The 113,041-nt window shown below is 74.3% G+C and carries 105 protein-coding genes, 4 pseudogenes and 1 riboswitch; of the genes and pseudogenes, 60 read left to right on the top strand and 49 right to left on the bottom strand.

The annotated features are described in order from the left end of the window. Nucleotides 1-791, bottom strand: a 791-nt coding sequence (locus G9H72_RS17140; RefSeq protein WP_196791326.1) for an FIMAH domain-containing protein, incomplete at its 3' end; no start/stop codon positions are given. Between the two features lie 352 nt (nt 792-1,143). Between G9H72_RS17140 and G9H72_RS17135 the strand changes: the two genes are divergently transcribed. From G9H72_RS17135 to G9H72_RS17105, 7 genes are all read left to right on the top strand, one after another. Continuing rightward, entirely contained in the window at nt 1,144-1,686 is a 543-nt protein-coding gene (locus tag G9H72_RS17135) for an RNA polymerase sigma factor (protein ID WP_331272382.1), read from the top strand. Then, nucleotides 1,683-2,471, top strand: a complete 789-nt coding sequence (locus G9H72_RS17130) for an anti-sigma factor (RefSeq protein ID WP_166173313.1) — start codon at nt 1,683-1,685, stop codon at nt 2,469-2,471. Before G9H72_RS17135 ends, G9H72_RS17130 begins: the two co-directional genes overlap by 4 nt. 24 nt (nt 2,472-2,495) lie before the next feature. Beyond that, nucleotides 2,496-3,293, top strand: a complete 798-nt coding sequence (locus G9H72_RS17125; protein WP_166173311.1) for an ABC transporter ATP-binding protein — start codon at nt 2,496-2,498, stop codon at nt 3,291-3,293. Next, complete coding sequence (locus G9H72_RS17120; protein ID WP_166173307.1) at nt 3,290-4,627, top strand: hypothetical protein; 1,338 nt, start codon at nt 3,290-3,292, stop codon at nt 4,625-4,627. The genes G9H72_RS17125 and G9H72_RS17120 overlap by 4 nt, the downstream gene beginning before the upstream one ends. After that, complete coding sequence (locus G9H72_RS17115; protein ID WP_166173305.1) at nt 4,624-5,229, top strand: hypothetical protein; 606 nt, start codon at nt 4,624-4,626, stop codon at nt 5,227-5,229. The genes G9H72_RS17120 and G9H72_RS17115 overlap by 4 nt, the downstream gene beginning before the upstream one ends. 767 nt (nt 5,230-5,996) lie before the next feature. Then, nucleotides 5,997-6,662 carry a DUF6891 domain-containing protein gene (locus tag G9H72_RS17110; RefSeq protein ID WP_166173303.1) on the top strand — a complete coding sequence of 222 codons (666 nt, stop codon included), beginning with the start codon at nt 5,997-5,999 and terminating at the stop codon, nt 6,660-6,662. A gap of 121 nt (nt 6,663-6,783) precedes the next feature. Continuing rightward, nucleotides 6,784-7,461, top strand: a complete 678-nt coding sequence (locus tag G9H72_RS17105) for a hypothetical protein (RefSeq protein WP_166173301.1) — start codon at nt 6,784-6,786, stop codon at nt 7,459-7,461. A 3-nt stretch (nt 7,462-7,464) separates the two neighbouring features. Here the strand turns inward: G9H72_RS17105 and G9H72_RS17100 are convergent, their stop codons facing one another. Both G9H72_RS17100 and G9H72_RS17095 read right to left on the bottom strand, forming a co-directional pair. Continuing rightward, nucleotides 7,465-7,761, bottom strand: a complete 297-nt coding sequence (locus G9H72_RS17100) for a hypothetical protein (RefSeq protein ID WP_166173298.1) — start codon at nt 7,759-7,761, stop codon at nt 7,465-7,467. Nucleotides 7,762-7,786: 25 nt separating this feature from the next. Further along, nucleotides 7,787-8,653 carry a methylenetetrahydrofolate reductase gene (locus G9H72_RS17095; RefSeq protein WP_166173296.1) on the bottom strand — a complete coding sequence of 289 codons (867 nt, stop codon included), beginning with the start codon at nt 8,651-8,653 and terminating at the stop codon, nt 7,787-7,789. Between the two features lie 120 nt (nt 8,654-8,773). On the opposite strand from G9H72_RS17095, the gene G9H72_RS17090 reads away from it, so the two are divergent. The 7 genes from G9H72_RS17090 (at nt 8,774) to G9H72_RS17060 (ending at nt 15,309) form a co-directional block, all read left to right on the top strand. Beyond that, nucleotides 8,774-11,659 (top strand): Na+/H+ antiporter subunit A, encoded by a 2,886-nt coding sequence (locus tag G9H72_RS17090; protein ID WP_166173294.1) that lies wholly within the window; start codon nt 8,774-8,776, stop codon nt 11,657-11,659. Next, complete coding sequence (locus tag G9H72_RS17085; RefSeq protein WP_166173292.1) at nt 11,656-12,135, top strand: Na(+)/H(+) antiporter subunit C; 480 nt, start codon at nt 11,656-11,658, stop codon at nt 12,133-12,135. The genes G9H72_RS17090 and G9H72_RS17085 overlap by 4 nt, the downstream gene beginning before the upstream one ends. Next, a complete protein-coding gene (locus tag G9H72_RS17080) occupies nt 12,132-13,664 on the top strand; it encodes a Na+/H+ antiporter subunit D (protein WP_166173290.1) in 1,533 nt (510 codons plus the stop codon). The genes G9H72_RS17085 and G9H72_RS17080 overlap by 4 nt, the downstream gene beginning before the upstream one ends. Then, nucleotides 13,661-14,185: a Na+/H+ antiporter subunit E gene (locus G9H72_RS17075; protein WP_166173288.1), complete on the top strand. Its 525-nt coding sequence runs from the start codon at nt 13,661-13,663 to the stop codon at nt 14,183-14,185. The genes G9H72_RS17080 and G9H72_RS17075 overlap by 4 nt, the downstream gene beginning before the upstream one ends. Further along, complete coding sequence (locus G9H72_RS17070) at nt 14,182-14,493, top strand: monovalent cation/H+ antiporter complex subunit F (RefSeq protein WP_166173286.1); 312 nt, start codon at nt 14,182-14,184, stop codon at nt 14,491-14,493. The genes G9H72_RS17075 and G9H72_RS17070 overlap by 4 nt, the downstream gene beginning before the upstream one ends. Beyond that, nucleotides 14,490-14,897, top strand: a complete 408-nt coding sequence (gene mnhG, locus G9H72_RS17065) for a monovalent cation/H(+) antiporter subunit G (protein ID WP_166173284.1) — start codon at nt 14,490-14,492, stop codon at nt 14,895-14,897. The genes G9H72_RS17070 and mnhG overlap by 4 nt, the downstream gene beginning before the upstream one ends. 118 nt (nt 14,898-15,015) lie before the next feature. Then, on the top strand, nt 15,016-15,309 hold the full coding sequence (locus G9H72_RS17060) for a DUF1540 domain-containing protein (RefSeq protein WP_166173282.1): 294 nt from the start codon (nt 15,016-15,018) through the stop codon (nt 15,307-15,309). A 26-nt stretch (nt 15,310-15,335) separates the two neighbouring features. On the opposite strand, the gene G9H72_RS17055 is transcribed toward G9H72_RS17060, so the two are convergent. Further along, nucleotides 15,336-15,914 (bottom strand): P-loop NTPase family protein, encoded by a 579-nt coding sequence (locus G9H72_RS17055; protein ID WP_166173280.1) that lies wholly within the window; start codon nt 15,912-15,914, stop codon nt 15,336-15,338. Between the two features lie 181 nt (nt 15,915-16,095). Between G9H72_RS17055 and G9H72_RS17050 the strand changes: the two genes are divergently transcribed. The 6 genes from G9H72_RS17050 to G9H72_RS17025 all read left to right on the top strand — a co-directional run bounded on the left by G9H72_RS17050 (nt 16,096) and on the right by G9H72_RS17025 (nt 21,779). Beyond that, complete coding sequence (locus tag G9H72_RS17050) at nt 16,096-16,938, top strand: endonuclease/exonuclease/phosphatase family protein (protein WP_166173278.1); 843 nt, start codon at nt 16,096-16,098, stop codon at nt 16,936-16,938. A gap of 173 nt (nt 16,939-17,111) precedes the next feature. Beyond that, entirely contained in the window at nt 17,112-17,405 is a 294-nt protein-coding gene (locus G9H72_RS17045; protein WP_166173276.1) for an STAS domain-containing protein, read from the top strand. A 37-nt stretch (nt 17,406-17,442) separates the two neighbouring features. Further along, on the top strand, nt 17,443-18,453 hold the full coding sequence (locus G9H72_RS17040; RefSeq protein ID WP_166173274.1) for a cation diffusion facilitator family transporter: 1,011 nt from the start codon (nt 17,443-17,445) through the stop codon (nt 18,451-18,453). Between the two features lie 108 nt (nt 18,454-18,561). Then, the gene (locus G9H72_RS17035) at nt 18,562-20,064 is read left to right on the top strand and encodes a TolB family protein (protein ID WP_166173272.1); all 1,503 of its coding nucleotides are present in this window, start codon (nt 18,562-18,564) and stop codon (nt 20,062-20,064) included. 65 nt (nt 20,065-20,129) lie between these two features. Next, the gene (locus G9H72_RS17030) at nt 20,130-21,038 is read left to right on the top strand and encodes a ribonuclease Z (RefSeq protein WP_331272381.1); all 909 of its coding nucleotides are present in this window, start codon (nt 20,130-20,132) and stop codon (nt 21,036-21,038) included. A gap of 156 nt (nt 21,039-21,194) precedes the next feature. Further along, complete coding sequence (locus G9H72_RS17025) at nt 21,195-21,779, top strand: YceI family protein (RefSeq protein ID WP_331272380.1); 585 nt, start codon at nt 21,195-21,197, stop codon at nt 21,777-21,779. Nucleotides 21,780-22,232: 453 nt separating this feature from the next. Here G9H72_RS17025 and G9H72_RS17020 read toward each other — a convergent pair whose 3' ends face one another. After that, the gene (locus tag G9H72_RS17020; protein ID WP_231127260.1) at nt 22,233-22,943 is read right to left on the bottom strand and encodes a M23 family metallopeptidase; all 711 of its coding nucleotides are present in this window, start codon (nt 22,941-22,943) and stop codon (nt 22,233-22,235) included. A gap of 203 nt (nt 22,944-23,146) precedes the next feature. Between G9H72_RS17020 and G9H72_RS17015 the strand changes: the two genes are divergently transcribed. After that, on the top strand, nt 23,147-23,731 hold the full coding sequence (locus G9H72_RS17015; protein WP_166173268.1) for a YceI family protein: 585 nt from the start codon (nt 23,147-23,149) through the stop codon (nt 23,729-23,731). A gap of 40 nt (nt 23,732-23,771) precedes the next feature. After that, nucleotides 23,772-24,263 carry a MarR family winged helix-turn-helix transcriptional regulator gene (locus G9H72_RS17010; protein WP_166173266.1) on the top strand — a complete coding sequence of 164 codons (492 nt, stop codon included), beginning with the start codon at nt 23,772-23,774 and terminating at the stop codon, nt 24,261-24,263. Between the two features lie 7 nt (nt 24,264-24,270). Here the strand turns inward: G9H72_RS17010 and secD are convergent, their stop codons facing one another. After that, entirely contained in the window at nt 24,271-26,709 is a 2,439-nt protein-coding gene (gene secD, locus G9H72_RS17005) for a protein translocase subunit SecD (protein ID WP_166173264.1), read from the bottom strand. A 58-nt stretch (nt 26,710-26,767) separates the two neighbouring features. Next, complete coding sequence (locus G9H72_RS17000; RefSeq protein WP_166173262.1) at nt 26,768-27,214, bottom strand: hypothetical protein; 447 nt, start codon at nt 27,212-27,214, stop codon at nt 26,768-26,770. Between the two features lie 173 nt (nt 27,215-27,387). Here G9H72_RS17000 and G9H72_RS16995 point away from each other — a divergent pair, with 173 nt between their 5' ends. Beyond that, nucleotides 27,388-27,762, top strand: coding sequence for a TraR/DksA family transcriptional regulator (locus tag G9H72_RS16995; RefSeq protein ID WP_166173260.1), 375 nt, complete (start codon nt 27,388-27,390; stop codon nt 27,760-27,762). A 16-nt stretch (nt 27,763-27,778) separates the two neighbouring features. Here G9H72_RS16995 and G9H72_RS16990 read toward each other — a convergent pair whose 3' ends face one another. After that, the gene (locus tag G9H72_RS16990; protein ID WP_166173258.1) at nt 27,779-28,855 is read right to left on the bottom strand and encodes an alkene reductase; all 1,077 of its coding nucleotides are present in this window, start codon (nt 28,853-28,855) and stop codon (nt 27,779-27,781) included. Nucleotides 28,856-29,257: 402 nt separating this feature from the next. Here G9H72_RS16990 and G9H72_RS16985 point away from each other — a divergent pair, with 402 nt between their 5' ends. Next, a complete protein-coding gene (locus G9H72_RS16985) occupies nt 29,258-29,620 on the top strand; it encodes a hypothetical protein (RefSeq protein WP_166173256.1) in 363 nt (120 codons plus the stop codon). On the opposite strand, the gene G9H72_RS16980 is transcribed toward G9H72_RS16985, so the two are convergent. Next, entirely contained in the window at nt 29,604-30,245 is a 642-nt protein-coding gene (locus tag G9H72_RS16980) for a maleylpyruvate isomerase family mycothiol-dependent enzyme (RefSeq protein ID WP_166173254.1), read from the bottom strand. The genes G9H72_RS16985 and G9H72_RS16980 overlap by 17 nt on opposite strands. 101 nt (nt 30,246-30,346) lie before the next feature. Here G9H72_RS16980 and G9H72_RS16975 point away from each other — a divergent pair, with 101 nt between their 5' ends. Together G9H72_RS16975 and G9H72_RS16970 are read left to right on the top strand one after the other, a co-directional pair. Further along, the gene (locus tag G9H72_RS16975) at nt 30,347-31,201 is read left to right on the top strand and encodes an alpha/beta fold hydrolase (RefSeq protein WP_166173252.1); all 855 of its coding nucleotides are present in this window, start codon (nt 30,347-30,349) and stop codon (nt 31,199-31,201) included. 87 nt (nt 31,202-31,288) lie between these two features. Then, nucleotides 31,289-31,849: a hypothetical protein gene (locus G9H72_RS16970; RefSeq protein ID WP_166173250.1), complete on the top strand. Its 561-nt coding sequence runs from the start codon at nt 31,289-31,291 to the stop codon at nt 31,847-31,849. A gap of 2 nt (nt 31,850-31,851) precedes the next feature. Here the strand turns inward: G9H72_RS16970 and G9H72_RS16965 are convergent, their stop codons facing one another. The 4 genes from G9H72_RS16965 to G9H72_RS16950 all read right to left on the bottom strand — a co-directional run bounded on the left by G9H72_RS16965 (nt 31,852) and on the right by G9H72_RS16950 (nt 36,289). Further along, nucleotides 31,852-32,775, bottom strand: coding sequence for an oxygenase MpaB family protein (locus tag G9H72_RS16965; RefSeq protein ID WP_331272379.1), 924 nt, complete (start codon nt 32,773-32,775; stop codon nt 31,852-31,854). A gap of 513 nt (nt 32,776-33,288) precedes the next feature. Further along, nucleotides 33,289-34,530 carry a TerD family protein gene (locus tag G9H72_RS16960; protein WP_269205323.1) on the bottom strand — a complete coding sequence of 414 codons (1,242 nt, stop codon included), beginning with the start codon at nt 34,528-34,530 and terminating at the stop codon, nt 33,289-33,291. A 33-nt stretch (nt 34,531-34,563) separates the two neighbouring features. Further along, nucleotides 34,564-35,592: a PT domain-containing protein gene (locus tag G9H72_RS16955; protein ID WP_166173246.1), complete on the bottom strand. Its 1,029-nt coding sequence runs from the start codon at nt 35,590-35,592 to the stop codon at nt 34,564-34,566. A 223-nt stretch (nt 35,593-35,815) separates the two neighbouring features. Then, a complete protein-coding gene (locus tag G9H72_RS16950) occupies nt 35,816-36,289 on the bottom strand; it encodes a MarR family winged helix-turn-helix transcriptional regulator (protein ID WP_166173244.1) in 474 nt (157 codons plus the stop codon). 181 nt (nt 36,290-36,470) lie between these two features. Between G9H72_RS16950 and G9H72_RS16945 the strand changes: the two genes are divergently transcribed. After that, nucleotides 36,471-36,722: a hypothetical protein gene (locus G9H72_RS16945; protein WP_166173242.1), complete on the top strand. Its 252-nt coding sequence runs from the start codon at nt 36,471-36,473 to the stop codon at nt 36,720-36,722. A gap of 215 nt (nt 36,723-36,937) precedes the next feature. On the opposite strand, the gene G9H72_RS16940 is transcribed toward G9H72_RS16945, so the two are convergent. Further along, nucleotides 36,938-37,351 (bottom strand): P-loop NTPase family protein, encoded by a 414-nt coding sequence (locus tag G9H72_RS16940; RefSeq protein WP_166173240.1) that lies wholly within the window; start codon nt 37,349-37,351, stop codon nt 36,938-36,940. A gap of 390 nt (nt 37,352-37,741) precedes the next feature. Here G9H72_RS16940 and G9H72_RS23485 point away from each other — a divergent pair, with 390 nt between their 5' ends. The 3 genes from G9H72_RS23485 to mscL all read left to right on the top strand — a co-directional run bounded on the left by G9H72_RS23485 (nt 37,742) and on the right by mscL (nt 39,361). After that, nucleotides 37,742-38,134: an FmdB family zinc ribbon protein gene (locus tag G9H72_RS23485; RefSeq protein ID WP_166173238.1), complete on the top strand. Its 393-nt coding sequence runs from the start codon at nt 37,742-37,744 to the stop codon at nt 38,132-38,134. A gap of 86 nt (nt 38,135-38,220) precedes the next feature. Continuing rightward, a complete protein-coding gene (gene cpaB / locus G9H72_RS16930; RefSeq protein ID WP_166173236.1) occupies nt 38,221-38,928 on the top strand; it encodes a Flp pilus assembly protein CpaB in 708 nt (235 codons plus the stop codon). Nucleotides 38,929-38,941: 13 nt separating this feature from the next. Then, nucleotides 38,942-39,361 (top strand): large conductance mechanosensitive channel protein MscL, encoded by a 420-nt coding sequence (gene mscL, locus G9H72_RS16925; protein WP_166173234.1) that lies wholly within the window; start codon nt 38,942-38,944, stop codon nt 39,359-39,361. Between the two features lie 24 nt (nt 39,362-39,385). Here mscL and G9H72_RS22570 read toward each other — a convergent pair whose 3' ends face one another. Beyond that, nucleotides 39,386-39,514 carry a hypothetical protein gene (locus G9H72_RS22570; RefSeq protein ID WP_269205321.1) on the bottom strand — a complete coding sequence of 43 codons (129 nt, stop codon included), beginning with the start codon at nt 39,512-39,514 and terminating at the stop codon, nt 39,386-39,388. A 50-nt stretch (nt 39,515-39,564) separates the two neighbouring features. Here G9H72_RS22570 and G9H72_RS16920 point away from each other — a divergent pair, with 50 nt between their 5' ends. Then, nucleotides 39,565-40,155, top strand: coding sequence for a histidine phosphatase family protein (locus G9H72_RS16920; protein WP_166173232.1), 591 nt, complete (start codon nt 39,565-39,567; stop codon nt 40,153-40,155). A gap of 95 nt (nt 40,156-40,250) precedes the next feature. On the opposite strand, the gene G9H72_RS16915 is transcribed toward G9H72_RS16920, so the two are convergent. Continuing rightward, the gene (locus tag G9H72_RS16915) at nt 40,251-41,006 is read right to left on the bottom strand and encodes a C40 family peptidase (protein WP_166173230.1); all 756 of its coding nucleotides are present in this window, start codon (nt 41,004-41,006) and stop codon (nt 40,251-40,253) included. A gap of 108 nt (nt 41,007-41,114) precedes the next feature. Continuing rightward, a riboswitch (cyclic di-AMP (ydaO/yuaA leader) is annotated at nt 41,115-41,270 on the bottom strand. Between the two features lie 320 nt (nt 41,271-41,590). Beyond that, a complete protein-coding gene (locus tag G9H72_RS16910) occupies nt 41,591-42,376 on the bottom strand; it encodes a metal-dependent transcriptional regulator (RefSeq protein ID WP_166173228.1) in 786 nt (261 codons plus the stop codon). 66 nt (nt 42,377-42,442) lie between these two features. Here G9H72_RS16910 and G9H72_RS16905 point away from each other — a divergent pair, with 66 nt between their 5' ends. The 6 genes and pseudogenes from G9H72_RS16905 to G9H72_RS16880 all read left to right on the top strand — a co-directional run bounded on the left by G9H72_RS16905 (nt 42,443) and on the right by G9H72_RS16880 (nt 53,489). Then, a complete protein-coding gene (locus G9H72_RS16905) occupies nt 42,443-43,795 on the top strand; it encodes a cryptochrome/photolyase family protein (RefSeq protein ID WP_331272378.1) in 1,353 nt (450 codons plus the stop codon). 304 nt (nt 43,796-44,099) lie between these two features. Beyond that, nucleotides 44,100-47,981: pseudogene (locus G9H72_RS16900) on the top strand (GH92 family glycosyl hydrolase); the annotation flags it as partial. 1,340 nt (nt 47,982-49,321) lie between these two features. Next, nucleotides 49,322-50,710 carry a hypothetical protein gene (locus tag G9H72_RS16895; RefSeq protein WP_166173224.1) on the top strand — a complete coding sequence of 463 codons (1,389 nt, stop codon included), beginning with the start codon at nt 49,322-49,324 and terminating at the stop codon, nt 50,708-50,710. 57 nt (nt 50,711-50,767) lie between these two features. Then, the gene (locus G9H72_RS16890) at nt 50,768-52,492 is read left to right on the top strand and encodes an AAA family ATPase (RefSeq protein ID WP_166173222.1); all 1,725 of its coding nucleotides are present in this window, start codon (nt 50,768-50,770) and stop codon (nt 52,490-52,492) included. Next, the gene (locus tag G9H72_RS16885) at nt 52,489-52,785 is read left to right on the top strand and encodes a hypothetical protein (protein ID WP_166173220.1); all 297 of its coding nucleotides are present in this window, start codon (nt 52,489-52,491) and stop codon (nt 52,783-52,785) included. The genes G9H72_RS16890 and G9H72_RS16885 overlap by 4 nt, the downstream gene beginning before the upstream one ends. After that, entirely contained in the window at nt 52,782-53,489 is a 708-nt protein-coding gene (locus tag G9H72_RS16880; RefSeq protein ID WP_166173218.1) for a UdgX family uracil-DNA binding protein, read from the top strand. Before G9H72_RS16885 ends, G9H72_RS16880 begins: the two co-directional genes overlap by 4 nt. Before the next feature lie 256 nt (nt 53,490-53,745). On the opposite strand, the gene G9H72_RS16875 is transcribed toward G9H72_RS16880, so the two are convergent. From G9H72_RS16875 to G9H72_RS16865, 3 genes are all read right to left on the bottom strand, one after another. Further along, on the bottom strand, nt 53,746-55,212 hold the full coding sequence (locus G9H72_RS16875) for an alpha,alpha-trehalose-phosphate synthase (UDP-forming) (RefSeq protein WP_407939601.1): 1,467 nt from the start codon (nt 55,210-55,212) through the stop codon (nt 53,746-53,748). A gap of 166 nt (nt 55,213-55,378) precedes the next feature. Continuing rightward, entirely contained in the window at nt 55,379-55,552 is a 174-nt protein-coding gene (locus G9H72_RS16870) for a DUF6307 family protein (protein WP_166173216.1), read from the bottom strand. Beyond that, nucleotides 55,549-56,007, bottom strand: coding sequence for an STAS domain-containing protein (locus tag G9H72_RS16865; protein WP_166173214.1), 459 nt, complete (start codon nt 56,005-56,007; stop codon nt 55,549-55,551). Before G9H72_RS16865 ends, G9H72_RS16870 begins: the two co-directional genes overlap by 4 nt. 406 nt (nt 56,008-56,413) lie before the next feature. Here G9H72_RS16865 and G9H72_RS16860 point away from each other — a divergent pair, with 406 nt between their 5' ends. From G9H72_RS16860 to G9H72_RS16850, 3 genes are all read left to right on the top strand, one after another. Further along, complete coding sequence (locus G9H72_RS16860; protein ID WP_231127259.1) at nt 56,414-57,262, top strand: ABC transporter ATP-binding protein; 849 nt, start codon at nt 56,414-56,416, stop codon at nt 57,260-57,262. After that, nucleotides 57,259-58,020, top strand: coding sequence for an ABC transporter permease (locus G9H72_RS16855; protein WP_166173212.1), 762 nt, complete (start codon nt 57,259-57,261; stop codon nt 58,018-58,020). Before G9H72_RS16860 ends, G9H72_RS16855 begins: the two co-directional genes overlap by 4 nt. Before the next feature lie 79 nt (nt 58,021-58,099). Continuing rightward, nucleotides 58,100-59,074, top strand: a complete 975-nt coding sequence (locus G9H72_RS16850) for a sigma-70 family RNA polymerase sigma factor (RefSeq protein ID WP_231127252.1) — start codon at nt 58,100-58,102, stop codon at nt 59,072-59,074. Here the strand turns inward: G9H72_RS16850 and G9H72_RS16845 are convergent. The 3 genes from G9H72_RS16845 to pdxH form a co-directional block, all read right to left on the bottom strand. Continuing rightward, nucleotides 59,054-59,356 (bottom strand): hypothetical protein, encoded by a 303-nt coding sequence (locus G9H72_RS16845; protein ID WP_166173210.1) that lies wholly within the window; start codon nt 59,354-59,356, stop codon nt 59,054-59,056. The genes G9H72_RS16850 and G9H72_RS16845 overlap by 21 nt on opposite strands. Nucleotides 59,357-59,421: 65 nt before the next feature. After that, nucleotides 59,422-60,921, bottom strand: coding sequence for a DUF222 domain-containing protein (locus G9H72_RS16840; RefSeq protein ID WP_166173208.1), 1,500 nt, complete (start codon nt 60,919-60,921; stop codon nt 59,422-59,424). A gap of 629 nt (nt 60,922-61,550) precedes the next feature. Continuing rightward, nucleotides 61,551-62,174, bottom strand: a complete 624-nt coding sequence (gene pdxH, locus G9H72_RS16835) for a pyridoxamine 5'-phosphate oxidase (protein ID WP_166173327.1) — start codon at nt 62,172-62,174, stop codon at nt 61,551-61,553. 193 nt (nt 62,175-62,367) lie between these two features. Between pdxH and G9H72_RS16830 the strand changes: the two genes are divergently transcribed. From G9H72_RS16830 to G9H72_RS16815, 4 genes are all read left to right on the top strand, one after another. After that, a complete protein-coding gene (locus G9H72_RS16830) occupies nt 62,368-63,465 on the top strand; it encodes a citrate synthase 2 (protein ID WP_166173206.1) in 1,098 nt (365 codons plus the stop codon). 112 nt (nt 63,466-63,577) lie between these two features. Beyond that, a complete protein-coding gene (gene serC / locus G9H72_RS16825) occupies nt 63,578-64,705 on the top strand; it encodes a phosphoserine transaminase (protein ID WP_331272375.1) in 1,128 nt (375 codons plus the stop codon). A 259-nt stretch (nt 64,706-64,964) separates the two neighbouring features. Beyond that, entirely contained in the window at nt 64,965-66,113 is a 1,149-nt protein-coding gene (locus tag G9H72_RS16820; RefSeq protein ID WP_166173204.1) for a glutathione-independent formaldehyde dehydrogenase, read from the top strand. A gap of 73 nt (nt 66,114-66,186) precedes the next feature. Then, on the top strand, nt 66,187-67,326 hold the full coding sequence (locus G9H72_RS16815) for a DUF6461 domain-containing protein (RefSeq protein WP_166173202.1): 1,140 nt from the start codon (nt 66,187-66,189) through the stop codon (nt 67,324-67,326). Between the two features lie 15 nt (nt 67,327-67,341). Here G9H72_RS16815 and G9H72_RS16810 read toward each other — a convergent pair whose 3' ends face one another. The 13 genes from G9H72_RS16810 to G9H72_RS16750 form a co-directional block, all read right to left on the bottom strand. Beyond that, nucleotides 67,342-68,229 carry a PfkB family carbohydrate kinase gene (locus tag G9H72_RS16810; RefSeq protein WP_166173200.1) on the bottom strand — a complete coding sequence of 296 codons (888 nt, stop codon included), beginning with the start codon at nt 68,227-68,229 and terminating at the stop codon, nt 67,342-67,344. 12 nt (nt 68,230-68,241) lie between these two features. Continuing rightward, nucleotides 68,242-69,507: an erythromycin esterase family protein gene (locus G9H72_RS16805; RefSeq protein WP_166173323.1), complete on the bottom strand. Its 1,266-nt coding sequence runs from the start codon at nt 69,505-69,507 to the stop codon at nt 68,242-68,244. 40 nt (nt 69,508-69,547) lie between these two features. After that, nucleotides 69,548-69,718: a hypothetical protein gene (locus G9H72_RS16800; RefSeq protein ID WP_166173198.1), complete on the bottom strand. Its 171-nt coding sequence runs from the start codon at nt 69,716-69,718 to the stop codon at nt 69,548-69,550. Between the two features lie 37 nt (nt 69,719-69,755). Beyond that, nucleotides 69,756-70,406 (bottom strand): YbhB/YbcL family Raf kinase inhibitor-like protein, encoded by a 651-nt coding sequence (locus tag G9H72_RS16795; protein ID WP_166173196.1) that lies wholly within the window; start codon nt 70,404-70,406, stop codon nt 69,756-69,758. A 123-nt stretch (nt 70,407-70,529) separates the two neighbouring features. Further along, the gene (locus tag G9H72_RS16790) at nt 70,530-71,498 is read right to left on the bottom strand and encodes a hypothetical protein (RefSeq protein ID WP_166173194.1); all 969 of its coding nucleotides are present in this window, start codon (nt 71,496-71,498) and stop codon (nt 70,530-70,532) included. 9 nt (nt 71,499-71,507) lie between these two features. Next, on the bottom strand, nt 71,508-72,674 hold the full coding sequence (locus tag G9H72_RS16785; protein WP_166173192.1) for an SAM-dependent methyltransferase: 1,167 nt from the start codon (nt 72,672-72,674) through the stop codon (nt 71,508-71,510). Between the two features lie 121 nt (nt 72,675-72,795). Further along, the gene (locus tag G9H72_RS16780; RefSeq protein WP_166173190.1) at nt 72,796-72,972 is read right to left on the bottom strand and encodes a hypothetical protein; all 177 of its coding nucleotides are present in this window, start codon (nt 72,970-72,972) and stop codon (nt 72,796-72,798) included. Nucleotides 72,973-73,169: 197 nt separating this feature from the next. Next, nucleotides 73,170-73,571: a hypothetical protein gene (locus G9H72_RS16775; RefSeq protein ID WP_166173188.1), complete on the bottom strand. Its 402-nt coding sequence runs from the start codon at nt 73,569-73,571 to the stop codon at nt 73,170-73,172. Nucleotides 73,572-73,637: 66 nt separating this feature from the next. After that, on the bottom strand, nt 73,638-74,819 hold the full coding sequence (locus tag G9H72_RS16770; RefSeq protein WP_166173186.1) for a putative manganese transporter: 1,182 nt from the start codon (nt 74,817-74,819) through the stop codon (nt 73,638-73,640). A gap of 162 nt (nt 74,820-74,981) precedes the next feature. Then, nucleotides 74,982-75,536, bottom strand: coding sequence for an RNA 2',3'-cyclic phosphodiesterase (thpR, locus tag G9H72_RS16765; RefSeq protein WP_166173184.1), 555 nt, complete (start codon nt 75,534-75,536; stop codon nt 74,982-74,984). 2 nt (nt 75,537-75,538) lie between these two features. Further along, nucleotides 75,539-76,309, bottom strand: coding sequence for a maleylpyruvate isomerase family mycothiol-dependent enzyme (locus G9H72_RS16760; protein WP_166173182.1), 771 nt, complete (start codon nt 76,307-76,309; stop codon nt 75,539-75,541). A gap of 39 nt (nt 76,310-76,348) precedes the next feature. Further along, nucleotides 76,349-77,602, bottom strand: coding sequence for an MFS transporter (locus tag G9H72_RS16755; RefSeq protein WP_166173180.1), 1,254 nt, complete (start codon nt 77,600-77,602; stop codon nt 76,349-76,351). Nucleotides 77,603-77,605: 3 nt separating this feature from the next. Continuing rightward, nucleotides 77,606-78,037, bottom strand: a complete 432-nt coding sequence (locus G9H72_RS16750; protein ID WP_166173178.1) for a MarR family transcriptional regulator — start codon at nt 78,035-78,037, stop codon at nt 77,606-77,608. Nucleotides 78,038-78,244: 207 nt separating this feature from the next. On the opposite strand from G9H72_RS16750, the gene G9H72_RS16745 reads away from it, so the two are divergent. Then, a complete protein-coding gene (locus G9H72_RS16745) occupies nt 78,245-79,873 on the top strand; it encodes a methyl-accepting chemotaxis protein (RefSeq protein ID WP_166173176.1) in 1,629 nt (542 codons plus the stop codon). A 66-nt stretch (nt 79,874-79,939) separates the two neighbouring features. Here G9H72_RS16745 and G9H72_RS16740 read toward each other — a convergent pair whose 3' ends face one another. Further along, nucleotides 79,940-81,427 (bottom strand): NCS2 family permease, encoded by a 1,488-nt coding sequence (locus G9H72_RS16740; protein ID WP_166173174.1) that lies wholly within the window; start codon nt 81,425-81,427, stop codon nt 79,940-79,942. 87 nt (nt 81,428-81,514) lie between these two features. On the opposite strand from G9H72_RS16740, the gene G9H72_RS16735 reads away from it, so the two are divergent. From G9H72_RS16735 to galK, 4 genes are all read left to right on the top strand, one after another. Then, nucleotides 81,515-81,763 carry a DUF2530 domain-containing protein gene (locus G9H72_RS16735; protein WP_331272373.1) on the top strand — a complete coding sequence of 83 codons (249 nt, stop codon included), beginning with the start codon at nt 81,515-81,517 and terminating at the stop codon, nt 81,761-81,763. Nucleotides 81,764-81,959: 196 nt separating this feature from the next. Next, the gene (locus G9H72_RS16730; protein ID WP_166173172.1) at nt 81,960-82,778 is read left to right on the top strand and encodes a DeoR/GlpR family DNA-binding transcription regulator; all 819 of its coding nucleotides are present in this window, start codon (nt 81,960-81,962) and stop codon (nt 82,776-82,778) included. Next, nucleotides 82,775-83,860, top strand: a complete 1,086-nt coding sequence (gene galT / locus G9H72_RS16725; RefSeq protein ID WP_166173171.1) for a galactose-1-phosphate uridylyltransferase — start codon at nt 82,775-82,777, stop codon at nt 83,858-83,860. The genes G9H72_RS16730 and galT overlap by 4 nt, the downstream gene beginning before the upstream one ends. After that, on the top strand, nt 83,857-85,005 hold the full coding sequence (gene galK, locus G9H72_RS16720; RefSeq protein ID WP_166173170.1) for a galactokinase: 1,149 nt from the start codon (nt 83,857-83,859) through the stop codon (nt 85,003-85,005). The genes galT and galK overlap by 4 nt, the downstream gene beginning before the upstream one ends. Before the next feature lie 81 nt (nt 85,006-85,086). On the opposite strand, the gene G9H72_RS16715 is transcribed toward galK, so the two are convergent. Next, entirely contained in the window at nt 85,087-87,816 is a 2,730-nt protein-coding gene (locus tag G9H72_RS16715; RefSeq protein WP_166173169.1) for a M14 family zinc carboxypeptidase, read from the bottom strand. Nucleotides 87,817-87,965: 149 nt separating this feature from the next. Between G9H72_RS16715 and G9H72_RS16710 the strand changes: the two genes are divergently transcribed. After that, a complete protein-coding gene (locus G9H72_RS16710) occupies nt 87,966-88,361 on the top strand; it encodes a rhodanese-like domain-containing protein (protein ID WP_166173168.1) in 396 nt (131 codons plus the stop codon). Between the two features lie 72 nt (nt 88,362-88,433). Here the strand turns inward: G9H72_RS16710 and G9H72_RS16705 are convergent, their stop codons facing one another. Together G9H72_RS16705 and G9H72_RS23480 are read right to left on the bottom strand one after the other, a co-directional pair. Next, entirely contained in the window at nt 88,434-92,180 is a 3,747-nt protein-coding gene (locus tag G9H72_RS16705; RefSeq protein WP_166173167.1) for an endo-1,4-beta-xylanase, read from the bottom strand. 293 nt (nt 92,181-92,473) lie between these two features. Further along, a pseudogene (locus tag G9H72_RS23480) lies at nt 92,474-92,608 on the bottom strand (TetR/AcrR family transcriptional regulator); the annotation flags it as partial. A gap of 85 nt (nt 92,609-92,693) precedes the next feature. On the opposite strand from G9H72_RS23480, the pseudogene G9H72_RS23475 reads away from it, so the two are divergent. Beyond that, nucleotides 92,694-93,336: pseudogene (locus tag G9H72_RS23475) on the top strand (MFS transporter); the annotation flags it as partial. A 78-nt stretch (nt 93,337-93,414) separates the two neighbouring features. Here G9H72_RS23475 and G9H72_RS16690 read toward each other — a convergent pair. Genes G9H72_RS16690 through G9H72_RS16680 form a run of 3 tightly spaced genes read right to left on the bottom strand, consistent with a single transcriptional unit; the run spans nt 93,415 to nt 97,993 of the window. Further along, complete coding sequence (locus G9H72_RS16690; protein WP_166173165.1) at nt 93,415-94,089, bottom strand: hypothetical protein; 675 nt, start codon at nt 94,087-94,089, stop codon at nt 93,415-93,417. After that, the gene (locus tag G9H72_RS16685; RefSeq protein WP_166173163.1) at nt 94,086-97,085 is read right to left on the bottom strand and encodes a sacsin N-terminal ATP-binding-like domain-containing protein; all 3,000 of its coding nucleotides are present in this window, start codon (nt 97,083-97,085) and stop codon (nt 94,086-94,088) included. Before G9H72_RS16685 ends, G9H72_RS16690 begins: the two co-directional genes overlap by 4 nt. 17 nt (nt 97,086-97,102) lie before the next feature. After that, nucleotides 97,103-97,993, bottom strand: a complete 891-nt coding sequence (locus G9H72_RS16680; protein WP_331272372.1) for a DUF3027 domain-containing protein — start codon at nt 97,991-97,993, stop codon at nt 97,103-97,105. Between the two features lie 81 nt (nt 97,994-98,074). Here G9H72_RS16680 and G9H72_RS16675 point away from each other — a divergent pair, with 81 nt between their 5' ends. The 3 genes from G9H72_RS16675 (at nt 98,075) to G9H72_RS16665 (ending at nt 100,784) form a co-directional block, all read left to right on the top strand. Then, a complete protein-coding gene (locus G9H72_RS16675; RefSeq protein ID WP_166173161.1) occupies nt 98,075-99,685 on the top strand; it encodes an MFS transporter in 1,611 nt (536 codons plus the stop codon). Nucleotides 99,686-99,773: 88 nt separating this feature from the next. Further along, nucleotides 99,774-100,238, top strand: coding sequence for a hypothetical protein (locus G9H72_RS16670; RefSeq protein WP_166173159.1), 465 nt, complete (start codon nt 99,774-99,776; stop codon nt 100,236-100,238). Between the two features lie 15 nt (nt 100,239-100,253). Further along, entirely contained in the window at nt 100,254-100,784 is a 531-nt protein-coding gene (locus tag G9H72_RS16665; protein ID WP_166173157.1) for a hypothetical protein, read from the top strand. Between the two features lie 13 nt (nt 100,785-100,797). Here the strand turns inward: G9H72_RS16665 and G9H72_RS16660 are convergent, their stop codons facing one another. Then, nucleotides 100,798-101,181, bottom strand: a complete 384-nt coding sequence (locus G9H72_RS16660; RefSeq protein ID WP_166173317.1) for a cold-shock protein — start codon at nt 101,179-101,181, stop codon at nt 100,798-100,800. Between the two features lie 65 nt (nt 101,182-101,246). Here G9H72_RS16660 and G9H72_RS16655 point away from each other — a divergent pair, with 65 nt between their 5' ends. Continuing rightward, the gene (locus tag G9H72_RS16655) at nt 101,247-101,474 is read left to right on the top strand and encodes a hypothetical protein (RefSeq protein WP_166173155.1); all 228 of its coding nucleotides are present in this window, start codon (nt 101,247-101,249) and stop codon (nt 101,472-101,474) included. Between the two features lie 9 nt (nt 101,475-101,483). On the opposite strand, the gene G9H72_RS16650 is transcribed toward G9H72_RS16655, so the two are convergent. Both G9H72_RS16650 and G9H72_RS16645 read right to left on the bottom strand, forming a co-directional pair. Beyond that, entirely contained in the window at nt 101,484-101,816 is a 333-nt protein-coding gene (locus G9H72_RS16650; protein WP_166173153.1) for a TfoX/Sxy family protein, read from the bottom strand. Between the two features lie 213 nt (nt 101,817-102,029). Next, nucleotides 102,030-105,371: a S8 family serine peptidase gene (locus G9H72_RS16645; protein WP_331272371.1), complete on the bottom strand. Its 3,342-nt coding sequence runs from the start codon at nt 105,369-105,371 to the stop codon at nt 102,030-102,032. Between the two features lie 206 nt (nt 105,372-105,577). Here G9H72_RS16645 and G9H72_RS16640 point away from each other — a divergent pair, with 206 nt between their 5' ends. After that, nucleotides 105,578-107,935 (top strand): helicase-associated domain-containing protein, encoded by a 2,358-nt coding sequence (locus G9H72_RS16640; protein WP_166173151.1) that lies wholly within the window; start codon nt 105,578-105,580, stop codon nt 107,933-107,935. A 3-nt stretch (nt 107,936-107,938) separates the two neighbouring features. On the opposite strand, the gene G9H72_RS21875 is transcribed toward G9H72_RS16640, so the two are convergent. Together G9H72_RS21875 and G9H72_RS23470 are read right to left on the bottom strand one after the other, a co-directional pair. After that, a complete protein-coding gene (locus G9H72_RS21875) occupies nt 107,939-108,235 on the bottom strand; it encodes a hypothetical protein (RefSeq protein ID WP_231127249.1) in 297 nt (98 codons plus the stop codon). A 338-nt stretch (nt 108,236-108,573) separates the two neighbouring features. Further along, nucleotides 108,574-109,086: pseudogene (locus tag G9H72_RS23470) on the bottom strand (class I SAM-dependent methyltransferase); the annotation flags it as partial. A 9-nt stretch (nt 109,087-109,095) separates the two neighbouring features. Between G9H72_RS23470 and G9H72_RS16630 the strand changes: the two are divergent. The 4 genes from G9H72_RS16630 (at nt 109,096) to G9H72_RS16615 (ending at nt 112,369) form a co-directional block, all read left to right on the top strand. Further along, nucleotides 109,096-109,770, top strand: coding sequence for a GNAT family N-acetyltransferase (locus G9H72_RS16630; protein WP_166173147.1), 675 nt, complete (start codon nt 109,096-109,098; stop codon nt 109,768-109,770). A gap of 300 nt (nt 109,771-110,070) precedes the next feature. Beyond that, the gene (locus G9H72_RS16625) at nt 110,071-110,319 is read left to right on the top strand and encodes a hypothetical protein (RefSeq protein WP_166173145.1); all 249 of its coding nucleotides are present in this window, start codon (nt 110,071-110,073) and stop codon (nt 110,317-110,319) included. Nucleotides 110,320-110,511: 192 nt separating this feature from the next. Next, nucleotides 110,512-111,393 carry a hypothetical protein gene (locus G9H72_RS16620; RefSeq protein ID WP_166173143.1) on the top strand — a complete coding sequence of 294 codons (882 nt, stop codon included), beginning with the start codon at nt 110,512-110,514 and terminating at the stop codon, nt 111,391-111,393. A gap of 541 nt (nt 111,394-111,934) precedes the next feature. Continuing rightward, a complete protein-coding gene (locus G9H72_RS16615; protein WP_166173141.1) occupies nt 111,935-112,369 on the top strand; it encodes a DUF2690 domain-containing protein in 435 nt (144 codons plus the stop codon). A 73-nt stretch (nt 112,370-112,442) separates the two neighbouring features. Here G9H72_RS16615 and G9H72_RS16610 read toward each other — a convergent pair whose 3' ends face one another. Next, entirely contained in the window at nt 112,443-112,949 is a 507-nt protein-coding gene (locus tag G9H72_RS16610; RefSeq protein ID WP_166173139.1) for a hypothetical protein, read from the bottom strand. Between the last annotated feature and the right edge of the window lie 92 nt (nt 112,950-113,041).

Here is a 113,041-nt window from a genome sequence, read left to right as displayed (position 1 = left end):
ACGGTGCCGTCCGGAGCGGCGTAGGTGGCCTGGGCGTTCGCCCCGTTGACGTTCGAGCTGCTGACGCCGGCGGCGGCCACGTCGCCGACGTTCAGCACCGCCGGGAACTCCGCAGTCCAGGAACCGGTCTTGTCCTCCGAGACCCGGGTGAGCACCTGGCCGGTGTTGTTGGACACCCGCACGGTCACGCCCGACGTGGACTGCGGGGAGCCGAGCTGCAGGGTGGTGAGCACGGTGTGCAGCGCGACCTTGGCGGCGGTGTCGGCCTTGGCGTCCGGCAGTGCCGCGACGTACGCGGCGAGCACGGGCAGCTGGGCCGGGTCGGCCTGCGCGGCCGTCAGGCCGGTCACCACGCGGCGGGCGGTGCTGGCGGTGATGTCGCCGTTCTCGAGCATGGAGCGGTTGACCTCGAAAGCACGGTCGAGCCCCGTCGGGGCACCGAGCCAGCCGTCGAGCTGCGCGGTCAGGGCGTTGTCCGCGCCGATGCTCACCTGGGACAGGTCCGCGGCGAACAGCGTCTCCCGGGCGTCCCGCAGAGCGGCGGCCATGCCGGCCGTGTCGCCGGCGCCCTGCGCGGCGGCCGCTTTGCTGAGCGCGGCCTGCAGGTCGCGGCCAGTGCTCTTGCTGACCTGGCCGGTGGCGACGTAGCCGTTCAAGCTGGTCAGGGTGTCGGCCACCGGGGTGGCGGCCTGCGCCGCGAGCGCGGCGGGGGCGGCGAGAGCGGCGGGGGCGCCGACCGCGGAGATGGCGCCCGCCAGAGCGACAGCGGCGACGGTACGGGTGAAGCGCATGACGGTCTCCCAGAGGTGGGGGTATGGACGGATGCCTGCGGCTGCGGGCATCCAGTGCGGCACTCGGGTTCGGCCGGTGGCCGTCCCGGTTGCGCCCTGCCCGTGTTTCGCGTTCCCGGGCACTGCAGACATTGGCAGCGCGCGCTCGGGGTTCCCTCGGGGTCTGCTCGGGCCGTCTCGGGGTCTCCTCGGAGCCCCTCGAGGCAGCCGACGGCTCGGCCGTCCATGCCTCGACGACCATCGGCTCCGTCCCCGGGGGGTGGTCCCGCGATCCGACATCGTGCGTCATCACGTGACCCAGGTCACAGCTCGAAGTGCACCGGCCGGCTCCGCTGCCGTCGTCTAGCTGATCGTGAGACAAGGCCCCGACGAGGAGCACCTCGTCCGCCGTATCGCTGAGGGCGACCGGCGCGCGTTCGACGAGCTGTACCAGCGCACCTCGCCGTGGCTGCTCGCCCGGCTGCGCCGGCGGTGCGCCGACGACGAGCTGGTCGCCGACGTGATGCAGGAGACCTACTTGGCGGTGTGGCGGGCGGCCGGGAGCTTCGCCGGCTCGGCCACCTCGGGGAGCGCCGCCGGCTGGCTCTGGACCATCGCAGCGCACCGCCTCGTCGACGAGTTCCGCCGCCGCGCCCGCGCGGGGCAGGTGCCCTCCCTGCCGCTGGGCGAGACGATCGCGCCGGCTGCCGAGGACGAGGTGCTGGCCGGGTTGGTCGGTCACGAGATGGAGCAGGCGCTGCGCGAGCTGCCGGCCGAAGCCCGCCAGGTCCTGCGCGCGATGGTGCTCGACGGGTTCTCCGTGCGAGAGACGTCGGTGCTGCTGGCCGTGCCGGAGAACACGGTCAAGTCCCGGGCCCGGCGGGCCCGGATCGCACTTCGGAAGGCGCTGTCGTGACCACTCACCCCAGTCCCGCGGTGCTCGCCCGCTACGTCGACCGCGACGCCGACCTCGACGAGGTCACGGCCTGGTCGGTCGAGGTGCACCTGGAAGCCTGCGCGGAGTGCCGCGCCCGGCTGGCGACGGGCAGCGACGCCCTGCTCGTCCGGGTCGCCGCCAACCTCGACGCCGCGATCTCCAGCGGCCCGGCCCCGGCTCCCCGCCGGCGCTGGTCGGCGGCCCGGCAGCGCTGGTTCGTCTGGGCGCTGCTGCCGTGGCTGACGATGACACTGGCCGTCCTGGGCTGCGCGGTCCTGATCCAGTCGATGCTGCCGGACTTCCCGGCGCCGGTGCTGCTCCTCGCCCCGGTGGCTCCCCTGCCCGCGGTGGCCGGGGCGTGGAGCCGGCGGTTCGACCCGGCGTGGGAGCTGATCGCCGGCACGCCGGCGGTCGGCCTGACGATGCTGCTGCGGCGTACGGCCACAGTGCTCGCCGTGCTCGTGCCGGCGCTCGCCCTGGCCGGCGCCCACACCGGGGTGTCCCTGGCGGCGGCCCTGCTGCCGTGCCTGGCCTTCACCGCCGCCACCATCGCGCTGGGCGCCTTCGTCGGGGTCCGCCGCGCCGCGGCCGGGCTCGGTGCCGCCTGGACGCTGGTCGTCGTCGCACCGACCGTCGTGACGGCCGATTTGCCCGCCGTCCTGCAGCCGGGCGCCGCGCCCGTGTGGGCCGCAACCACTGTCGCCCTGGCGGGCCTGGCCGCCACCCGAGCCAACAACTTCCACCGGCTGACCAGCGCCAGCTGAGCAGCCTCGATCAAGGAGAAACGGATGCGAGCGGTGAGCGCCGCCGAGACGGCCCCCACCCTTCACCCCTGGCCGGTCCACGCCGAGGGACTGCGGGTGCGAGCCGGACGGCACATGGCCGTGGACGGGCTCGACCTGGCGCTGGGCAACGGCGTGCACGGTCTGCTCGGGCCCAACGGCGCCGGCAAGACCACCCTCATGCGCGCCCTCGCCACCGTGCTGAAGCCCGCCGGCGGCCGGCTCGAGCTGCTGGGTCAGCAGGTCGACGGCCGCGCCGACCTGCGACGCGTACGCCGCACGCTGGGCTACCTGCCGCAGCAGTTCGGGTTCTACCCGCGCTTCACGGTGCGCGAGTTCGTCGAGTACATGGCCTGGCTCAAGGAGATGCCGAAGCACGCCGTACCCGGCGCCACGCAGCGGGCGATCGAGCGGGTCGGCCTGGCCGGCAAGGCGGACGCGCGGATGAAGACGCTGTCCGGCGGCATGCTGCGCCGGGCCGGCATCGCGCAGGCCATCGTCAACGACCCGGCGGTGCTGCTGCTCGACGAGCCCACCGTCGGCCTGGACCCGGAGCAGCGCCTCGACTTCCGGCAGCTGTTGCGCGACATCGGCACGGACAGCTGCGTGCTGGTCTCCACCCACCTGGTGGAGGACGTGGTTGCCGCGTGCAGTGATGTCGTCCTGGTCGACGAAGGCCACCTGGTCTTCCACGGCTCCCCCACCGACCTGACCCTGCAGGGCGCCGACAGCGACGCCGGCGACAGCCCGGCCGAGCGCGGCTACTCGGCCCTGCTGCGGCGACACCGGGCGGCAGCCCGATGAGCCGCGTCCTGCGCATCGAGCTGCGCCGCTCCGCGGCGATCGGCGCCGCCGCCAGCCTGGCCGCCCTCGGCTCGCTCGCGATGTACTTCGCCGAGGGGATCAGCTTCTCCACCGGCTGGATCCAGCTGGCGATGACTCAGCGCTGGTACCTCGCCCTGCTCTGGCCGCTCATGCTGGCCGCGGGCGCCTGGCAGGCCCGCCGGGAGCACCGCTCGAACGTGGGCGAGCTGTTCGCCACCACGCCCCGGCCCGTGTCGCAGCGGGTGGCGCCGACGCTCGGCGCGATGGCCATCGCAGCGGTCGCCGGATACCTGCTGATGGGCGTTGCGGGTGCCGCGTGGATCTTCGACACCGCGGGGTACCTGCCTGCTGAGGTCTTCGTCGTCACAGGCGTAGGCGCGCTGGCGCTGGTCGCCGCGGCATGGCTGGGCCTGGCCGTCGGACGGCTGCTGCCCTCGCCGGTGACCGCTCCTGTCCTCGGCGTCGCCGGCTTGGGCCTGCTGCTGATGCTGCCGTTGGCCACCAGGCCGTTCGGCTGGCTGGGCCTGATCCTCTCACCGGCGGCCGAGATGAACATGCCGGGCGACTACGCCACGGTCCCCGGCGAGGTCAGCGCCGCCCAGAGCCTCTGGCTCGCCGGGCTGGCGGTCGCAGCCGTGCTGCTGCTCGCCTCCGACACCTGGCGCAACCGGAGCGCGGCGGTGCTGCCCGCGGCCGTCGGCGTCGCGCTCGCCGCGACCGTCATACCGCACGAGAACCGTCTCGTCACCGACGCGGTCGACCCGGTGGCCCGCGAGCTGGTGTGCGCGGAAGGGGAACCGCAGGTCTGCGTCAGCCGGGCCCACCAGACGCTGTTGCCCGAAGTGACCGGACCGGCCCGCGAGGCCCTCGCCGTCCTGCAGAGAATGCCCGGCGCCCCGACCCGCGTGCACGAGGACACCTTCGCCTACCCGGACACCTACCCCGAGTTCCGCACCGACACCGTCCTGCTGCGCGTCGCCGCTGGCCGCACAGGACAGCTGGCGAACAAGCCGAACGTGCTCGTCGACGTGGTGAGCGGAGCCTTCAGCAGCCCGCCGGCCTGTCAGAACCCCCCGGCATCGGCTGACCAGCTGGCCGCCGCCCACTGGCTGATGGGCACCGAGCCGCTGGCACCGGACCGGGAGCCGCTCGGGCGGCCCGATCCCGGCTACGTCGTCGAGGACGCGAGCGTCGAGGCCGCCGAGGTGTGGGCGCACCTGCGCGCGCTGCCCCGGGACGAAGCGGCGTCCCGTGTGGGCGCTCTGCGGGAGGCCGCGGTGAATTGCCTGCCCGCTCAGGGATGGCTGCGATGAAGGGGCTGCGCCTCTACCTGAGGTCCCGCCGCGCCCCCGCTGCGACCGGAAGCGCTGCCGGGATCCTCGTGGTGATGTGGGTGCTGTGGGAGTCGAGCTCCAACAGTCCCGAGGCCGGCCTGCAGATGGTCGTACTCACCATCCTGCTGCTGGTCGCCGCCCTGACGATGACCCTGAGCGGCCCCGACGACGAGCTGGACAGGACGGGTGCGCTGCCCTGGCCGGCCCTTCGGGCCCTGCACCTGTCGACCGCGCTCGTGCTCATCGGTGGCCAGCTGCTGATCACCCAGCTGACCGGTGCTCGTTTCGGCCCGACGTCGCTGGCCCTCCGCGACATCGCCGGCCTCCTCGGCCTGACCGCTGCGAGCGCTGCCGTCATCGGCACGGCCAAGGCCTGGTTCGTCCCCCTGGGATGGACCCTGGCCGCCGTCCTGTTCCCCCAGGGCGACAGCCTGTTGGGCCGCGTCCTGACCTGGCAGGCGCAGGAGCCGTCGAGCAGGGCCGCAGCCGTCACGGCAACCCTGCTGGCCCTGACCGGCCTGCTGGCGTACGCGATGACCGGGCCGGCCCGGAAGGCGCCCGGTGACGCCACCACCCAGTGACACGGCTGGAAGGCTCCTGATGCTCGGGGTTGTGGTGCAGGAGCGCTGGCGGACGGTTCTGCTCTCGCTCTGCCGGCCTGTCGATGAGGCGGTGGGGTCGGGCCGAGCTGGCACGGCTGCCCGTCTCTGAAGCTGCTGTCCTGCATCGCGACCACCGCGGCCTGCAGCGCGATGATCACAGCGAGGACCGCGAGCCAGACCGAGTCACCCGCCTCCCGAGCCGCAGTCGTGGAGCCGTGGACCGCGGACCCCGTTCCGAGTGGCAGCGCGACGATGCTGACGACGGGAAAGCGTTCGGGCCGGCTCAGGCTCCAGGACAGACGCTCGTGCGGGTTCGCCCGGTGCAGCGCGAACGCGGAGGCAGTGCACAGCAGGACGCCCGCAGCGCTTGCGAGCATCGACGGCAGCATCGGGTGCCTCCCCTCCCGGGCCGTCTCGACGTCGCACGTCACCTGCCCCGCCACTCGTCGGCGCATGCCGTGTCGCGGCGCGGCGGGGTGGCCGTCTCGTAGCAGCCCGGGTGGTGACGTCGCCGCCAGGCTGCCGACGTGGCCCGTGCGGATCGAGCTGGTGACCAGCATCAGCGCGCCCGGCGGGCCGCTGGGGGTGCAGCAGTGGCGCCCCTGGCACCGGCGCCGTGTCTCCGGCGCCTGATGTGCGCAGCCCGCTGCGCACATCAGGCACGGGGCCGAGCCCGCCAGCGGACGGATCTGACGCCGGCCCCAGCAGCTGCCGGCAATCCGGCCACCGCTACCTAAGCTGCGCTCATGGGCCTGCTCGACCGCTTCCGCCGCCGCAGCGCACCACCCGCCTCTGCCGCGAGCGACGGCTCGGGACGCACCCACCCACCCGACGACGCCCCCACCGCAGCCGCCCTCCTCGACGAGGCCCGCCGCATCGTCCACCCCGGCTTCCACACCCGGGCCCAGGCCCGCCAGGCCGCCCGCGACGCCTTCGACGACCGGGCGGCCGGCACGGTCGACGCGGCCGAGCGGGTGGTCGACCAGGTCTGGCAGGAGCGGCTGGCCGAGCAGGCGACCTGGCCGTCCACGACCGACTCGGACCGGCTGGACAGGGTGTTCAACCGGCTGGAGCTCGAGGGCGTGGTGGCGCGGATGAGCTTCACCTGCTGCCAGGCCTGCGGCTGCGCAGAGGTGGGCGACGAGGTGCAGCCGGGCCAGGAGCGGCACGGCTACGTGTTCTTCCACTCCCAGGACGCCGAGGGGCTGATCGACCCCGACGCCGCGCTCCTCCTGACCTACGGTGCCCTGGAGGCCGCGGACGAGGAGGTGTGGCAGGCGACGTCGCTCGCGGTCGGCGAGCAGGTCGTTGCCGCGTTGCGCGCCGAGGGGCTCACGGTCCACTGGGACGGCCGGCTGGAGCAGCGGATCCAGGTGCAGGGCCTCGACTGGCGCCGCCCGCTGCCCTCCTGACCTGCGGCGGGCAGGCCTCCCAGCCGCCGAAACTCGGCCGTCCGGGTGACGCTGCAGCTCCGGGCAACTCGATCTAGATATAACGCTTTGGTCACGGAAGCGGCGGCCGAACCACTCTCCCGTGACAACGCTCCTGCTCCCGCTCTTCGTGCTCGGCTCGACCGCCAACATCCTCGGCGCCGTCCCGCAGGCCCGCCGCACCGTCCTGCAGCGGCAGACCGACGGGCTCTCGCCGCTCGGCCTGCGCGCGGGCCTGCTGATGAACGCCGCGTGGCTGGCGTACTCGGTCTCGAGCGGGAACCTGGGGCTGACGCTCCTCAACGGCGTCACGACCGCCCTGTGCGCCGCCAACGTCCTGGCCCACCGCACCCACCACTCGGTCAAGCCCGGCATGGCGCTCGAGGCCTCCACCCTCGTCCTGCTGACCCTCTGGGGGGCGCTCACGCTCACCGGCTCCCAGGCCGCGCTGTCGCAGGTCGCCGTCGTGCTGGGCTTCCTCGTGGGCCTCCCGCAGCTGGCCACCCTGCTGCTCCACCCGGCCAGCACCAAGGGCGTCGCCGCCGGCAGCTACCTGATCGGCAGCGTGGGCGGCCTCGCCTGGTCGGTCTACTGGGGCCTGCAGGCCAACCCCTTCGCCGCCACCGGCGCGCTGTACGGCGGGGTCGTCGCCCTCACCGGGCTCGTCCTGCTCCGCGGCCGCCACGTGATCACCAGGGCGCTGGCCCGGCGACAGCCGTCGCTCCACCACGGCCTCCGGGTCGGCGCGGCCCGCGCCCGCGTCCTGCTCCCTGCGGGCTGAGCGTCAGGGCCGCGGGGAGACCCGCTCCCAGGAGCGGCCCGACGAGCGGCCCAGCACCGCGGCGCGGCACCGCGGGCAGACGGAGGCCACGAAGTCCGCGCTGCCGCCGGACTCCGGTAGCGCCTCGACGAAGGGCACGTGGGAGAGCCGGGCCAGCTGCGACCGCGACAGCTGCAGCCCGCACACCGTCGAGTTCGTCCCCGGCACCCAGGCGTGCACCTCGCCGGCCGGGGACCGGACACCCTCCTCGCCGACCTCGACGCCGGTCGCCGCGGTCGCGTAGCTCGAGCGTCTGCTCATCGGGCACTCCCGCAGCTCGGGGACGTCAGGCGACGGGGGACACTTCCCAGCCGAGCTCGGCGCACACCTGCAGCGTCGAGGCAGCGCGGTTCATCGTGTAGAAGTGCAGCCCCGGCGCCCCGCCGTCCAGGAGCTCCCGGCAGACCTGCACCGCGTGCTCGACCCCGATGCGCCGGGCGGCCGCGGGGCCCGGCGCGGACTCGAGCCGCTGCAGCAGCTCGGCCGGGATCGGCGCCCCCGACATCTCGGCCATCCGCACGGCCTGCCGTACGTTCGCGATGGGGCGGATGCCGGGGATCACCGGCGCGGTCGCCCCCCGCCGCGCCATCTCGTCCACGAAGCGGAAATAGTCCGAAGAGCGGTTCACGAATTGGGTGAGGGCGAAGTCCGCCTCACCCAACTTCGCCGCCTGGTGCCGCAGGTCGCTCTCCCGGCTCTGGGCCGCCGGGTGGCCCTCGGGGTGGACGGCCACGCCCACGCACTCGACCCCGCGGGCACGGGCCAGCTCCACCAGCTCGACGGCCCGGCGCAGGTCGCCCTCGGGCAGCGCCTCCGTCGCCGAGAGCGGGGGGTCCCCGCGCAACGCGAGCACGCTGCGCACGCCCGCCGCGACGTACCGGTCCAGGAGCACCTCCAGCTCGGCCCGGCTGTGCGCCAGGCACGTGAGGTGCGGCAGCGGGAGCGCCGTGCCGTCCGCGAGGCGCTCGACCAGGGCCTCGGTACGCCCTCGGTCCGAGCCCCCGGCGCCGTACGTCACCGCGACGAACGCCGGGTCGAGCGCGCGCAGCTCGACCAGCGCGGACTCCAGCGCATCGCCGGACTCCGGCGTCCGCGGGGGCAGCAGCTCGATCGAGACGAAGCGCCCGGTGATGCGGTCGACGACGGTGGTCACCTGCCCAGCCTAATTCGCGTGCCGCAAGCCGCCCCTGTCATACCGCTGTCACACGAATCGGCATTTGCGTGCGCACTTGGTAAGTTCTGAGGCCGGACCCCGACCCGCAGGAGACGACGTTTGCCGTACCTGCTCGCCGCCCACGTCCTGCTGGCCCTCGCAGCGCCCCTGCTCGTCCGACGCCTCGGGCGCGACGCCTTCCTGGTGCTCGCGCTCGGCCCCGCCGCCGGCTTCGTCTGGTCGCTCACCCAGCTGCGGGCGGTCCGGGACGACGGCGCCGTCCTGGTGTCCTACGAATGGATGCCAACGGTCGGGCTGGACCTCGCGTTCCGGCTCGACGCCCTGTCACTGCTGCTCACCGTGCTCGTCACCGGGGTCGGCGCCCTCGTGCTGGCCTACTGCGCGCGCTACTTCTCCTCCGGCAGCGCGGGGCTCGGGCGGTTCGCCGGCGTGCTCGTCGCCTTCGCCGGCGCGATGCTCGGGCTGGTCCTCGCCGACGACATGGTCCTGCTCTACGTCTTCTGGGAGCTGACCAGCGTCTTCTCCTACCTGCTCATCGGCCACAGCGCCTCGCTCAAGGCCGGTCGCCGGGCGGCGATGCAGGCGCTCGTGGTCACGACCGCGGGCGGCCTGGCGATGCTCGTCGGCATCGTGATGCTCGGCGAGCGGGCGGGGACGTACTCGCTGTCGGCGGTGGTCGCGCAGCCGGTCGGCGGAACCTACGGCACGGTCGCCGTCGTCCTGGTGCTCGCGGGCGCGGTGACGAAGTCGGCGGTCTTCCCGTTCCACTTCTGGCTCCCCGCCGCCATGGCCGCGCCCACGCCGGTGAGCGCGTACCTGCACGCGGCGGCCATGGTGAAGGCCGGCGTCTACCTCGTGGCGCGGCTGGCCCCGGGGTACGCCGACAGCTCGCTCTGGCGGCCGCTGCTCCTCCCCCTCGGCATCGCCACGATGCTGCTCGGCGCCTGGCGAGCGCTCCGCCAGCACGACCTCAAGCTGCTGCTGGCGTACGGCACGGTCAGCCAGCTCGGCTTCCTGATCGCCCTCGTGGCGGGCGGGACGGCCGACCTGGCGCTCGCCGGCGTCACGATGCTGCTGGCGCACGCGCTGTTCAAGGCCACGCTCTTCCTCGTCGTGGGCATCGTCGACCGCACGGCCGGCACCCGGGACCTGCGCGAGCTGTCCGGCCTCGGCCGCAAGCTGCCCGTGCTCGCGGTCGTCGCCGCCCTTGCCGCCGCGTCCATGGCCGGCCTGCCGCCGCTGCTCGGCTTCGTGGGCAAGGAGGCCGCGTACGCCGCTCTCCTCGACGCCCCCGAGCTCGCCGGGTGGGTGTCCGGGCTCGCGCTCGCGGGGCTGGTCGTCGGCTCGATGCTCACCTTCGCCTACAGCGCCCGCTTCGTCTGGGGCGCGTTCGCCGACAAGGCCGGCGTCGACTGCACCGCCCACCGCGGCGTCGGCCCGCTCCTGCTCGGCGCACCCGCGCTGCTCGCGGCCCTCGGCCTCGTGGCCGGGCCGCTCAGCGGCCGGCTCGGCGGCGACCTCACCTCTTACGCCGGGACCGTCGGCGGGGGGCACCCGCACGACCTCGCGCCCTGGCACGGGCTCAACACCGCGCTCGGCCTGTCCGCGCTGACCGTCGCCGTCGGCCTGGCGCTCTTCGTCCGCCGCGACCTCGTCGCCGGGGTGCAGGCGAGGATGCAGGGCCCGGGCGACGCGGACGGCGCGTACCGCGCCGCGATGCGCGGCGTCGACCGGCTCGCCCTGGCCGTGACCGCCGCCACGCAGCGCGGGTCGCTGCCGGCCTACCTCGGCACGATCCTGGCCGTGCTCGTCGCGGTGCCGGGCGTCGCGATGCTGCGCGGCGGGCAGTGGCCGGACGAGCTGCGCGCCTGGGACACCCCGCTGCAGGCCCTCGTCGCCGCCGTCGCCCTCATCGCCGCCGTGACGGCCGTACGCACCCGTCAGCGCCTCACCGCCGTGCTGCTCGTCGGCGCGACCGGCTACGGCGTCGGCGTGCTCTTCGTGCTGCACGGCGCGCCGGACCTCGCGCTGACCCAGTTCCTCGTGGAGTCCCTCACCCTCGTCGTCTTCGTCCTGGTCCTGCGCAAGCTGCCCAAGCAGATCGTCGAGCGCCACTCGCCGGTCACCCGGGCGGTCCGCGCGACGATCGCGGTCGCCGGCGGCCTGCTGCTGGGGGCGCTGACCCTGCTGGCGCTCGACGCCCGCGTCTCCGAGCCGGTGTCGAACGCGCTGCCGAAGGAGGCGTACGAGTTCGGCGAGGGCAAGAACGTCGTCAACGTGACGCTCGTCGACGCCCGCGCCTGGGACACCTTCGGTGAGATCTCGGTGCTCACCGCCGCCGCCACCGGCGTGGCCAGCCTGGTCTTCCTGCGCAAGCGAACCGGGGCCGTGCCGCGGGCCTCGGCGTCCTCGCCGGTCACGCCCGAGCCCACGCCCGGGCCGACGCCCGCCCCGCGGCGGGTGTGGCTCGAGGCCGGCGCGCTGATGGCGCCGCAGCGCCGGTCGCTCGTGCTGGAGGTCATCGCCCGGCTGATCTTCCACACCATCCTGGTCCTGTCGGTGTATCTGCTCTTCGCCGGCCACAACGTCCCCGGCGGCGGGTTCGCGGCCGGGCTCGTCGCGGGGCTCGCCCTCGTGGTGCGCTACATCGCGGGCGGGCGCTACGAGCTGGGCAGCGCGGCCCCGATCGACCCCGGGCTGCTGCTCGGGCTGGGCGTGCTCGTCTCGGGCGCGACCGGCGTCATCGGCCTGCTCGTCGGCGGCGAGGTGCTGCAGACCGTGGCGTTCGAGGGGACGCTGCCGGTGCTCGGCGACGTGAAGCTCGTGACCTCGCTCTTCTTCGACATCGGCGTCTACCTGGTCGTCGTCGGGCTTGTCCTCGACATCCTGCGCAGCCTCGGCGCCGAGCTCGAGCGGCTCGACGAGGACGAGGAGATGTACGCCAGCGCGGGCACCGCGTCGCCGGTCACGCAGGGAGCCCGATGAGCGCTAGCCTCGCCCTGCTCGCGACCGCCGTCGTGCTCTACTCGGCCGGCCTCTACCTGCTGCTCGACCGCAGCCTCACCCGGGTGCTGCTCGGCGTGCTGCTGCTGGGCAACGCGACCAACGTCCTCCTGCTCGCCTCCGGTGGAAGGTCGGGCGGCGCTCCGATCTACGGGACCACGCCCGAGGACGAGATGAGCGACCCGCTCCCCCAGGCGATGGCCCTCACCGCCATCGTCATCACCCTCGGCGTCGCGGCGTTCCTGCTCGCGATCATCTACCGGTCCTGGCGGCTCGGGCAGGAGACGCTCGAGGACGACCCCGAGGACCGGATCGTCGCGTCCGGCATCCAGCTCGCGCCCGACGACGTGAACTACGTCGGCGCCGGCCCGGACGACATCGACCCCGACGGTGACCTGACCGACGGGCTGGAGGACGGCCTCGTGCCGTTCGGCGCGGACGAGGAGGCCCGGCCGTGACCCGGATCCTCACGCCGCTGCCGGTGCTGCTCCCGCTGCTCGGCGCGGCCCTCGCCCTGCTCTTCGGCCGGCACCCGCGCACCCAGCGGACGGTCAGCCTCTCGGTGCTCGCGGCAGTCCTGGTGGTCAGCGTCCTGCTGCTCGTGCAGGCCGACCGCAACGGCCCGCAGGTCGTGCACGTCGGCGACTGGCCGGTGACGCTGGGCATCACGCTCGTGGTCGACCGGCTCTCGGCGCTGATGCTCGTCGTGGCCTCGACGGTCACCCTCGGAGTGCTCGTCTTCGCGGTCGGGCAGGGCACGGCGAGCGACGACGAGACACCGCTGTCGATCTTCCACCCGACCTACCTCGTGCTGTCGGCCGGCGTGTCCAACGCGTTCATCTCCGGCGACCTGTTCAACGTGTACGTCGGGTTCGAGGTCCTGCTCGTCGCGAGCTACGTGCTGCTGACCCTCGGCGGCACCGGCCCGCGCATCAGCGCGGGGGTGACGTACGTCGTCGTCAGCCTGCTGTCGTCGCTGTTGTTCCTCGCCTCGATCGCGCTGATCTACGCGGCATGCGGCACCTTGAACATGGCCCAGCTGTCCGAGCGGCTCGCGGAGCTGCCCGAGGGCACCCGAACCATGCTTCAGGTGATGCTGCTGCTCGCGTTCGGGATCAAGGCCGCGGTGTTCCCGCTGTCGGCCTGGCTGCCGGACAGCTACCCGACCGCGCCCGCCCCCGTCACCGCTGTCTTCGCCGGGCTGCTCACCAAGGTCGGCGTCTACGCGATCCTGCGCACCCAGACGCTGCTCTTCCCCGGCGGGCACGTCGACGACCTGCTCATGGTCGCGGCCGCGCTGACCATGATCGTCGGCGTGCTGGGCGCGGTGGCACAACGCGACATCAAGCGCGTGCTGTCCTTCACGCTGGTGAGCCACATCGGCTACATGGTCTTCGGCATCGCGGTGGCCTCCGAGGCCGGCGTCGCGAGCGCGACGTTCTACGTCGCTCACCACATCATGGTCCAGACGAGCCTGTTCCTCGTCATCGGGCTGATCGAGCGACAAGCGGGCACCACCTCGGTGGACCGGCTCGGCGGCCTCGCCGCCAGCTCGCCACTGCTCGCCGCGCTCTTCTTCATCCCGGCGCTCAACCTCGCCGGGATCCCCCCGCTGTCAGGGTTCCTCGGCAAGCTGGGCCTGCTGCAGGCCGGGGTGCAGGACGGCAGCGTGCTGTCCTGGACGCTGGTCGGGGCGGGGGTCGTGACCAGCCTGCTCACGCTCTTCGCGGTGGTGAAGGTCTGGAACAAGGCCTTCTGGCGCCCTGCCGACCAGGCGCCCCGCTCCCCCGAGGCGCAGGTGGCCGAGGCCGCCGTGCACGCCGGCACCGCGCCCGGCGTCATGGTCACCAGCGCCGCGGCCTTCGTGGGGGTGAGCCTGGCGCTCACCGTGTTCGGCGGCCCGCTCTACGGCCTCACCGACCGCGCGGCCGCCGACCTCGTGGACCGCGGCGCCTACATCACCTCCGTGCTCGGGGGCACCCGGTGAGCCGCCTCGCCCCTCGCCGCCAGCTGCCGGTCATCGCCTGGCTCACGCTGGTCTGGGTGCTGCTGTGGGGCACCTGGAGCTGGGCGAACCTCATTTCAGGGGTCGTGGTCTCTTGCATCGTGCTGGCGGTGCTACCGCTGCCGGCCGTCACCGCCGGCCGCCGAGTGCGGCCGCTGGCCCTGCTGCAGCTGGCGGCGTACATCGCCCGCGACCTTGCCGTCTCCAGCGTCCAGGTCTCCAAGCTGGCGGTCACTCCCGGGCCGCGCGTGACCAGCGCCGTGCTCGCGGTCCGACTGGAGACCCGGTCCGACCTCATCATCACCGTGGTCGCGGAGGCGCTGTCGCTGGTCCCTGGCAGCGTGATCGTGGAGATCGACAGCCCGACCGGCACGCTCTACGTCCACGCCCTCGGCGTGCGCGACGCGGCGGGGGCCGAGCGGTTCCGGCGGTCGGCGCTGCGCCTGGAGCGGCTCGTGCTCGAGGCGCTCCCTGCGGGCGCACAGGAGGTGGCGGCGTCATGACCGTGGTCGGGGCCCTCGCGGGGGTGCTGCTCGGAGCCGCGGCGCTGCTGGTGTGCGTACGCCTGTCGATCGGCCCGTCGGTCCTGGACCGGCTGGTCTCGATGGACGTGCTGCTCTCGGTGACCGCGTGCGGGATCGGCGTCTACGCCGCCGTGACGCGCGACTCCACCGTGGTGCCGGTGCTCGTCGTGGTCTCGCTGCTCGGGTTCGTGGGCTCGGCGTCGGTCGCGCGGTTCATCCCCCGGGACGCGCCACCGCAGCCGAAGCCGGCCCGGGCGCAGCGGCCGCGGCGACGGGGTCGCCGGTGAGCACGGCCCTCGACGTCGTCGCCGGGGCGCTGATCCTCGCCGGCTGCCTGCTGACCCTCTTCTCCGGTATCGGGCTCGTGCGCTTCCCCGACGTCCTGTCCCGGATGCACGCCGCCACCAAGCCGCAGACGCTCGGGCTGCTCTGCGTCGTGGCCGGGGCGGCGGTCCGGCTGCACCGCAGCGTGGACGTGTGGATGCTGCTGCTCGTGGCGGCCTTCCAGCTGGTGACCGCGCCGGTCTCCGGTCACCTCGTGGCGCGCATGGCCTACCGCACGCGTCACGTGCGCACCGACCTGCTCGTCGCCGACGAGCTGCGCCCGGCCCTCCTGGATGCCCCCGACGGCGCGGCCGTCCGCCGCCGACCGGCTCGGACCCCCGAGCGGGGTACGCGGCGGGGCAGGTAAGGCTAGCCAAAGCACGACCTGCAGTTCGTACTTAGGCAGTCCTGGCTTGCTTGTGGGGACGGCGGGATCGCGCCAGAGTAGGGCTCGAGCCAAGATTCCCAGGTCCCGGAGGTACGTCATGACAACGCTCTCGGAGATGCCCCAGGTCCGGCAGTGCTCGGTCGAGAGCTGCGGCTACAACCACGACGTGAGCTGTCACGCGGGCGCGATCACGGTCGGCGGCGAGTCGGCGGCCTGCGGCACGTTCATCGACATCTCGTTCAAGGGCGGGCTCGACATGGTCGGCCACGTCGGCGCGTGCCACCGCTCCGAGTGCGCCTACAACACCTCGCTCGAGTGCACCGCCACCGAGGTGCGGGTCGGCCCGGGCCGCGACGTCGCGGACTGCCTGACCTACTCCCCGCGCAGCTGACGCCCGCTGATCGGCGCGGGCCGGCCTCAGAGCGGGGCGGCCAGCGGGTCGACCGGCACGAGGAGCCCTTCCGGGCCGACGCGCAGCGCCTCGTCCGCGACCGCGAGCGCGGCGACCGGGTCCGAGTCGTCCAGCAGGACCGCCCAGCGGTCGTCGGCGACGCGGCGCACGACGGCGAGCAGGGCGCGCCGCCCGGCGGCGTCGAGCCCGTCGGTGAGCCGGTCGACCACGAGGGCCGCCGGGGCCTGGGCGATGCCGACGGCGAGCGCGAGCACCCGGCGGTCGAACGGCCCGAGGCCCGCGAGCTGGCGGCCCAGCAGCGGCGCGACCCAGTCGTCCAGGGTGGCGCCGAGCTGGGGCACCGCGTCCGCGCCCAGCGGCGCCCCGTGCGCCGCCGCGCGCAGCACCTCGCGCACGCCGGCCCGGGTGGGGTCGAGCGGCGCGCCGACCCGGACGACCCCGCCGTGGCTGTGGCCCGCGGGGCAGCGAGCGCTCCGGTCGTCGAGCCGGGCCAGCGTGGCGCGCCGCAGCGCGTCCGGGCCGAGCAGGGTGAGCACCCGCCCCACGGCGAGCCGGACCCCTTGGGCGGTGGGCTGCTGCGTCACGCGTGCTCCGGTCGCTCGCACGGTTAGGTAAGCAAAGCCTAACCCACCGGACGCGGTTCGTGTCCGCTCGCCCGGCCGTCGGCGGCACATCGGGCGTCGCGCAAGGGCCGAGGCACGGCATCCGGCGCAGCTCGGACATCGGACGTTCCGGAGCACGGACGGCCTGGGTAGAACCCCCTCCGTGCGACTAGCGACCTTCAACCTGTTGTCCGGCCGCGTCATGAACGAGGAGTCCGGGGACCCGGAGAACCTGCGCAAGGCGGTGCGCCTGCTCGACGTCGACGTGCTCGCCCTGCAGGAGGTCGACCGGCACCAGACCCGGTCGGGCGGTGTCGACCAGACGGCCATCGTGGCCGAGGAGATGGGCGCCGAGTGCTGGCGCTTCGTCCCGGCCCTGGTCGGCACCCCGGGGCAGACCTGGCGCGCCGCCGGCCCGGGAGACGAGGAGGTCGACGGCCGCGGGTCGCACGAGCCGGCGGCGTACGGCATCGCCATCGTCTCCCGGCTGCCGGTGCTGCAGTGGCGTGTCGTGCGGCTGCGCCCGGTCCCGACGGTCGCGCCGGTGCTGCTGCGCGACGACAACGGCAAGCGCCGGTGGGTGTGGGTGCGCGACGAGCCACGCACTGCCGTGATCGCCGTCGTGGAGACGGCCGAGGGGCCCGTGACCGTCGCCAACACGCACCTGTCGTTCATCCCGGGCTGGAACGCCGCGCAGCTGCGCCGCCTCGTGTCCGCGCTGGGCGACGACCCCCGGCCCCAGCTGCTCGTGGGCGACCTCAACATGCCGGGCAAGCTCCCCTCCGGCCTCTGCCGCGAGTGGAAGCAGCTCGCGAACGCCAAGACCTGGCCGGCGCACACGCCGCGGGCGCAGCTCGACCACGTGCTCGGCCGCGGCCAGCTCCCCCCGGTCGTGCGGTCCGAGGCCGTCGAGCTGCCGCTCTCGGACCACCGGGCCCTGTGCGTGGAGCTGGACGGGCTGCGGGCGGCCACCGGCAGCCGCCCGGCCGGCGCCACGGCGGACTGAGCCACCTCGCCGAGCGGCGCGGGGCGCCCACCCCGGGTAGTGCTGATGATCTAGTCGACTTTCCCGGAATCCTCTCCACCGCCCGCTACGCGTGCGATGCTGCTGGGGCGAGACCCGGCACCGGTCGGGCTCGGGCCCGTCGCCGGACCGGCTCCGCGCGAGAGGAGGTGGCGATGCGAGCGACCGCTGTCTACACCGTCGCCCTCTCCGGCGAGGTGGACCTCGCCCTGAACGACCGCCTCGACGCCATGGCGGCCGCCTTCGAGCGCGGCCCGGCCGCGGACGCCCGGGTCGACCTGCGCGACGTCACCTTCATGGACTCGGCCGGACTCGCCTTCGTCGCCCGTCTGATCCGCGCCGCCGCCGACCGCGGCGGCGAGGTGGTGCTCCTGGGGCCGCCCCCGGCGCTGCGCCGGGTGCTGGCGGTGAGCGGGTTGGACCGGCTCGCTCGCATCGTCCCCGCCTGACGAGTGGACGCGCCCGGGGCGGGTATCCCCTGCCCTCGTGGCTGAGCACGGCAGTGAGAGCAAGAGCACCGTCCTCGTAGCGCTCGCCGCGAACCTCGCGATCGCGGTCGCGAAGCTCGTCGGCGGGCTGATCAGCGGCTCGAGCGCCATGCTCGCCGAGGCGGCGCACTCGGTCGCCGACACGATGAACCAGGTCTTCCTGCTGCGCGGGCTCAAGGCCTCCGCACGCCCGGCGGACATGGTCCACCCGTTCGGCTACGGCAAGGTGCGGTTCTTCTGGTCCTTGCTGGCCGCGGTCGCCATCTTCGTCGGCGGCGCCGTCTTCTCCTTCTACGAAGGCATCTCCACGATCGTCGGGGAGGGCGGCGAGGAGGGCGGCGTCCTGATCGCGTACGCCGTGCTGCTCGTCTCCTTCCTCGCCGAGGGCACGTCGTGGCTGCGGGCCGTGCGCCAGCTGCGCGCAGAGGCCACGTCGCTGGGGCGCACGTTCCGCGAGCACCTCGGGCTCTCGACGGACCCCACGGTGAAGACGGTCTTCGCCGAGGACACCGCGGCCGTCATCGGGCTCGCCCTCGCCGCGGCCGGCATCGGCCTGCACCAGGCCACCGGCGAGCACTACTGGGACGGGATCGCGGCCGTCCTCATCGGCGTGCTGCTGACCGTCGTCGCCTTCACCCTCGGCAAGTCCAACGGCGACCTGCTCATCGGCGAGGCCGCCCGCCCCGAGCTCGTGGTCGGCGCGTACGACACCATCGCCGGCACGCCCGGCGTCGACCGTGTCGTCGAGCTGCTCACGATGGCCCTCGGCCCCGAGGACGTGCTGCTCGCCGTGCGCGTGGACCTGCGCAACGACCTGCCGGCGGGCGCGGTCGAGGACCTCAGCACGCAGGTCGAGCGCGAGCTCGTCGGGCGCTGGCCGGAGGTCACGCAGGTCTTCCTCGACGCCACGCGCGCCGTCGGCCCGACCGCCGACCGCACGGCCGCGTACGTCGAGACCCTCCGGCGCGGGCTGCCCGCCCCCGCCGTGGGAGCTACCCGCCGCAGGTGAGGGTGTGCTTTACGGCACGGAATGCCGCCCTCTGCCCGTCGCATGCCCCAAGATGCTTCGAGGAGGGATGCGCGGATCGGCCGCCGCCTCCGCACGGACGGAGGAACGGTGCTTCAGCGGCATCTGCAGGGTGGGCGACTGCGGTCCAATCGGGGGACGAAGCGGGCCTTCGCGCCCCTCGTGGCGGCAGGGGTGCTCCTCGCGGGGCTGCCGGGGCACACGGCCTGGGCCGCGCCTGAGGCGCCCACGGTCCAGGCGCCCACCGGCGCCTACGTCGCGTACGTCGACGAGGACGGGACCGTCTGGGCCCAGTCGCTGCGCTCGGGCACGCCTCGGCGGATCCTGGACGGCGCCGGGGCCGGAGCGCGCGTCGAGATCAGCCCGGACGGCACGACGCTCGCCGTGCTCGCGCCCGCGGGGGTGCTGATCGCCCCCACCTCCGGCGGCAAGGCCCGGCAGGTGCTCAACTCCCGGGTCGACGGGGCCGCTTTCTCCCCCGACGCGAGGACGCTCTACTACTCGATCAACAACGGGGTCGGCAAGGACGGCGTGCTCCGCGCTCTCGACGTGGCGACCAAGGCGACGCGCGTCGTGGTCGACCCGGTCGGCCCGGTCGTGGACGTCGCGCTCTCCAGTGACGGCACCCGCCTGCTCTACACGACCAGCGACCTGGTCCGCTCGTCGCTCGGACGCATCGGCGAGGCCCACGCGGTCGATCTCGCGACCCGCACCGACACCCGGGTCGGGCGCGCCGGGGACGACATCGTCGACGTCGCCTTCGGCCCCGGCGACGTCCCGATCGTGTCCGTCCTCACCGGGCAGGAGGCGCAGGACGTCGGCGCCGCGGTGACCACCCTCGAGGGCGCCAAGGTCTTCCCGGCCGAGGAGCTCAGCTTCGGCGCGGTGGGCACCCCGGACGGCGTCTACGCGATCTCCACCACCAACGAGGAGGAGGAGCCGCTCCACGTCTCCTTCGCGCCTGCGACCGGGGGCACGCCGGGGCGGGTCGTGACCGACCTGGGGCTCTCGGCCCCGGCCTTCGCGGTCGGCAAGGGCGCGCTCCCCCGGCCGCTCACGCTCTCGACCGAGGTCAGCGGCGTCGAGGTGGTCCTGCCCGAGGAGCGCGCCGTGGCCGGCGTCCCGACCGGCGTCGGGGTCGGGGCGTACGCCGCGGGCCCTGGCCCGCTCACGCTGGCGCTGCAGCGCCGGGTGGGGAACGCCTGGCGCACGATCGGCACCCAGCGCGCGCCGCGTACCCAGAACTTCGTCGTGTTCCCGGTGTCGGCCGGCGCCCACGTGCAGCTGCGGGCGCTCGCCAACGGCGTCGTGTCCGAGCCCACGACGCTGCGGGTCGCCTCCCGGGTCACCGTCGCACAGCGCCGGTCGTCCGCGGGCGTGGTCCTGCGCGGCGCCGTCGTCGGCGCGCGGGGCGGGCGGGTCACCGTGCAGTACTACCGGGACAGTGCCTGGCGCACGATCGCCACGGCGGGCGTGCGGTCCGGCCGCTACGAGGTCACCCTCCGTGTCGGCCGCGGCGCCGAGCTGCGGGTCGTGCGCGCGGCGGACCGGACGCACGACCGGGGCGTGAGCGAGATCGTGCGGGCACGCTGACGGCCAGCAGTACCGCCATCAGCACCGCCACCCGGGCCGGCACCGGCGCCGCGCGGGAGCTCGTCGTGCTCGGCACCGCGTCCCAGGTGCCGACGCGCGCCCGCGCGCACAACGGCTACGTCCTGCGCTGGGACCGGGCCGGCTTCCTCTTCGACCCCGGGGAGGGCACCCAGCGCCAGCTGACGTACGCCGGGGTCGCCGCGTCCTCGATCACGCACATCTGCCTGACCCACAGTCACGGCGACCACACCTTCGGCCTGCCCGGCGTGCTGCAGCGGATGGCGCTCGACGGGGCGCGGCACGAGGTGACGCTGCTCTACCCGGCCGAGGCCGAGGCGTACGTCGACCTGCTCGTCCGGCTCGCCGGCCCGCCGCCACAGCTCCGGCTCCGCCGGCAGCCGTGCGGGCCCGGTGTCGCGGTGGACGCAGACGGTTGGCGGCTGGTCGCGGACCGGCTCGACCACCGGGTGCCGGCGCTCGGGTGGCGGGTCGAGGAGAAGGACGGCCGCCGGGTGCTGCCCGACCGGCTGGCCGCGGCGGGGGTGCGCGGGCCGGACGTCCGCCGGCTGCTGGCCGAGGGCTCGCTGCGGGTGGACGGGCGCGTGGTGCGGGCCGAGGACGTCACCGTCCCACGCCGCGGGCAGGTGTTCGCCTTCGTCATGGACACCCGGCCGTGCGCGGGCGCCGCGCGGCTCGCCGCGGGGGCCGACCTCCTGGTGTGCGAGGCGACGTTCCTTGCCGCGGACGCACAGCTCGCCCGGGACTACGGCCACTGCACCGCCCGGCAGGCGGCCGAGCTGGCCGCGGCGGCCGAGGTGCGGCAACTCGTGCTCGCGCACTTCTCCCAGCGCTACGGCGAGGACGTGGCCGTGTTCGAGGCCGAGGCCGTGCAGGTGCTTCCCGGAACCGTCGCCGCCCGGGACCTCGACCGCTTCGCGCTGCCCGCCCGCCGGGGGGCCGGCCGACACGACTGACCCTGGGGGGCGGGCGCCCACGCTCGCATGGTCGCCATGCGTGACATGCTGAGCACGCGCCCCTCTTGTGCAGGGAAGCACCTCCTGGCAACGCACCGGCAACGCCCGTTCCGACCTGCGGCCCGGTGGCCGCGCAACCGGCAGAAAGGAACTGCAGTGAGCGCCTCCGACTTCGACGACCCCACCGCCGCGATCGAGGACCTGACCGGCGACTACCAGCTGGACGTGGCCCACACCCGGATCGGGTTCGTCGCCCGGCATGCGATGGTCACCAAGGTGCGCGGCTCCTTCAAGGAGTTCGAGGGGCACGCGCACCTCGACGCCGCCGACCCGGCGAAGTCGACCGCGGAGCTGACGATCAAGGTCGACAGCATCGACACCGGCAACGAGCAGCGCGACGGCCATCTGCGCACGAACGACTTCTTCGACGTCCCGAACTTCCCCGAGGTGACCTTCAGGAGCACCGGGGTGGAGAAGGCCGGCGACGCGACCTTCCGCATGACCGGCGACCTGACGATCAAGGACACGACGAAGCCGGTCACGGTCGAGTTCGAGTTCACCGGCAGCGCCAAGGACCCGTTCGGGAACCTGCGGGCCGGGTTCGAGGGCCGCACGACGATCAACCGCAAGGACTGGAACGTCAACTGGAACGCCGCGTTGGAGACCGGGGGGTTCCTCGTCAGCGACAAGATCGTGCTGGAGTTCGACGTCTCGGCCGTCAAGCTGACACCGACGCCGTGACCCGCCCCGGCTGACGGCGGCAGAGGCTCCCCCTCAGGCCCGCGCGCGCCCGTCCGTCCTCGCTTCCCCGAGCCGAACGGTCGGCGCCGCGACGCGCGCTCCAGCCGCTCGCCGCTGCCCGGGACGAGGGTGCTCGTCCGCGTCACGTCGAGGGGGAGCATCTCCCCGCCCGTCAGCAGCACGTGGACGGCCCGGCCACCGGGCAGCGGCCGGGCCGGCGGGCCGGTGCGGGAGCCCTCCGTGTCGCGGCACGACAGCCGGCGTGTGCGGAAGGAGTTCCGCACGGTCAGCAGGGTGCACCAGACCAGCAGGAAGCCGGCGGCGTAGGCCTCGGCGAGCCGCGGCGGGCGCACGGCCGCGTCCGTGGCGGCCACCGCAGGGATCCTGTCGCCGCGGCCGCCGGGCAAACGCCTGCGCCGCAGGCGCGGCTCAGAGCTGCGCCGCAGGCGCGGCTCAGACCTGGACGCCGTGCCGGCGCAGCCAGGGCTGCGGGTCGACCGGCTTGTCGTCCTCCCGCACCTCGAAGTGCAGGTGCGGCCCGGTCGACAGCCCGGTGCTGCCGGCCTTCGCCACCGTGTCGCCGGGCTCGACCCGCTGCCCGGGCTTGACGAGCAGCTCGGACGCGTGGGCGTACATCGTGGTGATGCCGTTGCCGTGGTCGATCACGACCGTGTTGCCGTAGCCGCTCTGCCACCCCGCCGACTTCACGGTGCCCCCGCTCGCGGCGCCGATCGGGGAGCCCATGGGCGCAGCGAAGTCGGTGCCGGTGTGCAGCTTGTAGACCCCGGTGACCGGGTGGGTGCGCATGCCGAACTTGCTCGTCACGCGGCCGTCCACCGGCCGGGCCCAGCCGTCCTCGGCCGGGGCGGAGCTCCGGGGTGCCGGAGGTGCGGTTGCCGAAGCGGGAGTCGGGGCGGTGGCGCGCGCCGGGACGGCCGAGACGGCGCTCTGCAGCGCCGCGGCGAACGGCTGCGCCGAGCCCGACGCGATCGTGCCCGCGCCGCCGCTGGTGCCGGCCGTGCTCGCGATCGAGGGGGCCGCCGCCGTGACGACGGTCGTGCCGCCGGCCGGGCGCGAGAGCATCGACAGCTGAGCCTGGATGCCCGAGATCCGCGCCAGCACGTTGCTCATGCCGGCCGAGGCGCCCACTGCGGAGGTCTCCATGCCCCGGATGTCGGCGGCCGCGTGCCCCGACTTGACCCCTCGACGTGCCCCCCTCAGGTGAAGGAGAGCAACCCCGCGCTGTGTACAGCCCTCCTCTGCCACATCGGGCCCGTCCCAGCTATTGCGTGCGTGCGCACGCATGTGCCATTCTGTGCGTACGCACACATCACGAGGATGTGGCGAACCCACCGAGAGGGCTCCTGATGTCCGCCAACACCTTGTCCACCGCTCCCGTGCGCGACCGGGGCGGCGTCCAGCTCCCCGCTCCGGGCACCTGGGCCATCGACCCCGGCCACGCCGACGTCGCGTTCGTCGGCCGGCACATGGTCTTCACCAAGGTCCGCGGCCGGTTCGCGGACGTCTCCGGCGCGGTGCGGGTCGCCGACGACCCGGGCGAGTCGCAGCTCGAGGTCGTGATCGGCATGTCCAGCGTCGAGTCGGGGCTGCGGGCCCGCGACGAGCACCTGCGCTCCGCCGAGCTCTTCGACGTCGAGCAGTTCCCCACGGCGACCTTCCGCAGCGTCACCGTCGACTGGGCAGGGACGGCGGGGACCGTCACCGGGGACCTCACGATCCACGGCGTGACCCGCCGGGTGCCGCTCACCGTCGTCTACGAGGGCTACGCGAAGGACCCGTGGGGCGGCGAGCGGGCCGTCTTCTCCGCGTCGACCACCGTGAACCGGGAGGACTTCGGCCTCACCTGGAACGTGGCCCTCGAGGCCGGCGGGCTGCTGGTGAGCAAGGAGATCTCGATCGAGATCTCGGTCGAGACGGTGCTCCAGCGGTGAGGCGGGCGCCGCACGCTCGCCCGTTCGTTAGGTTGCCGCGGTGACCGAAAGCCCCGATCGACCCAGCCGGCCCGCCGGGCGGCGCGACCGTGCCGAGCGCGACGAGGGGGTCGCCGCGTGGGCCGGGGTGCTCAAGGTGCATGCCGCGGTCGTGCCCGAGCTCGACCGGCGGCTGCAGCGGGCGCACGGCCTTCCGCTGACCTGGTACGACGTGCTGCTCGAGCTGAGTACGGCCCCGGAGCGTCGGTTGACGATGAGCGAGCTGGGTGAGCGCGCCGTCGTCAGCCGCACCCGGGTCAGCCGGGTCGTCGACGAGCTCGTGAAGGCCGGGCACGTGGAGCGCGCGCCCAACCCGCGCGACGCCCGCTCCGCGTACGCGGTGCTCACCCCCGGAGGCCGCGCCGCCCTGCGGGCCGCGGCCCCCACGTACCTCGACGGGATCGAGGAGCTCGTGGGCCGCCACCTCGGGGCCGACGCCCCGGCCGTGGCCGCCGCCCTGGGGCGCGTGCTGGACGCGGCCCGGGGCGGCTGACCCCGCCCTAGACGACCGCGCCGCTGTCCTGCGGCGACCGGCGCTCGACCGGCCGCTTGGCCTGCAGCTGCGTGGGCCACCGGCTCTCCAGGGCCGCGGCCAGCGGCGAGGCCGTGAACACGCTGGACCAGGTGCCCACCACGACGCCGGCGAGCAGCGCCACCGCGAAGTCGGTCAGCGAGTCGCCGCCCAGGACGGCGAGGGCGGCGAGCACGAAGAGCACGCCGGCACCGGTGTTGATGGTCCGCGGGACCGTCTGCAGCACCGCGGTGTTCATGACGTCGCCCATCTTGCGGCGCCCGGCGAAGGCGCGCCAAGCCTCGCGCACCCGGTCGAACACCACCACCTTGTCGTTCACCGAGTAGCCGACGACCGTCAGCACGGCGGCCAGGAACACCGCGTCGATCGGCTTGCCCAGCCAGGCGAACAGGCCCACGACGAGGAGAACGTCATGGAACATCGCCAGGACGGCGGCGCTGGCGAACGTCCAGCGGAAGCGCACGGCGAGGTAGACGAGCTGGGCGCCCAGCGCGAGGATCAGCGCGATCAGCGCCTTGCGCTGCAGCTCCTCGCCGAGGCTCGGCCCGATGAGCTCGTCCCGCTCCTTCGTCACGGTCCCGCCGACGGCTTCGAGGCTCTGCGCGAGCTGCTGTTCCTCGGTGTTGGACAGCTCGCCGACCCGGACCGTGATGCCGGCGTCGGACTCCTGCACCACCGCCCGCGGGTAGCCGGCGTCCGCGACGGCCTCGCGGGCCACGTCGACGTCCAGCGGGCGGGACGTGGAGTACTCCACGAGCCGGCCGCCGGTGAACTCGACCCCGAGGTCGAGCCCGCGCAGCGCGATCCCCGCCGCGGCCAGCACCACGAGGACTGCGCTGATCACGAGGGCGACCCGCCGCTTGCCGCCCGACCGGATCAGGTCCGGGTCGCGGCGCTGCAGGTACGTCCGGGCCCGGCCCAGCGAGCCGATGCCGCTGCGCGCAGGGTGGTCGCGTACGCCCCTGCGCGTCACCGCCCACTCCGCGAGCACGCGCGTGACCACGAGCGCGGAGAACATCGAGGCCACGACGCCGATGACGAGCGTGACCCCGAACCCGCGCACCGGCCCGCTGGCCAGCGCGAAGAGCAGCCCGGCCGCGAGCACCGTCGTCACGTTCGAGTCCAGGATCGCGCTCCAGGACCCGCGGAAGCCCCCGACCAGCGCCGCCCGCAGCCCGCGCCGTGGTGCCTGGGCGTACTCCTCCCGGGCGCGCTCGAAGGTGAGCACGTTCGCGTCGACCGCCATGCCGATCGCGAGCACGAAGCCGGCGAGGCCCGGCAGCGTGAGGGTGGCGCCGAGAGCGACCAGCGCGGCGTACGAGATGAGGGCGTAGCCGAGCAGGGCCAGCGTCGCGAGCATGCCGACCACCCGGTAGATGACCATGACGAAGACGGCCGTGCCGGCGAGCCCGAGCAGGGCGGCCTTCCAGGAGGCCTCGATGGCCTCGTCGCCCAGCGTCGGGCCGACGGTCCGCTGCTCGATGACCTCGACGGGCACCGGCAGCGCGCCGCCCTTGACCAGCGCGGCCAGGTCCTTGGCCTCCGCGGAGGTGAAGGAGCCGGTGATCTGGGTGCTGCCACCGGCGATGCCCGCGCCGCAGGCGACGGAGGTCTCGACCTGCGGGGAGGAGATCACCGCGTCGTCGAGCACGATGGCGAGCCGGCGCTGCGGGCTGCCGTCGGGCTGGCACGCCGCGTCGGCCGTCAGCTTCTGCCAGGCGTCGTCGCCCTTGCCGTTGAAGTCGATCGTCACGACCCAGGTGGTTCCGGAGAGGCCGTCGAGCTGGGCGGCCGAGTCGGAGATGCCCTCGCCGGTGAGGGCCGCCGGGCCCAGGCGCAACGGCTGCCCGGACTCGTCCGGCAGCGTGAGCTCACCCGCCGCGGACGACGGGCTCGGTGAGGCGGCCGGGGTCGAGGCCGGCGCAGCGGCGGCATCGGCGGACGTGCTCGGGCTGGCCGAGGCTGCCGGGCTCGCCGAGGCTGCCGGGCTCGCCGACGCTGCCGGGCTCGCCGACGCCTCCGGGCTGGCCGTCGGGGTGGGCAGCGCGGCTTCGTCGATGCCGAGCACAGGGTGGACGGTGAGCTGGGCGGTACGCCCGAGGACGTCTGCCGCGTCGGTGGCGTCGGTCACCCCCGGCAGCTCGACGAGGATGCGGTTGTCGCCGGAGCGGCTGAGGCTCGGCTCGGCCACGCCGAGCGCGTCGACGCGGCGGCGGAGGACTTCGAGGGCGCGGTCGGTGGTCTCCCGGCCGGCTTCGATGGTGTCGGTGGACTTGGTCTCGAGGACGATCTGGGTGCCGCCGCGCAGGTCGAGGCCGAGCCGGGGCTCGCGCGTGACGGCCAGGAAGGCCGCGGCGGCGAGCACGAGCAGGGCGAGGACCGCGCGCACGACGCGGGCGCGCGACAAGGGAAGCTCCTGGAGGGACGGACGGTGCCCGGGCAGGCGTCCGTACGTCCCGCCCGGGTCAATGGCCTCGACTGCTCCCGCTGCGCGGAGGTGCCCTGGGCCGGACGGCACCGGCGGCGCGGCTCTCGGGCGCCGGCACCAGTGCGGCGACGAGCCCGAGGTGCCGGGCGAGGGGCGGGGCGAGCGTCGCCGTCGTCGGTACCGTCGCGTACGCCGACTGGCCGGAGGGGGCCAGCCGTGAGCCGGCGACGACCGCGAGAGCGCGCGCCACCGGCGCGGCGTCCCGGGCCTGCCGGACCGCGCCGGCCTGCAGGCGCGGGCTCGGCGCGGTGTGGGAGGAGGCGGTGCCGGGCCGGGCGGTCGACGCCGTGGCGGGCGCTGCGGCCGCGGGCAGCCCCAGGACGCCGGTGAGCAGGCCGACGAGCGCGGCCAGCATCCAGCGGGCCGCGCCCAGCTGGGGCCGCCGACCGGCCGGGGCCGGACGCGTCCGCGAGGAGGCGCTCACGATGCCGACAACGGTAACCCCTCGCTACCTCCGCCCGAGATCAGAACCTTGCTTGTGTGAACGCGGATGCAGGATTCGGCCGGCGGCGGCTAACCATTCGCCAGCCGGGGGACGGCGGGCTACCGTTCCGGGCAATCCGCGACGGTGCGCGGCACGCCAGGAGGGAGCACCACATGACCGCGTACGCCCTGCGCGGCCGCTCCCGACGCCTGCGGAGGGGCCGCTCCGGCTTCCCCGACCTGCGTGACCTGCACGAGCTGCGGGGTCGGCTGGAGTCCGCGCTGGGTGAGCGCCGCGCCCGGCTGGACGTGTCGACGACGGCCCGGCGCGCGGAACCGGCCCTGGTCGCGGCGATCGTGGCCGACGGCCGGGCCCTCGCCGAGATCGAGGCCGCGCTCACCCGCCTCGACGCCGGGACGTACGGCCGCTGCACCGGCTGCTCCGGGGCCATCCCGCTCCCCCGGTTGCGCGAGCGCCCGCAGACCCGGCGGTGCGCCGGGTGCACGGGGCCGGACGAGGCGGCAGCCTGGGGCTACCGCCCGTCCTGACGTGCTCGCGCCGCTGTCAGCCCGCGGCGAGGAACGGGTAGTCGGTGTAGCCGCGGGCGCCGTCGGCGTAGAACGTCGTCGCGTCGGGCTCGTTCTCGGCGTGCTCGCCCCGCCAGCGCTCGACGAGGTCGGGGTTGGCGATCGCGGCCCGGCCCACGGCGACGGCGTCGGCGTGCGCGGCCTCGATGAGCTGCACCGCCTCCGCGCGGGTGGTGACGCTGCCGAACCCGCTGTTCACGACCACCGGCCCGCCGAAGCGGCGGCGCAGCTCCTGCACCAGGTCGCCGGCCGGCTCGCGGTGCAGCACCGAGAGGTACGCCAGGCCGAGCGGGCGCAGCTGGTCGAGCACGGCCCCGTACGTCGCGAGCACGTCCTCGCGGTCGGTCTCGAGCGCGTCCTGGATGTTGTGCTCGGGCGAGACGCGCAGGCCGACCTTCCCCGCCCCGACGGCCCCGGCGACCGCGGCGACCACCTCGACGACGAAGCGGGCGCGACGCTCGGGCGAGCCGCCGTACTCGTCGGACCGGTGGTTGGAGGCGGGCGAGAGGAACTCGTGCAGCAGGTAGCCGTTCGCGGCGTGCAGCTCGACGCCGTCCAGGCCGGCGGCGATCGCGCGCTGCGACGCCGCGACGAAGTCGTCACGCACCTCGCGGGCCTCGTCGGCCGTGAGCGCGTGCGGCACCGGGTACGCCTGCTTGCCCTTCTCCGTGTGGCCCTCGCCCCGGATGGCGATCGCGCTCGGGGCCTCGACCCGCCGCCCGCCGTTGACGTCGGCATGCGTGACGCGGCCGCCGTGCATGACCTGCATGACGATCTTCCCGCCGCGGGCGTGCACGGCCTCGGCGACGCGGGCCCAGCCGGCCTGCTGCTCGTCGGTCACGATGCCGGGCTGGCCGACGAAGGCCTGGGACTCGAAGCGCGGATACGTCCCCTCGGTGACGATCAGCCCGAGGCTCGCGCGCTGGGAGTAGTGCTCGACCAGCAGATCGTTCGGGACGCCGGAGGCGCCGGCCCGCATGCGCGTCAGCGGAGCCATCACGACGCGGTTGGCGAGCTCGATGTCGCCGAGGGTGACAGGAGAGAAGAGATCCACGAGTCTGGCGAACGCGACAGGGACCGGAACCGATTCCGGCGACGGCCGGCGAGCGGCACACGTCACACGTCAAACGGACGGGCGCTCCCCCGTACGGCCGGGAGACGAGGCCCGACCTCCCGCTGGTAGGCCCGGGCGGGGCCCCGCCGTCGGGGAGGCGGACCGTGGCGCGCATCGAGCTTCCCGGGATCCCGTTCGACGGCTACGGCCGTCCCGGTAGCCAGGCCCGGGCGGCTGCCGCCCTGCGCGCCGCGGGGCTGCTGGGCACCGTGGCCGGTGCGGGCCCTCCATGGGGCTGCTCCTCGTCGACGGCCACGAGGACACGACACCTCTCGACGTCCTGGAGGACGGCGAGGCGGCAATGCGGAGATCGGGCTGCTCCTGGGGCTCACGGGGCGCTCGGTGCCCGGGCTGCACGAGCGGATCGGGCGCCTGGACCGGGAGGCGCTCGCGCTCGTGTGGCAGCGCGATCGCGAGTGGCGCCGGGGCCTGAACGCGGGGTCGTTGCACGACCTGAGCGTGCTCGTGCGCGACGAGCAGGAGACCGCGGCGGGCCCGGTCGCTGTGGGGGCTCAGGTCGCTCTGCAGGCCGCCGCCGCCCGCCCGCGAGGGTGGCTGCACGTCGACCTCGACGTGCTGGACCCGATGGAGCTCCCCTGGGCGCCGCTCAGGTCGTGGGCCTGGTGCGGCGGGTGGCGCGTTCGCGGCGCTGACGTGAGTCACGGACGGGGGGCGTCGTCACCGTCCCTCAGCCCCGCCGCGTGACGTCCGGCATGCGCGCCCCCAGGTCGCGGACGCCGGGCCCGGAGAGCTCGTTTAGCGCGACACCCCTCCCGCAGGCGACGAGGACCAGCGAGAGCACCGGGCCGCGCACCGGCGGGCCGTCGCCGAGCGCCACGCGGCGTCGATGGCCTCGAGCCGGTTGCCGCCAGCAGCTCGCGCGCGCCGCCGAAGATCCCGCGGTACGAGCCTGGAGCTGCAGTGCCCGGCTGACCGCCTCCACCGGGTACGCACGGGTCAACCCGAGTGGCCGACGGATGTCCTCGCCGTGGCCGATCTCCTCGACCAGCGTGCTGTCGAGCGGAGCAGGAGAGACGACGTCAGCGGAGCGCACTTCCGCAGTCGGTCGAGGGTCTCGTCGGGGGACGTGCCGCGCTCGCGGGCGACGCCACGGGCGTTCAACCGGTCGAAGTCGAACCGGGCGCGTGCCAGCCCGAGGTTGAAGCCGGAGTCGTGTGGTGCGGGCCGAGTCGACGAGGTGGGCGGCGACGTCGTGCACGGTCCACTCCTCGCACAGCGACGGCTCGCCCCACGCCGCCTCGTCCACGTCCGCGAGGTCGTCGATCAGGGCACGGCGCTCGGCGTGCACCAGGGGCCAGACGTTCGACATCTCCTGCTCCCGAGGACGTACGGGCTCGTCCGTGGAGCACGTCCTGCCCGCGCGGGACTCATCGGTGCCCGCGCGGGGCAGCGCGCCTACGCTGCTGCGCTGTGGCGGAGCGACTGCTCGAGGCGGGTGGCGTCCGGCTGTGCGTCGAGGCATTCGGCTCCCCCGCGGACGCGCCGGTGCTGCTGATCGCCGGCGGCGCCCAGTCGATGGTGTGGTGGGACGTCGAGTTCTGCCACCGGTTGGCCGACGGCGGGCGGCTCGTCGTGCGCTACGACCACCGGGACACCGGCCGCTCGGACGCCTCGCCGGCCGGTAGCCCCAGGTACACGGGCGAGGACCTCGCCACCGACCCGCTGCGCGTCCTCGACGGCCTCGGCCTGCGCTCTGCACATCTCGTCGGGCTGTCGATGGGTGGCGGGATCGCGCAGCACCTCGCCGTCACGACCCCGGGACGGGCTCGCACGCTGACGCTCCTGTCGACCACCCCCGCTGCGGCGTACGACGGGCCGCCGCTGCCGGGAGCGGAGCCCCAGGTGGCCGCCACCTTCACCAGCCCGGCCCCGGAGCCCGACTGGGGCGACCGTGACGCGGTGCTCGAGTACCGGGTCGACGCCGAGCGGCCCTACGCGGGAAGCCTCGGCTTCGACGAGGCGCGCACGCGGCGGCTCGCCGCTCTCGAGGTCGACCGTACGACCGACATGGCCGCATCGATGGGCAACCACTTCCTCCTCGACGACGGCTGGCCCGCAGGCGCCCGTGTGCAGGACATCCGCACACCGACGCTCGTCATGCACGGCACGACGGACCCGCTGTTCCCGCTTGCGCACGGGCAGGCGCTGGCCCGCCTGATCCCCGGCGCACGCCTGGTCGAGCTGGACGGAGTGGGCCACGAGCAGCCTCCGCCCGAGCGGTGGGACGTCGTCGTGCCCGCCCTGCTGGAGCACACCCGCGACTGACCCGTCCCTGGCCGGAGGGCCGCGGGCGAAGGTCACGGTCTGGCGACAGCGTCGCCTTCAGTCGCTCGGGACTGGGAGGCTGTCGCGATGGACGAGCTCCCCCCGCCGCTGGCCGGGGCGCTCCACCACCTGCGCCTGCTCGACCCGCGCGACCGGCCGATGCAGGCGGCGCACTGGCTGGCGCAGGGCCTGGACTCCCCCTGCCTGCGGGAGCTGGCCGGCCTGCGCGGCCCGGAGGCGGAGGTCGACGGCCTCTGGCACCGTGCGCTGGCCGAGCTCGGGGCTCACGTCCCACCGCCGGCGCCGCACTTCACCGCCGCGCCCTGGGCCGCGCGTCGGGTGCTGGCGGGGACCGAGGACGTCGACTGGCTGCTGCGTGTCCTGTGGCTCGACCCTTTCGAGCCGGCGCCAGAGGAGGAAGCGCGGCTGGGCCGGGTCGTCTACGCGCTGGAACAGCACATCTCGTCGTGGTCGTGGACGAAGGACATGTGCCGTCGGCCCAGGCTGCTCGGGCGGGCGCGTGCCCGGGCGGAGCTGGCGACCGCCGAGGCGGAGCTCCGCCGCGTACCCGATGTCCTGCGGGCGCTGGCCGAGGCCGACCTCGACGCCGCGGAGGCGGCGATCGACCCGGCAGCCTGCCGACGCTAGGGCTACGCCGCCGCCCACTCGGGTGCGGGCGCCTGGCCGAGCCGGTAGCGGGCGGCCTCCTCGGACGGGCTGTACGGGCCGAGGGCCAGCGACAGCGCGCGCAGCTGCCACCGCACGCGGCGCAGCCGGAGCTGCTCGCGCGGCCCCCGGACGGCCCGCCCGGGCACCCCGGCGTACGGGGCGACGGTCGGCGACACCACCAGCGCCGCGCCCGCGGCCAGCCCGGCGTAGAACCGCTGCTCGACGGCGGCCAGGCCCGGCGGGGCCTGCAGGAACGCACGCAGGCCGGCCGGCACCGGCTCGAGGACGCGGTCGTACGCCGCCAGCGCCTCGGTCAGCTCCGCCTCGCTGCGCGGCAGGTCCTCGGCGCCCAACGCCTGCGCGCTGCGTGCCCACTCGGCGACGTACGCGTCGGCCCAGCGTGTTCCGAACCGGGCGGAGAGGTCGTTGCCGAGCGCGGTCTGGGCCGCGAGGAAGGCGTCGGTGAAGGCGAGGTGCACCCAGCGCAGGAGCTCGGGGTCGGAGGCGGCGTACGGCCGGCCCCGGCCGTCCGCGCCGCTGACCCGGGCGTGGATCGTGCGGACCCGCATCGCCTCGCGCTCGGCCAGCTGCGCCGAGCCGAATGTGCTCACCACCAGCCAGCGTGCGGTGCCCGCGAGACGCTTCCAGGGGTCCTCCTGGTACGCCGAATGGCTTTGGACGCCGGCCAGGGCCAGCGGGTGCGCGGCCTGCCCGAGCAGCGCCGCGACGCCGCCCACGAGCGTCGAGATGTCGCCATGGACCCGCCAGACCACGCCGTCCGGCTCGAACCAACCGGGCCCCTCCCCCACGGTGGCGATGTTGCGCACCCAGGCGGGTGCGCCGGTGGGGTCGCCGGACACGCGGGCCCGGAACCGGCGCCGGGTCTGGTCGGGCAGCTGACGCACGGAGCCGGGCAGGAGCACCTACCACTCTTAACCGCTGGCTGCGGATCCCGCGAATCGTGGCCGGGCAGCGGCAACTGCGAGTGCGCCTGCGAAAGCCACCTTGACCACCGCTCTGGACCGCTGCAGCCGCCCGCGGCCTGTGGAGGCGTCCTCAGGAGGTAGCCCATGGCCCCCGGTTGGTCGACGCTGTAGCCCGGGAGGCCGAAGTAGTCCTCGTTGTCGAAGCCGGCGGCCATTGCTCGCCCTCACCCCAGACGCGGTGCTCCCGGCCGATCGCATCGGGGGAGGAGACGTTGGCCCGCGTCCGTTCCGGGGTGAGCTACTGCTGTTCACGGCAGCGCGGGCGCCGTAGCCCCAGACGTTCGTGGAGGCCTGGGTGCTCGAGGTCGGGCCGGTTCGGCCGGACGTAGGCCGTGACGGTGGTGTCCTGCTGGCTCCAGCTGGTGAGCACGGCCCTCGTGAGAACCTGCAGCCGCTCCGCCGTCGTCAGTCCGCCCTCGGGCACGCCCGAGCTCAGTCGTCGTCCTTGAACTCCATCGGGCCGGTGTCCATGGCGAACGTGCCGTCGGCGTAGAGCGTCGGCCGCCGCTCCTCGTGGGCGGAGCTGTACGTCTCCACGTGCCGGATCTGCACGCCGTCGGCGTGGGTGAAGTCGATCAGCGCGATCGCCACCCAGTAGGCGTTGCTGCTCGTGTGGAAGAGCGGCGCCTCCACCCTGCTCCCCCGGCCGTCCGAGACGACGGCCTTCGCCCCGAACGACCTGAAACTGCCTTCGCCGTTGGACAGCGCGCTGTAGGCGCAGATCAGCACGTAGCCCTGGAGGTCGGGGCGCTTGATGCGGATCGTCTCGATCCCGGGCGCCTGCGAGTCGCCGGCGTGCTCGATGAACGGGGGCTCGGTCAGCGATCCCAGGTGCCGGTAGTAGACGGCACCGCCGGCCCCGATGTCTCCCCCCTCGTCCCAGAAGGGGTCGAAGTCGTCGTCGACGACACGCTCCCTGCGCGGGCCCAGCTCCGAGCGGGGGACGTACAGCGCGTACAGGTCGAGGTCGGCGCCCAGCGACCGCCGGCGCCTGCTGCCGCCGTCCCACTCGATGCTGGCGACGACGACGAGCGAGCGGTCGGCCTTGTCGAGGGAGATCGTCGCCGAGCCGGCCTTCTCGAGCACGACCTTCCCGAGGCTGACCGGTGGCCGTGCAGGTGGCTCCGGCGGGGCCGGCACCGGACCCTCGTCGAGCTCGACCCCGAAGCCCGTGGCGAGCCCCGCCAGGCCCGAGGCCCAGCCCTGCCCGATGGCGCGGACCTTCCAACCGTCCCCGCGGCGGTAGACCTCGACGAGGACCGCCGCCCGCTCCCCGGACTCCATCGCCGGCGCGAAGGTGTGCTCCGCCGCGCCCGCGGTCACCCGCGCCTGCAGGCCGTGCACGTCCCCGAGCGAAGCCCCCGGAGCCGCCTCGTCATCGGCGCTCGCCGCGACGACGACGCGGACGACGGACGCGGGCAGGCGTTCGAGGTCGAGGGCGATCTCGTGCCCTCGCCCGGTGCGGCTCAGCCGGACCGCGCCACCCGCGCCCGTCGGCTGGTTGTAGAAGACAAGGTCCGCGTCGCCGCGGACCTTGCCGTCGTCCGCGAGCAGCAGGGCCGACACGTCGACCCCCGGGCTCGACGCAGCTGCCGTCACCTCGATCGCGACCGCGCCCGCCGGGAGCGGGGCGTTCGCACCCTTGGTCAGCACCATGTGCTGATCCTTCCTCAACCGGAGAGGCGGTGCAGAGTCCCTGCACAGGGCCTACCGCTCGAGCACCCGGAGCTTCGCGGAGCCGATCACGCTGCGCCCCTGCACGAACCGCAGGACGGCTCCCTCGCGGACGTGCTTGCCGAGCTTCGCCCCGACCGACAGTTTGGCGTCGCCGCGCTTGTTGGGCAGCACGGAGCCCAGCGTCACCCAGGAGCGGCCGGCCTTGACGCGGACGACCGTCGCCTTCTTCGCGAAGCGCGGGTCGAGGTCGATCTCCAGCAGCCGGCGCGACGGCTTGGTCGTGACCCGCGCCACGGGCGCCCTCTTCGCCGGCTTGGGCTCGGCCGTCGGCTCGGCCGTCGGGCGCGCGGTGGGAGCGGCGCTGCCCGCCGGGCCCGGGGTGCTCCTCGGGGTCGGGTAGCCGCTGGCCGACGTGGGCGTTGCCGTCGGCGTGGGCGCGGGCGGGTACGACGGCGCTGACGGCACGGGAGGAACCGGCGTCGGGGTACGCGGGGGCGGCGGCACGTACGTCGGCACGGGGGTGGGGAAGACGACACCCGTGCCGGGAGGGGCGTACACCCAGTCGGTGAAGGTGTAGCCGTGCTGGCCACGGTCGGGGGCGTCGTCGCCCATCGAGTCCTGGTGGGACGTGATGAAGACGGCGCGGGCGCGCTGCGGGTCACCGACACAGGTGGACGGGATCGACAGCGTGACGGTGTTGCCGTGCACCGTGACGGACGTGCTCGCGCAGGGCACGGAGTCGTCGTGGTTCCAGCGGGCGACGTGGACGACGTCGCTCCGGTGCTTGTACATCACCCACTGCCAGTCGGCGCCGATCGGATCCTCGATGTCGAGGTAGACGCCGAAGCTGTTGGCGTGCTGCGCGCCCCACAGGGACGCGCTGTAGCGGGCGAACTCGAACGTGGCGGAGATGCGGCCGCCGTCAAGGGTGAGGCCGTAGGCGCGGATGTCCAGCGGGTCCCAGGCGTCGGCCGGGTCGACCCACGAGCCCGTGTCCGCCCGGGCTGCCCCGACCCCGCTGAGGCCGGCACCGAGGAGCGCCGCCGCAGTCAGCGGCACCGCAGCCGCCAGGCCCGCCCGACCGTACCGGTGCCGTGCGGCCGAAAGCCAAGCCCTGCCCACTGTGGTGCTCCCCCGTCGCGTCCGCTGACTGCCGTCGGCACGCTAGCGGTCGTGGGCGCCCCGCTCCCGTGGTTCGGGCACACTGCCCGGGGCAGCACCCGTTCGAGCGGCGGTTCCACACGCGCGGTTGAGCAACGGCGTTCCCGTCAGCGCCCCGGTGTCAGTCCATGCCGGCAGGCTGGCCGGGGACCGCGTTGGCCGCGCCGATCACCTCGGTCAGCGCGGCGTGCAGCCGGCGCAGCTCGTCGAGGTCCATGCCCAGCCGTTCGACCACTGCCGGCGGGATGAGCAGTGCCTGCTCGCGCAGCGCGGTCCCCGACGGTGTGAGCGAGACGGCCAGGAGCCGCTCGTCGCCGCGGTCACGCTCGCGGCGGACGTGGCCTGCGGCCTCCAGCCGCTTGAGCAGCGGGGACAGGGTGCCGGGGTCGAGCTGCAGCAGCCGGCTCAGGTCCTTCACCGACAGGGGGGCGCGCTGCCACAGGGCGAGCATCACGAGGTACTGCGGGTGCGTCAGGCCGAGCGGCTCCAGCAAGGGCTTGTAGACCGCCACGACGCCGCGAGCTGCCACCGAGAGCGCGAAGCAGACCTGCTCCTCCAGTGCCAGCGGGTCCCGGATGTCGTCCTCCTCACGCACCGCCCCCTCCTCTCCTCAGCTACGATCGTACCAATTATTGGTGCCCCAACGGTCTTGGCCTCGCCAGCTCGTGCGCCCCGTCGCACGGGGAGGCGCGGAGGAGCCGGAGGCACGAGGATGAGAGCGAGCCCGACGGGCACCCGGGAAGAGCGCGCGCACGGCGAGGAAAGGCACACCACCCATGGCACGCTTCTGGCGACGCAACCGGACGGGCGACGACGGCAACGGCGAGCGCAAGAGCGCCCTGTTCTACTTCCTGGGCCCACCCGACCTCGGTGACCCCAACGAGCCGAGCGCCCCGGCTCCCCGCGCACCGATGAACTGCACCTCGTGCGGCCGGCCGATGAGCGAGCACGTCATCGACCGCTCGCAGGGCCGGTCGGCCACCTACTGCCCGCCGCGTGGTGACGACGTCGCGACGAGCGCCGAGTAGCCGGACTGCTCGAAGTCCTCCACGATCGAGCGGTGGGACGCTCGTCCTCGCGTCGTTGCTGGACGACGGCCCGGTGTGCGGTCGCTACGTCCCCTGGCCGGCCGTGGGGGGCATCAGTCCGACCGGCGCGCCCTCCTGCACAGGGCGTGCCCGGTCCTTCTGGGCACGCCCTGATTTCCTCGCCGACGACGGCAGCACGCGGTAGACGCGGCCCGTCAGGCGGCGTCGTCCACCGCGATCGGGCGGACCGTGCCGGCTACGGCGACGAACACGCCACGGACGCGCACGCTGTCCTGCTCGCGCAGCAGCCGGTTCCAGGCACGGTCGCCCGCCGTCACCGTCGGGGAGCCGCCGCGGATGAGGACGGGCACGACACTGCCGCCCGGTGCGTGCTCGTGGACGGACGCCCCCATCACCGTCTCCAGGCCCGGGCCGAAGCCCTCGTCGGGCAGCTCCGGGATGTCGCCGATCGGTACGACGATGGGCAGCAGGTGGTCGTCGGCGTCGAGCCAGGTGAGCGCGAGGGTGCGCCCGAAGTCGTCGAGCTCGCGGCCGAGCTGAGTGGCGAGGGCCAGCAGGGCCTCGTCGTCGTGGATGCGGTCACCGGGGTTGAGCGTTGCTCTCGTCATGGCGCACGACCTTGCCTGCGGAGGCGGCGGCGGCGTCGGGGCCGTCCACAGGCAGGGCGGCGGGCGCGGCCCGGATCCTGCAGCCCGGCTCGCTCGTCGAGCCGGGACGGCGGCGCACGCTCCCCGGAGCCCTGGCGAACGGCGACGACGGACGGGCACGAGGAAGCTGCTGCTCGGGCCAGTCGCCGAGTCGCCAGGCGTGCACGCTCCTTGCCGTGGGCCGGACGCCGGTGGAGCGACCCGGCCCCGCCGGCTGACGTGCTCGGCTTCGGTGGACGCAGAGCCCCCTCGTCACGCATCATTGGCACTCTGAGCTGTCGAGTGCCAAGACCGGCGCCGGAGCACGACCCGGGGCCACACCAGGTCGCGGCGTGGCATGAGGAGGAAGCCTTGCCCACCTACCAGTACGCCTGCACGGAGTGCGACCACCGGTTCGAGGCCGTCCAGTCGTTCTCCGACGCGGCGCTCACCGAGTGCCCGGCGTGCCAGGGGAAGCTGCGCAAGGTCTACTCGGCCGTCGGCGTCGTGTTCAAGGGCTCGGGCTTCTACCGCACCGACAGCCGGCCGGGCGGCGGCGCGGGCAAGGACAGCGGGTCGGGCACCCCGTCGGCGGGCTCCGGCTCCGGGAGCTCGTCGAGCAGCGCCCCCGCGGCGTCGAAGGACTCGGGCTCCTCGTCGTCGGGCTCCTCGGCGTCGGGCTCCTCGGCGTCCGGCTCCTCCGCGGGGCCCTCGTCGTCGTCCGCCTCCTCGTCGGGAAGCTCGTCGAGCACCAGCGCCGCCTGACGCGGGGGCTGTGGACGGCGGACCGGCCGTCCACAGCAGAACGCAGCCCAGCCGCCGGGACCGCCGCCGCCACTAGCGTCCGCCGGGTGCCGACCCGTTCCAGTGCGCCACCGTCCGGGCTCCCCGTCCTGCGAGCTCTGCTCCGTCGGCTGAGCCGCCGGCTGTCCTGGCATCGCCGGCCGCTGGCAGCCCTGCTCGCAGCGGGCGGGGTGGGCGCCGCGCTGCTTGCCCTGGCACCTCCCGCCCCGCCGAGCGTCCCGCTCACCGTCGCGGCCCGGGACCTGCCCGCTGGCACGGTGGTCGCGGGCGGCGACCTGCACACGGTCCGGGTCTCCGCCGCGTCGCGGCCATCGGGCGCGCTCGACGCCGCCGGGGCGACGGGCCGCACGCTCGCCTCCCCCGTACGCCGCGGCGAGCCCGTGACGGACGTCCGCCTCGTGGGAGCCGGGCTGGGCGACGCTGCCGGCCCCGGCCGGGTGGCCACCCCCGTCCGCCTCGCCGACGTGTCCACCGCCGGCCTGCTCCGCGTCGGCGACCGGGTCGATGTGGTGGCCGCCTCGAGCGACGCCGGCGGGGACGGCGGGCGGGCACGGGCGGTCGCCCGGGCGGCCCAGGTCCTGGCGCTGCCCGACGCGACGGCCCCGGCGGCGGGCGCGCTGCTCGCCGAAGGCGGTGGGAGCGGGCTGGTCGTGCTCTCGACCTCTCCGGTCGAGTCCCTGGCCCTCGCCCGCTCAGCGGCAGGCGGCCGACTATCCGTCGTGCTCGTTGGGCAGGACGTCCCGCGGACCCCATGATCGAGGAGGGCACATGCTCAAGGGCTTCCGCGACTTCATCCTGCGGGGCAACGTCATCGACCTCGCGGTGGCCGTCGTCATCGGCTCGGCGTTCACGGCCCTGGTCACCGCGGTGGCGAACGCGGTCCTCAAGCCGCTGATCGCGGTCTTCCTCGGCGGCAGCACCACCAACGTCGGCGGCCGGACCGAGTGGAACGGCCAGGTCTTCGACTGGGCGGCCGTCATCAACGCCGCCATCGCCTTCCTCGTGACCGCCGCGGTCGTCTACTTCCTCGTCGTGCTGCCGACCAAGAAGCTGCTCGAGCGGCTGCAGCGCGGCGAGACGCCGCCCCCGGCGGCCGTCCCCGAGGACCTGGTCGTCCTGCGCGAGATCCGAGACCTGCTCCGCGAGCAGCAGGCGGGCGCCTCCGGGCAGTCCAGCAAGGGTCTTTGACCGTCCGCTGCGCGAACCCGCCGGTCAGCCGCCGTGGTGCGGCGGGCGCTCACGCAGGATGCGGTCGTCGTCGTCCCGGCTCGCCGGCGGCTCGCCCCACCCCTCGTCACCCTCGTCCAGGGTGGTCTCCGGCCACAGCGGCTGCTCACTCACCGTTTCAGGGTACGGGCGACCGGTCGGCTCGGCTCTGAAAGGAATGCCTCATGCCCGTGATCGTCCTGCTCCGCCACGGCGAGACCGAGTGGTCCCGCATCGGCAGGCACACCAGCACGACCGACCTGGCCCTCACCGCCCGCGGCGAGGAGCAGGCCCGCGCGGCTGCCCCGGGGCTGACCGCGTTCGACTTCGGCCTCGTGCTGTCCAGCCCGCGCCGACGCGCCGCCCGCACGGCGGAGCTGGCCGGTCTGCAGGCCGAGGTCGAGCCGCGGCTGGCCGAGTGGGACTACGGCGACTACGAGGGCCGGCGGACCGTCGACATCGTGGCCGAGCGGGGCAGCTGGTCCCTCTGGGAGGACGGCGTGCCCGGCGGGGAGACCGCCGAGCAGGTCGGTGACCGGCTCGACGCAGTGCTGGAGCGCGCCCGCCCCGTCCTGGACGGAGGCAAGGACGTCTGCCTCGTCGCCCACGGGCACTCGCTGCGGGTCGTGGCCGCGCGCTGGCTCGGCCTGCGGCCGCAGGACGGGAAGTACTTCCGGCTCGACACGGCCACGCTCTCCCAGCTCGGCCGGGAGCACGGACGGCCGGTCCTGCAGGCGTGGAACGTGCCGTCCACCATGCCCGAGGCACTCCCCTAGAGCGGCGTCCTGCCGCTGCCGGCGCGAACGGCGCGGCCCGGGCTCCGCAGGGTCTCTGCGGGGCCCGGGCCGGGGTGCCTGGGAGTGCTACGGGGTCAGGCGACGCGCCCGTAGGAGACGCTCGAGCTCCAGGCCTTGTTCTTGCCGACCGGGCGGCTCGGGTTGCTCGCCTCGAACCAGTAGCCGCCGCCGGCGTAGATCGCGACGTGGCTGGTGCGGCCGCCCTTGCTGACGAAGACCAGGTCGCCGGGGCGGACCGCCGAGCGGCTGATCTTGGTGACCCGCTGCTTGATCGCGCCGGACGAGTGCGGCAGCGAGACGCCGAGCTTGCCGAAGACGTAGCTGACCAGCCCGGAGCAGTCGAAGCCGCGGGGCGACATCCCGCCGTAGCGGTAGGGGGCCCCGGCGTACTTGCGGGCCTCGGCGAGCACCAGGTTGCCGAACCCGACGGTACCGGGCTTGAGCAGGCTCGCGGTGCGGCTGGCCTTGGGCTTGCGGTAGGGCACGCCCAGCGCGGACCAGGTCTTCGCGTCCACGATGCCGGTCTGCTTCAGGCCGGCGACAGCCTGGAGGCGCTTGACCGCGCGCACGGTGGCGGTGCCGTAGACGCCCGAGGGCTTGACGCCCAGCCGGCGCTGCACCCACAACACCGAGCCGCCGCGCGTGCTCTTGCCGACGGTCGGGTGCGCCATCACGACGGGAGTCTTGGTCGGCGCGTTGACGAGCAGCTTCGCCGCCGCGGCACGGCCACTGACGGCCTTGGTCTCCTTGGCCGCGGCCTTCGGCGCGGTGGCGGCGGAGGCCGAGGTGGCCAGCGGGGCGGCCAGGGTGGCGACCGCGACAGCGGGCACTACGGCGAAACGAGCAGCGGTGGCGGCTCGCGAGCCGGCCTGGCTCGGACGGCGGTGCAGGCCGGGTCGGCGAGCAACGTCGGGCAGCACGGCGGCATGCGACAAGGAAGGATCCTTCTCCGACGCCTGCGAGGTGAGCTGTCGGGTTCGGGTTGGGAAGATCACCCGGCCGTGAAGATTCACGGCTTCACCCCAAGGGCACTCTGGGTCAGAGCGCCCGCATCACGTGGGTCCCCCGCTCCTGCCAAACGGTGTGTCGACCACCGAGCCGTCACGCGGGGCAGGACTCGGCGTCCGCGTGAGGCTGACCCTGCCGGTTGGCGGGGGCAGGAGAAAGTTACGGGACGGTCACGCGCGCCGTCTAGCGCTGGCCGAAAGTGTTGACAGGTGGCCCGCGTCACAGCGACGTGTGGATAGTGCGCGACGACTAGATGACGCTGGGACGAACGCGCCGTCATGCCACCGCAACACTCCGCGGCCCCAGGACGACGACACGCCCCCGCCGGGAGGCGGGCGTGTCCGGTGGGCGGCTCGAAGCGTGACGAGGCGCGCGAGGACCCGGCGCGGGACGAGGGGGGAGAGCGTCAGGCCTCCGCGCCCGACTCCGGCATGGCGGCCACCTCGGCCAGGCCGTGGGCCTCGAGCCCCTCGCCCTCACCGTCGGCCGGCCCGTGCCCGTCCGGGCCGGGCGCGACGAAGACGTGCGCCGCCACCGCGTCCGGCAGCTCCGTCGCCTCGCCGCCGGAGCCGACCAGCACGGCGGAGGACACCCGCCGGACGGTCACGACCGAGCCGGGGCGCACGCCCGTGCGGCGCAGCGTGGCGAGCGCCTCGGCGTCGGTCTGCACCGGCTCGCCGATTCGGCGCACGACGACGGACCGGGACTCCCCCGGGCGGGCCGCCGACGGCAGCGGCACGAGCCCGTCGAGGAAGCCCTCGTGCGGGTCCTCGTCGCCCAGCTCCTCCAACCCCGGGATCGGGTTGCCGTACGGCGAGTGCGTCGGGTGGTCGAGCACGTCGAGCAGGCGCCGCTCCACCGCCTCGCTCATCACGTGCTCCCAGCGGCACGCCTCGGCGTGCACGTCCTCCCAGTCCAGGCCGATGACCTGCACGAGCAGGCACTCCGCGAGGCGGTGCTTGCGCATGACGCGCACGGCCGTGGCCTGGCCGACGTCGGTGAGGACGAGCCGGTTGCCCTCACCGAGGTCGACGAGGCCCGCCCGGTGCATGCGGGCCACCGTCTGGCTCACCGTCGGCCCGCTCTGGCCCAGACGCTCGGCGATCCGCGCCCGCATCGGGGGCACGCCCTCCTCCTCCAGCTCGTAGATGGTCCGGAGGTACATCTCGGTCGTGTCGATGAGGTCGCTCACGATCCCAATTGTGCTACCCCGCTCGCCCGGGATGCCGGGGCGACGGAGGACGCCTAGGGTCGCCCGGTGGAGACGGCAGTGATGTGGTTCCGTCGCGACCTCCGCCTGCGGGACAACCCCGCGCTGCGCGCGGCGCTCTCGACCGGGCAGGCGGTCCCGCTGTTCGTGCTGGACCCGGCGCTGTGGGGGCCGTCGGGCGCCCCGCGCCGGGCGTGGCTCGCCCGCTCCCTGGCCGCGCTGGACCGGTCGCTCGACGGCCGGTTGGTCGTACGCCACGGCGACCCCGCGGCCGTCGTCCCGCAGGTCGCCCGCGAGGCCGCGGCGACGGCTGTCCACATCGCCGCTGACGCGGGCGTCTACGGCCGGCGCCGCGACGAGGCCGTCGAGCGGGCGCTGGGCGACGGCGGCGTCCGGCTGGTGCGCACCGGGTCCCCGTACGCGGTCCCTCCCGGGACGCTGCTGACCGGCGGGAGGACGCCGTTCCGGGTCTTCACGCCGTTCTCCCGGGCCTGGTCCCGGGAGGGGTGGCCTCCGCCCGTGCACGCCCCGCGCGCGCCGCGCTGGGTCGGCCTGCCCGGCGACGGACTGCCTCCCGAGCCCGACCTCGGCGTGATGCGCCTGCCCGAGGCCGGCGAGGAGGCGGCGCTAACCCGCTGGCGGCGTTTCCGCGACGGCGCCCTGGCCGGCTACGCCGACACCCGCAACCGCCCGGACCTCGACGGCACCTCCTCCCTGTCGGCCCACCTGAAGTACGGCGAGGTGCACCCGCGCACGCTGCTGGCCGACCTGGCCACGCGCAGCGGCGAAAGCGTGGAGCGCTACCGGACGGAGCTGGCCTGGCGCGACTTCTACGCCGACGTGCTGTGGCACTCCCCACGGACGGCCCGCGAGCCCCTCAACGCCCAGGTCGGGCGGATCCGCTACGACGCGGGGCCGGAGGCGGACGCGGCCTTCGCCGCGTGGGCGGAGGGGCGTACGGGCTATCCGGTCGTGGACGCCGGGATGCGCCAGCTGCGGGCGGTCGGCTGGGTGCACAACCGGGTGCGGATGATCGTCGCGTCGTTCCTGGTCAAGGACCTGCACGTGGACTGGCTGCGCGGCGCCCGCCACTTCATGCACTGGCTGCGCGACGGCGACCTCGCCTCGAACAACGGCGGCTGGCAGTGGGTGGCCGGCACGGGCACCGACGCGGCGCCGTACTTCCGCGTCTTCAACCCGGTGACGCAGGGCAAGAGCTTCGACCCGGACGGCCAGTACGTCCGGATGTACGTCCCCGAGCTGCGCGACGTCGCCGGTGCCGCGGCGCACGAGCCCTGGCTGCTGCCCGGCGGGCTGCCGGAGGGCTACCCCGAGCGCATCGTCGACCACGCCGAGGCCCGGGCCGAAGCGCTGCGCAGGTACGAGGAGGTGCGCGGCTAGGAGCCGCGCGGGAGCGGCGCACCCGGGGCTCTGGCACCGCACGGCGGCTGTTAACGAACGTGCAACAACCGTTGACGCCCGTCCGTGGGACCTGCTTGGCTCCGGATGCTGACAACGGTGTCAGGTCAGCCTCGGCACCCTGTCATCCCCGTGTGTGCTCCCGGCTGCGCGCCGGAGGCCACGAACCTGTCGTCGAAGGGATCAGGTGGCCCCCTTGACCGTGCCCACACCATCCGGCCGGTTGGCCCGAGCAGGACGACGCGGGGCGGCCGGCCTCGCCGCCGCTGCGCTCTGCGCGACCTCGATCGTCGCCACCGTGGCGCCGGCAGCGGCCGACGAGGCCGACCCTCCCGCCGGGGGCAGCTTCTCCACGTCGTTCGAGGACTCCGGCCCCGCGCCGACCTGGTCGAGCACGGTGGAGACCGACGCGGCCGGCGCACGCCGGACGTCGAACGTCGTCGGGCCGTCCGGCTCCGGCTACGCGGGCAGCGTCAACGAGAAGGTCAGCGCGATCACGGCCAGCAGCGAGAACGCCCCGAACGAGGGCAAGGAAGGCGCGGTCGACGGCGACCCGGCCTCCAAGTGGCTCGCGTTCGCGAAGCCGAGCACGGCCGCGCCCGTCTGGCTGCAGTACCGCCTGGCCGAGCCGACGGTCGTCGTGCGCTATGCGATGGCCTCGGGGAACGACGCCCCCGGCCGCGACCCCCGTGACTGGACCGTGCAGGGCTCCACCGACGGCACCACCTGGACGGTCCTGGACACCCGCAGCGCGCAGACCTGGCCGGCCAGCCCGCGCGGCCAGCGCCGCGAGTTCACGATCGCCAACCCGCAGCCCTTCACGCACTACAGGCTCGACGTCACGAACAACAACGGCGACTCGATCTTCCAGCTCGCCGACTTCCTGCTCTCCGACGGCAGCCCGACACCGCCTCCGGTCGGCGACATGCGCACCCAGGTCGGGCCCGGCCCCACCGCGGGCTACAACATCAAGCCGCGCGTCGGCTTCACCGGGCTCAAGGCCCTGCAGTATGGCGGCACGCTGCTCGAGCAGGGCCGCGGCTACTCCTGGAACAAGGTCCAGGACGTCGACATCCCGGTCATCGCGACGACGCAGCTGTCGTACAAGATCTTCCCCGAGCTGACCGGCCAGGACCTGCGCTACCCGAGCCAGTACGCCTCGGTGGACCTGGCCTTCACCGACGGCACCTACCTCAGCCAGCTCGGTGCCGTGGACCAGCAGTTCGCGAGGCTCGACCCGGTCTCGCAGGGCACGTCGAAGACGCTCTACGCGAACCAGTGGAACGACAAGTACTCCACCATCGGCGCCGTCGCGGCGGGCAAGACGATCGACCGCATCCTCGTCGCGTACGACAACCCGAACGGCCCGGCGACGTTCGGCGGCTGGATCGACGACATCAGCATCGAGGCGAGCCCCCCGCGCAACACCTCGACCCGCCCCTCGGACTGGGTCCTGACGACGCGCGGCACGAACTCCTCGGGCAGCTTCTCGCGGGGCAACAACTTCCCGGCGGCGGTGGTGCCGCACGGGTTCAACTTCTGGACACCGCAGACGAACGCCGGCTCCACCGGCACGTTCTACTCGTACGCCAGCGCCAACAACGCCGAGAACCTCCCGGTGATCCAGGCGTTCGCGGCCTCGCACGAGCCGAGCATCTGGATGGGCGACCGCCAGACGTTCCAGGTCATGCCGTCGGCCGCCAGTGGCGTGCCCAGCGCGAACCGCACGGCGCGCCAGCTCGCGTTCCGCCACGAGAACGAGGTGGCGAGGGCGCACTACTACGGCGTGACGTTCGAGAACGGCATGAAGACCGAGATCGCGCCGACCGACCACGCCGCCGTGCTGCGGTTCACGTTCACCGGCGACACGGGCAACCTGATCTTCGACAACGTGAACAACAGCGGCGGCACGACGATCGACGTCGCCGGCAACGCGGTCACGGGCTACTCCGACGTCCGCAGCGGGCTGTCGAACGGCGCGACCCGGATGTACATGTACGCGACCTTCGACACGGCGGCCACCGCGGGCGCCAAGCTCACGGGCGAGGGCCGCAACAACGTCACCGGCTACGTCAGGTTCGACACGTCCACGGACAAGGCCGTGACGATGCGGATCGCGACGTCGCTGATCAGCGTCGCGCAGGCGAAGAAGAACCTCGAGCTCGAGGTCTCCGCCGCCGACACCTTCGACACGGTGCGCGACCGCGCCCAGGCCCTGTGGGACGACAAGCTCGACGTCGTCGAGATCGAGGGGGCGACCGAGGACCAGCGGACGACCTTCTACTCCAACCTCTACCGGCTCTTCTCCTGGCCGAACTCGGCCGCCGAGAACGTCGGGACCAACGCGGCCCCGGTGTGGAAGCACGCGGTGCAGTCGAGCGCGGAGACGACGAACCCGCCGGGGACGACGGAGACCCAGACCGGCGCCCGCATCGCCGACGGCAAGGTGTACGTCAACAACGGCTTCTGGGACACCTACCGCACCACCTGGTCGGGCTACTCGCTGCTGACACCGGGGATGGCCGGCGAGCTCGTCGACGGCTTCGTCCAGCAGTACAAGGACGGCGGCTGGATCGCTCGCTGGTCCTCACCGGGCTACGCCAACCTCATGACCGGGACGAGCTCGGACGTCTCCTTCGCCGACGCGTACGTCAAGGGGATCGGCAACTTCGACGTCAAGGCGGCGTACGCGGCGGCCGTGAAGAACGCGACCGTCCGCCCGCCGGGCAGCGCGACCGACTCCAACGTCGGGCGCAAGGGCCTGCAGAACTCGATCTTCCTCGGCTACACGCCGTCGAGCGTGTCCGAGGGGGTCTCCTGGGCGCTCGAGGGCTACATCAACGACTTCGGCATCGCCAACATGGCCAAGGCCCTGTCCGAGCGCAGCGACATCACCGCAGCGGAGAAGAAGCGCTACTCCGAGGAGTACGAGTACTTCGTCAACCGCGCCGAGAACTACGTCAGGATGTTCGACCCGAGCATCGGCTTCTTCCAGGGGCGGGCCGCCAACGGGCAGTGGAAGTCCTCGCCCGATGACTACGACCCCGAGGAGTGGGGCCACGATCACGACTACACCGAGACCAACGGCTGGAACTTCGCGTTCCACGTGCCGTTCGACGGCCAGGGCCTGGCCAACCTCTACGGGGGCGGGGCGGGCCTGGAGCAGAAGCTCGACACCTTCTTCGCCACGCCCGAGACCGGGCTCAAGGTCGGCTCCTACGGCGGCACGATCCACGAGATGATCGAGGCACGCGACGTCCGCCTCGGCCAGTGGGGCTTCAGCAACCAGGTCGCCCACCACATCCCGTGGATGTACAACTACGCGGGCGCTCCGGAGAAGACGCAGGCCCTCGTCCGCGAGACGACCCGCCGTCTCTACGCCGGCAGCCGGATCGGCCAGGGGTACGCCGGCGACGAGGACAACGGCGAGCAGTCGGCGTGGGGCGTCTTCGCCTCCCTCGGCTTCTACCCGCTGCAGGTCGGCAGCCAGAACTACGTGCTCGGCTCGCCGCTGTTCACCAAGGCGACCGTCCACCTGGAGAACGGCAAGGACCTCGTCATCAGCGCGCCGAACAACAGCGGGCAGAACGTCTACGTCCAGGGCGTGAAGCTCGACGGGCAGGCGTACACGAAGAACTGGGTCTCGCACCGCGACCTGGCCGACGGCGGCACGCTCGAGTTCGACATGGGCGCGACGCCCTCGGCATGGGGATCCGGCGACACGGACGTCCCGCCGTCGCTCACCGAGGGCAGCGCCCTGCCCGACCCGATGACCGACATCACCTCGCTCACGCGAGGCAGGGCGTCACTCGGCACCGGAGCGTCCGCGACGACGTTGTTCGACAACAGCTCCGCCTCGGTCGTCTCCCTCGGCGGCGGCACGCCCACGGTGACGTGGCAGGCCTCCGGCCCCCGGCCGCAGACGAGCTACTACACGCTCACCTCCGGCACCGCGGCGGGCGACCCGTCGAACTGGGTGCTCGAGGGCTCGAACGACGGCAAGGCGTGGACCACGGTCGACACGAGGGAGGGCGAGGCCTTCACGTGGCGGCAGCAGACCCGGGCCTTCAAGATGGCGAGCCCGGGGATCCACGGCTGGTACCGGCTGCGCGTCACCGGCATCACCGGCGGCGCGACGGCGTCGCTCGCCGAGGTCGAGTTCCTGGCCCACCGGCCGAAGGTCGCCGGCGCCCAGAGCGCCCTCGACGCGCTCGTCGCCACCGGCGCGGTCGCGGCGAGCACCGCCCGCGACCTGCAGGCGCTCCTCACAGCGGCTGCGACGGCACAGGCGGGCAACGACGAGGCGGCCGTCACCGCTCAGATGAGGCTGCTGGTCGCGCAACTGGCCCCGCTGCAGCCGAGCAAGGTGAGCGCCCCGGCCAAGGCGGCGCTGCTGCTGCAGGCCGCGCAATGGGTGTCCCCGGCGACCGGGCTCGACCTGCTCCGCGAGCAGGTCGGGGTGTTCAGCGCCGGCGGGGACATCGCCACGAGCACCGGCCGCGACCTCCAGCAGGCGGTGGCGACCGCGATCGCGGCGCGCGATGCAGGCAACCGCAACGCCATGCTGGCGGCGTTGGGTGAGCTGCGGGCGACGGTCGTCGCGGCGAGGACGATCAAGGTGAGCCAAGCAGCGAAGGACGCGATGCTGCCGGTCGTCGACGACCTGCTCGCCGTCGGCGCCCCGCTGGGCACCCTGCGCGAGCACTTCAACAACACGGGCATCGGTGACGACGGGGTCGGCAACGCCGACCTCTCCGAGGGCTACTACATCTCCCGCCAGGCGCTGGCCGCGGGCGGCGTGGTCCAGGGCACACCGAGAACGGTCCCCGGCACCGATCTCAGCTTCACCCTTCCCACGGTCGACCCGACCCTGCCGGACAACATCTCGGCCGGCGGGCAGGTGATCGACGCGACCTCGCTGCCCGCGACGACCACGAGGCTGTCGTTCATCGCCAGCTCTGTGCTGGGCGACACCCGGGCCACGGCGACGATCACGTACACCGACGGGACGACGCAGGTCGTGCCGGTGGAGGTCGGGGACTGGACGTTGGGCGGTTCCGCGACCGCGACGCCCCGCTTCGGCAACATCGGCATCGTCAGGACCGCGTACCGCAACCGCGGGACCGACACGAGCCTCGCGGGCACCCCGTGGCTGTTCGCCACCGCCCCCGTGACCCTGACGGCGGGCAAGCAGGCCCGGTCGATCACCCTGCCGAGCGCGCCGAACCTGCGGGTCTTCGCGATCGCCTACAACGGCGCGGCCGTGCCGTAGCGGGCAGCGGGGCCATGGCTCGTGCGGGGGTGGTGGGGCGCAGGTCGCCCCGCCGCCCCCGTCGGCGTTCCCACCGCCCTCCCCGTCCGCAGGGGTACCGGCACCGCCCACAGGGGTATGCAGGCCCGGCGACGACGGGAGGCTCCTTCTCCCGTCCGCGAGCGGAGGTGGGCATGGTGGGCCGGCTACCCAGGGCGAGGCGGCACCGTCGGCTCGCCCCGCTGTCACGAGCCGCGGTGCTCGCCGTGGCGCTCGTCATGGCCGTGGTGGGCTGGGCACCCGCCGCGCTCGCCGACGTCGACGACGCCGTACGGGAACTGCGCTCCGGTCCGGGCGTCTACGTCGACCAGGGCGCGGCCGACGGCCCGATCAGCGCCGGCGACCTGCGGCGGATCGAGTCCCAGGTGGAGGGCTCGGACACGCCGATCTTCCTGGCGGTGCTCCCCGAGCGCTCAGAGGTGAACGCCCGGGCGGCCGTCACCCAGCTGGGCAACGGCGTCGGGCGCCCCGGGGTCTACGCGGTCGCCACCCCGGCCGGGTTCTTCGCCCGATCCACCGACCCGGCCGTCCCGGCCGGCGCTCTCGCGGACCGGGCGCTGCGCGAGCACCAGGGCGACCCGGGCGCGGCGGTCTCGGCCTGGGTCACCGCCGTCTCCGACCCCGACGTACGGCGCTCCGGCGCCAGCGGCACGGACGTCGGGGCACCGCGGACGGGCACGGGAGGCGGCGGGGGCGGCGGGCTGCTGGCCGTGCTCGGCCTGCTCGTCGTGGCCGGCGGAGGCGCGCTGCTCTGGTCACGGCGGCAGCGCGGCAAGCGGGAGGCAGCGCAGCTGGCCGAGGTGCGCTCGGCGGCCGAGGAGGACGTCACCGCGCTCGGCGAGGACATCGCCGGGCTCGACATCGGCCGGGCGGCCGACGAGGCGACCACGCGCGACTACCGCGGGGCCCTCGACGCGTACGACCGGTCCAAGGCCGCGCTGGAGGCGGCCCAGGGCCCGGAGGACCTGGCCGCGGTCAGCGAGCACCTCGAGGAGGGCCGGTGGCGCATGGAGTGCGTCCGCGCCCGGCTGGCCGGCCGACTGGTTCCGGAGCGTCGCCCGCCGTGCTTCTTCAACCCCCGGCACGGGCCCTCCGTCACGGAGGTCGAGTGGTCCCCCGACGGCGGCGCCCCCCGCACCGTCCCCGTGTGCGAGCTGGACGCGGAGCGGCTGGCGCGCGGGGAGGAGCCGGACTCGCGCACCGTCCTCGTGCGCGGCGCGCCCACCCCGTACTGGTCGGCCCCGGCGGCCTACTCCCCCTACACGGGCGGCTACTACGGCGGCTGGGGCGGCGGCGGCTTCCTCAGCGGCCTGGTGCTCGGCAGCGTGCTGACCAGCCCGGGGATCGGGTTCGGGATGCCCTACGGCGGCGGCTACGAGAGCGGCTACGCCGAGGGGTACGACGACGCGGCCGACCGTTACGACGACCGCGAGGGCGGTGGCTGGGGCGACGCCGGCGGCGGCTCGTGGGGCGGTGGCTCGTGGGACGGTGGCTCGTGGGACGGAGGCGACGCCGGTGGAGGCGGCTGGGGCGGCGACCTCGGTGGCGGGGACGTCGGTGGCGGCGGCTGGGGGGACGACCGGTGACGTGCTGCCTGTGGACGACGGGTGACCGGGTGGTCGCCGCTGCGCCATGATCGCGCGGTGAGCTGGCTCAAGCGGCTGACCGGCGGAGGCCGGAGCGACGACGGCGGGCGCCGTGGCGTACCTGCCCGGCCCGTCTTCGCGCCGCCAGCGCTCGCGGGGCTCGACCTGCCGGAGCTGCGGCTGCTCGGGACGACGCAGTCGGGCAAGCGGGTCCTCGCCTTCGCCGCCGCGCCGGACGAGCTCCTGCCGTGGTGGGAGCGGCTGCGGGACGCGCACCCGTCCACCGGACACTGGCCGGTGCTCGTCGACGAGCACATCGCCGATCTCTGCGCAGCGCTCCCCCACGGCATCGAGCGCAGGTACGACGACGCCGCCGAGGCCGCCCGCACGTCCTCGCTCGCCCGCCAGGACCTGCTCGACGTCCCGGCCGAGCGCTCCGCGGCACAGGCCGGCGACGAGCACGAGGTCGAGTACGGCGCCGACGAGGACTCGCGCGTGCCCGAGCAGCTGGACGCGCGGCCGGCGGCGTTCCAGGCGCTCTCCACGACCGGGCTGGTCGCCCTCGTGCCGGCCGAGCACGGCTGGCAGGTTCCGGCGGTGCTGGGGTACCTGGGCGGGCTCAGCTTCGGCATGGAGCCGTTCGACCACGTCGTGACGCTCCACGACCGGCACGACCGCTTCGGAGCCCAGCTGGTCAGCCTGACGAACGGGCAGGTGCTGGAGCTGCTCGTCGAGCGGCCGCCGACCGACCCTGCCCAGGCGCTGGAGGTGGCACGCGAGCACTACGAGTACTGCATCGACGCCGTCGACGCCGAGAAGAACGCCTCGCGGTCCTCGCCCAGCAGCAGGTCGGCCCGTACTCCTGGTACTTCTGGTGGGACTGACCTGGCCGCCCCCGGCGCGGCAGCCGGGCCGCGAACCGGCCGCGCGGCTAGAGTCCGCGAGGTGCCGGTCGTCGCTGTCGTCAGCCTCAAGGGCGGCGTCGGCAAGACCAGCGTGACGCTCGGCCTCGGCGGCGCCGCCGCCGCCCGCGGCGTGCGAGCGCTCGTGGTCGACCTCGACCCGCAGGGGAACGCGACGACCGTGCTCGACCCGCCCGCCGGCGGCCGGACCGTCGCGGACGTGCTCGCGGCTCCGAGGTCCGGGGCCCTGGCCGCGGCGGTCGCGCCCAGCGGTTGGGGGGACGAGGTCGGGGTGGTGGCCTCCGAGCCCGGGCTGCGCGGCATCGAGAACGGCCCCGCCCCCGGCCCGAGGGGGGACCTGCGGCTACGCACCGCCATGCAGGGCCTCGACGAATGGCCCCTCGTGCTGCTCGACTGCCCGCCGACCCTCGGCCCGCTGACCTCCGCCGGGCTGGCCGCGGCCACCCACGCGCTGGTGGTCACCGAGCCGACGCTCTTCGCCCTGCACGGCGCCGCGCAGGCCCTGGCCGCCGTCGAGGACGTGCGCAAGTCCGCGAACCTCGGGCTGCGCGCCGCGGGGATCGTGGTCAACCGGGTACGCCCCCGCTCGGCCGAGCACGCGTACCGGCTGCGTGAGCTCGCCGCCGCGTACCCGCAGCTGGTGCTGTCGCCGCCGGTGCCGGACCGCACCGCCGTGCAGCAGGCCGCCGGCGCGTACGTCTCGGTGCACGCGCTGTGCACCCCCGGCGGCCGTGCGGTCGCGCAGGCCTTCGACTCCTACCTCGACCATCTGCTCGCACTGCCCACCGGGGCCGGGCCGCTCGAGCAGCGCGCCGGCCACGACGTACGCGCCAAGCCCGCCAAGAAGGGCCGCCGATGACCCCTCCCCCGCCCCGGCCCGCCCTCAGCAGGGGCACCGACGGCTCGGCACGACCCGCGCCCGCCCGGCTGGCCCCGTTCCCCGCCCGGCTTCCGGCGGCGCGGGACACCCGCCACGACCGCCCGACCGCGGACCCGGCGCCGCCGTCGTCGCGCCGCGACGAGGAGATCGTGGAGCTGCGGGTGCGGATGCCGCGCTCGACGCGAAAGGCGCTGCGGGTTCGCGCCGAGGCGGCCGGGTACACGGCGGAGGACGCGGCGTACCACCTCGTGAGGAGTTGGCTGCAGCAGTGACCACGCGGGCGCAGGCGACGGACGGGCAGGTCGATCGACCGGGCGCACAGCAGTGGGTGCCGCCGGGCGTGGGGCTCGACGGGCTGCGGGAGGCCGCGCCGGCGTGCCGAGGGTGCGAGCTGTGGGAGCCCGCAACCCAGGTTGTGTTCTCGGCAGGTGAGCCGACGGCGCGCATCGCCCTCGTCGGGGAGCAGCCCGGCGACCAGGAGGACAGGCAGGGCAAGCCGTTCGTCGGCCCCGCGGGTCAGCTGCTCGACCGCGCTCTGACGGAGGCGGGCATCGACCGCGACGAGGTCTACGTCTCCAACGCCGTCAAGCACTTCCGGTTCACCCAGTCCGCCCCCGGCAAGCGGCGCATCCACCAGAGTCCGGACCGCGTGCACATCGAGGCCTGCCGCCCATGGCTCGCCGCTGAGCTCGCGATCGTCGACCCCGAGGTCGTCGTCTGCCTCGGCGCCACCGCGGCCAAGGCACTGCTCGGCCCCTCGTTCCGGGTCACCAAGTCGCGCGGGCAGCTGTTCCCGCGCCTGGTCGCCGACGAGACCGACGCCGGCGCGGTGCAGAACGGCTTCCTCATGGCCACGATCCACCCGTCGGCCGTGCTGCGGGCGGGGACCGGCTCCAGCGACCCGGAGCAGGCGCGCGAGGAGGCGTACGCCGGGCTCGTCGCCGACCTGAAGGTGGCCCGGGCCGCGCTCGCCTGACGACCGCCGCCCCTCGTCGGCCCTCGTCGGCCCCTCGTCGGCCCCTCGTCGGCCCCTCGTCAGAGGGGCAGGACGAGGTGCCCCTGGGGGCAGCTCTTCCCGTCCTCGCCCACACCGTGGCCGTACTGGCACGTCCGATGCGGGGCCGGCCGCACGCCCGGCGTGCTCTTCGCCGCCGCGGGGCCCGTGGCGGCGCCGCTGTCACCGGCTGCGGCACGCGTGGAGCCGTCCCCGCTGTCCGAGCTGTGCAGGAGCTTCATCTGCCGTTCCCTTCCCGAGACGCCGTCGAGGCCTGCTCGGTCCCACCGCCGCGCGGGGACGGCGTGGTGCCCGCGGGGGTCGACTCCAGGGCCGCGAGGAACGCTGCGGCCCAGGCCGCGACGTCGAACACACGCACCCGCTTGCGCATGGAGCGCATGCGACGCCTCGCCTCCCGGGGGGAGACGTCGACGGCCCGCAGCACAGCCTCCTTCAGCCCCTCGACGTCGTGCGGGTTGACCAGGAACGCGCTGCCGAGCTCGTCGGCGGCGCCCGTGAACTCGCTGAGCACGAGGGCGCCGGTCTCGTCGTTGCGGCAGGCGACGTACTCCTTGGCCACCAGGTTCATCCCGTCGCGCAGGGACGTCACCAGCATCACGTCGCCCACCAGGTACAGCGCGGCCATCTCCTCCCGCGGATAAGCACGGTGCAGGTAGTGCACGGCCGGGCGCTCCAGGCTGCCGTGGTTGCCGTTGATCCGGCCCACGATCGCCTCGACGTCGTCGCGGAGCTTCCGGTACTGGTCCACCCGATCGCGGCTAGGGCTCGCCACCTGGACCAGCACGCAGTCCCGGGGGTCGATGCGCCTCTCGTCCAGCAGCTCCTCATAGGCGAGCAACCGGTGCACGATGCCCTTCGTGTAGTCCAGCCGGTCCACCCCGAGCAGGACCACAGGAGGGTCGGAGAGGTCCGACCGCACGCGCCTGGCCCGCTCGGCGACGCCGCCGTCGCGGGCAAGGGCCGAGAAGGCCGCCGTGTCGATCGAGATCGGGTACGCCGCAACCCGGGCACGCCGGCCAGGAGCATCGCCGTCCTGCCCCGGGACCTCCACGAGGGAGCCCCTGGTGGCCAGGCCGGCCGCACGCCGACACGCGCGGAGGAAGTTCGTGGCATCACCCTGGCGCTGGAAGCCGACGAGGTCGGCGCCGAGCAGCCCGAGCACGAGCTCCCTGCGCCAGGGCAGCTGGGCGAACAGCTCGTAGCCGGGGAAGGGGATGTGGTTGAAGAACCCGATGCGCAGGTCGGGCCGCCGCTCGCGGAGCAGCGCGGGCACCAGCTGCAGCTGGTAGTCGTGCACCCACACCGTGGCCGACGGCCCTGCCGCCCGTGCCGCTGCCGCGGCGAACCGCTCGTTGACCGCGACGTACGACTCCCACCAGCTGCGCTGGAAGCGCGGAGGGGCGATCACGTCGTGGTAGAGCGGCCACAACGTCCCGTTGCTGAAGCCCTCGTAGAACTGCTCGATCTCGTCCGCGCTCAACGGCACGGGGACCAACGTCAACCCGTCGCCCGCGACCGGCTGCGAGGCGGCGCCGGCTGCGCTGGCGCCGCCACTCCAGCCGACCCAGGCCGCATCGGCCGCTCGCACCACCGGCTCCATGGCCGACACCAGCCCTCCCGGGCTGCGCAGCCACGACCCCGAGGCCGAGTCCCACTCGACCGGGAGCCGGTTGGCGACGACCACCAGCTCGTGGCCGCCGGAGGAGTGCTCGGCGGCTCGCGGGGCGGGCCCGGCCGGCGAGGTGGCGGCACCACCGGCACGGTCGAGCTCGGCAAGCAGGCCGACGCCGATCAGGACCCGCCCGGCGAGCAGGACGACGCGCGGAGGGACGGGCACCCCACGGGCAGGCTCACCGGATCCGCTCGGGAAGCCGGTCGATGACGTGCAGGACGTGCTTCGCCAGCACGCGCGCCTCGTCCTCGGGCAGCTGCGAGTGAGCGGTCAGCGCGCCCGTGGCCAGGTCGAGGCGCTTCTCGTACGGCGTCCGCGAGCGGACGGTGACGGCGGGCTGTGCGGTGCTCATGAGGTCTCCATCCCGGCCCGCGCTGCGGGGGGCCCGGTTCGGGGGGTGGAAGGTGCGGGCAGGTCCGGGCTCGTGCGGCCGAAGACGCCTGCTCGTAGCGCCACGGCCGCCCGGTCCGCCGACAGCCCGGCGGCTGCGGCTCCGCTGTCCGCGAAGACGGGAAAGCGGAAGAGCAGGCCGGTCCGGCGCAGGCTCTGCGCGACGGGGCCGTCCTCGACGTCGAGGATCACCAGCCGGTGCTGTCCAGCCTTGGCCCGGGCTCGGCCGACGACGAGGGCGGCGAGCGCCTCGTCCTCGAACCCGGTCACGCCGTGAGCGTCCAGGAACAGGTCCTGTCCGCCGGCGTCGAAGGCGTCGACCAGCTCGGCCCCGAGTTGCCGGGTGTCCGTGGTCGCGACCTCACCGCTCAGGGTCAGGACGGCGCCGGTCGGGGTGTCAGTGCGGGAGGTGCGCATACACGTACGCCTCTGTTAGGAAGTGAGCGCGGGAGATGACCCGCACGGACGAGCCTGTCGTTCCGCTGCCGGGCTCGATCGCGGCCGCGCACGCTGGACGGCCACGGCCGTCGGGCAGCGTCAGGCTGCGCTGCCGGGACGGGGGCCGAGGAGCCGGGCTGGAGGACCGCCGGGCGAAGGCGTGAGAAGGAGCGCGGGGCAGGATCCCATCGGGACCGCCGATCTCCCCCCGCTAGCGGGAGGGCTTCAACCTCGCGGTGAGGCTGTTGGCCCAGCGTACTCCTAGATCACGGCGAGCGGGCGGCAAGCGGCGCCGACCGCCCGCGCCCCCTCTGCGGCGGCCGGACCGATGAGTCCGAGCACCGACCGTCGTCTCTCGACCGAGGAACCGAGGGAAGGATCTCGCATGTCCGACCACATGGTCGCGCAACGCCGTCCGGCTGAGCGTGGCGGTACGCAGCCGGCGGTCGAGGCAGTGGGCCTCGTCAAGCAGTACAGGAGCCGCAGCGGCACGGTCGACGCCGTACGCGGGGTCGACCTGCGTGTGGCGGCCGGCGAGGTGTTCGGCTTCCTCGGCCCGAACGGAGCCGGGAAGTCGACGACCGTGCGGATGCTGACGACCCTGCTGTCGATCACGTCCGGCACGGCCCGCGTCGCCGGGGTCGACGTCGCCAAGGACCCCGACCGCGCCCGCCGCCGCATGGGGGTCGCCCTGCAGGAGGCCGGCCTCGACGTGCGCCAGACCGGCCGGGAGCTGCTGGTGCTCCAGGCCAGGCTGTTCGGGTCGTCGGCGAAGGCCGCCTCCGCCCGGGCGGCCGAGCTGCTCGGCCTCGTCGGGCTCGACGACGCGGCGGACCGGCGGATCAAGGGCTACTCCGGCGGCATGAAGCGCCGGCTCGACCTGGCGTCCGCGCTGGTCCACGAGCCGGAGGTGCTGTTCCTCGACGAGCCGACGACAGGCCTGGACCCCGCGAGCCGGCTGACCGTGTGGGACGAGGTGCGCCGGATCAACCGCAACGGCACGACCGTGTTCCTCACCACGCAGTACCTCGAGGAGGCCGACCAGCTCTGCGACCGGCTCGCCGTGATCGACGGCGGCGTGCTCGTGCGCGAGGGGACGCCGCAGCGGCTCAAGGACGAGCTGCGCGAACGGCTCCGTCTCGACCACGAGCCGACCCTCGACGAGGTGTTCCTCGACGCGACCGGCCGAACGCGTACCCGGGCCGCCGGTGACGTGCAGGAGGTGTCGGCGTGAGCGCCCTGACCGGCTCGACCGCACTAGGTCAGCGCGCCCTCCGCGAGGCGTGGCGGACACCTGAAGCGCTCTTCCCGACTCTCTTCATCCCGCTGTTCTTCCTCGTCGTCAACGTCGGGCAGGCTGGCAAGATCTTCCCCAGCGCTTCGACGGAGTTCCTGCAGGGCCAGGGGTACGCCGCCTTCCAGCTCCCCGCCACGCTCCTGCTCGCCGCCTCGTTCGGCGGGGCGGCGATGTTCCTCGTCGAGGACATCGAAGGCGGCTACTTCGACAAGCTGCGGGCAGCGCCGGTGTCCCGGACGTCCATAGTGCTCGGGCGGCTCTACGCCGAGGCGGTCAAGGGAGCGGGGATCGCCGTGCTGGTGGTGCTGCTCTCCCTGCCGTTCGACGTCCGCGTCTCGACGGGCGTCGGCGGCTTCCTGCTCCTGGTCGTGCTGACCGCGGTGTGGTCGGTCGCCTTCTCGGCGTTCCTGCAACTGGTCGCCCTGCGCACGCGCAGCGCTGCCGCCACGCAGTCGGGCTCGATGGCGTTCTTCCCGTTGCTCTTCCTCACGCCGAACTTCGTGCCGCGCGACATGCTGACCCGCCCGATGGAGATCGCGGCGACGCTGAACCCGGTCACGTACGTGATGGAGGGCATGCGCGCCCTGGTCCTCGGCGACGGGTGGGGCAAGGTCGGGATCGGCTTCGTCGTGGCCGCCGTCATCTGCGCCGCGATGGTCGCGCTCAACGTGCGGGCCATCCGCCACTACGACTGATCGCGCGGGCCTGTCGGGCCGGCCCCGTCGCCGCTACGGTGGGCGACGGGGCCGGCAGAGCGTTCGAGGAGGACCGGAGATGACCGCGGGACTGCGCGAGCGGGAGGGCATGGCGGCGCTCGAGGAGTACCGCCGTGAGCTGACCGGCTACTGCTACCGGATGCTCGGCTCCCCCTTCGACGCCGACGACGCCGTGCAGGAGACGCTGGTGAAGGCCTGGCAGGCCTACGACAGCTTCGAGGGCCGGTCGTCGCTGCGCTCGTGGCTCTACCGCATCGCGACCAACGTCTGCCTGGACAGCATGCGGTCCCGCGGCCGGCGCGCGCTGCCCATGGACCTGTCCTCGCCCGTGCCTGCCACCACGACCCCGGGCGACCCGTTGCCCGAGGCGACCTGGGTCGGCCCCATCACGGACGCGGCCGCCGGAATCGACGGCGACCCCGCCGAGCAGGCCGTGCTGCACGACAGCATCCGCCTCGCGTTCGTCGCGGCGCTGCAGCACCTGCCGCCCCGCCAGCGCGCCGTCCTCCTGCTGCGCGAGGTCCTCGCCTGGCCGGCTGCCGACGTCGCCGAGCTGCTCGGCACCACCGTGGTCTCGGTCAACAGCGCCCTGCAGCGCGCCCGGGCGACGTTGGGCCAGCTGGACACGAGCTCCGGTGTCAGCGCGCATGCCCTCGGCCACCAGGAGCGTGAGCTGCTCGGCCGCTACGTCCGGGCGTTCGAGGCGTACGACATCGAGGGCCTGGTGCAGCTCCTGCACTCGGACGCTCGCATGTCGATGCCGCCGCTGACGGTGTGGCTGGAGGGTGCGCGGGACATCGCCGACTGGCACCTCGGCCACGGCGCCGGGTGCGTGGGCTCGCGGCTGCTGCCCATCGTGATCAACGGCTCCCCCGGCTTCGCCCAGTACCGCGCGGACGGCAACGGCCACGTCGCCTGGTCGGTCCAGGCGCTCGACATCGTCGACGGCCGGATCCGCCACATCCAGCACTTCCTGCAGGAGTTCGGCGGCCGGTCGTTCGAGGCGCTCGGCCTACCGCTCCGGCTGGCCTGACGCGCTGAGCCCGAGGGCCTCGGTCAGCCCGAGCAGCTCCACGAGCCCCTGCAGCGCCGGCCCCGGGGCCTCGACGAGGACGCGCGCGCCGGACCGTCGCGCGAGCAGCACCAACCGGGCGAGCGCCTCGACGGTGCCCAGGTCGGGCGCGGCCCGCGCGCCGAGCGTCAGCACGACGTCACGGCCTGCCTCGAGCGCGCACGCGGCCTGCGTCAGCGCGGTACCCGTCCCACCCGCGCCGACCTGAACCGCGACGGCACACGCCCAGGGGTCGGACTCCACGACGAGGCAGACGTACGCCGCCTGCCCTACTCATCGACCCGGGCCGCCCTGATCGCGTCGCCCGGCTACTCGGGGTCGAGGCTTTCCGGAGGGACCGAGTAGCGCCGGCCCAGCGGCGACCGCCACGTCGTCGTCCCGTCCGGTGCGCGGGTCACCTGCCAGCCGCCGTGGGTCTTGGCGTTGTGCCAGCGGCGGCGCAGCGGCTGCAGGTTGGCCCGGGTCGTGTTGGTCCCGTCGAAGGGCTCGACATGGTCGAGGTCGGCGGATCGGGCGGGCACTCCGCTGCCCGGGCCGCGGCAGGTCCGGTCGCGCGCCGCGACGAAGGCCGCCAGCCGCGCGCCGGGCCGGTAGGTCTCCGAGCCGATGTCGAGCAGCTCACCCGTCCGCGGCTCGACCAGCCAGCGGCGCCAGGCGCCGTCCGCCGCGAGCTCGCGAGCCAGTGACGTCGGGATCGCCCCGTGCCCGTCGAGCTCGCCGGGACGCTCGGCCAGCTTCAGCAGCGTCTCCGCCGAGACCGTGACCCGCACGGCGGGGACGCCGGTCCCCGCCCGGGCCAGGTCGGGCAGCACGTCCCGGTCGCGCAGCACCGCGGCGCACAGGGCCACCAGCCCGTCCGCCCGCCGGGCGGCGACGGGCACGTCCTCGCCGGTCGCCGGGTCGGTCCTCGGCATCGCCGCCGCGACGGCGTCGAGGGCGGCCCAGATCGTGGCGGCCCCGGCTGCGTCCGTGCGGATCGTGAGCGCGGCCATCGCGTCCGGCTCGGCCCAGCGCTCGACCCCGCGATCGGCCCGTGCGCGCTGATGCCTCTCCGCCGCCGTGGCCGGGTCCACCGCGAGCACCGCACGCCGCAGGGACCGGCGGGTCTGAGCCACGGTCTGCTCGGTGGCGTGCGGCAGCACCCGCTGCTGCACCGCGTGCGCCGCGTCGTCGTCCAGCGGCGCGCACGCCTCCACCACTGCTGCGGCCTGCCGCTGCTCGATCCGCCCCGCCTCGAGCTCCTGCAACGTCAGCGCGCACCGGCCGGTCAGCTCCGACGCCTGACGCAGCCGCGTCGCCACCGTCGCCGGCGCCCAGCGCAGGGCAGCGCCCAGCTCGGCCTCGGCGGCCTGGCGCGCGGACCAGTGCTCGGCCGCCGCGCTCCCCGGCTCCGGGGCCTGCTCCTCGGCGATGGCCTCGGCCGCCGCCGCCAGCGCCCGCATCTGCTGCGCCGTCAGCCAGGCGGCGACCCGGTCCCAACCACGGACGACCTCCACCCGGCCGTCCGCGCTCAGCGGGCGCTCGGCAGCCTGCTCGAGCGCGTCGATCAGCACCCTGCCGGGTGGAAGCTCCGCCAGGAACGCGCCGACGTCCGCCTCGTCGTCGGGCAGCGCGACCTGCGGGTCCGCGACCTCCTGCACCCGCGGCGGCCGAGAGCGCCACTCGCGGATCATCGCCTCGACCCGGCCCTGAGCGGCCGCGCGCGCCTCCTCCCGCTCGCGGGCGGTCAGCTCGTCGAGCGCCACGGCGCGGTAGAGGCCGTGTCGCAGCCCCGTCCCACGCGGCGCGTCGCCCGGCTCGATGCCCATGCGCGCACGCTAGCCACCCCCACCGACAGAGCCCCGACACGCGCGCGGCCACCCCGAGGCCGGGGCCGGGTTCACCCTCGGCCGAAGTCAGTTGCGAGCAGCCCGAACCCGGACGTACCGTTCTCGTACACGGGAAGGGAGGTGGTCCGAAACTTTGCATAGTTCTTGGACTCGTGAGGTGGCTGCCAGCTAGCCACGACTCCGGGCGCCCGGCCGACGTGGCCGGCTACACCCAGGCAGTCACCGGAGCCCGCGGGCGCCGGGGAAAAAGTCCCCCCGGCACATGGTCGTGAACCGACCGCCCGCGGGCTTCTCCATGCCCGGATCCCGGCGACGGTCGGTCGTGGCGACCGCGGGGGCAGGCCCAACGCACAGACAGCGAACGAGGGGCGGGGCAGCAGCCCCACCCCTCGCGCCAGGTCGAGGACGCCGCACCGGGTGACGCCTCTCGGCGAGTGGCCGCTCGCAGCGGCTGGAGATGAGGCCCGGGGTCATGATCCGGTACGGCGCCGGCCCGGCCGTCCCGCCCGGAGGCGTCGCGACCGACCCACCGGAAGCATCGCCCATGCCGGAGCAGACCTGAGCAGTCGGGTGCCCCAGCCACGACACGCCGGGCCGACCGTGCGCCGTCAGGGCGCGAGCCGCTCCACGACCCAGCCGGCGCCGTCCCGGCGGTAGCGCAGCCGGTCGTGCATCCGGCTCGGCCGGCCCTGCCAGAACTCGACCGTCTCGGGCACCACCCGGTAGCCACCCCAGTGGTCGGGCACCGGCACCGGCGTCCCCTCCGGCCAGCGCGCCGCCAGCCCCGCGTACTCGTCCTCGAGCGCGCGGCGAGAGGGCACGACCGACGACTGCGGGCTGGCCCAGGCGCCGAGCCGGGACCCGTGCGGCCGGGTCGCGAAGTAGGCCGCCACCTCCTCGCGCGCGACGAGCTCCACCCGCCCGGACACCACCACCTGGCGCTCGAGGGCGACCCAGGGGAAGAGCAGCGCGGCGTGCGGGTTCTGTGCGAGGTCCTGTCCCTTGCGGGACAGCAGGTTGGTGAAGAACGTGAACCCGCGCTCGTCGTACGCCTTGAGCAGCACCGTCCGCGCGCTCGGCCGGCCGGCCCCGTCGGCGGTCGCGAGCGTCATCGCGTTGGGCTCCGGCAGACCGGCGGCGACCGCCTCGGCGAGCCAGCCGGCGAACTGCTCGGCGGGCGTGGGCGCGAGGTCGGCCCGGTCCAGGGCGGCCCGCTCGTACGAGCGGCGCATCCCGCTCGGGTCCGGCGGGGAGGGGTCCGCGGAGCGCGGCCGGGAGAAATCCACGTGACAACGATCCCATTCCTCGCCCCCGCTTTCGGTTCGCCTTCGTCGTTGTGGAAGATGGGCGGAAGCAACGGGGCTGCCGCGGGACGACCTCCACGCGAGAGCACGTCCGCGCACCGACCAAGCGAGGAGCAGCAGGATGTCCGACTTCAAGCCCGGCCTCGAGGGCGTCGTCGCGTTCGAGACCGAGATCGCCGAGCCGGACAAGGAGGGCGGCTCCCTCCGCTACCGCGGCGTCGACATCGAGGACCTCGTCGGCAAGGTGCCGTTCGAGCGCGTCTGGGGCCTGCTGGTCGACGGCGCCTTCGACCCGGGCCTGCCGCGCGCCGAGGAGCTCGCCCTGCCCGTGCGCACGGGTGACGTCCGCGTCGACGTGCAGGCCTCCCTCGCCACTCTCGCGGCGACCTGGGGGCTCAAGCAGCTGCTCGACATCGAGCCCGAGCAGGCCCGCGAGGACCTCGCTCGCTCGACGGCCGCCGCCCTCGACTTCATCGCCCAGTCGGCGCACGGCGACGCCGCACCTGTCCCGCAGGCCGAGGTGGAGGCCGAGCAGACCGTCGTCGGGCGCTTCCTCAAGCGCTGGCGCGGCGAGGTCGACCCCCGGCACTGCCGCGCGCTCGACGCGTACTTCGTCTCCGCCGCCGAGCACGGCATGAACGCCTCCACCTTCACCGGCCGCGTCATCGCCTCCACCGGCGCGGACGTGGCCGCCGCGCTGTCCGGGGCCGTGGGCGCCATGTCCGGGCCGCTGCACGGCGGCGCTCCCTCGCGCGTGCTGCACATGGTCGAGGCCGTCGAGCAGAGCGGCGACGCCGTGGGCTACGTCAAGTCCGTCCTGGACAAGGGCGAGCGGCTCATGGGCTTCGGCCACCGCGTCTACCGCGCGGAGGACCCGCGCGCCCGTACCCTCCGCCGGGTCGCGCACGAGGTCGGCGCCCCGCGTGCCGAGGTCGCGGCCGCGCTGGAGAAGGCCGCCCTCGAGGAGCTGCACGCCCGGCGGCCCGACCGCGTCCTCGCCACGAACGTCGAGTTCTGGGCCGCTGTCGTGCTGGACTTCGCCGAGGTCCCGCCGCACATGTTCACCTCGATGTTCACCAGCGCCCGCACCGCCGGCTGGTCCGCTCACATCCTGGAGCAGAAGAAGACCGGCCGCCTGGTCCGCCCGTCGGCGCGCTACGTCGGCCCCGGCGCGCGCTCGCCGCAGGAGGTCCCGGGCTGGGACGTGGTCTCGGCCTGACCCACACGCTCCTCCGACGCCGCCCGTCCCCGTACGCCGGGGCGGGCGGCGTCGCCGTTCTGGCATGCGGACCGTCCGCCGCCCGCCGGCGCTGCGGCTCTAGGCTGAGCCCGTGGCAGACGCGACGAGCATTCCGATCCCGGACGATCTCAAGCCGGTCGATGGCCGCTTCGGCTGCGGGCCGTCCAAGGTGCGCAAGGAGGCCCTGGACGCGCTCGACGCGACCGGCCGCGCCCTCCTCGGCACGAGCCACCGGCAGAAGCCGGTCAAGGACCTGGTCAAGCGCACCCGCGAGGGCCTGAGCCAGCTGTTCTCCCTGCCCGAGGGCTACGAGGTCGTCCTCGGCAACGGCGGCAGCACGGCGTTCTGGGACGTCGCGACCTTCGGCCTGGTGCGGCAGAAGAGCCAGCACCTGTCGTTCGGCGAGTTCTCCTCGAAGTTCGCCGCCAGCACCAAGGGCGCGCCCTTCCTCGACGACCCCACTGTGATCAAGGCCGAGCCGGGCACCTACCCGCAGCCGCAGGCCGAGGCGGGCGTGGACGTCTACGCGTTCACCCACAACGAGACCTCGACGGGCGTCGCGATGCAGATCGCGCGCGTCGACGGTGCCGACGAGGGCTCGCTCGTGCTCGTCGACGCGACGAGCGGCGCGGGCGGACTGCCGGTCGACGTGGCGCAGGCCGACGTCTACTACTTCGCGCCGCAGAAGGTCTTCGCGGCCGAGGGCGGGCTGTGGCTCGGCCTCTTCTCCCCCGCCGCCCTGGCCCGCGTGGAGGAGATCGCGGCGAGCGGCCGGTGGATCCCGCCGTTCTTCGACCTGCCGACGGCGATCGACAACTCCCGCAAGGACCAGACCTACAACACCCCGTCGGTCTCGACGCTCTTCCTGCTCGCCGACCAGGTCGAGTGGCTCAACGGCAACGGCGGGCTCGACTGGGCCGTCGCCCGCACCGCCGACTCCTCGGGCCGGCTCTACTCCTGGGCGGAGAAGACGGCGTACACGACCCCGTTCGTCGCCGACCCGGCGCAGCGCTCCCAGGTCGTCGGGACGATCGACTTCGCCGACGAGGTGGACGCCGCCGCGGTGGCCAAGACGCTGCGCGCCAACGGCATCGTCGACACCGAGCCTTACCGCAAGCTCGGCCGCAACCAGCTGCGCATCGGCATGTTCCCCGCCGTCGAGCCGGACGACGTGTCCGCGCTGACCGCGTGCATCGACTACGTGGTCGAGCGGCTGTAGCCCCCGCGCCACCCGCCCGGGCTTGGATCTGGGGCCCCTTCCCGCAGCTTGATCGCGAGGAGGGGCCCTTCGTCCGGTACGGGGCGTGCGGCCGCGGCGGAGCGTGATGGGACGGCGGCAGGGCGCGTTCGTGCCCGGCGCAAACGCGGGGCACGTCACGCGAGGCGCCATGGCGCGGCCGATCGTTCGCAACGCAACCGGGTAGAGGGCTCCTGCGGGCGAGACGCCCGTGACCCCTAGCCGGAAGAAGGCCGTTGCCATGAAGGCAGTCGTCTACAAGGGCGCGTTCCAGGTCAGCATCGAGGACGTCCCCGACGCCAGGATCGAGCAGCCCACCGACGCCGTCATCCGCATCACCACGACCAACATCTGCGGCTCGGACCTGCACATGTTCGAGGGCCGCACCAGCGTCGAGGAGGGCAAGGTCCTCGGCCACGAGAACATGGGCATCGTCGAGGAGGTCGGCCCGGCGGTCACCCGCGTCAAGGTGGGCGACCGGGTGTCAGTGCCCTTCAACATCGCCTGCGGCGCCTGCCGCAACTGCGAGACCGGCTGGTCGTCCTTCTGCCTGCGCATGAACCCCACCGAGGGCATGGACGGCGCGGCCTACGGCTACGCCAACATGGGCCCGTACGACGGCGGCCAGGCCGAGTTCCTGCGCGTCCCGTACGCGGACTTCAACCTGCTGGAGCTGCCGGCGGGCACCGAGCACGAGAACGACTTCACCATGCTGTCGGACATCTTCCCGACCGGCTGGCACGGGGTGGAGCTCTCCGGCCAGCAGCCTGGTGACACGGTGGCCGTGTTCGGCGCCGGCCCGGTGGGCCTGATGGCGGCGCACGCTGCGCTGATCCGCGGCTCGTCGCAGGTCTTCGTCGTGGACAAGGAGGCCGACCGCCTCGCGCTGGCGACGAGGATCGGCGCCACGGCGGTCGACCTGAGCAAGGGCGACCCGGTCCAGCAGATCCTCGACGCGACCGACGGCATCGGCACCGACCGCGGGGTGGAGGCCGTCGGCTACCAGGCCCACGACCCGTCCGGCGAGGAGCACCCGGAGCTGGTCCTCGACAACCTCGTCCAGGTCGTGCGCACCACCGGCGGGATCGGCGTGGTCGGCGTGTACGTCCCCGAGGACCCCGGCGCGTCCAGCGACTTGGCGAAGGAGGGCCGGATCCCCTTCCAGTACGGCCAGTTCTTCGCCAAGGGCCAGTCGATGGGCACCGGGCAGGCTCCGGTCAAGCGCTACAACCGGCAGCTGCGCGACCTGATCATCGCCGGGCGCGCGACGCCTGGCTTCATCGTGTCCCACGAGCTCCCGCTCGAGCAGGCGCCGGAGGGCTACGAGCGCTTCGACAAGCGGGAGGACGGCTGGACGAAGGTGCTGCTGCACCCGGGGCAGGCGGCCTGACCCGAGCCGAGCAGGGCCCGCCTCCCTGTCCCTACGAGCGGGGAGGCGGTGCCTCGCCCCCTAGCATCGCTGCGTGAGGGGACACGGGGGGAAGGCCCTGCCGGCTGCGCTGCTCGCGGCTGGCGTGCTCGTGGCGGCGCCGGCGTCGGAGGCAGGGCTCGCGCCCGCGCCGAAGGAGCGCGCGTCGTCCACGGCGACGGCGAAGGACTACGCGGGCCTCTTCGACGAGGCGGGCTGCGTCACCTTCGTCACGCGGACCACCGCCGAGCGGACGCTGCGCCGCCTGGGCGGCGACCCCGCCCGCCGTCCCCTGACCCGGCAGCAGGTCTTCGACAGCGGGCACACGGCCGTCCTCGTGCGTGCGAGCGGCAACCGGGCCGTCACCTTCGCCGACGACGGGCTGCACTGCGACCGGCCGGAGACGTTGCGCGTGCTGTCGCGGGGTGGTGCGGCGGTCGCCGTGTCCTACCCCTTCGAGGCCGAGCCGTACTTCTCCTACTGGGTCGACGGGCGCGACGTCGCCACCGTCGGCGTCTACCTGCCGTGGGAGGCGGAGAAGGAGCTGCAGCCGCTGCGCCGCCACCTGGACGGGCTGCTCGACCGGGAGGGCGGGCTGCGGGATGTCGAGAGCGCGCTGGCGCTCGGTGAGCGCCTCACCGGCATCCGGATCACCGCGGCAGACATCACCCCCGGCGGCTGGCGGGTGCTCCACCCGCCGCTGCCGGACCTGCCGAAGGGCCCGGTGACGGAGCACACCCGCTTCTCCCTCACCGACGACGCGGCCGCCGATGCCGCGCTGCGGACGAGAATCCTCGCGCTGCCCGCGGTGGAGCAGCGGCAGCTGGCCGCGTACGCCGTGCAGGTCGCGCTGACCGGCTCCGGCGCCAGAAGGGTGCCGGGCGCCGTCGCGTACGCAGCGGAGCTCGCGCGGCCGACCCCGCCCCGCCTGCCCTCTGCGCTCGAGGCCGAGGTGCGCCGGGCGGTCGCCGAGTCCGAGGCCGCGTGGAACAGGGCGAGCTACAGCAGCGGCCGCGACGAGACCCCGGTCATCCGCCGCGGGCTCGCACTGCGCGCGCTGCGGGAGGCGAGCAACGCCGACCCCGCGCTCGCGGTGCTCGAGGCCGTCACGACCGCAGGCACCTGCCAATCGCTGGCGCGGCGCCCGCTCGCCCCGGCCGTCGAGGCGGTGCTGACGAGCCTCGAGTCCACCTGACCCGAGCGACCGGGGTCAGACGTTCCCCAGCGCGGGCCGCCCGCCCAGCCGCTTCACGGTCGATGCCGTCGCCGCGGCGGCGAGCTGCGCCGCCTCCTCCTCGGGCCTCCCGCGCAGCAGCGCCACGGTGAGCCCGGCGACGAACGCGTCCCCGCCGCCGGTGGTGTCGGCCGGGTGCTCCGCGTGCGGCAGGACGACGTGCCCGCCCGGCCAGGCGACGACGTCCCCGCCGGGCGCCCCCAGCGCGCAGAGCCGCGGCCCGCGCCCCAGCAGCTCACGGGCGGCGGCGAGGACATCGCCCACCTCCGGCAGCTCCCGCCCGGTCAGCTCCTGCGCCTCCGAGGCGTCGGCCCGCACCGCGTACGCCGTCGCGAGCAGCGCCTGTGTCGCGCCAGAGTCCTGCGGTGCCCCGTCCAGCACGACGCGCGCACCGCCGTCGACGGCGGTGCGAGCAGCCGCCAGCGCCGCGTCGGCCGGCTGCTGCAACTGCACGGCGACGTACGCCGCGGCTTTCAGCAACTGCGCGGCGCCCGACACGTCGGCGACGGTCAGCAGCGTCCCCGGAGGGACGTCCTCGAGCAGCCGCCGCTCCCCGCCGGCGACGACGTCGACCAGCAGCGCGGTCGCGGCACCGGCCCGGCGCAGCACGTGCGTGACGTCGATGCCGTCCGCCCGCGCCTGATCGAGCACGGCGGACCCGGCCGCGTCGTCGCCGACGACCCCGAGCAGGGCGACCCGCGCCCCCAGCTGGGCCATGCCGACCGCCTGGTTGGCGCCCTTGCCCCCGAGCAGCTCACGTCGTACGCGCACCGGCTCACTGCCGCCGGCGGGCGGCACGGCGTCGGCCTGCAGGACCAGGTCACGTCCCACCTGCCCCACGACGACGACATCGAGGCGCGTCACGGCCGACGATCCTCACACGCCGCTGGGGAACGCCTCCATCTCGCCCGCCGTGGGCGTCAGGTGCAGCGGGTGCAGTGCCGTCGTCCCGTCGGCCCACACGAACGCGTCGTAGCGGTCCCCGAGGACGGTGGGGACGTAGTTGCTGAACCCGTCGAGCTCCGGGCGGTACACGACCCCGATCGCGCGATGGTCCAACCTGTCGCGCAGCCAGGCCGGCTGATCGTCGCGCGGCGGGAAGACGTACAGCGCCTGCTCGGTGCCCGCCTCGTGCAGCAGCGCCTCGAGCGAGCCCGCTCGCGCCGCCGGCACGGGCACCACCCGCATCGGCTCGCCCCACCCGTCGCCGGCCACGACGGTGCCGTGGTGGGAGCCGAAGCCCACCAGCACCACGTCGGCCTCGCCGTGCCGCTCGCGCATCAGCTGCCCGACGTTGACCAGGCCGCGCTCGGCCATGTCCGTGGCCCGGGCGTCGCCGACGTGCGTGTTGTGCTCCCAGACGACGATGCGCGCCGGCCCGCCGTCGCCCGCGAGGTGCCCGGCGAGCCGGTCGAGGGTGTCGGCCATGTGCGTGTCCCGCACGTTCCAGGAGGCCGGGCCGCCGCGCACCATCGCCCGGTAGCAGCGCTCCGCTCCCGCTGCCACCTCCGCGTTCTGCCGGGCCGCGAACTCGTCGGGCGCCCCGTCGGTGGTGGAGCGCACCTGCCCGAGCAGGGCGACGACCTCCTCCTCGCAGCCGTCCGGCACCAGCCGGGTCGCCCTGGCGTAGCGCTGGGGGTCCTCCGCGTACGGCTCGAAGCAGCGGATCGCCTCGACCGCCGCGGCAACGTCGTCCGGCCGTTGCTCGCGCAGGTAGTCGAGCACGCTGCGCAGCGAGTCCCACAGGCTGTAGACGTCGATGCCGTAGAAGCCGACCCGGCGCTCGGGCGGCAGCGTGTCGTGGGACGACCTGAGCCAGGTGCAGAAGTCCACGACCTCTTCGTTGGCCCACATCCACGTCGGCCAACGGTCGAAGACGTGCAACGCCTCCCGGGGCGTCTGCGCGGACGCCCCGGTCACGCTGCAGGAGACCCGGAAGCAGTCCGGCCAGTCGCCCTCGACCGCCACACCGGTGAAGCCGCGTTCCGATATCAGCCGCCGCGTCAGCTCGGCCCGCCAGCGGTAGTACTCCGACGTGCCGTGGCTGGCCTCGCCGACGAGCACGAAGCGCGCGTCCCCGACGCGGTCGAGCAGCGGGTCCAGGCCCCGCGGGGTCCGCAGCGGCCGGGCGAGCGCGCGCATGTGGTCGAGGTACTGCCGCACGGCGCGTCGTCCCCAGGTCTCAGCTCTTGCCCTGCGACTCCTGGTGGTCCTTCTGCCGCTCGGCGTGCGTCTTGTGGTTGATCTGCTTGGACGCCCCGGTCGAGACGCCCGCCTCGCTGGCGCTCATGCCCTGCTCCTCGGCCTCCCGGGCCAGCTTGCGGGCCGCGTCGGCGTCGGTTCCCTTGGCCATGTCGTGCTCCTTCCGAACGAGGGAAGGCGTGGATGGGTCAGCGCTGGAAGCGGCCGGTGAGCGTGCCGGCCGAGGTGGAGTGGTCGTCCAGCCACGAGCGAACGGCGTCGGCGTCATCCGGCTCGGGTGCGGCGAACGGCTCGGCGAGGGCGTAGAGCCGGAAGACGTAGCGGTGCGGCTCGTCGCCGACAGGCGGCTGCGGCCCGCCCCAGCCCTGCTCGCCGTACCCGTTGCCGTGCTCGGTGCCGACCGGCGAGCCCGGTTCGATGCGCCGGGTGGACGGGTCGATGCCGGTTACGAGCCAGTGCAGCCAGGTGCCGACCGGGGCGTCGGGGTCGATGCAGAGCAGGGCCAGCTCGGTCGTCCCGCCCGGCACCTCGTCCCACTCCAGGACCGGCTGCCGGTTGCCGCCGTCCTTGGAGTACTCGCCGGGGATGAAGGAGCCGTCCGTGAAGGCCTCGCTGCGCAGCCCGATGACGTTGCCCGGGTCCCCGTCTCCGCCACCGCGCTGGCCGAGCGGCCCGCCCGCCCGCGCGGTCTCCGCGTGCGGCGACGGGACGGGGCTGTCGCCGCGCAGCTCCCGGTTGGCCGCGTCGGTGGCGTTGGCGTCGGGGATCCCGGAGTTGTCGATCTCGTCGCGGAGGCGGGCGCGCTTGACGTCGTACGCGTGGCTGCCGGGCTCGGGCATCGCATCCCCTGCTGTCGTCGGAGGGCGCCGGGAGCGACGCCGCTGGGTGCCGAGCCCTATCCCCGCTCAGACGGCGTCGTCACCTGCCGACGTCGCCCGATTCGTCCGGCTCTGCGAGGCGGGTCAGCGCCGCCCGAGCGCCCGGCCCACTCCGAGCACGAGCAGGGCCGCGGCCCCCAGCCCGATCGCGAGGTACGGCCACCGCGAGCCCTCCTCCCCCGCGGCGCCCCTTCCTGCCGCCGCGTCCGCAGCCGCCGACGGGCGCGGCGCGTCCGGCGCGGCCGGTGCGGGCCGCGCGGCCTCCGGGAGGCGTACGCGCCAGACCGGCTCGCCCTCCCCCTCGGAGCCGGCGAAGAGCGCGGTCCCGTCGAGCGAGGAGCTCAAGGACTCCCCCTGCGGCTGCGAGGGGAGCTCGACCCGGGCCTGCAGCTCCCCGTCCGCGTCGTAGACGTAGGCGCCGCTGTAGTCGCGCAGCGCGTAGCGCCCGCCGGGAAGGGCGGTTGCGTCGGTGACGATGCCGGGAGCGTCACCCTCGCGCTCCAGGATGTTGGGGGCGCCGGCGTCGAGCCGCTCGGGCGCGACGAACACCGAGCCGCCGAAGAGGTCCTTGGTGACGACCCGCAGCCGGCCGTCGCCGCCGAAGAACATCGCCTCGGCGTCGTGCGGCCCGTCGGCGTAGCGCAGCCGGTACGACGTGGCGGGCAGCGTGCCTCCGCCCCCGGGGCTCGCCGGCTCGAGCGCCCGGTGGACGAGGATGCCGTTGGTGCGGACGGCGTTGTTGTCCCCGATGTCGCCGACCCACAGCACGCCGCGGCCCTGGGCGTCCGTCGTGGCCGTCATGGCCTCCCAGTCCCGGGCCGGGACCACGTCGAGCCGCCACACCCCGAGGGTGCGCCCCTTCGCGCCGAGCGCGTAGACCTGGGCGTCGTCGCCGCTGTCGTTGTGCGTCCACATCACGCCCGCGTGCGTCGGGCTGACGGCGAGCCCACTCGATTCGCTGATCTGCGGATCGCTGATCGCGAATACCTGCACCGGCTCGCCGGCGAGCGGGAGCGCCGCCAGGACGGCGGCGACGGGGAGGGCGGACAGCACGGGGGCAGCCTAGGAGCGGCCGCCGAAAGCCGCTGCAAGCTCGGGGGCGAGCATGCGGGCGAGCGCGGGCTCGAGGCGCCACTCGCCCACGAGCGCGAGGTACTCCTCGACCCGCCCCGGCGGAGCCGGCGTCCCGGTGCGCACCGCCCGCAGCAGCACGTTGCGGGGGGTCTGCTCGGCGTCGACGAACTCCACGACGTCCACCCGGTACCCCAGCAGCCGCAGCAGCGCCGCACGGACGGCGTCGGTGAGCACGTCGCCGAAGCGCTCGCGCAGGATGCCGTGGCGGGTCAGCAGGGCGTACGGCTCGGGCGGAGCGTGCTCGCGCAGCTGGCGCTGCACGTCGTGATGGCAGCACGGCGCCACGAGGATCGCCTTGGCGCCCCAGCGGACGGCCCGCGCGAGCGCCTCGTCGGTGGCGGTGTCGCAGGCGTGCAGGGCCAGCACCACGTCCGCCCCGTCGACGGGCGCCTCGGCGATCGTCCCCTCGACGAAGCGCACCTGCTCGCCCCAGCCGAGCTCGGCGGCGACCTGCGTCCCGTGCTCGCGGGACTGAGCCTTGCTGTCGACGCCCACGAGCTGCACCGACCTGCGGTCGCTGAGCCAGCGGTACGCGGCGAAGGTCAGGTAGGCGTTGCCGCAGCCGAGGTCGACGACGCGCACCTGCTCCGGCAGGTCGGGCTCGACGGTGCTGAAGGCGCGCAGGAAGGCGTCGACCTGCCTGCGCTTGGCCGCCCCGGCCTTGAGCGCGGTGAAGAGCGGGTCGCCGGGGTCGAGCAGGTGCGGGACGGCCCGGTCGTTGCCCTGCGCGGGGGACGCGGGCGCCGCGGCGCGGGTGGTGTGGACCTGCGCCTCGCCCTTCTTGGTCACGCGCAGCTGCACCGTGCGGTCGGCGGTCTCCACGTGCCAGTTGCCGAACGGCTCGGCCAGCAGCTCGTCCACGGCCGCGGCCGCGTCGGCCCCCCAGTCCGCGTTGGCGGTGAACGCCTGCCGCTCGTCGTAGCGCACCACCTGCAGCCGTCGGCCGGCCTTCAGCTCGACCGGGCGCAGCTCCACCCGCCGCCACTGCGGCTCGGCGCCCCGCCGGCGGCCGGACGCGACCGCCCGGCGCAGCCCGACGGGGTCGAGCAGGGCCGCGCGCACGGTGCTGAGCGCGGTCTCGAGCGCCTGGGGCACGTCGTCTCCTCCCGGCCCGCCGGGTGCGGACGCCCCACCCATCCTGCGTCATCCCGTCGCGAGGAACCGGGGCAGGACCGACCCCGTCCCAGGGACGCGCGGCCTTGGGAGACCGCCGCGGTCACGCCGGGCGCGTCGGCACCCAGTGCCGGCCGAGCAGGTGCCCGGGCCACACCGGCTTCCGAGCGCCCCGCGTGCCGCCCCGGGCCTGCCGGGCGCCGGTAACCCGGCGCTGGGCCGCGGCCTCGCGGCGCAGCTCCTCGAGATGGATCCGGGCCAGCTCCTGCAGCTGCATCATGGCTGTCTCCCTCCGTGCCGTGCTGCCGGTCCGGCAGCACCTCCAGGCTCGTTCTGAGGAGGGGGACGGCACATCGGGCGCCTTACCGGTCGTGGCCGCCGGCAGGGCTCAGAGCGGCTTCCGGCGGGCCTTAGCCGGGCGGGCTGATGCCTGGCTCCGACCTGAGGCGTGCCTACGCGGGCGGTGGCCGGCCCGGCTCAGCAGCTGGGGCGGCCGGAGGCGCTCTCGTTGGTGTACTGGCGGCCGTCGACCGACGACCCGTCGATGGTCACCTCGACGCAGTCGACCTCGTAGTCCGTGCGCTTGGTGGTCTTCTTGCCCGACGGGGAGGTCTTGGTCGTCTTGGTGCCGCCGGACCGGCCCACCTCGACGAGGATGACGCCTCCGTCGTCCGTGGGGGTGGCCCGCACGACGTTCGCGTGCTCGCCTGCGGCGTCGCGCAACTGGTCGTCGGTCCAGGCGCCGGAGTGCCCGGCGGCGGCGTCACGCACGGAGGCGACGACGTCCCCGTCGCCGGAGCTCCCGCAGGCCGAGAGGGCGAGCGCGCCGAGGGCGGCGGCGAGCAGGCGGAGGCGGGCGGGTCGGGTGGTGGCAGGCATGGCGGTCTCTCCGGGCGTCGGGGGGGTCGCGTTGACGGAGCCCCCGGGCGCCCCGGTGATACGCGCTCACAGCAGCAGCACCCCGAGCCCGGCCAGCAGCGCCGGCACCGTCGTGATGGTGGTGGCCCACAGCGCGGCCCGCCGGTCGGTCGCCAGCAGCGGCAGCAGCGCGTCGCCGTCCTGGCTCACCGCGTTCGCCACGAGCGTGGGCACCGGCACGCCCCCCGCGAGGTAGAGCCCGGCGAGCACGATCTGGACCGCGCACCCCGGGACGAAGCCGATCAGCGCGCCGCACAGCACCCCGGCGACGCCGTAGAGCGGCAGCTGCGACCCGTCGAAGCCGGTGAACGCGTGCAGCGCCTCCCACGCGATGTACGCCGCCGCCACCCACACCACGATGAACGAGGACTCCTGCGCGCCGTGCCGCAGCACTGCGCGCAACGACTGCTCGGAGGCCGACTCGACCGAGTCGTCGGAGAGGCCGAGCCGGCTCGTGACGAAGACCGCGATCGCCAGCACCGCCCCGGCGACCCCGAGCACGAGGTAGGGGTCGACCGTCAGCGTGCTCGTGTCCACCAGCCGGAAGGACACCGGCACGCTCAGCGCGAACCCCGCGGCCGCGAGCATCCAGAACGCGCCGGGGACCGCGCCGACCGCGCGGACCGCCACCGCGCCCCCCACGGAGGGCAGGGCCCGGGACATGGCGTCGGAGACCCCGGACACCGCCTCGTTCAACGCCGTGCCGAGCGCGGGCTGCCGGACGGGTCCCGCTCCCCCGCCGGCGCGCACCCCGGCGTACGCGGTCTCCCGCTCCTCGCTCCGCAGCGTGGACCGCGGGGAGAAGCCCAGGGCGTCCACCGCGTAGCCGGTGACGAGGCCGAGCGCGAAGGTCAGCAGGTGCAGCTTGAGGGTGAACGCGGGAGCCCCGGCCAGCAGCACCCACGCCGCGTCACCGGTCGTGGCGACGAGCGCCGCGACGACGGTGCCGAAGCTGACGCTGCGCCGGGCGTACAGGGTCGCGAGGATGATCTCCGCCCCGCATCCCGGGATGACGCCGAGCAGGGCGCCGACCGCCGGCGCGATGCGGCGCCGGCGCTGCAGGAACCCGGTGACGCGGTCGCCGTACCTCCACTGCGCGACGCCGAACGCGACCACGAGGACGGCGACGAACACGCCGACCTCGAGGAACGCGTCGGCGAGCGGCAGGAGGACCACGTCGTGCAGCAGCGTCTCCATACGCTGCGACATGCTCCGGCGGCGTCACATCCGCGTCTCCGCGCCGTCCCCGGGCCGTCGCCCCGGCATCCGGCCACTGCTCAGAGCAGCGCGCCCACCGCGACGAGGACGACCAGCAGCACGAGCGTCAGCGGCACGAGGAGGCCGCGGGTGCGGGAGCCCACGCTGCGCAGGCTAGTCGCCCGCGCCCAGCGGCCAGGCGGCCAGCTCGGTGTAGGCGGGCTGCGGCCCGAGCACGCTGCGCACGAGCGCGACGTGGCCGGCGCGGAACCCCGGCCCCTCGTACGCCGCCAGCGCCGCCGCGGCCGGCCGGAGGTCCGCGGGGCGGCCGGCTGCGGCACGTCCGCGCGCGACCGTGAGGTGGGGCCGGAACCTGCGGTCCTCGACCTCGATCCCCGTACGCCGGGCGGCCGCTGCGATGGCCTCGGCCAGGCGGGACAGCCGGCCCACCTCGCCGGTGAGGCCCACCCAGAGCACCCCCGAGCCGAAGCGCCCAGCCCCCGCGAGCGCCAGCTCCAGCGGCCCGCGGCGGGCCGCCGCCCGGGCCAGGCGCTCGCCGAGCTCGGGGACGGCACGCTCCTCGACCTCGCCGAGGAACGCGAGCGTCAGGTGCCATCGCTGCGCCGGGACCCAGCGCGGCTCCGGATGGTCGGCCCGGACGGCCACGAGCGCCGCGTCGAGCTGGGCCAGCACCTCGGGAGGCAGCGGCAGCGCGACGAAGAGCCGCACGGCTACTGCGTGGCGGCGACGAGCGCCGCCCGCACGGCCTCGACCTGGGCCTTGTCGCCGCTCACGGAGACCGCTCGCGACCCCAGCCGCCCCCACAGCCAGAGCAGGACCGCCCCCGGGCTGCCCGTGACCGCGGCGTCCGCCGGCGCGTCGGGGGCCACCCGGTTGACCACCACGCGGGAGCCCTCGAGCTCGACCCGCCAGGCCAGGCCGGTGTCGTTGGCCGGCCGGACGTCGAGCCGGGCGCGGGAGCCGGGCAGCAGGCCCGGCACGTCGCCCGCCTCGGGCAGGAAGGCGGGCAGGAAGACGGCCAGCACCTCGTCCACGCCGTCGAGCGCGAGGTCGGCCGGGATCGAGCTCGCCGTGCCGAGCGCCTGCTCCACGTCGACCCGGTGGACGAGCGTCTCCTGCGCCATCCGGCGGTGCCAGAAGCCCAGCGTCCGCTCGGCCGGCCACCAGGTCCAGGCCCGCGCGTCCGGCGGCGCGGCCAGCAGCACCGAGAGCAGGTCGAGCAGCGACCGGGAGTACCACTCGGCCAGGTCCTCACCCGGCCCGGGCGCGGCGACGTACTCGTTGTCGGCGGCCCTGCGGCCCAGCCGGACGGACGCCGCCTTGTGCCGGTAGACCTCGCCGAGGTGCCGCACGGTGTCGCGCACGTCCCACCCCGGGCACCCGGCGACGGGGCGGTCCCAGCCGGACGGCGCGAGCTCGAGGATCCGCGCCGCGTCCTGGCGCAGCGTCTCCAGGTAGCGAAGCGAGGAGGGACGTCCCATGCACCGAGCCTGCCACGGCGCCGCAGGCCTGCGGCAGCCCTATTGAACCGCGACCGGCTCGGCGCGCTCGGCGGGCGCCGGCTGCCCGAGCGGGAGGCCGGCGCGCTGTGCGCGCAGCAGGTACGCCGCGCCCGCGAGCGACCCGGCCAGGGCCAGGACGCCGCCGCCGCTGATGCTCCACCGTGGCCCCACGTGCTCGCCGACCCAGCCGACGAGCGGGGAGATCAGCGGCGCCGTGCCGAAGACCACGAACACGTGCAGCGCCATGACCCGGCCGCGCATCGACGGGTCGGCGCGCAGCTGCAGCAGCGCGTTCGCGCTGTTGAGCGCCGTGATCGAGGCCACGCCGACGGGGACCAGCGCGACGGCGAAGAGGGCGTACGTCGGCATCAGCCCGGCGACGATCTCGAGCACGCCGAAGGCGACCGCCGCACCGAGGAAGACCCGCAGCCGCGGGCGCTCGCGGCGGGCCGCCAGCAGGGCGCCGCTCAGCGAGCCGAGCGCCATGACCGTCCCGAGGAGCCCGAACCCGTCGGCCGCCTTGCCGAACGTCTGTTGCGCCATCAGCGCGATCGTCACCTGGAAGTTCATGCCGAAGGTGCCGAAGCAGAACGTCACCAGAAGGATCGTTCGCAGGTCTCGCCGACCGCGGACGTAGCGCAGCCCCTCCCGGAGCGCGCCCTTCCCGCGGGCGGCCTGTGGCGCCGGGCCCAGCTCCGCGGGGCGCATCAGGGCCAGCGCGCCCAGGATCGCGACGAACGAGGCCGCGTTCAGCAGGAACACCGGCCCGGTGCGGTCGTCGAAGGCGGTGATGAGCAGGCCGGCGATGCCCGGGCCGACGACGCGCCCCAGGTTGAAGGAGGTGGCGTTCAGCCCCACGGCGTTCGGCAGGTCCTCCTTGCCGACCATCTCGACGACGAAGGACTGCCGCGCCGGGTTGTCGAACGCGCTGGCCAGGCCGAGGACGAGCGCGAGGGCGTAGACGTGCCCGACCCGGGCGGTCCCGGTGACCTCGAGCAGGCCGAGCGCGAGGGCCGTCGCCCCCATGACCGCCTGCGTGACGAAGAGCAGGGTGCGCTTGGGGAAGCGGTCGGCGACGACGCCCGCGTACAGCCCGAACAGCAGCACGGGCAGGAACTGCAGCGCGGTGGTGACGCCGAGCGCCGTGCCGCTGCCGGTCAGCTGCAGCACGAGCCAGTCCTGGGCGATCCGCTGCATCCAGGTGCCGGTGTTGGACACGACCGAGCCGAGGAAGAAGAGCCGGTAGTTGTGGATGCGCAGCGCACGGAACACCCCTCAGCCCTCCGCGAGCTGTGCGAGCACGGGAGCCGCCGCGGCCAGCACGGCCCGCTCGTCCTCGGTCAGGGCGGCGAGCCGGGTCGCGAGCCAGGCGTCACGGCGTCGCCGGTCGGCCTCGAGCAGCTCGTGGGCCTGCTCCGTCACGGAGACGACCTGCTGCCGGCGGTCGGTCGGGTGCGGAGTGCGCTCGACGAGCCCGGCCCCGGTCAGGGCGGCGAGCACTCGGGTCATCGTCGGAGGCGAGACGTGCTCGCAGTCCGCGAGCTCCCCCGGGCTCATCGGGCCGTTGCGGTCGAGCGTCGCGAGGGCGGTCAGCTGGGCGAGCGGGAGGCCGAGCTCCGCGCTGCGCTGGTTGCGGAGCCGCCGGGCGAGCCGCATGACCGACATGCGGAGCCCGCTGGACAGGGCGGCGGTCTGGGAGTCCGGCATGAGGTCCTTAGCGTAGCAAACGGTCGCCTTGTCGAATTGTTTCTTCGGGTCACTGCATTGGTGGCGGGCCCGACCATTCACGGCCGAAGCGGGAGGTGATTCGTGATGGCGGGTCAAGAAGTGGCACGGAGCAGCCGATGGGCTTTTCTAGAGAAGGTTGCCCCCGCAACTCGCCGCTTCTGCGGCCCGCACGAGACGAGGCAGAACATGAGCACCCCGGCAGCCGGCCCCCGTGGACGAGGAGTCCGCCGACGGATCTCCGACCTGTCGGTCCGAACCAAGATCGTCGCCGCCATCGCCGTGGCGGCGGCCGTGGCCGGGCTGGTCGGCACCCTGGGCATCCAGGCGCTCGCCCGGACCGCGGCCGACACCACGACGATGTACGAGGACAACTTCACCGGGCTCGACAAGGCGGCGAAGCTGCGCCGGCTGACCGTGCAGTCCCGGCTGGACCTTGCGAACCACATGCTCGCCTCGGACCAGGGCGCGGAGGCGACGCAGGAGGAGAAGCTCGCGAAGACCGACGACGAGCTGCGCAGCACGCTCGAGACCTACGCGAGCAGCGGGCTCGGGCCGACCCGCAAGGAGGCCCTGGACAACTTCGTCGTGCTGTTCGAGGCGTATACCAAGATCCGCCAGGAGAAGCTGCTCCCGCTGGCGCGCCAGGACGAGCTGGACCGCTGGGTGCAGGTCCGTGCCCAGGAGGCCCAGCCGATCATCGACGAGATGATGTCCTCGCTCGAGGCGATCGTGACCAAGGAGCAGGCGACCGCGCAGGAGATGGCGGCCAACGCCCGGTCCGAGTACCACCGGAGCCGCACGCTGATCCTCGTCGCCCTCGTCCTCGGGCTGGCGCTCGCGCTGGGCCTCGGCCTGCTCGTGGCCCGGGTCATCGTCCGCAGCCTGGGCCGGGTGCAGCGGGTCTGCGAGGGGCTCGAGGACGGCGACCTCACGCGCTCCTCCGAGCTCGTGTCCGACGACGAGGTCGGGCGGATGGGCCGCGCGCTCGACGCGGCGGTCCTCAAGCTGCGCGGGCTCGTCAGCACCATCGACTCCTCCGCGGTGAGCGTCTCGGCCTCCGCCGAGCAGCTGTCGGCGGCGTCGACCCAGATCGCGGCGGGCGCCGAGGAGGCCTCCGTGCAGGCCGGCGTGGTGTCCGAGGCGGCCGAGCAGGTGTCGTCCAACGTGCAGACCGTGGCCGCGGGCTCGGAGCAGATGGGTGCCTCGATCCGCGAGATCTCGCACAACGCCAACGAGGCGGCCCGCGTCGCCGCCCAGGCCGTCGACGTCGCCGAGGCCACCAACTCCACGATCGCCACCCTGGGCGAGTCCTCGCGGGAGATCGGCGACGTGGTCAAGGTCATCACCTCGATCGCCGAGCAGACCAAGCTCTTGGCGCTCAACGCCACGATCGAGGCCGCCCGTGCCGGGGAGGCGGGCAAGGGCTTCGCCGTCGTCGCCAACGAGGTCAAGGAGCTGGCGTCGGAGACGGCCCAGGCGACCGAGGACATCGCCCGCCGGGTGGAGGCGATCCAGAACGGCACCGCCGGCGCTGTCGAGGCGATCGGCGAGATCGCGGCCGTCGTGGCGCGGATCAACGACTTCCAGGTGACGATCGCGTCCGCGGTCGAGGAGCAGACCGCCACCACGAGCGAGATGAACCGCAACGTCGCCGGCGCCGCGACGAGCTCGTCGTCCATCGCCGCGAACATCTCCGGGGTGGCCGAGGCTGCGCAGTCGACGGCTCAGGCCGTGACCGAGGCGCAGCAGGCGACCGAGCAGCTGTCCGAGCTGTCGCACGACCTGCGCCGGCAGGTGGCCGCGTTCACGCTCTGACGCGAGCCGCAGGGGCACCCGACCAGAGATTTGGCCGGGTGCCCCTTCGGCGTGTCAGCGGCCGGCTCACCGCACGCCGAGCAGCTCCTCGACCGGCACGATCGCGAAGTAGACGACGAACAGCGCCGAGACGACCCACAGCAGCGGGTGCACGTCGCGCGCCCGGCCCGAGACCAGCTTGATCACGACGTACGAGACGAAGCCGGCGCCGATGCCGTTGGAGATCGAGTAGGTGAACGGCATGACGCTGATCGTGAGGAAGGCCGGGATGCCGATGCTGTAGTCGCTGAAGTCGATGGCCTTGATCTGCGTCAGCATGAGGAAGCCGACGACCACGAGCGCGGGCGTCGCGGCCTCGAAGGGCACGACCTGCACCAGCGGCGTGAAGAACATCGCCAGCAGGAACAGCACGCCCGTCACGACCGACGCGAGGCCGGTACGCGCGCCCTCCCCCACACCGGCGGCGGACTCGACGTACGTGGTGGCCGAGGAGGTCGACGCGGCGCCGCCGCCGACGGCGGCGATGCTGTCGACGAGCAGCACGCGCTCCAGGCCGGGCAGGTCGCCCTTCTCGTCGAGCAGGTCACCCTCGGCGCCGACGCCCACGACGGTGCCCATCGTGTCGAAGAAGTCGGCCAGCATCAGGGTGAAGACCAGCAGGACCGCCGCGACGACGCCGATGCGGTCGAACGAGCCGAGCAGGGTGAAGTCGCCGAGCAGCCCGAGGTCCGGCAGGCCTGCGATGTCCCCCGGCCACTCCGGGACGACCAGGCTCCACCCCGTCGGGTTGGCCTCCGGGTCGCGGGCACCGAGGCCGCCGACGGCCTCGACCAGGATCGCGAGGACGGTGGTCACCACGATGCCGAGCAGGATCGCGCCCTTCACGCGGCGGGCCACCAGGACGAAGGTCAGCAGCAGGCCGATGACGAAGACGGCGGTCGGCCAGCCCTGCAGGTTCCCGCCGATGCCGAGCTGGAGCGGCGGGCTGGAGGCCTGGCCGCGGATGAAGCCGGCGTCGACGAAGCCGATGAGCGCGATGAACAGCCCGATGCCGACGCCGATCGCCGTCTTGAGCTGCGCGGGGATCGCGTGGAAGACCGCCGTGCGGAAGCCGGTCAGCACGAGGAGCGTGATGATGATGCCCTCGATGACGACCAGGCCCATGGCGTCGGCCCAGCTCATGTCCGAGGCGACCGAGAACGCGACGAAGGCGTTGAGCCCGAGCCCGGTCGCGAGCGCGAACGGGTAGCGCCCCACGATGCCCATGAGCAGCGTCGCGATGCCCGCGACCAGGGCGGTCGCGGCGGCGACCATGGACGTGGCGCTGCCGATGTCCCCGGCCCCGCCGATGAGGGAGCCGTCCGCGTCCGCGACCGTGCCGAGGATCAGCGGGTTGAGGACCACGATGTAGGCCATCGTGAAGAACGTCGCCAGGCCGCCGCGTACCTCGCGCTGCCAGGTCGAGCCCCGGGCCGTGATCGAGAAGTACCGGTCGAGCGCGGCCGGCCCGCCGGGCGCTCTCGTCCCGCCGGGGGCCGAGGGGAAGCTGGCCATGCAGAGGTCCTCCTGCCGAGAAGTGGAAGCTGCCCGACGACGGTGGCGGGTGGCGCGCAGCCTGCTACGGCGCCCTAGGGTGACAGAGTGGACGACGCCCGCCGTGCCGACCTGGAGCCGCTGGACGTCGACGGCGTCGGGGTGGTCACCGCCCTCACGGGCGTCTGGGCGCTCGCCTTCCTCGTGCTGCTCCCCTTCAAGGGGCGGCTGGACGAGTCCGGGGACGGGTGGTGGCTGTGGACCTGCCTGGCCGGCGTCGGCCTCGGGGTCTTCGGCATCTGGTTCTGCCGGCGTCGGCGCGATGCGATCAGGCGCGGCACACAGACCCGCGAATAGCCCAACCGACCTGAACGTAGCTCAACACAATCAAGCAGGCCCGCGACTGCTCGGACCACGCCTCCGCGCCAAATCGTCGGGTCAGACGCACAGCAGAGATGTTCGATCCTGTTGACTTCCTGCCCCACCTACGGCACGCTGCCGGTCATGACCGCGCGCACTACCACCGCCGACACGCGGGCGAGGAGCTGAGCTCGTGCTCGCCCCCCAGCGTCAAGCGCTCATCCTCGAGCAGCTCGAGGCCACGGGCGGGGTGCGCGTCAGCGACCTCGTCCGCATCCTCGGCGTCTCGGACATGACCATCCGTCGTGACCTCGAGGTGCTGGCGCGCCGCGGCCTCGTGGACAAGGTGCACGGCGGGGCCACCCGGCCCGGCGGGCGCGCCACGGACGAGCCCGGGTTCGCGGCCAAGTCCGGGCTGCAGCAGCCGGAGAAGGAGGCCATCGGGCGCGCCGCGGCGCAGCTCGTCGAGCCGGGCTCGGCGGTCGCGATCAGCGCGGGCACGACGACATGGGCGCTCGCCCGCCACCTGTCCGGCGTCCCCGGGCTCACCGTCGTGACCAACTCGGTGCCCGTGGCGGACGTCCTGCGCCAGAGCGAGCGGCCCGACCGGACCGTGATCCTCACCGGCGGCGTACGCACCCCCTCCGACGCGCTCGTCGGCGCCGTCGCGATCTCGGCGCTGCACTCGCTGCACGTCGACATCGTCTTCCTCGGCGTGCACGGGATGGACGAGCACGCCGGCTACACCACCCCGAACCTGCAGGAGGCCGAGACCAACCGGGCCATGGTCGACTCAGCCCGTCGGCTCGTCGTGGTGGCTGACTCCACGAAATGGGGAACCGTGGGGCTGAGCCGGTTCGCCCGGCTCGCGGACGCGAGCACCGTGGTGTCCGACGTGGGCCTCCCGCGCCACGCCCGGACGGTGCTCACGGACAACGTCGGCGAGCTCCTGCTCGTCGACCCGGCCACCGGTGAGAGCACGTCGAGCAGCACCGCCAGAGGAGCGTCGTGAAGAAGACCCATGCCCACCTAGCCGATGGGCGGGAGATCATCTACTTCGACGAGAGCGACGACGCACAGCGCGTGCTGGTCGACCCTCGCCACATGGAGCCCGGGGCCCCCACGTCGGAGGTGCGTTACGACGCGGTCCTCGACGAGTGGGTAGCCGTGGCCGGGCAGCGCCAGGGGCGGGCCTTCCTCCCCCCGCGGGACGAGTGCCCGCTCTGCCCGTCCCGGGACGGCCGCCAGTCCGAGGTCCCCTCCCCCGACTACGACGTCGTCGTCTTCGAGAACAAGTCGCCGTCCTTCGCCCAGGCTGCGGCCCCCGGCGACGTCAGCCCCCTCGACGGGGGCCTGGTGCCGCGGCACCCGGCGTTCGGCCGGTGCGAGGTGGTGCTGTTCACCTCCGACCACGACACCTCCTTCGCCCAGCTGTCCCCGGAGCGGGTGCGCACGGTGCTCGAGGCGTGGGTCGACCGGACGCTGGCGCTGTCCGCGCTGCCCCACGTGGAGCAGGTCTTCTGCTTCGAGAACCGCGGTGAGGAGATCGGCGTCACGCTGTCGCACCCGCACGGGCAGGTGTACGCGTACCCGTTCGTCACCCCGCGCTCGCGGCAGGCCCTGGACTCGGCCCGCCGCTACTCGCGCCGTACCTTCCGCAACCTCTTCGCCGACGTGCTCGCCGCCGAGCTCGAGGAGGGGACGCGCGTCGTCGCCGAGTCCAGGCACTGGGCGGCGTTCGTGCCCGCGGCGGCGCGCTGGCCGCTGGAGGTCCACCTCTACCCCAAGGAGCGGGTCGTGGACCTGCCGTCGCTGAGCGACGCGCAGCGCGACGACTTCCCGGGGATCTACCTCGAGCTGCTGCGCCGGTTCGACGGGCTCTACGACACGCCGACGCCCTACATCGCCGGCTGGCACCAGGCGCCGGTGCGCGCGGACCGCGACCTGTCCTACCTGCACCTGACGCTGCACTCGATCCGCCGGGCCCCCGGCAAGCTCAAGTACCTCGCGGGCTCGGAGTCCGTGATGTGGGCGTTCGTCAACGACGTGCCGCCGGAGGCGCAGGCCGCGGCACTGCGGGGAGTCGCGCTGTGAGCGTTACCAAGGCGGCAGCTCGCTTCAGCAAAGCGCACAACACCGAAGCCGAAGGGGTGTGGGCCGCGCCCGGCCGCGTCAACCTCATCGGTGAGCACACCGACTACAACGACGGCTTCGTGCTGCCGTTCGCCCTCGAGCAGTCGACGTGGGTCGCAGCCGGGCGGCGCGACGACGGGGTGCTCCTCGTCGAGTCGCTGCAGGCCGAGGAGCCGGTGCGGTTCGACGTGGGCTCGCTGGCGCCCGGCGGCAGCGGCGGCTGGGCGCGCTACGCGGCGGGCGTCGTGTGGGCCATGCAGCAGGCCGGGCACGAGGTCGGCGGGCTCTCGCTCGTCATCGACGGCCAGGTGCCGCTGGGGTCCGGGCTCTCCTCGTCCGCCGCGCTCGAGTGCGCGGTGGGCGTCGCGGTCGACAGCCTGTACGCCCTCGGCCTGGAGCGGGCCGAGCTGGCCCGGCTCGCGCAGAAGGCCGAGAACGACTTCGTGGGTGCGCCGACCGGGGGCATGGACCAGATGGCGTCGATGCTCTGCACCCAGGGGCACGCCCTCTTCCTGGACAACCGGACGCGGGAGGTGGAGCAGGTCCCGCTGGACGCCCCGGCGCTGGGCGTCCGCCTTCTCGTCATCGACACCAAGGTGAGCCACGCGCACGAGACGGGCGGCTACCGCGAGCGCCGGGAGCAGTGCGAGCAGGCGGCGCGGGAGATCGGCGTGCCGATGCTGCGCGACGTCGACCTCGACGGGCTGCAGGCCGCGCTGGAGAAGGTCTCGACCGAGGTGGCCCGCAGGCGCGCGAAGCACATCGTCACCGAGAACGCCCGCGTCCTGGACACCGTCGCCGCGCTGCGCCGCGACGACCTGGCCGAGGTGGGCCGGCTGATGGTCGCGTCGCACGTCTCGCTGCGCGACGACTTCGAGGTGAGCAGCCCGGAGCTGGACGTCGCCGTCGACGCCGCGATGGCCGCGGGGGCGGTCGGCGCGCGGATGACCGGCGGGGGGTTCGGTGGCTGCGCGATCGCGCTCGTCCGTGACACCGAGGTGGACGCGGTCGGGGCCGCGGTCACCAAGGCCTTCACCGCGGCCGGGTACGCCGAGCCCGGCCTGCTGCCCGCGGCACCCTCACAGGGCGCCCGCCGGGAGGCCTGACCCCCGACCCCCGGACGGCAAGCAGGCGCCCCTCCCGCGACAGGCTGCGGGAGGGGCGCCTTCGTCCAACGGGTGGGGCGGTCAGGCGGCGGGCCTCGCCGCCGTCCCGGCCTCCTCGTCCTCGGCCGCCTGCAGCTGGTCGAGAAGCTGCTGCGCCGCCTTCACGAGGGCGTCACGGGCGATCGGGTCGTTCCTGAGCTGGTTCTCGACCCGGGCGATGAACTGGTCGAGGTAGCCGATCGGGCGCACCTCGCTGCCCCGCGCCGCCTCGGCCTTCGCCCGCAGCAGCCGCTCCGTGAACGAGGCCGCCTTGGCTGCGGACATCCGGTCCGCCGCGCGGTACATCGCGATCGTCGCCGCGACGTCGTCGTACGTCGTCCCGCCCGCGGTGACCTTCCACGACTCGTACCCCGCGGCCGCGGCCGCGTCGTACCCGTTCTCCACGTTGCCCGGGGCGTCGACGGCGAAGAAGTTGACGACCGTGTCGTTGGAGACGGTGAACGACTCCGCCCCCTCGCGCAGCGCAGCGTTCTGCAGCTTCGCCGACGCCGTGGTCGGCTTGCTGCCGTCGAGGGTGTAGTAGACCGTCGCCGGCTCGGACGTCTCGATGGTGAACGTCGTCGACGTGGCCGTGCGAGCCTTCACCGTGACCCACGAGTCGGGCTTCGTGTCGTCGAGCTCGTACTCGCGGGCGACGCCGAGCAGGCCGATCAGGCCCCCGGCGAACTCCTGCGACTCCGCGTACCCCTCGGCGAACGGGGGCTGGAAGCCGACGGCCTCCCAGCGCTTGGTGGTCGGGTTCCACAGGTCCGCCCCGACCTCGAAGTCGAAGCCGTAGATCCCGCGGTTGTACCAGTGCTCGTCCGCGGAGTTGCCGGCGGCCGAGTAGAGCACGTCGATGACGGGGCCGGTGCGGCCAGGCCAGGTCGCCGTGCCGCGGTAGTCCTGCACCCGCGACAGGACCGAGTCGGCCGTCTGCCAGAAGTACGACTCCTCGCCGTACGTCGGGCGCGGCAGCGACTCGCGGCCCGCGGTCTTGTACGCCCCCGGAGGCCACATGAAGTAGCCGCCGTAGCTGTGGATGTTCATGGCGAACTTGATGTTCGGGAACTGCTGGGTGAGCCAGACCTCGTTGCGCGACTCGGGCTCGGAGAGCTCGGCCGGGCCGGCGAACGTGTCGCTGCGGCACGCGGTCGCGGACGTCGTCGGGGTGGAGGCCCCGTTGTAGCCGTCGAAGGCCGAGCCGACGGAGAAGTTGCGGTTGATGTCGACGCCCCAGTTGTTGCGGTAGCCGGGGTCCGACTGCGCCGGGTCGCAGTAGTTGGTCATGTTCTTGCGCTGGGCGTTGTTGTCGTACATCGAGTAGTGGCCGCCGTCGGGGTTCGTCGTCGGCATGATGAAGATGTCGAGGTCGTCGACGAGGCGCCGGGTCGCGGGGTCGGTCGCGTAGTTGCGCAGCAGCCGCTCCGCGGTCTCGATCGCCACCAGCGGGGTGACCCACTCGCGGGCGTGCTCCTGGGCGTTCGCGAAGACACCGGTCTTGCTGCCGTCACGCGTCTTGCCGATGCGGATCGCCTTCACCGTGAACGGGTCGCGCGAGACGCTCGCCGGCGCCTTGAGGTTGTCGCTCAGCGAGGTGCGCGCGAGCGGCGCCACGACGCCGGCGCCGGTCGAGGTGCGGTACGGCGTCGCCGTCAGCAGCGCCGAGGCGGGGGCCGACGCGTTGATCGCGGCGACGACCTGGGCCGCGGTGCTGGTGGCCGCGCCCGAGCCGTTGGTCGTGAGGCTGACCGTGACGTCGTTGCCGGCGACGGAGACCGACAGCGGGCTGTCCGCGGCCGAGGGCGCCACAAGGGTGAGGGTGAGGTTGTTGCCGCCCTCGTGGCCCCACGCCTTGGAGGTGACGTAGAACGCGGACGCGGCGACCGTGCCCACCGTGAGCTGCGCCTTGCGGCGGTAGCCGTTGGTCTTGTGGGGCAGCTCCACGATCGAGGCGAGCTGCGGGAACTCCGCCGCGAGCGACTCGATGCGCTTGGTCAGCTCGGTCGGGTCCATGTAGTGGTCCACGAACCCGCTGACGAGCTGCCCGCTCGGGTCGGTCGGCGCCTTGCCGAGCCACTTCTTCACCGGCGCGGTGACGGTGCCGCCCTTGCTGCTGGTGAAGGTGACGGTGGAGGGCACCTCGTCGATCGGCACCGGGCTCGCGGTGCGGTGGTACATGTAGACGCCGGCGTCGACGAAGCGGCTCAGGGTCGCGGAGCCGCCGTCCCAGGTGGCGGTCACGACGGTGGTCGAGTCGGCGCCCAGCGACGAGCGCAGCTCCGTGGAGAGGTACGTCTGCCCGCCGACGCTGGTGAACCACTCGGCGCGCAGGACGGTCAGGGTGTCCGCGTCCACAGCGGCATCGGCGGCCGCGAGCTTCTGCACCGTCTCGGCGCGCTCCTCGGCGACCTCCTCCAGCTGCGCGCTGCTGAACACGGTGCGCCCGACCGCGAAGCCGTGCGCCTTGAGCTCCTGCTGCTCGGCATCGGTCGCGACGACGTGCAGCTCGAAGCCCTTGTCGACCGGCTTCTTGTACTCGGTCACGTCGAAGCCGAGGCTCACGAGCATGTGGACCGCGGTGTCGTTGGGCACGACCACGGCCACCACGTCCGGGTCCTCCGGCGCGGTGACGACCGCGCTCGCGGGCGACGTCACGGCCGGCCCGGCCGCCGGGCTCGCGCCGGCCGCGACCGGTGCGGTGGCGGCGACCACGGGCAGGGCGAGCAGGACGAGAATGTGTCTGGAGCGGCGCAGTCTTCCGGCCTTCACGGAACCTCCTGGGGCGACCTTCGTTAACGGCGGGCAACTATCTCCACAGACCGGGCGTGAGCACAACCAGTTCTGTTCACCTCGCGGCCCGGGATTCGCGGGAGCACGGTGCGGGACGTCACGCGAGCCGCCCCGGCACACTGGGCGCCATGGGGATCGAGCACGTCCTGGCCGCTGCCCGGGCCGGGGTCGTCCGGCTGTCGCCGCCCGAGGTGGCCGCCGCACAGGCGGCCGGCGCCCTCGTCGTCGACACCCGCACGCCCGCCCACCGGGTCGAGCAGGGCGAGTTCCCCGGCGCGGTCGTCATCGACCGGACGGTGCTGGAGTGGCGCCTCGACCCGACCTGCCCCTGGCGGGTCCCGGAGGCGACCGGCCCCGACCTGCAGGTGGTCGTGGTCTGTCGCCACGGCTACAGCTCCAGCCTGGCCGTCGCCTCGCTGCGGGCGGTCGGCCTGCACCGTGCGACCGACCTGGCCGGCGGCGTCGAGGCGTGGGTCGACGCCGGCTACCCCGTCCACCGCGGGCCGGCGGACGTCCGCCCCTGAGCGCGCGGCCCGGACGCGCCGGGGCCCGGCGACGCTGCGCGCGTCACCGGGCCCCGGGTCACCAGCAGGAGGTCAGCCGACCAGGCGGACCGTGCCCCAGCGGGAGGCGTCCTGATAGGAGTTCCCCGTCGGGTCGCTCCACGTGAAGACCGAGGTGCGCTTCCCGGCCGTCGCGTCGTTGACCTGCAGGTCGAGCCCGAGCAGCTTGCCCACGGCCGGCGACAGGCTCCTGATGGAGATCGCGGCCTCGACGGTGTAGCTGCTGCCCTTGTACGTCGTCGCGCTGGTCAGCGTCCCCTGCACCGCGGCCGGCCCGGTGGTCGAGGCGCGGTTGTCGAAGCTGATGCGGTACTGCGCGTCGTCGTCCTGCAGCGCTGGGGACTTGGCGTTGTCCCGGTCGAGGAAGATCTCCAGCGAGTCCTGCTCGTACGCGTTGGCCGAGCCCGCGTCGGTGTCGCGGTCCTTGACGTCGGCGAGGACGTAGAGGTTCTCCGCGTCCCACATCAGCCGGGCCTTGGCCGTCGCGCCCTTGGCGTCACCGGACACCAGAACCTCGGTGCGCACGATCGCCGCGTTTCCCCACGCCGCGTCCTGCGTGCCGTCGATCACCGGCTTGCGTGGCGCCTTCGGCACGTCCGTGGTGGCGATTCCCGGGATGAACGTCAGCGTCCCGTGGCCGGCCGCACCGGCAGTGGTGCTGCCGGTGAGGTCGTTCCACGACCACTGCCAGTCCAGCGCCGTGTCGGTCACCCGGACGTCGAACGGGATCGACGAGCCCGCCACCGGCTCTGCAGCGAGCGGCAGCGCGACCTCGGCCCGGTAGCCCGTCGCCGTCTGCTCGACCACCGTCGGGTAGTAGCCGTTCGTGCGGCCGCCGTCCCGCGTGACGACGCGGCGCTGGTCCCCCACGAAGACCTCGACCGTGTCGGCCGCGTCGTTCGTGGCGTCGGTGACGTCCACGAGGGCGTACAGCTTGTCCCGGCGCCACCGCAGGTCGAAGGTCGGCGTGTTGAGGTCGACCTCGACCGCCTGCGTGAGCGGGCGGGACCGCCACTGGACGTCGACGTTCCCGTCGACCGCGACGAGCCCGGCCGACGCCGTCGTCGTCTGGTGCAGCGCGCCGAGCTTCGACGGGTCGACGATGCCCCAGTACTGCTGCTTGGCCTGCAGCTTGTCGTCGAACGGGAGCGGCGACTCCTGCGGACGGTTGACCGGCCACGTACGAAGCCAGCTTCGTGAGTCGTACGGCCCCCAGAAGGTGACGGACTCGATCCGGCTGGAGTACGCGCGCAGCACGTCGAACAGGTCGCGGTAGTAGTACCCGGCACGGATGTCACGCTCGGCCGTGGGCGCGGGCAGCGACTCCGCGCGCGACTCCGACGTGCTGACGTCGAGCTCGCTGATCGCCATCGTCAGCGGGAGCTCGGAGAAGCGCTCCAGCTGGCGCTCGACGAGGCTGACCGGCCGGTCGAGGAACAGGTGCGTCTGGAAGCTGACCCCATCGATCGGCACGTTGCGCGCGAGCAGCCGGTTGACGAGCGCGTAGTAGCGGTCGTTCTTGCCGGGCAGCTCGGTGTCGTAGTCGTTGATGAACAGCTTCTGGTTCGGGAAGTACTCGTCGGTGATGCGGAAGGCGTGGTCGATGAACTGCTCACCGAGCACCTGGTACCACCGGCTCTCCCGCAGCCCGTCGACGTTGCCCGGCCCGTCGTTCACGACCTCGTTCACGGCGTCGAAGGCCCAGATCGGCCAGTTGCCGTCGGGGTAGCGCGCGAGCAGGTGGTCGCGGATCCCCTTGATGTGGCTCTCCATGCGCTGCAGCAGGATCGCCTGGTCCGCCGGGCTGTTCGTGAGCGGGCGGAGCCCGCCGTTGGCGCCGCGCTCGGTCGGGTGGGTGAACATCCAGGCCGGGGTCTGGTCGTGCCAGACCATGACGTGGCCGTAGATCGTCAGGTTGTTGCGGTCGGCGAAGTCGAGCAGCCGGTCCATCGTCGACCAGTTGAACTGGCCCTCGACGGGCTCGATCTGGTCCGGCTTCAGCGCGTTCTCCGGGGTGATGGCGTCGAAGTGCTTGAGCACCAGCTGCCCGGGCGCGCCCGCGGTCTCGCGCGTGTCCATGGCCACGCCGACGCGCTGGAAGGGCAGCACGTCCTTGAGCGACGGGATGTCCTTCTGGATCGCGATCGGAGCGGCCTTGCTGATGGCGAAGTCGTCCAGGTGGAAGCTGACCCCGACCGGGCCCTCGACGTAGAGCAGCGCCGAGTCCGCGTCGCCACGGAGCTGGTACTTCTGGTTGAAGCGCGTCCAGCCCTCCGCGGTCACGTCGACCGTGCCGACGGTGTCGTAGCTCGTGGCGCTGCCCTTCGTGCGCTGCACGGTCACCCGCAGCGTCGTGCGCGGCGTGCCGGGCGCGAGCCGCAGCCAGAGCGAGACGTCGGTGTCCGAGCCGACGGCGACCGCCTTCGTCACGTCGAGCACCGGGCCGTTCCAGTCCTGTGCCCGGCCCGTGGTGAGCAGGCTCTGCGTGCCCGTGCGAGCCGCCGCGGTCGTGACCGCCGTCGTCACCGGGCCGCGCGGGCCCCAGCCCTGCGCGGTCCCGTCCTCGAAGCCGCCGGCCAGCGTGACGGCGCCACCGCCGGGGTTGGTCGGGGTGTCGACCGCACCCGGTGCGACGGCCCGGCCGGTCGTCGGCGAGATCATGCCGGGGCAGAGGCCGCGGCTGTTGAGGCCCGCGATGATCTGCGGGAGCGCGGCCCGCGTCGTGGCGTAGCCGTCGTGCATGAGGATGACCTGACCAGCCTGCAGCGTCGCGGCGCGGGCGACGATCTGCGCGGTGGTCGCGCCGTTCCAGTCCTGGGAGTCGACGTCCCAGAGGACCTCCTTCAGCCCGAGCGAGGCCTCGACGCCCTGCAGCGTCGCGTTGGTCTCGCCGTACGGCGGGCGGAAGAGCACCGGCGCCGGGGCCCCGGCGGCGGTGATCGCCGCCTGCGTCCGGGCGAGCTCGGCGCGCATCTGCGCCTCGGTCAGCGTCGGCAGGTGCGGGTGCGTCCAGCTGTGGTTGGCGACCCAGTGGCCGCCGTCGAGCTGGGCCTTCACCAGCGCGGGGTCGGCCTGCGCGTTCGTGCCGACGTCGAAGAACGTCGCCCGCGCCTTCGCGGCGGCGAGCACGTTCAGCAGCGCCGTGGTGTCACCGGCCCGCGGCCCGTCGTCGTAGGTGAGCGCCACGTACCCGTTCGTGCAGTCGCCGTTGACGACCCCGCCGGCGCCGGGGTCGGTGGCCGGCTCCTCGCCGAGGATCGCGACGTCGTCGACGTAGAACTCGAGCGCCGCGTTGAGGCTCTCGAAGTACGCGGTGATCCCGGTGTTGTCCGAGTTCGTGAAGGTGTACGCGCCGCCGACGTAGGTCCAGGCGCTGTCCGTCACGGTCACCTGGTTGGCGACCGAGTCGTAGCTGCTGGTGCCGCCGTGGTCGCGCTGGACGGTGAGGCTGACCGTGTCCGAGCCGGCGCCCGGCGTGAGGCGGACGTACGCGCCGATGGTGTAGGTGACGTTCGGCTTCAGCAGCCCGAGCGCGTTGAACGCCGGGCCGTTCCAGTTGGCGGTACGCCCGGTCACCTGCAGGCTCTGGGCGCCCGTCCGCGCGAGCGAGCCGGTGATGGCGACCTGCGCGGAGCCGCGCGGGCCCCACCCGTCGGTGCCGGTCTCGAAGCTGGTGGAGGCGAGAGCGGGAGGTGCGGCGGAGGCCGCGGGCGGGGCGGCGAGCGCCAGGGTCGCCAGCGTGCTGGCGACGGCGAGCCCGGCCAGAGGGCGTCGTCTCATGGGTGCTCTTCTCGTGAGGCACGGCGAAGCCGGGGAGGACCGCTTGACGTTCCGAGAACTTCCGGAACGGCGCGGGCAACGTAAGCGGCGGCATAGGCCCCGTCAACGGATTGGTTGGGGCCGACGCCAAACCGTGATGGAACGTCGCCCGCATCCGGATCTGCACGATCTTGCCTGGTCGTCCCCCGGAGTGCCGCGGCCACGACCAGCGGCACGGACGGAGGCCGCGGCGCACCGCGCCCTTTTCAGGAAGGGGCCGTGTACCGGGAATTACCGGCAGGACGAGCTGCTCGTCAGCCCCCGGCCTGCAGCCGCAGGCCCGCGAGGAGCAGGTCGAGCCCCACCCGGAACTGCTCCTTGTCGACGTGCACGGCGAACTCGTCGACGACGTAGTGCAAGAAGGGGAACCGCTCGGGGTCGAGCTCGCGCCGCGCTCGGCGTCGCGGCCGCCGCCATGGCGCCCATCACCAATCCGCTGGTCTTCCGGCTCTTCGACGACGAGGCCTGCGGATGCGCACCGTCCGGGGCGCGGCCCTCGCCCAGATCGGGACGTCCATCGCCATGGCCGGGGTGACGTTCGGCCTGATCCTGCACTTCCAGCACGCCTACGGGTGGAGCCCGGTCCGGGCCGGCCTCGCGAACCTACCCATGATCGTCACGATGATCGCCGCGACGCCCGTCTCCGAGGCGCTCGGCAGGCGGTACGGCCACCGGGTCGCCTGCCTGGTGGGCGCCGCCCTGCTCGCTGGCCTGGCCTGGCCTGGCCGGGCCTGGCCTGGCCGGGGGCGTGGGCCACGGCTACCCGGTCATCGCGGCCTTCCACGTCACCCTCACCGTCGGCCTACGGACCGTGATGACCATCTGCGCGGTCGCCCTCGTCAGCGCGATGCCGGGCAACCGGACCTCGGTCGGCGCGGCGCTCAACGACACCGCGCAGGAGGTCGGCACGAGCGTGGGCACCGCGGTCGTGGGCACGCTGGTGGCGGCCCTCGTGACGGCGACCCTGCCCGCCGGCACGTGGGGCGCCGACCTGGTCGCGTCGTTCTTCGCCGGCGAGCGCGTCACCTGCGCCGTCCTCGCCGTGGTCGTCGGCATCGTCGCCGCCTGTGGCGCGCTGACCCTCACGGCCTCGCGGTCGGTCGACGAGCACGCCTGACGCGGCCCCACCGTCGACCCGCTGGTCGCGCGTCCGACCTGCCGCAGCTGGGAGGACGCGCGGCCAGCGGGGCCGTGGTCACGGCAGCCAGCCCGGCGGCCACCCGCCGGGCGCGGACGGCTGCGGGAACCCGCCGTACGCGACGGCGTACCCGAGGACCACCGCGGCCGCCGCGACGGCGGAGCCGGCGACGAGGCGGCCGAGCCGGCCCCCGCGCCGCGCACCCCACACGAGAGCCGTGGCCGCGACCGCCAGCCCGAGGTACGCCGTCCCGCCCTCCAGCGAGTTCGTCGCCCAGGTGGTCCCGGCCAGGAGGCCGAGCAGCCACGGCAGCGGGCCCGCCGGCACGCCGCTCCGGGCGAGCGCACGCACCGCGACCACGCCGAGCAGGGCGGCCCCGGAGTACCAGACCCAGTGCCCCACCACCTCGTCCCACAGGTGGGCCACGTCGCTGGGCTCCCGGTTGTTGACCGAGTTGCCGGCCAGGTGGATGCCGTGGCCCTCGGTGTAGGCGAGCGCCGCCACGACGAGCAGCACCCACTCGCGCGCCGGCTGCCGGGAGACCGCGAGGGCCGCGGCCAGCGGCAGCACCACGAGCCACGGCGTGGCCAGGTCGGCCCAGTCGGCCCACCGCGTCTGCCCGACCTCGCCGAGCGCGTTGGCCGCGCCCACGTGGTGCATGACGACGTACGCGGTGACGGCGCCCGCCACGAGGCGCCGGGCGCGGCGCGGCTCGGGCAGCACGTCGGTCACGGCACCGCGTCCAGGTCGGCCTCGGCCAGCAGCTCGGACGCCCGGTCGGGCTCGGTCAGGATCGCCGTCACGATCCCGCGCCGCTCCCATGCCCCCGCCGCCCAGGCGAGCCCCCGGGCGAGCCCGTCGAGGGTCGTCGCGTGGACGGCCCCGCGGTGGACGCGCCAGTCCAGCTCGCCCGAAGGCGTCGGCAGCGCGTCGTGCTCCCACCAGGACCGCGGAGCCGACGGCAGGACGGACAGCACCGCCTCCGGCACCGGCTGCTCCACGCCTCCGGCCGGGGCCGGCAGGGCCAGCTCCTCGCTCGCGAGCTCGACCCCGAGCAGCTCGGCGAGGTCGGCCGCCGCACCGCCGGGCACGATCACCAGCGGCCGCTCGCGCACCAGCGGCAGCAGGTCTGGGGTGTCCAGGACCAGGGCGTCGGCCGCGTCGACGACTCGGGTGGACGCGCCTGCCGCGACCCGGACGCGCCCCGGCAGCCGGACCTCGTACGGGTCGACGCCGGCGAGCGCGGCGTAGACCGCGCGCAGCTGCGTGCGGGCCAGCTCGACCCCCGGGTCGGCGAGCCGGTCGAGCAGGCTCTGCGCGCCGCCGGGCTCGGCGAGCAGCGCCGCGAGGGTCGACCGCACGCCCACCGCCGCCGCGAAGGCCGGGTCGAGCGGGACGGGCAGCGGGGCGTACATCCCGGCGAGCACGGCATCGGCGCCCGCCAGCACGTGCTCGCTCAGCGGCCGGCCGTCGAGCCGGGCATGGGCCCGCAGCCACCAGGCGGTGTACGACGCCGCCTCCCGCGAGCGCCCGGCCGCGTCCACGAGACGCAGCGGCGTGACCACCGCGTCGCGCAGCGGAGGCCGGGAGAGCAGGCGGAGCGCCTCCGGCCACGCGTCCGGCCGCACCAACTCCAGGTCACGGACGGCCACGACCTCCGGCGCCACCGGGGGCAGCGGCCCGCCGCCGGCGGCGACCGCGGCCGCCCACCCGTCCTCGTCGTCCACGTCGAGGTCGATGTCGTCCGGGTCCAGCGGCACGTCCTCGCGGGCCACCAGCGCGAAGCCGCGCAGCACGCCGACGGCCTCCAGCACGTCGGCACCCCAGCGCTCGACCAGTGCCGGGTCGGCGGCGGCCAGCTCCCCGCCGATCAGCGCCGCCAGCTCCCCGCCCGGCAGCACGAGCTCGCCGGCGGGCGTGAGCCCGCCCTCGTCGTCGGGGAGCGCGAGCCCGGTGAGGCCGAGCAGCTCGCCGGGCGCGGGACGGGCGGCGGCGACGAGCGCGAGCACGGCGTCGGCCACCTCGTGGGCGGCGTCGTCGGGCAGGTCGAGCGAGCCCGTCACCGCCTCCGCCACGGCCGGGCCGGTGAGCACGGCGCGAGCCGTCGCGCGGACGGCGCCGAGCCGCTCGAGCAGCGGGTGGGCCGCGGCGGGGTCGACCGCTCGGGCGCCGAGCACCTGCAGGGCGCGCAGCACCTCCGGCGAGGGGTCGTCGGGCAGCAGCGCGCCCCGCGCGCCGCGCACGAGCCGGCCGTCGGCCAGCGGGACGGGCAGCGCGCCGAGCTCGTCCGGGGGCACCCCGTCGAGCGCGGCGTACAGCTCGTGCCACCACGCCGGCGGCCGGCGCAGGCCGGCGAGCGCGTCCGCCACGTCAGCGACCCGCAGCCTGCGGGCGCCGAGACGCTCGAGCAGCGCCCCCGACCCCGCCGGCCCCGGCAGCGCCACCCCCGCGATCGGGCCGTCGTCCGCGCCGAGCAGCTCGAGGGCCGCGGCCCCGACGCCCTCGACCACGGTCACGTCCCGCGGCCGGGACGGCGGGCCCGCAATGGTCCCGACGAAGGCGGTCTCGGGCAGCGCGTCGAGCGCGGCCCGGCGCACCAGCGCGTCGACCTCGCCGGCCGCCGCCGGCCCCGGCACGAGGCGCAGGGCCAGCCCCGGGTCGTGCCTCGCGGCGGCCGCCACCAGCTGCGCGTACGCCCGCCCGGCCTCGGCCGCGACCGCCGCCCGCACGGGGCCGGGCGACGTACGCCGCCGGCTCGGCTCGAGGGGGAACGTCGCGACGAGCAGCGCCGGCAGGCCGACCGGCTCGTCCGTGGGCGTCGGGGCGAGCAGCACCCCCGACAGCGCGGGCTGGCCCTCGACCGGCAGCGCCCACGTCACCGCCCACCGGTCGTCGGCCCGCTCCTCCACGGCCCGCCCCGCCAGCAGCTCGGCCGGCAGCCGTCCGGACCGGCGGGCCAGCAACCAGGAGGCCTCGTCCGCACCGACCCGCGTCCGCACGCCGTCCGGCGTCGGCTCGACGGTGAGCCGCCGCGCCGTGCCCGCGGCCACGTCCTCGACCTCGACCTCCTGCAGCCCGCGCAGGGCGACGAGCAACTCGTGGCCGAGCTCGGCGAGCAGGCGCCGGGCCAGCCGCTGCGCGGCCGCGTCGCGCAGCGGCAGCACGACCGCGGTGCCGTAGCCCTCCGGCACCTCGACGTCGGCCGGCTCGGGCAGCCGCAGCACCGGGACGTCCCCGCCCCGCCGCTCGAGCTCCTCGGCCAGCGCGGGCGCGGCGGCGGCCCGCTCGCGCACCAGGTCGTACGCAAGACTGCGCGACCAGCGCACCGCGCCCGTGCCGCGTGACCCGATGGCGGGCTCGTCCGTGACCGCCAGCACCGCCGAGAAGCCGACGCCGAACCGGCCGACCGAGCCGCCGTCGCGCTTCGCCGAGGCCCGCAGGGTCGACAGCGCCTCGACGCCGGCGAGATCCAGCGGCGCCCCGGTGTTGGCCGCCACGAGCCGATCGGGCTCGAGCCGGAGGAGCAGCCGGGCGGGCTCGCCGGCCCGGGCGGCGGCGTCCACGGCGTTCTGTGCGAGCTCGACGACGAGCCGGTCGCGGTAGCCGCCGCGGACGAGGTCCTCCTCGGCGTTGGCGTCCTCGCGGAAGCGGGACGGGCCCGCGGCCCATGAGGCGAGCACGCGCTCGCGGAGCCCGGCCGTGGCGAAGGGGTCGTCGGTGGCAGCCATCCCCGCGACCCTAGGGCTCAGCTGTGGCCGAGCTCCTCGGCGGGCGCGGCCTCGTCGACCGAGCCCTCACCGTGCTCGGGCACGACGACCGGGGCCACCGGGGCGACGGAGACGACCTCGTACCCGGTCTCGTCGAGCACGGGCTCCGGCGGGGCCGGCGGAGCCGGCAGCACGGCCGCCTCGGAATGGGCGCCGCAGCCGTGGTCGACCGAGACGATGCGCCCGTCCGACGGGGAGTAGACGTTGGCGCAGGCGCCGAACACCAGCCGCATGGAGCCGGCGAGCGGGACGAAGAACCCGCAGGAGGCGCAGTGGGCCGGAGCGGCCTGCGCGATGGGAGCGTCGGGGCCGCCGTCCCCGGCGTACCACCGCTCGGCCGCGTCGGCCCGCCCCTCCAGGGAGAGCACGCGCGCCCGGCCGAGCCCCAGCTCCCAGCGGGCCGCGACGTCCTCGTCCTCGGGCGCGAGCGTGCCGTCGCTCCATCCCGGCGCCAGCCGCGGGTCGTCCGCGGTGGTCGGCAGGATGTCGCCGACCCCGAGGTCGCCGGGCTGCAGCCGCTCGCTCCACGGCACCCAGGCCGGCGGGAGCAGCGCCTCCGGGCCGGGCAGGAGAGCGGACTCGACAACGGTGGCCTGACGCTGGCGCGGGGCGCGCGCGAGCACGACCGACCAGCGCCAGCCGGAGTAGCCCGGGGTCAGGCAGGCGAACTCGTGGCTGACCAGCCGCTCGCCCTCGACCGAGGCGCCCAGGTGCTCGCCGACCGGCTCGCCCTCGGCCAGCTCCTCGGCGACGGCCCGTGCGACGTCGACAGCGCCCGCGAGAACGGCGTCGAGCACCGGCTTGCGCGCCCGGGGCACCCGTCGCGGGGCGTCCTCGCGCGTCGTCAGATCAGCCGGTCCTGCGTCCACGGGCACATCCTCGCATCCGTTCCGGCACGTGTCCGCGCCTCCGTCCACATCGGGCGCGACGATCACGGCAGGATTGGAGGCGTGAGCACGGGCAGTGGGCAGGAGGCGTCCCCCGAGGCCGGGGCCGGCCCCGGGCGCGCGCCTGTCGACGAGCGCCCCGGGGACGACCACCCCGCGGCCGGCCGGCCCGGCGGCAACGGCTCCCCCCGCGCCGAGCCGGGCGCCGCGCAGCACGCGCGCAGCGCTGCACGCGCCGCGGGCACCGCCGCCTCCGAGCTCGGCGCCCTCGGCCGGCTCGGATGGCGCCGCGTGCGCACCGCGACCCGGGCGCACGGCGCCGGCGAGACCGGGCTGGCCAAGCTCATTGACCTCACCGCCATCGGCTCGGCCGGCGACGCGCTCATCACCGTCAGCCTGGCCAGCACCCTGTTCTTCTCCGTCCCGACCGGTGAGGCGCGCGGGCAGGTCGCGGTCTACCTGCTCGTCACCATGGCCCCGTTCGCGGTGCTCGCGCCCGTGGTCGGCCCGTTGCTCGACCGGCTCCGGCACGGGCGGCGCTGGGTGATCTCCGGCACGTTCGCGCTGCGCGCGGTGCTGGCCCTGGTGATGGCCACCGCCGTGGCGGGTGACACCGAGGACCCGTTCAAGCTCTACCCGGCCGCCTTCGGAGTGCTCGTGGGCACCAAGGCGTACGGCGTGGCCCGGGCGGCGGCGATGCCCCGCCTGCTGCCACCGGCGCTCAACCTGGTGACCGCGAACGCCCGGCTGTCGATCGCGAGCCTGGCCGCGCTGTCCGCGGCCGCCCCGCTGGGAGCGGGGCTCGTCGCGCTGACCTCGCCTGCCTGGGCGCTGCGGCTGGCCGCCGTCGTCCTCGTGGTCGGGGCCGTGCTGTCGGTCCGGCTGCCCGCGCGCCTGGACGACGCGCCGGGCGGCACCGCGCTGCTGAGCAGCGAGCAGCCGGGCCCGGACGCGTTCGACCCGCTCGACCCGCTGCAGCTCTCCGAGCTGGCCACCGCGGAGGAGCCGCACGCGCAGGGGCAGCCGGCCGGCGCGACCACGGCACAGCGGATGCGCGCCCGACTCGCCGACGGCCGCCGACGGCGCGCGGAGGCGGTCGGCCCCGCCGTCGTGCGGGCGCTACGGGCCAACGCCGCCATCCGCGCCTTCGCCGGCTTCCTGCTGCTGCACCTCGCGTTCCTGCTGCGTGCCGAGCCCTTCCCCGGCCCGGACACCGCCCTGATCGCGGCGGCCGCCGCAGCCGCCGGGCTGGGCAGCGCGGCCGGCGCCTCGCTCGGAGCCGGGCTGCGACGCCGGCCGCCCGAGCTGACCGTGCTCGTCACCCTCGCCGGGGTCACGCTCGCCGCCGTCCTGGGCTGGCTGCTGTTCGGGCTGGTCGCCGTCATGGCCGTGTCGGTCGCGGCCGGGCTGGCCCAGACCCTCGGGAAGCTCGCGCTCGACGCGCTCGTGCAGCGCGACGTGGCCGAGGGCGTGCGGGCCTCCGCCTTCGCCCGCTCCGAGACGGTGCTGCAGCTGTCGTGGGTGATCGGGGCCGGGGCCGGGACGCTGCTGCACCCGGACGGCGGGCTCGGGCTCGGGCTGGCGGCGGTCGTGCTCGGCGTCGCGCTGGCCGGCGTGGGGCGGTCCGTGCTCGCCGGCCGGCGCGGGCGGCGGAGGGACGCCGCAGCCGGCTGAGCGGCCCCGGGTAGCCTCGGTGCGGCAGCTGCCGCCGCAGCTCACGCCTCGACAGCGTCGCCCGTCTCGATCCCTCGGAGCCCTCCCCATGCGCGGACGTGACAGCCAGGCCCCTCGCCGTACCGGAGCCCGCCGTCCCGCGCGGGTGGCCCTCGCGGCCGCCGCCCTGTCCCCGCTGCTGCTCACCGCCTGCGAGAAGCCCGTCCCCTCGGTCACGGTCTACGCCGGCTCGAGCTCGCAGCGGGCCGAGGCCACGTGCTGGAACCACGACGAGGCCGCCCTTCCCGCCGACGAGGTCCAGCGCTGCGCCACGCAGGAGGGCACGCTGCTCGAGGTGCACAGCGGCGACGTGATCGGGATCAGCGTCGACAAGGAGGTCGCCGAGGCCGGCTGGCGCCCCCCGGGCGCGCAGGAGATCTCGCACGAGACCTACTACAGCCTCCCGCTCGGCCAGGAGCTGACCGAAGAGGTCGCGCTGGACATCGTGGCCTTCGACGAGTCGGGCGAGCAGCCGCGCGGGGTCTGGCGCTTCCGGCTCACCAGCGCCTCCTGAGCGCCGGGCCACCCGATGCGCGTCCTCGCCCTGGTCCCCGACGACGACGCCCGTGACGCCGCGCTCGCCGGGCTGACGGCGTACGACCGGCCGCGGCTGGCCAAGCTGCCGCCCTACACCGGCACCCGCGTGTCCGACTGCGGCGCCGGCACCCTCGTCGTGGTCCCGGTGGGACCCGGAGGCGCCGCCGCCGCGGGCGTGGCCGCCGGGGTGGCCGTCAACCGGGCCGTCCCGGACCTCGTGCTGGCCGTCGACGTGATGCCCGACCTCGTGCCGGGCGAGGACGCGGTCCTCGTCGGGGAGGCGGTCGAGCTGGACGGGGAGGCCGCGGCCGTCGACAGCTGGCTCGCCGACGAGGCGCTGCGCCGGCTGCCCTCCGCGCAGAAGGGCCAGGCCGCCGGGCCGGTCTCCACAGGGGCGTACGCCGCTGCCCGTGTCCACGGCCGGCGGTTCCTGGCGCTCACCGTCCGTGGTCCCGACCCGGAGTCCGCCCGCGCCGCGCTCACCGAGCTGGTGCCGTTGCTGCTGGCCTCCGAGCTGCGCTGAGCGGGCCGGCGGCTCAGGCCTCCAGGTCCTCGGCGACGGCGCGCAGCACGGCGGCGACCTTCTTGCCCGCCGCCTTGTCGGGGTAGCGGCCGCGCCGCAGCGAGCCGCCCACGCCCTCGAGCAGGCGGATGAGGTCCTCGACGATCGGCACGAGGTCGTCCGGCTTGCGCCGGGCCGCCTTGGCCAGCGAGGGCAGCGGGTCGAGGAGGCGTACGGACAGCGCCTGCGCGCCGCGCCGTCCCTGGGCGACGCCGAACTCGAGCCGGGTGCCCCCCTTGAGCGTCGTCGCGCCCGCGGGCAGCGCCGAGGCAGGCAGGAAGACGTCCTCGCCCTCGTCGGTCGTGACGAAGCCGAAGCCCTTGTCGGTGTCGTACCACTTGACCTTGCCGGTCGGCACGGCCATCCCTCCTGTCGTTCGAGCGGCGGTCAGGGTACCTCCCGGCCGCCGCCTACGCTTTCCCCATGAACGGCGGCTCCTCCCCCGTGCCCGGCGACCGGCTCGTCCTCGTCGGCGGCGTCCTCTTCGTCGTCGGCGCGGTGTCCTGCGTCGCCACGGTCGCGCCGCTCCTGCTCGGCGCCGACCGCCTGCCGCTCGTCGCGTACCTCGTCACGCTGCTGGCCCCGCTCGGGTTCGGGCTGGCGCTCGCGGGCGTGCTCGTGAGCGCCCGCGCCCGGCGGCGCAGGAGCTGAGGCGACGGGCTACTTCGGCGGGAGCGCGCGGACGACGTCCAGCCCGCGCGTGACCCAGGCCCGGAGCGCCACGTCGTCGCCCAGCGCCTCGTCGTCGATGGTGACCCAGCCGCGCATCCGGCGCCCCTGGCCCATGACGACCTCGTCGGTGCCCGGCTCGGCCAGCAGGGCCTCGAGCTGCTCGGGCGGGACGCGCGCCATGAGCCCGCCCCGGCCGCCCACCGCGACCGCCATGTGGCCGTCGACCAGGAAGGCCAGCCCGCCGAACATGCGCTTCTCGACCACCGGCTCGCCGTCCAGCAGCGCGCGGACGCGCTGGGCGAGCTCCCCGTCGTACGCCATGGCGCGACGCTAGGGGACGCGGCGCCCGGGGGGAAGCCCGAGGCTGTGGTGCAACTGCTCGCCGGGCGCCCACGCCCCTCCGGATGAGGGTCTCCGGCAGGGCGACGGTGGACGAACCGCGACGTGTCTTTCCTGGTTCCTGGTTCCCGAAAGCAGAAGGGCCCCGTCGGCGGCGGGACGCCGACGGGGCCCTTCTCGCTGCTGGAGCGCGGGCTAGGGGGCGACGACGGAGTCGACGTCGACCCGCGCGGAGCCGAGCACCGCGCCCGCGTCGTTGACCACGTTCAGCACGCCGGTCAGCGTCCGGCCCGGCGCCGTCGGCGCGAGCGCGGTCAGGGTGCCGTTGATCGTCGTCGCCTCACCCTGGTGCAGGGTGACCGGCGGCGAGGTGACGGCCAGCGTGCCGAGCGACGGCGCGTAGAACGCGTCGCGGTAGTCGAACTGCGTCGCGCCGGCGGGCACCGAGTAGCCCTCCACCTCCACGACGTACGTGCCCGGGGTCGGGTTGTCCCAGACGATCGACTCCTCGGAGTCGGCGTCGGCGTCGTACGTCACGATGTCGCCGTCGGCGTCCAGCAGGTAGAGGTCGAGGTCCGCCTGCGGGTCTGAGGTGTTGCCGATCGAGGCCTCGAACCGCGTCGTGCCGGCCGGGATCGTGACCTCGTGGTCGACGTACTTCTCCGCCCCGGTGCCGGCGACGGTCGGCCGGGCCTCCCGCACCGACCCGAGCGCCCCGCCCTGCCCGCGCAGGGTCGCGGTGCCGAAGTCGTTGCGCACGTCCCACTGCAGCGGGGCCGGCTGGCCGACAGCGGCCGACGCGAGGGTCGTCACCTCCGGCGTGACGGTGGCGCCGAGCATGGTGGCCGTGAGGGTGAACGGGTTGTCGGCGAGCGGCGTCGTGCGGCGGGACTCCACGAGGAACTCCCACACCCCCGGCGTCGGGTTGCTGTAGACGCGGCGGAAGGGGTTGCAGCCGTTGCCCTCGGGCGTCCCGTAGTTCGGGTAGCAGTTGGGCGTCGACGTCGTGTCGAGCGGCACGCCGTACGGGTGGAAGGCCAGGAAGCGCACCTGGCTGGTGGGGGCCTGGCCGGACATCGAGACGTCGAGCGCCTTCACGCCCTCCGGCACGGTGAGGTAGTAGCGCTGGGCGAGGTTGCGCTGCGAGACCCCGCTCGTCGACCACGTGAACGCCGGGGCGGGGGCGGGCTCGCCGGCGACCACGACGGCCATCATCGACTGGTCCCACCCCCGGGTGGCCGGGTCGTCGACCTGCAGGATCGCGCTGTGCGCGCCGGCCGTCGGCTTGGCGGTGACGTAGACCGTGGTCGGGGTGTTCAGCGGGATGTCGAGCTTGGCCGGCGAGACCGAGAAGGTCCCGTCGTCGCCGGTGAACGAGAGCTTGGTGTACGTGGCGCCCTCGGGCCCGGCGGTGCGGGTGATGGTGACGGGGTACGTCCGCGACTCGCCCGGCGCCTGGCCGCCGGCGCCCGGGGCGCAGCGGTTGTAGAGGCCGGTGCCGGGACGGGTGCCGTCCGCGCCGAGCCGGCCGAGGTCGCGCCAGACCGCGGTGCAGGTCGGGGCGGTGACGGTGAAGGCCTGCGCGGTGTAGCGCTTGCCCTTGATCGCGGCCCACGCCTCGGGGACGTCGATCTGGCCGCGGCCCTGCAGGAACGCCGGGATGCCGTCGCCGAACTGCGCGGTGGAGTAGACCGCGTAGCGCAGCTGGCCCGTCGAGACCGTGCGGTTGGTCGCCTTGGCGGCGCCGAGCAGCAGCGCCATGGCGCCGGCGGCCTGCGGCGACGCCATCGAGGTGCCCTGCAGCATCGCGTAGCCCGGGGGCAGCGGGTAGCCGGACTCGGGCGTCGGCCCGCCCGGGAGCCAGGTGTTGATCGACGAGATCGCCGAGCCGGGGGCGGTGATGTCGGGCTTGAAGCCGCCGTCCTCGCGCGGCCCCCCGGACGAGTACGGCATCATGCCGAAGTCGTAGGCGGAGTCCGAGCCGTAGTTGACCTGCCAGGACTCGCGGCTGATGGTCGCGCCGACGGCGACGACGTCGCTCGCGACGGCCGGGTCGCCGATGGTGTTGAGCGCGTTGCTGGAGTTGCCGGCGCTGATGACGACCTGCACGCCGAGGACGTTGATGATGTCGTTGTAGAGGCGGGCGCGGTCGTTGTCCGCGTCGTTGATCGTGGGCAGGCCGCCGATCGACATGTTGATGATGTCGACCCCGCTGGTGGCGAGCCGGACCATGCCGTCGCGCAGGGCGGCGTCGGTGCAGCCGGCGCCGAAGGTGCAGGCGCGGGCGGAGACGAGCTTGGCGCCGGGCGCCTGACCGTCCATCGCGCCGCCGAAGAAGCTGTTGCCCGCTGCGATGCCGGCGACGTGCGAGCCGTGCTCGCCGGAGGCGAGGGCGATGTCGACGAAGTCGTACGTGCCCGGAAGGCCCACCGGGGCGAGCGAGAGGCCCTCGCGGTAGTTCACGGTGAACGGGATCGACTCGCGGATGGCGGTCGCCGGGTTGTCGCGCCCGAGCTCGCCGATCTGGCCGGACTGCCGGTACGGCGTCATCCAGGCCTCGTCGGTGAAGTCCTTGTCGTCGTCGGTGTCGACGAGGACCCGCTTGGCGGCCTTGTCCCACAGCACGCCGATGCGGTCGGTGGTGTCACCGTCGCGGTTGAGGTCGCCGCAGATCTCGCAGCCCGGCTGGTCGGTCTGCGCCTCCACGACCTGGCGGAAGCGGTAGGCCCCCGCGGGGATCGTGTAGCGGACGCCGTTGATCGTGGCGCCGGGCCCGCTGACCGCGGTGACCATCGGGATCCAGGTCGCGTCGCCGTCGCTGAGCAGCGAGCCCTCGGTCACCGGGTCGGTGGCGCTGAAGTTGTCGACGATCTTGCGCTCGCCGGTGCTCGTGGTGTTGAGCGAGGGGTGGCCGATGTCCACGCCCGAGTCGAGGATGCCGATCGTGATGCCCCGCCCGTCCCAGGTCGGGTTGTCCTGCTTGAAGGCGATCGAGCCCGTCTCGCGGGTCGGCATGTACGGGTTGTCGTCCGGGGTGGACGGGCCGGGGGCGGACGCCGCGACGGCCGGGCCCTGCGCAGTGGCCGCGGGCTCGGTGAGCGCGAACGTCTGGTCGACGTCGACCTCGCGCACCGTCCGGAGCGCGGCGGTCTTCTCCACGCTCGCGGTCCTCACCCGGGCGCTGACGTAGTCCAGCCGCGGCGAGACCAGGCGGACGTAGCCGCCCGCCTGCGTGATCGAGTCGGCGACCTCGGCCGCCTTGCCCGCGGCCGTGCCGATCATGATCGTCGTCCACGTCTCGCGGTCCGCCCGACGCTCCGCGAGCCGCTGCTCGTCGGCGCCGCCGAGCTTGTCCGCGGAGCCCGCGTCGGCCTTGATCTCGACGTCGCCGGCGACGGGCACCGGGTCGACGGGCGCCAGCGCGGCCTGCGCGGCCTGCGCGGACGCCGGAGTGGTTGCCGCCGCGAGGACGGCGGCCAGCGCGGCGGCACCGGCGACGCCCCGCGCAGCGCGCCCTCGGATCGAGCGATGGGTCACTGAGTTGCCTCTCTGACGAGGTGTGGCATCGAACGCCTCCCGGTCGTTGCGGAAGCGCAGACGTGTTGATACGTCACGGCACCGACAACTGGCTCGGACTTACCGATTGGTTACCGAACCGTCACAGAAACGAAGCGTTGCACAAGGCAACGGCTTCTGCCCAGAGGCGCCGACGGGCTGCGCGGCCAGGCGGTAGCGTGGTGGGGATGCGCAGCCTCGCCGACGACCTCCGGGCGCGCGACGACGCGGCGCTCGCCGAGCTGCTGCGCACCCGCCCGGACCTGCTCGGGCCGGTCCCGCCCGACCTGGGCGCCCTCGGGGCGCGTGCGGCCGGCGGCCCCAGCGTGGCCAGGGCGCTCGACCGCCTCGACCTCGCGACCCTGCAGGTGGTCGACGTCCTCTGCACGCTGCCCGAGCCGACCGACGAAGCCGCCGTGAGCGCGCGGTGGGGCGCGGACGCGGCCGCCCCGCTCGCCACCCTGCGCACCCAGGCCCTCGTCTGGGGGGCGGACGGCGAGGAGCGCCTGGTCCGCGGCGTGCGCGACCTGGTCCGCGAGCCGGCGGGGCTCGGCCCTCCGGTCGTCTCGCTGCTCACGTCGGTCGCGCCGTCCGCGGTCGCCCGCATCGCCGCGGCGTACGACATCCGGTCGAGCGGGGACCCCGTGACCGACGCCACCGCCGTCGCGGAGAAGCTCGCGGACGCCACGGCCCTGGACGCGCTGCTTGCCACTGCCCCCCCGGGGGCGCGCGAGGCGCTGGGACGGCTGGCCTGGGGGCCGCCGACGGGTGCGGTTCCCGACGCCCGGCGCGACATCGAAGTCGAGTCCGCCCGCACCCCCGTGGAGTGGCTGCTCGCGCACGGCCTGCTGGTGCCGGCGAGCGCCGGCACGGCGGTGCTGCCGCTGGAGGTCGGGCTGCACCTGCGCGGCGGGCACGTCCACCGCGAGCCCGCCCCGGTCCCCCCGCCGCTGGCGACGGTCGACCGGGGCGCCGAGTCGGTGGCGCGGGCCGCGGGGCAGTCCGCCTTCGACGCCGTACGCCGGGTCGAGGAGCTGCTCGAGGCGTGGAGCCTGGACGGCCCGCCGGTGCTGCGCGGCGGCGGGCTCGGGGTGCGCGAGCTGCGCCGCGCGGCCGGGCTGCTGGACGTGGAGGAGCCGGTCCTCGCGCTGCTCGTCGAGACGGCGTACGCGGCCGGGCTGCTCGGCCCGAGCGGGGACCTGGACGAGCTGTGGGTGCCGACGCCGGCCTACGACGCCTGGCTCGAGCTGCCCGTGGCACGCCGCTGGGCGACGCTGGCCGGGGCCTGGCTGGCCACCACCCGCGTCGCCGGGCTCGTCGGCAGCCGGGACGACCGGGACCGGCCGCTCAACGCGCTCGGCGGCGACCTCGACCGGCCGGTCGCACCGGAGCTGCGCAGCGCCGCCCTGACCGCGCTCGCCGAGGCTCCCGCGGGCGCCGCGGTCTCCGAGGAGAGCCTGTTCGAGCGCGTCACCTGGCACCGGCCCCGCCGCGGCGGCCGCTTCCGTGACGAGCTGCTGCGCTGGGCGCTGGCCGAGGCGGAGACGCTCGGGGTCACCGGCCGCGGCGCGATCGGCCCGGGCGGGCGGGCCCTGCTGGGCGGGGACGAGGACGCGGCCGGCGAGGCGGTCGAGCCGTACCTCCCCGAGCCGGTCGAGGAGCTGCTCCTGCAGGCCGACCTGACGGCGGTCGCGCCCGGCCCGCTCGTTCCCGAGCTGGCCCGCGAGGTGGCCCTGGCCGCCGATGTCGAGAGCACGGGCGGAGCGACCGTCTACCGCTTCACCCCCGCCTCGGTCCGGCGCGCGCTGGACGCCGGGCGCAGCGCCGACGACCTGCACTCCCTGCTCGCCCGGCACTCCCGCACGCCGGTGCCGCAGCCGCTGAGCTACCTCGTCGACGACGTCGCCCGCCGGCACGGCCTGGTCCGCGTGGGCACCGCGTCGGCGTACGTCCGGTGCGACGACCCGGCCGTGCTGTCCGAGGTGCTGGCCGACCGCCGGGCCGGGCAGCTGCGGCTGCGCCGGCTCGCCCCGACGGTGCTCGCGTCCCAGGCCCCGGTCGACGTCGTGCTCGAGCGGCTGCGCGCGATGGGCCTCGCCCCCGCCGCGGAGTCCCCCGAGGGCGAGGTGGTCGTACGCCGCCCGGACGCGCGCCGCACACCACCCCGCCCCCGCCCGCCCCGCCTGGTCTTCGAGCCACCGGCCGCCTCCCCCGCCACCCTCGCCGCCGCCGTGCGTGCCCTGCGCGCCGGGGACCGCGCGGCCACGGCCGTACGCCGGTCGGTCCAGCTGCCGGCGGCGTCCGGGCTGCCGCCGCGCTCCCCCGTCGCCGAGGTGGTCGCGGCGCTCCGGCGGGCGGCGGTCGAGGGCTTTCCCGTCGTGATCGGCTACGTCAACGCCGAGGGCACGCCGACGGAGCGCGTGATCGAGCCGATGTCCGTCGAGGGCGGCTACGTCAGCGCGTTCGACCACCTGCGCGACGAGGTCCGCACCTTCGCGATCTCCCGGATCATGGGCATCGCCGCGGTGGCCGACGAGCCGGCCTAGGCCTCAGCCGCCGCGGCGCAGGCGCTCGAGGGCGGCGCGCGGGTCGTCGCCGCCGAGCAACGTCCCGAGCCGTTGCACGGTGCCGGTGCTCACCCGTTCGTCGGGCGGCGGGACGAGCCGCGGAGCCGTGTCCGGCTGCCGTGCGGTCGGGCGCTCGCCCTGCGGGGGGCTCAGGTGCGCGCGCCGGGCCTCGACCGCGGCGACCATCCGCTCGTAGACGCCGGCGTCGCGCGGGTCCCGGAGCCAGGCGTCCACGGCCGCGGCCACGCGCTCGTTGATCGCCGCGAGCCGCTCGTCCATGGCGTCATTCTCACCCGGGCCCGCCCTTGCATGCCGGGGCAGCCCCGCGCCTGCGCGGGCCTCGTCCGAGGCACCGCGTGTCGCCGCGCAGGCCGGACGCATGTGGCGACCGGCGAGGCCGTGCTCCGATTCGCGTCGCCTTGGACACCTTCGGCGCGGACTTCTCGTAGTACGTCGTCAGCGCGACCAGGGTCAGCCCCGCCGCCGTGGCCAACGCCGGCACGTCCCGGTCCAGCACGCACCCGGCCACCGACCTGTTCACCCGGCCCAGCCGTCGCTGCCATCGCGAGACGCTCTCCTCCGGCGCGAGCCCGTGCTCGACCACGGAGCATGCCCCCTGGACGCAGGACCCGCCGCACCTCGCGCGGCGCGGCACCCGGATCCCTGATCCCGCACAGCGTCCACATGCACAGGACCGCGTCGGCGCTCTCGTCGGAAAGCTCGAGCCCGCACCCGTCAGCTCCCGCCAGGTCGATGCGCATGCCTGCGACCGCTCGGCGCTGCTGTGCCAGCCGGAGCGCAACCTGGGACGGCTCCACGACAGCGAGCGACTCGACGGCGGGCGGCAGACGAGGAAGGTTGAGCCCGGAGCCGAAGCCGATCTCGACGACGGCCCCGGCGAGCGGGGCGCACACCCGCTGAGTGACGGATGCGACGGGTGCTCTCGCCGTCGAGCGCCCGGCTGAGCAGCCGCGGCTGGACGTGCCGTTGGTACAGCCCCATGGGCAGAGCCTGCCTCTGCGTCGCGCAGACCACCAGCGTCGGCCGGCTGCAACGCCGCGCGCTGGCTCCTGTCGCGGCCCACCACGGGATGCCGCCGTGTCCCCGCTCCGCCCGGCCGCGTGCACCATGATCACGGCATGGACGACTACCTCACCCGCTACCTGAGCTCGCTCGCGGGGTCCTGGGCCGCGTTCGCCGAAGCCCACGCCGGAGCTCGCCTGCTGCGCGGCGACGGCTACCTCGCGCTGCTCGACCCGGAGCACCCCGTCCTCACCAACGTCGCGGTCCTCGCGCCGCGCGCGGTTCCGGAGGCTCTGGGCCTGCTACGCGGACACACCACCTGGGCCGTGTGGTCGTGGGACCCCGCCACCGCCGAGGTGCTCGCGGACCAGGGGCTCCGACGTGACGTCACGACCCGGCCGATGCTCGCCCGCCTCGACGACGTCGACCCCCCGCAGGCTCAGCCGCCGGCCGTGGCCCGCGACGCCGACCCCGGCAGGGTGGCCGAGCTCAACGGGGCCGACCCCGAGCTGCTGCGCGGGGTCCCGGGGCTGCGGGCGTACCTCACCGCCGACGGTGAGTCCGGCCTTGTGCTCCTGCCCCGCGACGGCGACGTGAACGTCTCCATGGTCGCGACGCGGCCGCGAAGCCGTGGCCGTGGCCTCGCCGGGTCGCTCGTGAAGGCCGCCCTGCACGACATGCGGGGCGAGGGGTACGAGACCGCCACCCTGCAGTCGACGCCGCAGGCCGTGCGCTTGTACGCCCGCCTCGGGTTCGCCCCGCTCGCCGTCTGGCAGGAGTGGGTCGGGTAGGCGCGTGCCCGTGCGTCGGTGGGGCCCGTCGTCGCGGACAGGGGCACCGGGTGAGCAGGTGGGGCGACGATGGCTGCCCGCGTCGTGAAGCTGCACCGGGCTGCCGAAGTGAGGCCGCCCGTCCTTCCTCTCGAGCCTGTGCACGCGCGACCCTCCACCCGATGCCGATCGGAGGAGTGCATCGGGTGGCAGCCACTTCCTGCTCGACGCCCTGCTCATAGCCTTCTGGCCACGATTCTCGTGAGGGAGTTGTAGGAGCAGCAGAACCTGTCCATCGTTGGCGAGGTCTCGACGAGGCAGATGGCCCGCATTGGTGCGCTCGTCCTCGCCGTGCTCGCGGTCGCTGCCTGGTGGCACGCCGGGTCACTGATCCAGGGAGCGAGCATCGGGGGCTACAGCGAGGAGGAGCACACGCCCACGCCGGCGCCCTTCTCCCCCTCCCGGTACGACGTGCTCCGGCTCGGGGTTGCCGGGGCCCTGACTGAGGGCGCCGTCGGGGCGGCCGTTGTAGCGGCCGTGGCAGGGCTTCGGGCACCCGACCGGGTCTGATACCGAGCCGCAGAGCCGGTCTTTCCGGTCATGCCGCCGACGTTGCGCGTGCCGCAAGGGTCGGCAGCGCGAGCACACCGGGTTGCCTCGGGACATGGACGGGAGTGAACCGGGTTGCCTTCCCGGTGTCTCCTGTTTCGTATGAGGCGAATTGCGACCCTTGCTGTGCTTACTGCCGCTGCCCTGCAACCGGTGGGTGCATCGGCGGCAGAGCCAGCGGTGGCTCACACGGCGTCACTGGCGGCCGCGGACCTTCCGCGCACCTACTACGTGTACACCGCGAATGGCCGGGTCGAGGCGCCGAACGTGCTGTACCCCGGCCGCTACTACGTGCAGCTTCGAACGCGGGACACGGACCCGACGGAGTTCCAGAGCAAGCTGCAGATCGTGCGGCCGGCTCGCGGCTACACACCGCGCCAGTTCGTGCTCGACTGGGCGCGTTGGGAGCAGAGGAACCTGGCCGGCGACGCAGAAGGCGCACAGGCGCAGTGGGACGCGCTGAACCGCCAGGTCACGTTCGTGAAGGGTGCCTCGACGGTGCCCAACGGGGTCTCCGCCTTCGGCACCTACTTCAGCTCCGGGACCTACTGGCTCTACGAGGACCGCGCCGAGGGGCCCAACTACGCGAACCGCATCAAGGTGCTCACGGTCAAGGGCGGAGTGGCGTCGGTCAACGCCTACCAGCCGTACGCGGCCACCGCGGCCTACCGCGGCGAACGGTTGACTCTCAGCGCCACGGTCCTGCCGCGCCTCGGATGGCTGAATGCGGCCAACCTGGCCGGCACGACACGGGGCTGGACGATCTGGCGCCTGCCGCCCGGGCTCGACGAGTCTCAGGCAGCCGCTTGCATCGGAGCTCCCGCGCTCGCTGGAGCCATCGCTTCGCCTTCACCCACGGCACCGGACTGCGCTCCGGTGTTCGTGCAAAGCGTGGGCTTGGCCAGCGCCGGAGTCGGCGGACCAGCCCGCCTGAACCTGCTGCCCGGCGAGTACGTGCTCGCTGACAACCGGCCCGACCGAGCTGGCTCAAGCCCGGTGGCCCGCGGCCAGTACGCGCGGTTCACGGTCCGCTGACGCCGGCGGTTCGGCCACCGACCCCGCTCCGCCGGGCGGCTCGGCGAGTCGATCGGTCATGCCGCTGTCGCGGCGCGCCTCGGTACCCGTTGTCTCGCACGGCCTTGGGGACTACGGCGGCATGCCTTGGAGAGGGACAGGAGCCAGGGCTCCCCGACAGCGCGTTGCACGAGCACGGCCCTCAGCGCCAGCGCGACGGGGCCAGCGCGCGCCATCGCCATCTCAAGCGGCGCGTCGTGGAGGACGCGACGAGCCGCAGCGCAGCTCGGTGAGCCGCGAAGGTACGGGTAGCGCACGCCCGCTCGCAGCGGTCAGCAAGACTCGTACTCGCAAATTCTCGTCCAGGCGTCACTGGAGCCGCCGCACTTTCTTCGACGCCGAGGTCGCCGCGCCGGTTGCGACGCAACTGCGACAACTTGCTCCTAACGTCCTTCTCTGTCAGCTCGGACCGATTGGGGGACGAGCCCAAGGACGAGGAGCAGCGATGTTCGCACCGGCTTCGCACGTGAGATTGGCCAGCCGGCGACGCGCCGGAAGGCGCGTGGCCCTGGTCACGTCCTCCACTGCCGCGGCACTTGCCGTTGCAGTCGCCGGCTCGCCATCGGCGCTTGCGGTGAGCAACGGCACCAACCCGCAGACGACGGGGTGTTCCGCGAGCGCGATCACCACCGGCTCGACTCGGGCGATCGTCGACCCGTCGAACGGCTACCGGGTCGGGACCGCCGAGCTGCGCTACTCGACTGGCTGCCAGAGCCAGTGGACGCGCGTGAACTTCGGCGGCGGCTATCGAGTCGACCCGTCCATCTGGCTGCTGAACCAGAACGGCACCAACCTGCACTCCGCCTACAACGACGGCTACAGCAACGCCTACACCTTCCAGCTCAGCGACATGAAGTACCGCACCGCCTGCGGCGGCGTTCAGGTCTACCGGAGCAACGGCTCGTGGGTCGGCTGGTACTACATCGGCTGCGCCTGAGCGGCTCGGGCGCGCCTTGGCCCCGCTGCACGGGGAGCGGGGGCAAGGCGCCCTGTGGCAACGCCTCCTGGAGTCACCACTCCCAGCGAAAACCAACCAGCGCCTTCTCGGCTCCTTCGAGGAACTTGTGCACGCTGTGCTCGTCATCGAGCTCCGCTACAGCCTCGTGCAGCACGCCGCCGTCGAGGCCATCCCAGGTGCACCACCACACGGCACCAGGCAGCTTGTCGGGGTGAAACCTGACGTAGATCTCGACGCTGTTCGCTTTCTCGGGCACGGCCCGCCTCATCACAGGGTCGGGCGGCTCTTGGTAACGGAACGTCGTCCGGTACGACAGCGACGCGGTCTCGTGAAGCCTGAGGGGCTTGGTGAGAACGATGTCCACGGCCCAGATCCCGTCGCCAACACGCCGCACCTGCCCCGCGCGCCCGCCCCGCTCGACCTCGACTGTCAGCGCGTTGGTATCGAACCGATAGAGGTAGGACTCAAGCCCGTCCGTCATCGACCGTATGACCTGGGATGTCTCGTGCTTCGCGGGGATCCCGTCCGCGCCGAGGAAGTGGTGCTCAAGCACCGTCATCGTTCGGTACTCCTGGGACAGAGGCGGAAGAGCCTGGCTGCCCGGCGTGCCCCCTGTGCGTCAGGCTGAGGTGAGACACCCCGGGTAGGTGT

The organism is Motilibacter aurantiacus, assembly GCF_011250645.1.
Taxonomy (GTDB): Bacteria; Actinomycetota; Actinomycetes; order Motilibacterales; family Motilibacteraceae; genus Motilibacter_A; species Motilibacter_A aurantiacus.
The sequence above is the reverse complement of the archived record's forward strand: the minus strand, read 5'-3'. Positions and strand labels throughout refer to the sequence as shown.

Coding starts and splice junctions, on each gene's coding strand:
- G9H72_RS16840 (WP_166173208.1), bottom strand. CDS start 60,921: ATGGGCATCGAGCCGGGCGACGCGCCGCGTGGGACGGGGCTGCGACAC.
- G9H72_RS16820 (WP_166173204.1), top strand. CDS start 64,965: ATGAAGGCAGTCGTCTACAAGGGCGCGTTCCAGGTCAGCATCGAGGAC.
- G9H72_RS16800 (WP_166173198.1), bottom strand. CDS start 69,718: ATGGCCAAGGGAACCGACGCCGACGCGGCCCGCAAGCTGGCCCGGGAG.
- G9H72_RS16970 (WP_166173250.1), top strand. CDS start 31,289: ATGGACGAGCTCCCCCCGCCGCTGGCCGGGGCGCTCCACCACCTGCGC.
- G9H72_RS17125 (WP_166173311.1), top strand. CDS start 2,496: ATGCGAGCGGTGAGCGCCGCCGAGACGGCCCCCACCCTTCACCCCTGG.
- G9H72_RS17045 (WP_166173276.1), top strand. CDS start 17,112: ATGCGAGCGACCGCTGTCTACACCGTCGCCCTCTCCGGCGAGGTGGAC.
- G9H72_RS16610 (WP_166173139.1), bottom strand. CDS start 112,949: ATGACGGTGCTTGAGCACCACTTCCTCGGCGCGGACGGGATCCCCGCG.
- G9H72_RS16805 (WP_166173323.1), bottom strand. CDS start 69,507: ATGCGCGCGCTCGCCCGGCCGCTGCGGACCCCGCGGGGCCTGGACCCG.
- G9H72_RS16625 (WP_166173145.1), top strand. CDS start 110,071: ATGGCCCGCATTGGTGCGCTCGTCCTCGCCGTGCTCGCGGTCGCTGCC.
- G9H72_RS17070 (WP_166173286.1), top strand. CDS start 14,182: ATGACCGTGGTCGGGGCCCTCGCGGGGGTGCTGCTCGGAGCCGCGGCG.
- G9H72_RS16830 (WP_166173206.1), top strand. CDS start 62,368: ATGTCCGACTTCAAGCCCGGCCTCGAGGGCGTCGTCGCGTTCGAGACC.
- G9H72_RS16770 (WP_166173186.1), bottom strand. CDS start 74,819: ATGTCGCAGCGTATGGAGACGCTGCTGCACGACGTGGTCCTCCTGCCG.
- G9H72_RS16865 (WP_166173214.1), bottom strand. CDS start 56,007: ATGCGCACCTCCCGCACTGACACCCCGACCGGCGCCGTCCTGACCCTG.
- G9H72_RS16760 (WP_166173182.1), bottom strand. CDS start 76,309: ATGGGACGTCCCTCCTCGCTTCGCTACCTGGAGACGCTGCGCCAGGAC.
- G9H72_RS16670 (WP_166173159.1), top strand. CDS start 99,774: ATGCGCGGACGTGACAGCCAGGCCCCTCGCCGTACCGGAGCCCGCCGT.
- G9H72_RS16710 (WP_166173168.1), top strand. CDS start 87,966: ATGGGGATCGAGCACGTCCTGGCCGCTGCCCGGGCCGGGGTCGTCCGG.
- G9H72_RS16885 (WP_166173220.1), top strand. CDS start 52,489: ATGACCCCTCCCCCGCCCCGGCCCGCCCTCAGCAGGGGCACCGACGGC.
- G9H72_RS17085 (WP_166173292.1), top strand. CDS start 11,656: ATGAGCGCTAGCCTCGCCCTGCTCGCGACCGCCGTCGTGCTCTACTCG.
- G9H72_RS16750 (WP_166173178.1), bottom strand. CDS start 78,037: ATGCCGGACTCCCAGACCGCCGCCCTGTCCAGCGGGCTCCGCATGTCG.
- G9H72_RS16740 (WP_166173174.1), bottom strand. CDS start 81,427: ATGGCCAGCTTCCCCTCGGCCCCCGGCGGGACGAGAGCGCCCGGCGGG.
- G9H72_RS17015 (WP_166173268.1), top strand. CDS start 23,147: ATGTCCGCCAACACCTTGTCCACCGCTCCCGTGCGCGACCGGGGCGGC.
- pdxH (WP_166173327.1), bottom strand. CDS start 62,174: ATGCGCCGCTCGTACGAGCGGGCCGCCCTGGACCGGGCCGACCTCGCG.
- G9H72_RS16940 (WP_166173240.1), bottom strand. CDS start 37,351: ATGACGAGAGCAACGCTCAACCCCGGTGACCGCATCCACGACGACGAG.
- G9H72_RS16665 (WP_166173157.1), top strand. CDS start 100,254: ATGCGCGTCCTCGCCCTGGTCCCCGACGACGACGCCCGTGACGCCGCG.
- G9H72_RS17060 (WP_166173282.1), top strand. CDS start 15,016: ATGACAACGCTCTCGGAGATGCCCCAGGTCCGGCAGTGCTCGGTCGAG.
- G9H72_RS16795 (WP_166173196.1), bottom strand. CDS start 70,406: ATGCCCGAGCCCGGCAGCCACGCGTACGACGTCAAGCGCGCCCGCCTC.
- G9H72_RS16920 (WP_166173232.1), top strand. CDS start 39,565: ATGCCCGTGATCGTCCTGCTCCGCCACGGCGAGACCGAGTGGTCCCGC.
- G9H72_RS17020 (WP_231127260.1), bottom strand. CDS start 22,943: ATGGAGACCTCCGCAGTGGGCGCCTCGGCCGGCATGAGCAACGTGCTG.
- G9H72_RS16860 (WP_231127259.1), top strand. CDS start 56,414: ATGTCCGACCACATGGTCGCGCAACGCCGTCCGGCTGAGCGTGGCGGT.
- G9H72_RS17120 (WP_166173307.1), top strand. CDS start 3,290: ATGAGCCGCGTCCTGCGCATCGAGCTGCGCCGCTCCGCGGCGATCGGC.
- mscL (WP_166173234.1), top strand. CDS start 38,942: ATGCTCAAGGGCTTCCGCGACTTCATCCTGCGGGGCAACGTCATCGAC.
- G9H72_RS17115 (WP_166173305.1), top strand. CDS start 4,624: ATGAAGGGGCTGCGCCTCTACCTGAGGTCCCGCCGCGCCCCCGCTGCG.
- G9H72_RS16655 (WP_166173155.1), top strand. CDS start 101,247: ATGAACGGCGGCTCCTCCCCCGTGCCCGGCGACCGGCTCGTCCTCGTC.
- G9H72_RS16775 (WP_166173188.1), bottom strand. CDS start 73,571: ATGCCTGCCACCACCCGACCCGCCCGCCTCCGCCTGCTCGCCGCCGCC.
- G9H72_RS16745 (WP_166173176.1), top strand. CDS start 78,245: ATGAGCACCCCGGCAGCCGGCCCCCGTGGACGAGGAGTCCGCCGACGG.
- G9H72_RS21875 (WP_231127249.1), bottom strand. CDS start 108,235: ATGGACGAGCGGCTCGCGGCGATCAACGAGCGCGTGGCCGCGGCCGTG.
- G9H72_RS16870 (WP_166173216.1), bottom strand. CDS start 55,552: ATGAGCACCGCACAGCCCGCCGTCACCGTCCGCTCGCGGACGCCGTAC.
- G9H72_RS16945 (WP_166173242.1), top strand. CDS start 36,471: ATGGCACGCTTCTGGCGACGCAACCGGACGGGCGACGACGGCAACGGC.
- G9H72_RS16640 (WP_166173151.1), top strand. CDS start 105,578: ATGCGCAGCCTCGCCGACGACCTCCGGGCGCGCGACGACGCGGCGCTC.
- G9H72_RS16995 (WP_166173260.1), top strand. CDS start 27,388: ATGACCGCGTACGCCCTGCGCGGCCGCTCCCGACGCCTGCGGAGGGGC.
- G9H72_RS16650 (WP_166173153.1), bottom strand. CDS start 101,816: ATGGCGTACGACGGGGAGCTCGCCCAGCGCGTCCGCGCGCTGCTGGAC.
- G9H72_RS16685 (WP_166173163.1), bottom strand. CDS start 97,085: ATGGCTGCCACCGACGACCCCTTCGCCACGGCCGGGCTCCGCGAGCGC.
- G9H72_RS16705 (WP_166173167.1), bottom strand. CDS start 92,180: ATGAGACGACGCCCTCTGGCCGGGCTCGCCGTCGCCAGCACGCTGGCG.
- G9H72_RS17110 (WP_166173303.1), top strand. CDS start 5,997: ATGGGCCTGCTCGACCGCTTCCGCCGCCGCAGCGCACCACCCGCCTCT.
- G9H72_RS16980 (WP_166173254.1), bottom strand. CDS start 30,245: ATGTCGAACGTCTGGCCCCTGGTGCACGCCGAGCGCCGTGCCCTGATC.
- G9H72_RS16850 (WP_231127252.1), top strand. CDS start 58,100: ATGACCGCGGGACTGCGCGAGCGGGAGGGCATGGCGGCGCTCGAGGAG.
- G9H72_RS16630 (WP_166173147.1), top strand. CDS start 109,096: ATGGACGACTACCTCACCCGCTACCTGAGCTCGCTCGCGGGGTCCTGG.
- G9H72_RS17100 (WP_166173298.1), bottom strand. CDS start 7,761: ATGAGCAGACGCTCGAGCTACGCGACCGCGGCGACCGGCGTCGAGGTC.
- G9H72_RS16780 (WP_166173190.1), bottom strand. CDS start 72,972: ATGATGCAGCTGCAGGAGCTGGCCCGGATCCATCTCGAGGAGCTGCGC.